111 protein-coding genes, 9 tRNA genes, 3 rRNA genes, 1 other RNA gene and 1 riboswitch (1 of these 125 running past the window's edge) are annotated in these 113,057 nt (G+C 56.5%); of the genes, 37 read left to right on the top strand and 87 right to left on the bottom strand.

Going from position 1 to position 113,057, the window contains the following annotated elements; genetic code table 11:
* Window positions 1-713, bottom strand: the beginning of a protein-coding gene (locus DWX58_RS11160; protein WP_118643860.1) for a Na+/H+ antiporter NhaC family protein. Its footprint begins 1,012 nt before the window's first position; only the first 713 of its 1,725 coding nucleotides appear in the window; it begins with the start codon at window positions 711-713; the stop codon falls past the left edge of the window.
* Between the two features lie 120 nt (window positions 714-833).
* Window positions 834-1,007: riboswitch (Lysine riboswitch) on the bottom strand.
* 73 nt (window positions 1,008-1,080) lie between these two features.
* Complete coding sequence (locus tag DWX58_RS11155; protein ID WP_118643858.1) at window positions 1,081-1,503, bottom strand: PaaI family thioesterase; 423 nt, start codon at window positions 1,501-1,503, stop codon at window positions 1,081-1,083.
* Between the two features lie 136 nt (window positions 1,504-1,639).
* Between DWX58_RS11155 and DWX58_RS11150 the strand changes: the two genes are divergently transcribed.
* Window positions 1,640-2,272, top strand: a complete 633-nt coding sequence (locus tag DWX58_RS11150; RefSeq protein ID WP_118643856.1) for a hypothetical protein — start codon at window positions 1,640-1,642, stop codon at window positions 2,270-2,272.
* Between the two features lie 32 nt (window positions 2,273-2,304).
* Window positions 2,305-3,243 (top strand): alpha/beta hydrolase, encoded by a 939-nt coding sequence (locus DWX58_RS11145; protein WP_118643854.1) that lies wholly within the window; start codon window positions 2,305-2,307, stop codon window positions 3,241-3,243.
* A gap of 54 nt (window positions 3,244-3,297) precedes the next feature.
* Here DWX58_RS11145 and DWX58_RS15995 read toward each other — a convergent pair whose 3' ends face one another.
* The 3 genes from DWX58_RS15995 to DWX58_RS11135 all read right to left on the bottom strand — a co-directional run bounded on the left by DWX58_RS15995 (window position 3,298) and on the right by DWX58_RS11135 (window position 5,317).
* Window positions 3,298-3,600: a hypothetical protein gene (locus DWX58_RS15995; protein ID WP_347559172.1), complete on the bottom strand. Its 303-nt coding sequence runs from the start codon at window positions 3,598-3,600 to the stop codon at window positions 3,298-3,300.
* Window positions 3,601-3,612: 12 nt separating this feature from the next.
* Complete coding sequence (locus DWX58_RS15990) at window positions 3,613-3,780, bottom strand: hypothetical protein (protein WP_347559171.1); 168 nt, start codon at window positions 3,778-3,780, stop codon at window positions 3,613-3,615.
* A gap of 259 nt (window positions 3,781-4,039) precedes the next feature.
* Window positions 4,040-5,317 (bottom strand): hypothetical protein, encoded by a 1,278-nt coding sequence (locus DWX58_RS11135; protein WP_118643853.1) that lies wholly within the window; start codon window positions 5,315-5,317, stop codon window positions 4,040-4,042.
* A gap of 269 nt (window positions 5,318-5,586) precedes the next feature.
* Between DWX58_RS11135 and DWX58_RS11130 the strand changes: the two genes are divergently transcribed.
* A complete protein-coding gene (locus DWX58_RS11130; protein ID WP_118643852.1) occupies window positions 5,587-7,254 on the top strand; it encodes a putative manganese-dependent inorganic diphosphatase in 1,668 nt (555 codons plus the stop codon).
* Between the two features lie 210 nt (window positions 7,255-7,464).
* Here DWX58_RS11130 and DWX58_RS11125 read toward each other — a convergent pair whose 3' ends face one another.
* The 9 genes from DWX58_RS11125 to DWX58_RS11090 all read right to left on the bottom strand — a co-directional run bounded on the left by DWX58_RS11125 (window position 7,465) and on the right by DWX58_RS11090 (window position 15,985).
* Entirely contained in the window at window positions 7,465-7,833 is a 369-nt protein-coding gene (locus DWX58_RS11125) for a hypothetical protein (RefSeq protein ID WP_118643850.1), read from the bottom strand.
* Window positions 7,834-7,861: 28 nt separating this feature from the next.
* A complete protein-coding gene (locus DWX58_RS15135) occupies window positions 7,862-8,470 on the bottom strand; it encodes a hypothetical protein (protein ID WP_147382265.1) in 609 nt (202 codons plus the stop codon).
* Window positions 8,471-9,044: 574 nt separating this feature from the next.
* Window positions 9,045-10,103 (bottom strand): hypothetical protein, encoded by a 1,059-nt coding sequence (locus DWX58_RS11120; protein ID WP_147382264.1) that lies wholly within the window; start codon window positions 10,101-10,103, stop codon window positions 9,045-9,047.
* Between the two features lie 210 nt (window positions 10,104-10,313).
* Complete coding sequence (locus DWX58_RS11115; RefSeq protein ID WP_118643846.1) at window positions 10,314-11,201, bottom strand: mechanosensitive ion channel domain-containing protein; 888 nt, start codon at window positions 11,199-11,201, stop codon at window positions 10,314-10,316.
* Window positions 11,194-11,544: a hypothetical protein gene (locus tag DWX58_RS11110; RefSeq protein WP_087389011.1), complete on the bottom strand. Its 351-nt coding sequence runs from the start codon at window positions 11,542-11,544 to the stop codon at window positions 11,194-11,196. Before DWX58_RS11110 ends, DWX58_RS11115 begins: the two co-directional genes overlap by 8 nt.
* A 60-nt stretch (window positions 11,545-11,604) precedes the next feature.
* Complete coding sequence (locus DWX58_RS11105) at window positions 11,605-12,756, bottom strand: hypothetical protein (protein ID WP_132587296.1); 1,152 nt, start codon at window positions 12,754-12,756, stop codon at window positions 11,605-11,607.
* Between the two features lie 234 nt (window positions 12,757-12,990).
* Entirely contained in the window at window positions 12,991-14,457 is a 1,467-nt protein-coding gene (locus DWX58_RS11100; RefSeq protein ID WP_087389012.1) for a hypothetical protein, read from the bottom strand.
* Window positions 14,458-14,763: 306 nt separating this feature from the next.
* The gene (locus DWX58_RS11095; RefSeq protein ID WP_022190736.1) at window positions 14,764-15,453 is read right to left on the bottom strand and encodes a radical SAM mobile pair protein A; all 690 of its coding nucleotides are present in this window, start codon (window positions 15,451-15,453) and stop codon (window positions 14,764-14,766) included.
* A 28-nt stretch (window positions 15,454-15,481) separates the two neighbouring features.
* Entirely contained in the window at window positions 15,482-15,985 is a 504-nt protein-coding gene (locus DWX58_RS11090; protein ID WP_118643844.1) for a flavin reductase family protein, read from the bottom strand.
* 150 nt (window positions 15,986-16,135) lie between these two features.
* On the opposite strand from DWX58_RS11090, the gene DWX58_RS11085 reads away from it, so the two are divergent.
* Window positions 16,136-16,489 carry a helix-turn-helix domain-containing protein gene (locus tag DWX58_RS11085; protein WP_022190734.1) on the top strand — a complete coding sequence of 118 codons (354 nt, stop codon included), beginning with the start codon at window positions 16,136-16,138 and terminating at the stop codon, window positions 16,487-16,489.
* Between the two features lie 50 nt (window positions 16,490-16,539).
* Here DWX58_RS11085 and DWX58_RS11080 read toward each other — a convergent pair whose 3' ends face one another.
* The 21 genes from DWX58_RS11080 to DWX58_RS10990 form a co-directional block, all read right to left on the bottom strand.
* Window positions 16,540-18,117: a recombinase family protein gene (locus DWX58_RS11080; protein ID WP_118643842.1), complete on the bottom strand. Its 1,578-nt coding sequence runs from the start codon at window positions 18,115-18,117 to the stop codon at window positions 16,540-16,542.
* Complete coding sequence (locus DWX58_RS11075) at window positions 18,102-19,418, bottom strand: recombinase family protein (RefSeq protein WP_118643840.1); 1,317 nt, start codon at window positions 19,416-19,418, stop codon at window positions 18,102-18,104. Before DWX58_RS11075 ends, DWX58_RS11080 begins: the two co-directional genes overlap by 16 nt.
* 32 nt (window positions 19,419-19,450) lie before the next feature.
* Window positions 19,451-19,645 (bottom strand): SHOCT domain-containing protein, encoded by a 195-nt coding sequence (locus DWX58_RS11070; RefSeq protein ID WP_118643838.1) that lies wholly within the window; start codon window positions 19,643-19,645, stop codon window positions 19,451-19,453.
* Complete coding sequence (locus tag DWX58_RS11065) at window positions 19,638-20,036, bottom strand: RNA polymerase subunit sigma-70 (RefSeq protein WP_118643836.1); 399 nt, start codon at window positions 20,034-20,036, stop codon at window positions 19,638-19,640. Before DWX58_RS11065 ends, DWX58_RS11070 begins: the two co-directional genes overlap by 8 nt.
* Before the next feature lie 123 nt (window positions 20,037-20,159).
* Window positions 20,160-20,903, bottom strand: a complete 744-nt coding sequence (locus tag DWX58_RS11060) for an N-acetylmuramoyl-L-alanine amidase (RefSeq protein ID WP_118643834.1) — start codon at window positions 20,901-20,903, stop codon at window positions 20,160-20,162.
* Complete coding sequence (locus DWX58_RS11055) at window positions 20,900-21,316, bottom strand: phage holin family protein (RefSeq protein WP_118643832.1); 417 nt, start codon at window positions 21,314-21,316, stop codon at window positions 20,900-20,902. Before DWX58_RS11055 ends, DWX58_RS11060 begins: the two co-directional genes overlap by 4 nt.
* 17 nt (window positions 21,317-21,333) lie before the next feature.
* Window positions 21,334-21,504 carry a hypothetical protein gene (locus DWX58_RS15230; protein ID WP_158579267.1) on the bottom strand — a complete coding sequence of 57 codons (171 nt, stop codon included), beginning with the start codon at window positions 21,502-21,504 and terminating at the stop codon, window positions 21,334-21,336.
* An 11-nt stretch (window positions 21,505-21,515) separates the two neighbouring features.
* A complete protein-coding gene (locus DWX58_RS11050; protein ID WP_118643830.1) occupies window positions 21,516-23,741 on the bottom strand; it encodes a hypothetical protein in 2,226 nt (741 codons plus the stop codon).
* Between the two features lie 9 nt (window positions 23,742-23,750).
* A complete protein-coding gene (locus DWX58_RS11045; RefSeq protein WP_118643828.1) occupies window positions 23,751-24,140 on the bottom strand; it encodes a hypothetical protein in 390 nt (129 codons plus the stop codon).
* Window positions 24,141-24,142: 2 nt separating this feature from the next.
* Window positions 24,143-25,900: a hypothetical protein gene (locus DWX58_RS11040; protein ID WP_118643826.1), complete on the bottom strand. Its 1,758-nt coding sequence runs from the start codon at window positions 25,898-25,900 to the stop codon at window positions 24,143-24,145.
* A gap of 12 nt (window positions 25,901-25,912) precedes the next feature.
* Window positions 25,913-26,077 (bottom strand): hypothetical protein, encoded by a 165-nt coding sequence (locus tag DWX58_RS15410; RefSeq protein WP_199648782.1) that lies wholly within the window; start codon window positions 26,075-26,077, stop codon window positions 25,913-25,915.
* Window positions 26,074-26,433, bottom strand: coding sequence for a hypothetical protein (locus DWX58_RS11035; protein WP_118643825.1), 360 nt, complete (start codon window positions 26,431-26,433; stop codon window positions 26,074-26,076). Before DWX58_RS11035 ends, DWX58_RS15410 begins: the two co-directional genes overlap by 4 nt.
* Window positions 26,434-26,436: 3 nt before the next feature.
* A complete protein-coding gene (locus DWX58_RS11030; RefSeq protein WP_118643823.1) occupies window positions 26,437-27,009 on the bottom strand; it encodes a major tail protein in 573 nt (190 codons plus the stop codon).
* Window positions 27,010-27,012: 3 nt separating this feature from the next.
* Window positions 27,013-27,318 carry a hypothetical protein gene (locus DWX58_RS11025; protein WP_118643821.1) on the bottom strand — a complete coding sequence of 102 codons (306 nt, stop codon included), beginning with the start codon at window positions 27,316-27,318 and terminating at the stop codon, window positions 27,013-27,015.
* Window positions 27,311-27,688 (bottom strand): HK97 gp10 family phage protein, encoded by a 378-nt coding sequence (locus DWX58_RS11020; protein WP_243093430.1) that lies wholly within the window; start codon window positions 27,686-27,688, stop codon window positions 27,311-27,313. The genes DWX58_RS11025 and DWX58_RS11020 overlap by 8 nt, the downstream gene beginning before the upstream one ends.
* A gap of 2 nt (window positions 27,689-27,690) precedes the next feature.
* Window positions 27,691-28,023 (bottom strand): phage head closure protein, encoded by a 333-nt coding sequence (locus DWX58_RS11015; protein ID WP_118643819.1) that lies wholly within the window; start codon window positions 28,021-28,023, stop codon window positions 27,691-27,693.
* On the bottom strand, window positions 28,023-28,301 hold the full coding sequence (locus tag DWX58_RS11010) for a head-tail connector protein (RefSeq protein ID WP_118643817.1): 279 nt from the start codon (window positions 28,299-28,301) through the stop codon (window positions 28,023-28,025). Before DWX58_RS11010 ends, DWX58_RS11015 begins: the two co-directional genes overlap by 1 nt.
* A 58-nt stretch (window positions 28,302-28,359) precedes the next feature.
* Complete coding sequence (locus tag DWX58_RS11005; RefSeq protein WP_118643815.1) at window positions 28,360-29,559, bottom strand: phage major capsid protein; 1,200 nt, start codon at window positions 29,557-29,559, stop codon at window positions 28,360-28,362.
* Between the two features lie 15 nt (window positions 29,560-29,574).
* Window positions 29,575-30,312 carry a head maturation protease, ClpP-related gene (locus DWX58_RS11000; RefSeq protein WP_118643813.1) on the bottom strand — a complete coding sequence of 246 codons (738 nt, stop codon included), beginning with the start codon at window positions 30,310-30,312 and terminating at the stop codon, window positions 29,575-29,577.
* A complete protein-coding gene (locus DWX58_RS10995; protein WP_118643811.1) occupies window positions 30,209-31,576 on the bottom strand; it encodes a phage portal protein in 1,368 nt (455 codons plus the stop codon). Before DWX58_RS10995 ends, DWX58_RS11000 begins: the two co-directional genes overlap by 104 nt.
* Window positions 31,577-31,660: 84 nt before the next feature.
* Window positions 31,661-31,993 carry a helix-turn-helix domain-containing protein gene (locus DWX58_RS10990; RefSeq protein WP_022190709.1) on the bottom strand — a complete coding sequence of 111 codons (333 nt, stop codon included), beginning with the start codon at window positions 31,991-31,993 and terminating at the stop codon, window positions 31,661-31,663.
* 125 nt (window positions 31,994-32,118) lie between these two features.
* Here DWX58_RS10990 and DWX58_RS10985 point away from each other — a divergent pair, with 125 nt between their 5' ends.
* Window positions 32,119-32,685, top strand: a complete 567-nt coding sequence (locus tag DWX58_RS10985; RefSeq protein ID WP_022190708.1) for a flavin reductase family protein — start codon at window positions 32,119-32,121, stop codon at window positions 32,683-32,685.
* 7 nt (window positions 32,686-32,692) lie between these two features.
* Here DWX58_RS10985 and DWX58_RS10980 read toward each other — a convergent pair whose 3' ends face one another.
* The 9 genes from DWX58_RS10980 to DWX58_RS10940 form a co-directional block, all read right to left on the bottom strand.
* Window positions 32,693-34,294 carry a terminase TerL endonuclease subunit gene (locus DWX58_RS10980; RefSeq protein ID WP_199648797.1) on the bottom strand — a complete coding sequence of 534 codons (1,602 nt, stop codon included), beginning with the start codon at window positions 34,292-34,294 and terminating at the stop codon, window positions 32,693-32,695.
* A gap of 106 nt (window positions 34,295-34,400) precedes the next feature.
* Complete coding sequence (locus tag DWX58_RS10975; protein ID WP_118643807.1) at window positions 34,401-34,697, bottom strand: hypothetical protein; 297 nt, start codon at window positions 34,695-34,697, stop codon at window positions 34,401-34,403.
* Window positions 34,698-34,831: 134 nt separating this feature from the next.
* Window positions 34,832-35,038, bottom strand: a complete 207-nt coding sequence (locus DWX58_RS10970) for a hypothetical protein (RefSeq protein ID WP_118643805.1) — start codon at window positions 35,036-35,038, stop codon at window positions 34,832-34,834.
* Window positions 35,025-35,501: a gamma-glutamylcyclotransferase family protein gene (locus DWX58_RS10965; RefSeq protein WP_118643803.1), complete on the bottom strand. Its 477-nt coding sequence runs from the start codon at window positions 35,499-35,501 to the stop codon at window positions 35,025-35,027. Before DWX58_RS10965 ends, DWX58_RS10970 begins: the two co-directional genes overlap by 14 nt.
* Before the next feature lie 87 nt (window positions 35,502-35,588).
* A complete protein-coding gene (locus DWX58_RS10960; protein WP_118643801.1) occupies window positions 35,589-36,539 on the bottom strand; it encodes an amidoligase family protein in 951 nt (316 codons plus the stop codon).
* A gap of 135 nt (window positions 36,540-36,674) precedes the next feature.
* A complete protein-coding gene (locus DWX58_RS10955; protein ID WP_069195798.1) occupies window positions 36,675-36,899 on the bottom strand; it encodes a DUF4314 domain-containing protein in 225 nt (74 codons plus the stop codon).
* On the bottom strand, window positions 36,883-37,593 hold the full coding sequence (locus DWX58_RS10950; protein ID WP_118643799.1) for a virulence protein: 711 nt from the start codon (window positions 37,591-37,593) through the stop codon (window positions 36,883-36,885). The genes DWX58_RS10955 and DWX58_RS10950 overlap by 17 nt, the downstream gene beginning before the upstream one ends.
* Entirely contained in the window at window positions 37,584-37,868 is a 285-nt protein-coding gene (locus tag DWX58_RS10945; protein ID WP_118643797.1) for a hypothetical protein, read from the bottom strand. The genes DWX58_RS10950 and DWX58_RS10945 overlap by 10 nt, the downstream gene beginning before the upstream one ends.
* A 122-nt stretch (window positions 37,869-37,990) precedes the next feature.
* Entirely contained in the window at window positions 37,991-38,296 is a 306-nt protein-coding gene (locus DWX58_RS10940; RefSeq protein ID WP_243093428.1) for an SLOG family protein, read from the bottom strand.
* Window positions 38,297-38,450: 154 nt separating this feature from the next.
* Here DWX58_RS10940 and DWX58_RS10935 point away from each other — a divergent pair, with 154 nt between their 5' ends.
* On the top strand, window positions 38,451-38,564 hold the full coding sequence (locus DWX58_RS10935) for an Arc family DNA-binding protein (RefSeq protein ID WP_118643793.1): 114 nt from the start codon (window positions 38,451-38,453) through the stop codon (window positions 38,562-38,564).
* Window positions 38,565-38,670: 106 nt separating this feature from the next.
* On the opposite strand, the gene DWX58_RS10930 is transcribed toward DWX58_RS10935, so the two are convergent.
* From DWX58_RS10930 to DWX58_RS10855, 16 genes are all read right to left on the bottom strand, one after another.
* Complete coding sequence (locus DWX58_RS10930; RefSeq protein ID WP_118643791.1) at window positions 38,671-39,921, bottom strand: site-specific DNA-methyltransferase; 1,251 nt, start codon at window positions 39,919-39,921, stop codon at window positions 38,671-38,673.
* Window positions 39,911-41,077: a methionine adenosyltransferase gene (gene metK, locus DWX58_RS10925; RefSeq protein WP_118643789.1), complete on the bottom strand. Its 1,167-nt coding sequence runs from the start codon at window positions 41,075-41,077 to the stop codon at window positions 39,911-39,913. The genes DWX58_RS10930 and metK overlap by 11 nt, the downstream gene beginning before the upstream one ends.
* 1 nt (window position 41,078) lies before the next feature.
* Window positions 41,079-41,630: a P27 family phage terminase small subunit gene (locus DWX58_RS10920; RefSeq protein ID WP_118643787.1), complete on the bottom strand. Its 552-nt coding sequence runs from the start codon at window positions 41,628-41,630 to the stop codon at window positions 41,079-41,081.
* Between the two features lie 120 nt (window positions 41,631-41,750).
* On the bottom strand, window positions 41,751-42,110 hold the full coding sequence (locus DWX58_RS10915) for an HNH endonuclease (RefSeq protein WP_118643785.1): 360 nt from the start codon (window positions 42,108-42,110) through the stop codon (window positions 41,751-41,753).
* A 122-nt stretch (window positions 42,111-42,232) separates the two neighbouring features.
* Window positions 42,233-42,646, bottom strand: coding sequence for a DUF1492 domain-containing protein (locus tag DWX58_RS10910; protein WP_118643783.1), 414 nt, complete (start codon window positions 42,644-42,646; stop codon window positions 42,233-42,235).
* Window positions 42,643-43,998, bottom strand: coding sequence for a DEAD/DEAH box helicase (locus tag DWX58_RS10905; protein ID WP_118643781.1), 1,356 nt, complete (start codon window positions 43,996-43,998; stop codon window positions 42,643-42,645). Before DWX58_RS10905 ends, DWX58_RS10910 begins: the two co-directional genes overlap by 4 nt.
* Entirely contained in the window at window positions 43,979-44,260 is a 282-nt protein-coding gene (locus DWX58_RS10900; RefSeq protein WP_118643779.1) for a VRR-NUC domain-containing protein, read from the bottom strand. The genes DWX58_RS10905 and DWX58_RS10900 overlap by 20 nt, the downstream gene beginning before the upstream one ends.
* Before the next feature lie 249 nt (window positions 44,261-44,509).
* Window positions 44,510-46,861, bottom strand: coding sequence for a virulence-associated E family protein (locus tag DWX58_RS10895; protein ID WP_118643777.1), 2,352 nt, complete (start codon window positions 46,859-46,861; stop codon window positions 44,510-44,512).
* Window positions 46,858-47,283, bottom strand: a complete 426-nt coding sequence (locus tag DWX58_RS10890) for a DUF4406 domain-containing protein (RefSeq protein WP_118644074.1) — start codon at window positions 47,281-47,283, stop codon at window positions 46,858-46,860. Before DWX58_RS10890 ends, DWX58_RS10895 begins: the two co-directional genes overlap by 4 nt.
* Before the next feature lie 10 nt (window positions 47,284-47,293).
* Window positions 47,294-49,234 (bottom strand): DNA polymerase, encoded by a 1,941-nt coding sequence (locus DWX58_RS10885; protein WP_118643775.1) that lies wholly within the window; start codon window positions 49,232-49,234, stop codon window positions 47,294-47,296.
* Window positions 49,235-49,300: 66 nt separating this feature from the next.
* Window positions 49,301-49,852 (bottom strand): DUF2815 family protein, encoded by a 552-nt coding sequence (locus tag DWX58_RS10880; protein ID WP_118643773.1) that lies wholly within the window; start codon window positions 49,850-49,852, stop codon window positions 49,301-49,303.
* A gap of 4 nt (window positions 49,853-49,856) precedes the next feature.
* A complete protein-coding gene (locus DWX58_RS10875) occupies window positions 49,857-50,999 on the bottom strand; it encodes a DUF2800 domain-containing protein (protein WP_118643771.1) in 1,143 nt (380 codons plus the stop codon).
* Window positions 50,999-51,310 (bottom strand): rRNA biogenesis protein rrp5, encoded by a 312-nt coding sequence (locus DWX58_RS10870; protein WP_118643770.1) that lies wholly within the window; start codon window positions 51,308-51,310, stop codon window positions 50,999-51,001. Before DWX58_RS10870 ends, DWX58_RS10875 begins: the two co-directional genes overlap by 1 nt.
* Window positions 51,303-51,503 carry a hypothetical protein gene (locus DWX58_RS10865; protein ID WP_118643768.1) on the bottom strand — a complete coding sequence of 67 codons (201 nt, stop codon included), beginning with the start codon at window positions 51,501-51,503 and terminating at the stop codon, window positions 51,303-51,305. Before DWX58_RS10865 ends, DWX58_RS10870 begins: the two co-directional genes overlap by 8 nt.
* Window positions 51,504-51,578: 75 nt before the next feature.
* Window positions 51,579-51,974 (bottom strand): sigma-70 family RNA polymerase sigma factor, encoded by a 396-nt coding sequence (locus DWX58_RS10860; protein ID WP_147382263.1) that lies wholly within the window; start codon window positions 51,972-51,974, stop codon window positions 51,579-51,581.
* A 298-nt stretch (window positions 51,975-52,272) separates the two neighbouring features.
* On the bottom strand, window positions 52,273-52,467 hold the full coding sequence (locus DWX58_RS10855) for a hypothetical protein (protein WP_118643764.1): 195 nt from the start codon (window positions 52,465-52,467) through the stop codon (window positions 52,273-52,275).
* A 641-nt stretch (window positions 52,468-53,108) separates the two neighbouring features.
* Between DWX58_RS10855 and DWX58_RS10850 the strand changes: the two genes are divergently transcribed.
* The 8 genes from DWX58_RS10850 to DWX58_RS10815 all read left to right on the top strand — a co-directional run bounded on the left by DWX58_RS10850 (window position 53,109) and on the right by DWX58_RS10815 (window position 64,664).
* The gene (locus tag DWX58_RS10850) at window positions 53,109-53,672 is read left to right on the top strand and encodes an NBR1-Ig-like domain-containing protein (RefSeq protein WP_118643762.1); all 564 of its coding nucleotides are present in this window, start codon (window positions 53,109-53,111) and stop codon (window positions 53,670-53,672) included.
* 1 nt (window position 53,673) lies between these two features.
* On the top strand, window positions 53,674-53,880 hold the full coding sequence (locus DWX58_RS10845) for a helix-turn-helix domain-containing protein (protein WP_118643760.1): 207 nt from the start codon (window positions 53,674-53,676) through the stop codon (window positions 53,878-53,880).
* 58 nt (window positions 53,881-53,938) lie between these two features.
* The gene (locus DWX58_RS10840) at window positions 53,939-55,954 is read left to right on the top strand and encodes a class I SAM-dependent DNA methyltransferase (RefSeq protein WP_118643758.1); all 2,016 of its coding nucleotides are present in this window, start codon (window positions 53,939-53,941) and stop codon (window positions 55,952-55,954) included.
* Window positions 55,944-57,338 (top strand): restriction endonuclease subunit S, encoded by a 1,395-nt coding sequence (locus tag DWX58_RS10835; protein ID WP_118643756.1) that lies wholly within the window; start codon window positions 55,944-55,946, stop codon window positions 57,336-57,338. The genes DWX58_RS10840 and DWX58_RS10835 overlap by 11 nt, the downstream gene beginning before the upstream one ends.
* 2 nt (window positions 57,339-57,340) lie before the next feature.
* Window positions 57,341-60,346: a type I restriction endonuclease subunit R gene (locus DWX58_RS10830; protein ID WP_118643754.1), complete on the top strand. Its 3,006-nt coding sequence runs from the start codon at window positions 57,341-57,343 to the stop codon at window positions 60,344-60,346.
* Window positions 60,347-60,419: 73 nt separating this feature from the next.
* Window positions 60,420-61,355, top strand: a complete 936-nt coding sequence (locus DWX58_RS10825; RefSeq protein ID WP_118643752.1) for a DUF1837 domain-containing protein — start codon at window positions 60,420-60,422, stop codon at window positions 61,353-61,355.
* On the top strand, window positions 61,352-63,988 hold the full coding sequence (locus DWX58_RS10820; RefSeq protein ID WP_118643750.1) for a DEAD/DEAH box helicase: 2,637 nt from the start codon (window positions 61,352-61,354) through the stop codon (window positions 63,986-63,988). Before DWX58_RS10825 ends, DWX58_RS10820 begins: the two co-directional genes overlap by 4 nt.
* Window positions 63,989-64,004: 16 nt before the next feature.
* Window positions 64,005-64,664, top strand: coding sequence for a GIY-YIG nuclease family protein (locus DWX58_RS10815; RefSeq protein ID WP_118643748.1), 660 nt, complete (start codon window positions 64,005-64,007; stop codon window positions 64,662-64,664).
* Window positions 64,665-64,882: 218 nt separating this feature from the next.
* On the opposite strand, the gene ssrA is transcribed toward DWX58_RS10815, so the two are convergent.
* The 3 genes from ssrA to smpB form a co-directional block, all read right to left on the bottom strand.
* Window positions 64,883-65,250: a transfer-messenger RNA gene (gene ssrA, locus DWX58_RS10810) on the bottom strand.
* 195 nt (window positions 65,251-65,445) lie between these two features.
* On the bottom strand, window positions 65,446-65,967 hold the full coding sequence (locus DWX58_RS10805) for a peptidylprolyl isomerase (protein ID WP_118643746.1): 522 nt from the start codon (window positions 65,965-65,967) through the stop codon (window positions 65,446-65,448).
* A 27-nt stretch (window positions 65,968-65,994) separates the two neighbouring features.
* Complete coding sequence (smpB, locus tag DWX58_RS10800; protein ID WP_118643744.1) at window positions 65,995-66,456, bottom strand: SsrA-binding protein SmpB; 462 nt, start codon at window positions 66,454-66,456, stop codon at window positions 65,995-65,997.
* 176 nt (window positions 66,457-66,632) lie between these two features.
* On the opposite strand from smpB, the gene DWX58_RS10795 reads away from it, so the two are divergent.
* Complete coding sequence (locus DWX58_RS10795; RefSeq protein WP_118643742.1) at window positions 66,633-67,103, top strand: MarR family transcriptional regulator; 471 nt, start codon at window positions 66,633-66,635, stop codon at window positions 67,101-67,103.
* Between the two features lie 17 nt (window positions 67,104-67,120).
* Window positions 67,121-68,452 carry an MATE family efflux transporter gene (locus DWX58_RS10790; RefSeq protein WP_118643740.1) on the top strand — a complete coding sequence of 444 codons (1,332 nt, stop codon included), beginning with the start codon at window positions 67,121-67,123 and terminating at the stop codon, window positions 68,450-68,452.
* A gap of 45 nt (window positions 68,453-68,497) precedes the next feature.
* Here DWX58_RS10790 and DWX58_RS10785 read toward each other — a convergent pair whose 3' ends face one another.
* Genes DWX58_RS10785 through DWX58_RS10770 form a run of 4 tightly spaced genes read right to left on the bottom strand, consistent with a single transcriptional unit; the run spans window position 68,498 to window position 72,291 of the window.
* Window positions 68,498-69,289, bottom strand: coding sequence for an NYN domain-containing protein (locus DWX58_RS10785; RefSeq protein WP_118643738.1), 792 nt, complete (start codon window positions 69,287-69,289; stop codon window positions 68,498-68,500).
* The gene (locus DWX58_RS10780; protein ID WP_118643736.1) at window positions 69,282-70,031 is read right to left on the bottom strand and encodes an NTP transferase domain-containing protein; all 750 of its coding nucleotides are present in this window, start codon (window positions 70,029-70,031) and stop codon (window positions 69,282-69,284) included. Before DWX58_RS10780 ends, DWX58_RS10785 begins: the two co-directional genes overlap by 8 nt.
* Before the next feature lie 30 nt (window positions 70,032-70,061).
* Complete coding sequence (locus DWX58_RS10775; protein ID WP_243093426.1) at window positions 70,062-70,727, bottom strand: thiamine diphosphokinase; 666 nt, start codon at window positions 70,725-70,727, stop codon at window positions 70,062-70,064.
* A gap of 22 nt (window positions 70,728-70,749) precedes the next feature.
* Window positions 70,750-72,291: a hypothetical protein gene (locus tag DWX58_RS10770; RefSeq protein WP_118643732.1), complete on the bottom strand. Its 1,542-nt coding sequence runs from the start codon at window positions 72,289-72,291 to the stop codon at window positions 70,750-70,752.
* A gap of 184 nt (window positions 72,292-72,475) precedes the next feature.
* Here DWX58_RS10770 and DWX58_RS10765 point away from each other — a divergent pair, with 184 nt between their 5' ends.
* The 9 genes from DWX58_RS10765 (at window position 72,476) to DWX58_RS10720 (ending at window position 82,804) form a co-directional block, all read left to right on the top strand.
* Complete coding sequence (locus tag DWX58_RS10765) at window positions 72,476-73,615, top strand: cysteine desulfurase family protein (protein ID WP_118643730.1); 1,140 nt, start codon at window positions 72,476-72,478, stop codon at window positions 73,613-73,615.
* Between the two features lie 112 nt (window positions 73,616-73,727).
* On the top strand, window positions 73,728-75,095 hold the full coding sequence (locus DWX58_RS10760) for an MATE family efflux transporter (RefSeq protein ID WP_243093423.1): 1,368 nt from the start codon (window positions 73,728-73,730) through the stop codon (window positions 75,093-75,095).
* Between the two features lie 301 nt (window positions 75,096-75,396).
* A complete protein-coding gene (locus tag DWX58_RS10750) occupies window positions 75,397-75,609 on the top strand; it encodes a hypothetical protein (protein WP_118643724.1) in 213 nt (70 codons plus the stop codon).
* Window positions 75,610-75,815: 206 nt separating this feature from the next.
* The gene (hrcA, locus tag DWX58_RS10745) at window positions 75,816-76,877 is read left to right on the top strand and encodes a heat-inducible transcriptional repressor HrcA (protein WP_118643722.1); all 1,062 of its coding nucleotides are present in this window, start codon (window positions 75,816-75,818) and stop codon (window positions 76,875-76,877) included.
* Between the two features lie 21 nt (window positions 76,878-76,898).
* A complete protein-coding gene (gene grpE, locus DWX58_RS10740; RefSeq protein WP_118643720.1) occupies window positions 76,899-77,447 on the top strand; it encodes a nucleotide exchange factor GrpE in 549 nt (182 codons plus the stop codon).
* A 238-nt stretch (window positions 77,448-77,685) separates the two neighbouring features.
* Window positions 77,686-79,539 carry a molecular chaperone DnaK gene (gene dnaK, locus DWX58_RS10735; protein ID WP_118643718.1) on the top strand — a complete coding sequence of 618 codons (1,854 nt, stop codon included), beginning with the start codon at window positions 77,686-77,688 and terminating at the stop codon, window positions 79,537-79,539.
* Between the two features lie 151 nt (window positions 79,540-79,690).
* Window positions 79,691-80,842 carry a molecular chaperone DnaJ gene (gene dnaJ / locus DWX58_RS10730; RefSeq protein ID WP_118643716.1) on the top strand — a complete coding sequence of 384 codons (1,152 nt, stop codon included), beginning with the start codon at window positions 79,691-79,693 and terminating at the stop codon, window positions 80,840-80,842.
* A gap of 170 nt (window positions 80,843-81,012) precedes the next feature.
* Window positions 81,013-81,858, top strand: a complete 846-nt coding sequence (locus DWX58_RS10725) for a transketolase (protein ID WP_118643714.1) — start codon at window positions 81,013-81,015, stop codon at window positions 81,856-81,858.
* Between the two features lies 1 nt (window position 81,859).
* On the top strand, window positions 81,860-82,804 hold the full coding sequence (locus DWX58_RS10720) for a transketolase family protein (protein WP_118643712.1): 945 nt from the start codon (window positions 81,860-81,862) through the stop codon (window positions 82,802-82,804).
* Between the two features lie 44 nt (window positions 82,805-82,848).
* On the opposite strand, the gene DWX58_RS10715 is transcribed toward DWX58_RS10720, so the two are convergent.
* The 14 genes from DWX58_RS10715 to metA all read right to left on the bottom strand — a co-directional run bounded on the left by DWX58_RS10715 (window position 82,849) and on the right by metA (window position 99,736).
* Window positions 82,849-83,427 (bottom strand): dipicolinate synthase subunit B, encoded by a 579-nt coding sequence (locus DWX58_RS10715; RefSeq protein ID WP_118643710.1) that lies wholly within the window; start codon window positions 83,425-83,427, stop codon window positions 82,849-82,851.
* Between the two features lie 22 nt (window positions 83,428-83,449).
* Window positions 83,450-84,316, bottom strand: coding sequence for a dipicolinate synthase subunit DpsA (gene dpsA, locus DWX58_RS10710; protein ID WP_279229865.1), 867 nt, complete (start codon window positions 84,314-84,316; stop codon window positions 83,450-83,452).
* 167 nt (window positions 84,317-84,483) lie between these two features.
* Entirely contained in the window at window positions 84,484-85,596 is a 1,113-nt protein-coding gene (gene acrA / locus DWX58_RS10705; protein ID WP_199648780.1) for an acryloyl-CoA reductase electron transfer subunit beta, read from the bottom strand.
* A 21-nt stretch (window positions 85,597-85,617) separates the two neighbouring features.
* Entirely contained in the window at window positions 85,618-86,418 is an 801-nt protein-coding gene (gene acrB / locus DWX58_RS10700) for an acryloyl-CoA reductase electron transfer subunit gamma (protein WP_118643708.1), read from the bottom strand.
* 18 nt (window positions 86,419-86,436) lie between these two features.
* Window positions 86,437-87,579: an acyl-CoA dehydrogenase gene (locus tag DWX58_RS10695; protein WP_118643706.1), complete on the bottom strand. Its 1,143-nt coding sequence runs from the start codon at window positions 87,577-87,579 to the stop codon at window positions 86,437-86,439.
* 439 nt (window positions 87,580-88,018) lie between these two features.
* On the bottom strand, window positions 88,019-88,858 hold the full coding sequence (locus tag DWX58_RS10690; protein WP_118643704.1) for a 3-hydroxyacyl-CoA dehydrogenase NAD-binding domain-containing protein: 840 nt from the start codon (window positions 88,856-88,858) through the stop codon (window positions 88,019-88,021).
* A 178-nt stretch (window positions 88,859-89,036) separates the two neighbouring features.
* On the bottom strand, window positions 89,037-91,226 hold the full coding sequence (locus DWX58_RS10685; RefSeq protein ID WP_118643702.1) for a hypothetical protein: 2,190 nt from the start codon (window positions 91,224-91,226) through the stop codon (window positions 89,037-89,039).
* 34 nt (window positions 91,227-91,260) lie between these two features.
* The gene (locus DWX58_RS10680; protein WP_118643700.1) at window positions 91,261-93,909 is read right to left on the bottom strand and encodes a hypothetical protein; all 2,649 of its coding nucleotides are present in this window, start codon (window positions 93,907-93,909) and stop codon (window positions 91,261-91,263) included.
* Window positions 93,910-93,961: 52 nt separating this feature from the next.
* On the bottom strand, window positions 93,962-94,837 hold the full coding sequence (locus tag DWX58_RS10675; protein ID WP_118643698.1) for a hypothetical protein: 876 nt from the start codon (window positions 94,835-94,837) through the stop codon (window positions 93,962-93,964).
* 35 nt (window positions 94,838-94,872) lie between these two features.
* Window positions 94,873-96,621 (bottom strand): hypothetical protein, encoded by a 1,749-nt coding sequence (locus tag DWX58_RS10670; protein ID WP_118643696.1) that lies wholly within the window; start codon window positions 96,619-96,621, stop codon window positions 94,873-94,875.
* Window positions 96,622-96,662: 41 nt separating this feature from the next.
* Window positions 96,663-97,619, bottom strand: a complete 957-nt coding sequence (locus tag DWX58_RS10665) for a M56 family metallopeptidase (RefSeq protein WP_118643694.1) — start codon at window positions 97,617-97,619, stop codon at window positions 96,663-96,665.
* Window positions 97,612-97,989 carry a BlaI/MecI/CopY family transcriptional regulator gene (locus tag DWX58_RS10660; RefSeq protein ID WP_118643692.1) on the bottom strand — a complete coding sequence of 126 codons (378 nt, stop codon included), beginning with the start codon at window positions 97,987-97,989 and terminating at the stop codon, window positions 97,612-97,614. Before DWX58_RS10660 ends, DWX58_RS10665 begins: the two co-directional genes overlap by 8 nt.
* 148 nt (window positions 97,990-98,137) lie before the next feature.
* Window positions 98,138-98,800 carry an HD domain-containing protein gene (locus tag DWX58_RS10655; RefSeq protein WP_118643690.1) on the bottom strand — a complete coding sequence of 221 codons (663 nt, stop codon included), beginning with the start codon at window positions 98,798-98,800 and terminating at the stop codon, window positions 98,138-98,140.
* A gap of 21 nt (window positions 98,801-98,821) precedes the next feature.
* Entirely contained in the window at window positions 98,822-99,736 is a 915-nt protein-coding gene (gene metA, locus DWX58_RS10650) for a homoserine O-succinyltransferase (protein ID WP_118643688.1), read from the bottom strand.
* 705 nt (window positions 99,737-100,441) lie between these two features.
* On the opposite strand from metA, the gene DWX58_RS10645 reads away from it, so the two are divergent.
* The 12 genes from DWX58_RS10645 (at window position 100,442) to DWX58_RS10590 (ending at window position 106,715) form a co-directional block, all read left to right on the top strand.
* Window positions 100,442-101,973, top strand: a 16S ribosomal RNA gene (locus tag DWX58_RS10645).
* 230 nt (window positions 101,974-102,203) lie between these two features.
* Window positions 102,204-102,280 (top strand) — tRNA-Ile (locus DWX58_RS10640).
* 12 nt (window positions 102,281-102,292) lie between these two features.
* Window positions 102,293-102,368: transfer RNA gene (locus DWX58_RS10635), tRNA-Ala, on the top strand.
* Between the two features lie 330 nt (window positions 102,369-102,698).
* Window positions 102,699-105,534: ribosomal RNA gene (locus DWX58_RS10630) — 23S ribosomal RNA — on the top strand.
* Window positions 105,535-105,685: 151 nt separating this feature from the next.
* Window positions 105,686-105,761: transfer RNA gene (locus DWX58_RS10625), tRNA-Lys, on the top strand.
* A 3-nt stretch (window positions 105,762-105,764) separates the two neighbouring features.
* Window positions 105,765-105,839 (top strand) — tRNA-Glu (locus DWX58_RS10620).
* Window positions 105,840-105,961: 122 nt separating this feature from the next.
* Window positions 105,962-106,077: ribosomal RNA gene (gene rrf, locus DWX58_RS10615) — 5S ribosomal RNA — on the top strand.
* The 16S, 23S and 5S rRNA genes sit together here with 9 tRNA genes alongside, the layout of an rRNA operon.
* 37 nt (window positions 106,078-106,114) lie before the next feature.
* Window positions 106,115-106,190, top strand: a tRNA-Asn gene (locus DWX58_RS10610).
* Window positions 106,191-106,255: 65 nt separating this feature from the next.
* Window positions 106,256-106,332: transfer RNA gene (locus DWX58_RS10605), tRNA-Ile, on the top strand.
* Window positions 106,333-106,335: 3 nt separating this feature from the next.
* Window positions 106,336-106,411: transfer RNA gene (locus DWX58_RS10600), tRNA-Trp, on the top strand.
* A gap of 39 nt (window positions 106,412-106,450) precedes the next feature.
* Window positions 106,451-106,527: transfer RNA gene (locus DWX58_RS10595), tRNA-Asp, on the top strand.
* 112 nt (window positions 106,528-106,639) lie between these two features.
* Window positions 106,640-106,715: transfer RNA gene (locus tag DWX58_RS10590), tRNA-Thr, on the top strand.
* 264 nt (window positions 106,716-106,979) lie between these two features.
* Here DWX58_RS10590 and DWX58_RS10585 read toward each other — a convergent pair.
* The 6 genes from DWX58_RS10585 to DWX58_RS10560 form a co-directional block, all read right to left on the bottom strand.
* Window positions 106,980-108,131, bottom strand: a complete 1,152-nt coding sequence (locus tag DWX58_RS10585; protein ID WP_118643686.1) for a site-specific integrase — start codon at window positions 108,129-108,131, stop codon at window positions 106,980-106,982.
* Window positions 108,112-108,441: a hypothetical protein gene (locus DWX58_RS10580; protein ID WP_118643684.1), complete on the bottom strand. Its 330-nt coding sequence runs from the start codon at window positions 108,439-108,441 to the stop codon at window positions 108,112-108,114. The genes DWX58_RS10585 and DWX58_RS10580 overlap by 20 nt, the downstream gene beginning before the upstream one ends.
* A 219-nt stretch (window positions 108,442-108,660) precedes the next feature.
* Window positions 108,661-110,049: a relaxase/mobilization nuclease domain-containing protein gene (locus tag DWX58_RS10575; RefSeq protein ID WP_118643682.1), complete on the bottom strand. Its 1,389-nt coding sequence runs from the start codon at window positions 110,047-110,049 to the stop codon at window positions 108,661-108,663.
* A 34-nt stretch (window positions 110,050-110,083) separates the two neighbouring features.
* Window positions 110,084-110,422 carry a plasmid mobilization relaxosome protein MobC gene (gene mobC / locus DWX58_RS10570; protein ID WP_118643680.1) on the bottom strand — a complete coding sequence of 113 codons (339 nt, stop codon included), beginning with the start codon at window positions 110,420-110,422 and terminating at the stop codon, window positions 110,084-110,086.
* Window positions 110,423-111,147: 725 nt separating this feature from the next.
* On the bottom strand, window positions 111,148-111,672 hold the full coding sequence (locus tag DWX58_RS10565) for a site-specific integrase (protein ID WP_243093422.1): 525 nt from the start codon (window positions 111,670-111,672) through the stop codon (window positions 111,148-111,150).
* A 534-nt stretch (window positions 111,673-112,206) separates the two neighbouring features.
* The coding region (locus tag DWX58_RS10560; protein WP_199648778.1) for a [Fe-Fe] hydrogenase large subunit C-terminal domain-containing protein at window positions 112,207-113,057 on the bottom strand (851 nt) is incomplete at its 5' end.

Raw genomic sequence — 113,057 nt, 5'->3', positions numbered from 1 at the left:
GAGGAGACGGGGGCGATGATGCACACCGGGGCGGCGGTGGCGTCGATGATGTAGGCCAGCTTGGCCCGGGAGACCTGGTGCTTGTCGGTGATGGGCCGCATCACGCTGCCCACGGTGAGGCAGTTGAAGTAGTCGTCGATGAAGATAAGGCAGCCCAGCACGATGGAGGCCAGCTGAGCCCCCGCCCGGGACTTGATGTTGGTCTTGGCCCAGCGGCCGAAGGCGGCGGAGGCGCCGGCCTTGTTCATGAGGCACACCATGGTGCCCAGGATGACCAGGAAGATCAGAATGCCCACATTGTAGGAGTCGGACAGGGAGGCCACAATGCCGTCACTGAACACGTGGGTCAGCGTTCCCTCAAAGGAGAAGTTGGAATAGAGCAGGCCGCCCGCCAGAATTCCGATGAACAGGGAGGAGTAAACCTCCTTGGTAATCAGGGCCAGGGCGATGGCGATGACCGGGGGCAGCAGAGCCAGAGCGGTGTTGTAGAACTGGCTGGGAGATTCCACATAGCCGGTTCCGGCGCAGGTTTCACAGGTGACGGCCTCGCCCTCATCGCTGAGGACAATGCCCAGAGTGCCGCAGTCGGAGCACTCAATCATCTTGGTGCCGGTGGCCTCGGTGGGGTCCTCGGCAAAGGCGGTGGTAGCCAGAGCCAACAGCAGCATCAGGACCAGGATGAAGCGTGCCGGCCAGGATCTTCTCGCGTTCATTTGTTTTCCCTCCACTTAAATCTTTGGGGCCCACACAAGCCCCTTTTTGCGCAAACAAAAAAGCCATGGTGCGTCAAGCGCCCATGGCAAAGCCGGAGGGCCCCACGTGTCCCGGGGGCCTCTCTGGATAGCGCTCCACTGCATTGTGACAGTCCGGGGGATATTCTCCCCACGGCCCAGGCCCCCGTTCACTGGCAAAACGGAAACCTTCGGCGGCAGACCCTCTCCCACGGGACGGCCTGCCAGGGCCGGGTGTCCCGCGGTACGCATGTATGCCGCGCCTCTATCCGAACAATTTAATTTTGGAAGTGCAGGTATCGTATCACGCTCCTGCATACTTGTCAAGCCCAATTCGGGGAAATCCCCCTTATTTCCCGGCATTTTCCTCCGGGAGCATAAAAAAGGTGAAGGTTCCGGTGGCTACTACCTTATTTTTGTCGTTGGTCATGATGACCTGGACCACGGAGAGGGAGCGCCCCAGCTTCTTGGGCGTGGCTTCGCAGAAAATTTTGGAGCCGTTGGCCGGGCGCAGGTACTCCAGGGTACAGCCGGCGGTGACGCAGCTTCCCCCTTCGGAGCAGGCGCAGCAGCCGGCCACCGTGTCGGCCAGGGTGGTCAGAGCGCCGCCATGGACATTCCCGTGGGGGTTGATGCTGTTGGGGCCTACGGTCAGCTCCCCCACGGCCCGGCCCGGCGTGACGTCGGTAACCAGAACGCCGTTTTCATAGGAGAACTGATGGGGGGTATTGACGGTGCGCACAATAAAATCGCTGTGGGATTCCGGCGACATAATGGTCTCTCCTTTGGACAAAGTGGGGCCATTCTAGCACAAAATTTTCACAAAAACAAGCTGTTGGGCCATTTTTCAGCGATTGGCATAGAATGGCGGGAGAAGAACCCAATTCGTTGTTTAAGGAGGACAGGATATGCAGCAGACACAGCCTGCCCCGCTGAGCGGGGATGTGGACCCGGAGGTGTTCCGCCGGGTGTGGAGCCGAGTTATGGCGGATGAGGAGCATAGTCCCATTGCGGTGGAGCCGGGGTCGGAAGCGCCCGCGCCTGCGGCTATGCCGGAGCCTGCGGTTCAGAACATGCAGGAGATTCCGGAACCTGTTAAAAGGTCGGGAGCCGACGACGGCACACTGTTGAAGGAGGGACTGGAGGGGCTAATCCGGGGACTGAGTCTCTCCCAGGCCCTGGCCCGGCGCTGGGGAGGGCGGGGGGCGGCCCTGACGGCGCTGACGGCGGATTACCGCCGGGCTGCCCGGCAGCTGGGAACCGCCTACTTTCTGACCACCGGGGAGCGCTGTGCCTGGGCGGGCAAGGCACCGGGGACAGCCATGGGGCTGGCCCGGGGCCTGCGGGAGCTCTACTGGTGGGAGCGGGATTGGAGCGGGCAGTGCCTCCGGGCGGCGGCGCAGGCGGAGGACGACTATGTGCAGCAGCTCTTTGGCCGCCTGTCCCAGACCGGACAGATCCATCTGGGCATCATCCGTGGCGCCCTGGAGCAGATGGAAACTCCCGGCCTTGACGGGGGCCGGACCCGTGGGGTAAACTGAACCCAAAGAACCACAAAGGAGTGACCGGAACCATGGCGCAGGACGAGAGCTTTACCTATCCATCCGCCGATGGAATCCATACCATACATGCCCGGCGCTGGGTACCCCAGGGGCAGCCCCGGGCGGTGGTGCAGATTGTCCACGGGGTGGCCGAGCACATCGGGCGGTACGACCATGTGGCCCGGTTCCTTCAGGAACAGGGCTTTGCGGTGTGCGGCGAGGACCATCTGGGCCACGGGCAGACTGTGGAGGACGGCAAGTACGGCTATTTTGCCCCTAAAGGGGGCTGGGAGCTGCTGGTGAGGGACATCCGCCGCCTGCGGGAGCTGGAGGGGGAGCGGTATCCGGGGGTGCCCTATGTGATGCTGGGCCACTCCATGGGGTCCTTCCTCACCCGGACCTATCTCATTCGGTACCCCGGTACCCTGGACGGGGTGATCCTCTCGGGGACAGGGCAGGAGAAGGGACTGCTGGTGGCGGGCGGAAAGACCCTGGCCAGCCTGCTTTCCGCGCTGCGTGGACCGGAGTATGTCAGCGAGCTGGTCTATGGCCTGTCCCTGGGCGGTTATGGCCGGCCCTTCCAAAAAGAGACGGACACCACCAGTTGGCTGAGCCGGGACCGGGACATGGTGGAGGCCAACCTCCGGGATCCCCTTTGTACCTTCCATCCCACTGTGTCCATGTTCCGGGATATGCTGGGGGGCGTTCAGTTCATTGGAAACCCGGCCAATCTGGCCCGGATGGACCCCAATATCCCGGTTTATTTCTTCTCTGGGGACCGGGATCCGGTGGGCTCTATGGGCAAAGGCGTGCGGAAGGTGGAGAAGTTGTTCCGGGAGGCCGGATGCCGGGACGTCACCGTAAAGCTCTACCCCGGAGGGCGGCACGAGATGCTCAACGAGACAAATCGCAAGGAAGTCATGGAGGACCTGTTGGCCTGGCTGGAGGCCAAGGTGTGCCCGACAAAGTGAAACAAGAACAGAGGACCGGCTTGCTAGCAAGTCGGTCCTCTGTTTGTGAAGGCGTTATGCAAGCACCTTCCCCACGGGGAAGGCAGCGCGGAACAGGCGGCGCACCAGCGGTCCGGCAATGAAAAACTGGACCGGCAGGGCCATGATAAAATTGCGGGGGATATTCAGCAGCCAGTTTACAGGAACGGCACTCCAGTTTCCGGTGTGGAAGGCCCCCTCGCAGGCGCCATAGAGAGACATGATGATCACCATGCCCACCACCATGCCGCCGGAAATGCAGAGAATTTTCTTCAGAGTGCCGTCTTCCGGTTTGACCAGATAGCGAAATGCAATGCCCTTTGCCAGCTTGGACACCACAAACCAATCACATCACATGGCAAAGACATAAGCAATGGGAAAACCAATCCAGCCTGCAATAACTGCCTCCAGACTGAACCCGCCATACTGGAGGGATACATTGTAAATGCTCATCCAAAGCACCATAAACGCACACATGATGACCGTATAAATTAAACTTTCCCGTTTGTTGTGAGGCATAACATCCATTTCCTTTCCAGATTATAACATTTAAGCGCAGAATGATAAAATCATAGCATGCCGCCCGGCTTGTTCGTAATTGTAGATTTTTCTGAATTTATAGGGGATTGACCCAGACCTTTTGGCGGGCGAGAGGCAGACTGCGGGGAAACGGGCCGCACCTGCTGGGGCGGCCCGTTTTAGATAATTATAAATGGAAAGAGAAATTGTGCTGTCCCAGTGGGAGCGTTCTTGCCCAAATGCAAGATGAAGGTAAATCCTAGCGGCGCAGAATGGCCAGCGCCGTGACCAGAGCCAGCATCACGGTGGTGAGAATGGTGGAGATCCAGATCACGGTATTGCCGTCGGAGAGGATCTGCACAATGGAGAGGACGGACGCCAGAATGGAGACAATGCCGAAGAGGGTAATGAGATTGATGACCGTTTCACTTTTGGCGTGCTCCAGCGCCTCCTGGTGGGAGGCGAGAATGTTCAACTTGGCGCTGATGTCCTGTACGGCGGTGGGAATGTCATTGACCTCCAGCAAACTGGCGTAGATCTGTTTCACATTGTGCCACCGGGAGAGGTTTGCCGGCGTGACGGTGCCGAAGGCCTGGAAGTTCAGCATCAGCTCCTTCAGCGCCTTTAGCTCCTTGAGGGCGTTCTTTTTCATCCCGGTAATCAGCTGAGTGAACCGCAGGCAGGTGTATTTTTCATAAAGCGCCAGCAGCACCACCGGCAGGCCGTCCGCCGCCTGGGCCTCGCGCTGTGCCTCCAAGTCCAGCGTTTCGTCCGCCACCACATAGGAGATGGTCTGAGACGTCACGCAGCAGCCCCAGCGATAGGCGTTGTGGTCCTGGTTTTTGGCCGCGTAGACGTAGCGGATATCCTCTTCCGCCTGGTCCTCCATGGGCGCATCGGGCGGCATCATTTTGTGGAGGTTGAAGGTGATGCGCCGGATGGGCTCCAGATCGTCAAACCAGTTGGGGACCACGGTAAAATTATAGGCATAGCTGTCCAGAAGGTAAGAGGAATCGCCGTCAAAGAATTTGTGGAGTCCCAGGGGGTTCAGAAGGTCCGAGAGCCACTGCTCCAGAGAAAAGACGTGGGGCGTCCCGGCGGAGTCCACCCAGGAAAATACGGCGGGATTGTGGGCCCAGCCCGGGTTGCAGATGGCCTTGAGGGTGTCCATGCGGGAGAAGGAGAGGCTCAGACACAGAAAGGCCACCCTGGTGTGGAAGACATACAGCCAGGAATCCCAGAGGGAAAAGGAATAGGACTTGTCGTGGAGGGAAACGAGGAAAGAGGAACCGGAGGCCTCTCCCGTTGGAGCAGTCAGCGGTGCGGTCAGGGCCGCGGCGGGGATGACGTAACCGGAACCCACGGCCGCCGGACCGGAGGGCTCCAGCATGGCCTTCACATTTTCGTTCAGATCCATGGTGCTCATAGGAACGGAATGGCCGATCTGTTCCAGTGCCGTATGGTTCAGAGTGTCAGCGTCGTACTTGAGCGGTACGATCAGAAAACAGCCGTAACTTGAATACTGGTGTTCTGCCATGATTTTTCCCCCTTTCTTTGGCAAGAGTATAGCAAAAAACAGGAGAATCCACAAGGCAGGAAACAGGAGACCGCCTGCGGCAGAAGGGAAAAATGAAAGAAGACGCCGGGCGGCCCATCCCGGCAGTTCAGGAGCCCGGACGGGAGGTTTTTTATAAAAGGCAAGATAACACAAAAAAACGAGTATTTTTTTCCAGACGGAACGGCCCGGACATGGTATAATACAGAAAACAGCACCTCCGAACTATTGGGGGAGAGATGAGGCAGCCTATGAATAGTCAAGAAAATCCCCGCGCCATTAAGGTGATCGGACACCGCAATCCGGACACGGATTCTATCTGTTCCGCCATTGCTTACAGCCGCCTGAAAAACATCCTGAACCCGGAACGCCCCTGCAAGCCCTGTCGGGCGGGGCTTTTGAACCGGGAGACCGAATTTGTTCTGGATTACTTCCAGGTTCCCGCCCCCCAGCTCTATACGGATGTGAGCCCCCAGATCCGGGACGTGGACATCCGAATCATGGAGGGCGTGGATGGCGAGACCAGCCTGCGCCGCGCCTGGATGATCATGCGTGACCAGCAGATCGACACCCTGTGTATCGTGGATCAGGAGCAGCGGCTCAAAGGCGTCATTACCGTTAAGGATGTGGCCACCGCCAACATGGACGGTCTGGACACGTACATTCTGGAAAAGGCCGAAACCAGCTATCAGAATATTCTGGACATCCTGGAAGGGGAGGTCCTGGTGGGCAACATCGAGGGCAAACGGGTCAAGGGCCGGATTATCATCGGCTCGGGCAGTGCTGAGCAGATCGAGAAGTCCATCTCCCCGGGCGATATCGTCATTGTCGCCAACCGCAGCGAGAGCCAGCTGGCCGCCATTGAGATGGGGGCAGGCTGCGTGGTGGTGTGCGCCGACAGCAAGGTCTCCCGGACCATCCGTATGCTGGCTGAGGAGCAGGGCTGCATCATGATCGGCACCCCCAAGAGCACCTATGTGGCCGGACAGATGATCAGCCAGGCGGCGCCCATCCGCCACTACATGACCGAGGACGGGCTGCTGACCTTCAATTTGAACAGCTCTGTGGAAGCGGCCACCAAGGTCATGACCTCGGTGCGCTACCGCTACTTCCCGGTGCTGGACGATGATGGCCGGTATGTGGGCGTGGTGTCCCGCCGGAATATGATGGGCTTACATAAAAAGCAGCTGATCCTGGTGGACCACAACGAGAAGAACCAGGCGGTGGAGGGCATTGAGCAGGCGGAGATCCTGGAGATCATCGACCACCACCGCATCGGCTCCATGGAGACCGACGGACCGGTCTACTTCCGCAACGTGCCCGTGGGCTGTACGTCCACCATCATCTACCAGATGTATGAGGAAAACGGCGTGGAGATTGACCGGACCACCGCGGGCCTGATGCTCTCGGCCATTTTGTCCGATACCCTGATGTTCCGCAGTCCCACCTGCACTCCGGTGGACGAGCGCACAGCCCGAAAGCTGGCGGAACTGGCAGGTGTGGAGCTGGAGACCTACGCCGACGCCATGTTTGAACACGGCGGGGATGTGAGCGGCAAGACCGCGGAAGAACTGTTCAATACCGACTATAAAATCTTTGACAGCGGAGCGGTCCGGTTCGGCGTGGGCCAGGGCAGCTTTATGGTGGAGCGCAACCGGAAGGCCAGCGAAGCACTGATTGCCCCCTATCTGCCGGTAGCTCTGGAGAAGCAGGGGCTGGATTTCATCTTCTATATGTTCACCGATGTGCGCGGGTCCAGCACGGAACTGCTGATGGCCGGAAAGGGAGCTGAGGCACTGGTATCCCGAGCCTTCCAGGTAGAGGTCCGCGATGGCCTGGCCGTCCTGCCGGGGGTGGTCAGCCGGAAGATCCAGCTGCTGCCCAGAATCATCAGCGCCCTCCGCGAAGAAGCGGAGTAAAACTGATGGGGGTATCAAAGGTAAAACAAAAAGGAAGATACGCCCGGGGCGTGCCTTCCTCAGTCTGTCGAAAAAGTCCAGCGAAAGCTGGGCTTTTTCGTTATGCTCCTCTTTTGGCCCCTATGTGGTACAAACCCGGCTCATGGTTGATGTATAAGCAGGGCTTTTCAACAGACTGAGCAGCCCGCCCCATCGGGGCGGGCTGCTATTTTAACCATCAGGTGACGCCTGCTTTATGAGCTCGGAGGGTTCCTCTGTATCAGGGGGGACATCAAATTCCCGAATATCGATTTCTCCATCGCCGTCGGTGATATACTCGTGGGGGACATAGAAGCCCTTGCCGGTTCCGGAATTTGGGTCGAGAATGATAATAGAGGTCCCGGAGGGGCCGGTGGAGAGAGTGTAGCGGCTTCCGTCGTCCAACAGCTGTCTGACAAAATAATAGGTCTCGTTACCCTCGACATATTTCGAGGTACCGGGCTCCCACTCATTTGACTGGCTGTCTGAGGTCGGGGAGCACCCAGTAAGTCCGATGCAGAGCAGGAGAGCGAGCAGGAGGAAAAAAAGACGATTTTTCATAAGCTTTCCTTCTTAAAGTGGTTAGTAATTAAACGGACCTGTTGATACTACCAGTTGCGCTTTGGAAACGGTTAAAATAGTAGTTAGCTAAATTGGCATATTCGCGTGCGGTCTGCCAATATTGTGCAGAGGCATAGTCAGATGTGACGGCATCTAAGGCGTTAGTGATAACTTCGTATGCAGCATCTGCCCCAGCTAAGGCACTAACAACCATGGCGATTTCCTTAGCGCTGTATTCAGCCATCGCTATTTTAGCGTCTCGGATGCAAGCATTCATGGAAATAATATTCTGCCAGAAAGTTTCGGCATATCCGCGGTATGTAGAGTTGTTGGAATCATAAGCAACGTGCCCACCATCTTCGGAATAAAGTAGCCAATAGATACCGAAGGTAGATTCATCGCTATCATCGTATTTACACGAGAATCCCCATTCGAGACCTTCAATGGAACTCGAAGCATAGGGTTCGATTCCGTTGTTATTGGTGACGGTATCGGGTTGAGCAGAGGTGTCAACAGACCATGTTTGGGATTCACCAGAATATGGAGTCCAAGTAAAATAGATCATATTTTCGCGGTGAATGCGTTCAGACACACCATTTGGACCGGTAACAGTAACTTTACGATCGGAATTAGGCAAGAGAGTTTCTTGGATGGTGTAAACATTTTGCCATATAGAGTGTAGCATATAGCACAAAAAATGTAAAGAGAAAAAGATAAAAATAGCGATTTGCACATGAAGTGTCGCTGACCTTGGATCCCAGACTGCGGGGATCCACCATAAACTCAGTGATCTTCATTATTTTTATAACAGTGAACAGGGACAGGCGTTTTTTGTCAAATGGCAAAGAGAACAAAGCGAGAATAATACACTATAGCAAAAGAGCGGCCAAGGCATAAGACCTTGACCGCTCTTTCTTGCCGACATCACAGCCACACCAATACGGCAAAACCGCCTTTGAAATAATAGGTGTTCGTGTAATGTCCATTTGGCAAATGACCCTAATTGTGATACAAATGAACCCCCTTTGGGCGTCAGGGGGTTCACTTTGCGCCAAGGGGGTTCACCGATTCCTGAGGCCGGTGTTCTCCGAGCCGCGCACTTTCTCTCTTTTCGGGGCTTTCGTCAAGACAAAGTTCCCATATACCTTAGCAGCTTCCTGCCCCATTTTTTTACCATTTTCTCCACTCCTTCCTTTCTGTCAATTTCAGTGTCAGACCAGCGGATCTATAATCGGATTTTTGTAGGTAAACCGGTGCCCGTTCAACTCCATATCCAGCGCGACAGTCGCCTTGGCATCGGCGGAAATGGGCTGCGGCAGTGTGGCGGTGATCACTCGGATATAATCTGTGACAGTCTCTATCTCATCCGGAGTATCCATATGGGACACCTGGCTCTCCTCTGTTTCATCCGCAACCGTGTAGTTTTCCTGTGGGATGGGCTGGCCGTCCACGAACACCGTCACGCTGACCGTTTCGCCCACCGCGTCTTCCGGCGCGCCGCACACCACCGGGATGAAATCCTCGCCCCGCAAGTTATACAGCCGGACCTTCACCGCGCCGGCATCCTTTTCGTACCGCACGGATATGGAGTTCGGGCCGTCTCCCATATGCTCGGATGCGTATTCCTCGGTTTCTCCGTCTGTCCGCTCGATAGTCAGGGTGAACGCAAAGTCGGGGAAAGCGCCCTCGCCGTTGGCCGCCCAATAGGCTTCAAAATCCGGTACATAATTATAATATGTGGTGCTGTAATGCCCGGCCTTGATATCCTCCTGGGGAATACCGGCGCCAAATTGATCTTCATAGTATGTTTCTCCTGAAATCTGATCGAACATGGTGATCTTGGCCGATGAAATGGTCTCAGGATCCGCCAGGGTCACATCGATCAGGCCGTAAGAGCTGCCTATGGTAGCGGTGTAAATGGAGCTTTCCTCTTTAGGCTCTGGGGGCAGTTCCTCTGCTGATGGCGGAACCTGCATAGAATTATCATTAGGCTGTACTTGCGTTGCATCGTCGGGTGGGTCTGGGGGCAGTTCCTCTGCTGATGGCGGAACCTGCATAGAATTATCATTAGGCTGTACTTGCGTTGCATCGTCGGGTGGGTCTGGGGGCAGTTCCTCTGCTGATGGCGGAACCTGCATAGAATTATCATTAGGCTGTACTTGCGTTGCATCGTCGGGTGGGATAGAAGAGGTCATATCTCCAGCTTCTGGCAATCCGGCCTCATACACCGCAACGGCCAACAATATCAGCGAGAACAACATAGTTGCCATACGCCATATGTTCTTGCGCTTCATCCTAAACGAATTGTTTTTTCCGCTGCTGTGAAACTCAGGAGGTAACGGTGCGCGTTCTGGTCCAGGAGAAGGTTCCGGCGGGATCATATACTCCTCTGGCAGAGGAAATTGTTCAGGTAAAGTATCCTCTGACGGAAGCTTATGCTCTAAAGGCGGCTCATGCCGCACATCTTTCCTTTTCATAGCCTATCTGCTGTGAACATCCAACTGCGGGAAGGGGCACTCCACTCCCAGCCGACGGAAGCCTAGCAACAGCTCTCGATTGAGGATTCGGATTGCTGAGTAGATATCTTTCTCTCTCACATCCACACAAAAACGCAGTATAACAGCGCTGTCGGCCAGACTTTGCACACCCAAGTAGACAGGCCCCGCTTTCATTGCATCACTATGTGCTTTGTAGATCTCATCAAGCAGCCCTGGAAGAGCTGCCTCCAAGTCTTCCAAGTCGGTCTCGTAGGGAATAGGTATATCGCAAATAGACTTTGAGACGCGATCAGATCGATTTAAAATGTTGCGCATATCCGCGTTATTGATGACTTTGATGTTCTCGCTGGCATCGGTAATTGATGTCGTGCGAATGCCAATATCGGTCACTGTCCCACGAAATCCCCCTATCTCCACAATGTCTCCCACGTTGTATTGATTTTCAAAGAGCATAAATAGGCCAGTTACAAGATCAGCAATAAGACTCTCTGCACTGAACCCAACGATCAACGTCAGTACCCCTACGCTGGCCAATACCACCGTAATATTTACTCCAATGATCGTCAGGCCCCAACAGAGTATAACGATGGCAGCTGCGTATTTCAACAGGCTGCGGATAATTGTAATCACCGACCGGGCACGATGTGCCTCTGGCTTGCAATATCCCAAGATAAGCTCTACCAGGTATTCCACGAACAGTACCCCTGCCATCATGATAACAAGGCGCAGCAACACATCGGCACTAAACGCCCAACTGGAAGCAAGCGCATCTGGTTGTATTGCCCCAGTTAAAAAACCGGTAATTATCGCAGCGACTAGTACCACTGCCAAGATCAAAAGCTTTATTACTCCTGCACGTTTCTTATCCATATTTATCCTCCTGCGGCATTATTATAGCAGCGCGATTATTCATCAAAAGCTCGTTTTCCAGATATTGTACGATTCGATCCATCACAGCGGTCATGGCCCGCTCTTTTCCCTGCTCAGACAATCCCACGCAGGACTGCAGCATGGTGACCTTCAGCTCGGTCCCCATCTCTTGCTCCTCGGCAGAGATAGAAAAGGTGCTGAGATTGCCGTATACCTCCGCTTTGGCCACGACCGTGTCCTCTTTCTTTTGATAAGGCACTCTTTCGCCGTCCAGCACGTCATAAATTCCAAGGAGCACATACCGACGGACATATGGGATGATCTTCGAGATGCTATAATTCATTCACGCTCCTCCTGTTCGTTAAAAAAATGCAGCTACCTGTCGTTGTAAGCAGGGCAGTTTTCACTCAATATAGCCGCTGATGGGCTGTACGTACATCTCGTCTTCCGTCACCGGCTGATAGCGCTCCCCAGAATAGCTGTCGCTCCAGCCGTTCTCCGCCCGGTAGATATCACCTGTTTCCGTGTCGTAAACGCGCTCATATCCCAATGTGGCGTCGCTCTGCTTCTGGCTCTGGATGTCCACGCTGGTGTCTCGCGCCTTCCAGGAAGACATGATCCCGTTCAGCACCTCGTTTGCATTTCGGCTGAAGTCCATGGCCTGCTGTACCACTTCCTGCCCCGCCTGGATGGTGGCGTTTACAAAGTTTTCCGAGTACTCCAGTGTGCCGAGGCTCTCGGTCAAAATGCCCTCCCACTCAACGAAGGTGTCCTTGGCCGCTGTGACCGCCATGATGTTATACGCCATATAATACCCGCCGTCCGCCTGGGGGAGCTGGTAGCCTACCGGCGGGCCGGCCGCGATGGGAACACTGCCAAAATCCACGACCGACGCGGCAAACATCCCCTCTCCCTCTCTGCCGTCTTCGGTGAAGGTGGCCCGCAGCAGCTCATCGCCCAGCGCGTAGGCGCTCAGGCTGCCGGTGGACGGGAAACGCTCGGTCACAGTGAAGGCCTCAAACTGGGGGAAGGTATAGCCGGCATAGCCGGGGCCATATTGGGCGGCAAAGTCGGCGTACTGCGGGAAGATCTGATAAAAATTCTCTGTAGATGGGCTGGACAGCACGGGAGCCTGGGCAAATATCTGCATATCAGGCATACCGGTCACGCCGGAATAATAGGTCCAGGCGTCCTTTCCCTCCTGACTGTGGAGCAGGATATCCGCCTTCAAGAGAACGAACATCTGATTGAGGGGCTCAGCGGGGTCCTGAATCCGGATGGAGTGATACATCCCTGTACCGCCGCTGGTGACCGTCCAGCCCTTGGGAATCTGGATGCTGAAATCTGGGGTTTCATACAGTTCCAAATCCACAGTCCTGGCCGCCGTTTCCGTGATCGACACCGCGGGTTCCCGGGAAGATGGGGCAGGCTCCGATGTTATCTGACCATCTCCCTTCGGCACGCTTTCGCTCTCCGGTTCGTTTCCCGGACCGCCGCAGGCAGTCAGGCCAAACAGGAGCAGCAGGGCCACTAAAATAGATCCTGTTTTTCTCAAATTTCATTTCCTCCTTATACAGCGACTGCCTGGCCTGAGCGTCCCACACCGCTGCGGACGGGGTGGACGCAAAAAACCGCGCCAGGAGATCCTGACGCGGTTTGTCGTAGGCCGGGATGCTGCGCCAGTATCTGTGGAAAGCGTAGCATAGATGGCCTTAAAATATAAGGTTACATTTGTCTCTTTTTTTATTTTACATCGTTTTTTTCGAATGACAGGGGGGGTACATTTGTCTCACGCCTTGAAATCCGGGCTTTTTTCAGGGGTAACGCCCTTGTTCTCCGGCATCCACTCATAATAGAACTGCAGCAGGCCGATCCGGCTCTGGGTTCCGGTCTTTTCATTCAGGCTTCTGATATGGCGATACAGCACAGGACGGGAAAGGGCCATCTGCTGCGCGATATCCTGCACGCTGCCGTCCGAGACCAGTAAATACTGCAGCACATCCCGCTCCCGGTCAGTCAATGAATAGAGGCTGGCAAAGGAAGAGAACTTTTCCTTCGGCGTGTAGCCCGCCGCCGGAGCCGGGGGCGGCGCCAATACGGCATGAGCCTTGACCGTGTAGGCAAACATCAGGATGCTGGCCGCGACAAACAGCACCAGCATGAGGACGATCAGCGTAATACTCCTGCCGGCAAGGAGCAGCGTCACCGAGCCGTTGGTAACCAGCGCCGCCACGAGATTATTCACCGCCCGTCCCATGCCGGCCCAGAGGTCCGGCAGGCGCATACAGGCAGCGAGCTCCAAAAAACTGGTGGTAAAAAACACGACAAAAAATCCGGAGGCCACATAGGCGACCGCTACTCCGGTCAGGAATGGCCCGCCCCACCGGAGAACAATCACACACAGCACCGAGAGCACCATCACGCAGTACATCATCAGCGTCATATATTTTCTTTTCCGGATATCAAAGAGGAAACCGGCAGCCAGGCCGCTCAGGGCCAGCAGCATACGGGGCCATTGCCCGATGTCCATCGTGCCCGCCGCATGGCCCAGGGTGATCGCGTTATCCAATGTGCTGAATACGCAGGCCATCAGGGCCACCAGAAGTACCAGGAGCAGTCCCGCCGGTATTTTCTTTCTGGACATTTCATCGGGGCGGAGCGCGGTTCGGAGCGGCGCCGTTTCATCCGATGCGAGTGCTTCTTTGTGGATGCGGCGTGTGCGCATGATCAAAACACTCAGTACCGCAAGGGAAACAGAGAGTACCGCGGCCTCCGCGATCTCTATATTTACCAAATTGTTGTTTGCGTACTGTAGCAGGATGCCGGCCGCGTAGGAGATTCCCACCAGGCCGGCTATGCGTTCGGTCCGGATCGTGCAGGCAGCCAGATAATGAACGGAGCCGCCAAAAACGCCCAGCAACAGAAACAGAACCACGCCTGCCGCAAGCGTGACGGAAAACGAGATGTGCTGTTGGATCAAAAATATGCAGATAATGGAGAGGAACGATAGGGAAAATATAAGGATCGTCTTGTTCCTCTCGCGGACAGAGCGGTTTATCAGCGGGTATATAAGAAATCCAAGGGCATTGACGCCCAGCGCATAATTTTGTGCAATGACCGTCTGGCTTTCCTCGACAATGCGGGAGACCATATTGACATATAGATATTCCGAACCAAGAAACACAAATGTAAAAATACTCAGCAATAAAAATATGGCGCTATGCGACGCCATAGCCTGCGTTTTCCTTCTCTCCATTGCTCCTCCATATGGCATGAGTATACTGCACTCATATCATTGCTCTGGCACCTGTAACCATCTTAGGGGCCGTTCTCGTTTTACTTCTTGTTTGTTGTCCAAGTGGCTATACTTTATTGTAATTTCTGACGGCCCATTATACCACAACAAGAAACGTCAGGGAACTACAACTACTCAGTACAACGGCAACTGTTCCGTTGTATTATACCACAACAAGAAACGTCAGGGAACTACAACTGATTCCAAACACATAATAGGTCATGATGTTTTTCGTTTCCACATCCCGGATCAGGACACCGCTTTCCACTATTTCCGCCATGCTTTCTGTTCCTCCAATACCCGGCAGAAGGCCGGAGGCAGCTCTTGTGTCATGCTTTCCTCGCCAATGATAGGAAGCAGATCTTCCTTCATGAACACAGGAGTACCAAGTGCGTGAGCCTGATGAGTCAAATTCCACACCCACTCCGGTTTGGAGACGGCCTTGCCCTTCCTGCGTCCAGTCTCAGTACCAATGACGATCCATTCGATGCCAGTGAGGTCTACTGTACCGATGTTGTCAAACATGGGTTCAAAGGTCACATGGTAATGCCCGCCGCGGATGTGCTCCCGTAAAGTCTGGATGCGGCCTTTCTCCCTGCTGGAAGTCACAGTCACGCCGAACCAGGCATTGTCTAATGGGGTGGAAAAGACGATGTCCTCCGGCCGCTTGGTCAAGAACAGATACTGGTGCTGTGGATTTTCAGCCATTTTGGAAAATACCTGATCTCGCCACTCTGTCTGCCAGTGGGCAAAATCGCTCATGCCGGTGAGCAGGAAATTTTGAGGACGCTTCTTCTCCATCAGCCGCAGCTTACCTGGGAAGAACTCCGGCTTTTCAAAGTCGTCGATCATGTGGAACCGGCGGACATTGTTTCTGGCGTAGCAGTAGCTGCAGCCAATGGGACAGCCGATCACCAGATTCATATTCTGAATACAGTCCTTGATGCAGATGGCCACCGCTGACGCCTCCTTCCTGCTTTAAGATTCAACCTTCTGCCGCAGATGCGACCTTTCCAAAGCCGTTCCAAGCATACAGACCTTTCTTGTCCTCATCGCCCAGGAACTTGTCCACCTGGCAGATGTGCAGGATGTGGTCGCCCACCTCCACGGACTGCTGCAGGGTCGCCGCCATAGCCAGCCGGGTGTCCGCTGGAATCTGAATGTCGCTGCCGTCTACCGACTTCATTTCGATGTGATTTTCGGCCACCTTGTTTAACTTGGCGCCGGTGGAGGTGCCGCAGGCCATCACTGCGCCAGCCAGACTTTCACCGGGGACCGTGACGATGACTTTTCCAGTCTCCCGCACACGCTTGCCGGTGTGGGACTGCTTTCCGGCGGCGAATCCCACCATCGGCGGGTTGAAAGAGAGATAGGAGACAAAGCAGATGGGGGCCAGGTTGGTGGTGCCATCTTCATTCAAAGAACAGATCAAAGTCAGCGGATTGGGGGAAGAATAGACAGTGGCCTCCATAATGTTCAGTTCTCTCATCGTGTTTCATCCTTTCAGAGTGATTTGGAGATTGACATATCCAGCTTCTACTGGTACAATTATTATACTTGATTGTCATAATAAATCAAGTACGCAAATTGTTTGTACCTGGTATCAAAAACAATACCTGTCTAAAGTGGGGAATCAACAATGACTTACGAGGAATTCAAAGAAAAGGTAAGCGACGTCATTCTTACGGAGAGTGGCAATTGCCCTGTTATGCCGGTGGTGCAGATGCTGCAGGGTAAGTGGAAGCTCCAGATCCTCTATGAGCTGTGCATCAAGTCTCCCATGCGGTTTGGCGAACTCAAAAAGCTGCTCAAGCCCATCACCAATACGGCGCTAACCAATGCGCTCAAAGAATTGGAAAAGGATGAACTGGTGCAGCGCATTCAATATAATGAGATGCCGCTGCGGGTGGAGTATTCCCTCACAGAGAAAGGGCAGGACTTATTGCCAGTGTTTTATGCTATTTCACAGTGGGGGATGAAATACATTCCATAATAGTAAAGGGGACGGAAACCTTCCGCCCCCTTTTTTAATAAAATTGATTCTTATTCAAGCATCTCATGCCCCGTCTGGAATTTGAATGTAAGCCGCCCATCCCGGTGGACGGTGACAATGTCGATGACCGTGAGCCAAAGCCGGTCATCAAACTCCGTGAGGGACTCTCCGTACTCCGCCAGTTCGAACATAAAGCCGCCGATGTCCTCGGCCTTGGCTTCCCGCTGGGCCTTTGCCGCCTGGAGCTTCTCCAGCTTGGCCTTGGCGGTTTCGTACCGTTCTGCCAGGCCGTTGTACCGTTCCAGGTAAGTGGTCTGGTCCTGTGCCGTGGTGGAATTCTCTTCGATGCACCGCTTGGTTAGCTCGGCCACCACCTCCATTTCGGAAAGAAGCGCCGAAATCTCACTGTCCAGGGAGCCGGTGTCGGTAAGCGCCGCTTGCATGGTGCGGCACTCGTCCAGCAGCCGCTCTTTGTCCGAAACCAGCGTATTGAAGGCATCCAGGAACCGGGCCTTGATCTCCTCCTCGGTCAGGTGCGGGGTCTGACACTTTTCCTCGCCGGTGAACTTGCTGTTGCACCGCCAGATGGTGCGCCGGTATTTGTCGGTAGAATGCCAGACCTTGGAGCCAAAGTAACCGCCGCAGTCTCCGCAGACCAGCCGGGAGGAAAAGATGCTGTTGCCGCTGTAGCTGCGCCCGATGGCTTTCCTGCGCTCCAGCTCCCGCTGCACCAGCTTCCACTCGGCGGGGTCAATGATGGCCGGGTGGCTGTTCTCCACATAGTACTGCGGCACCTCGCCTTCGTTTTTCTTCTGTTTTTTGGTGAGGAAATCCACCGTGAACGCCTTTTGTAGGAGGGCTTCGCCCTTGTACTTCTCGTTTTTGAGAATGCTCTCCACAGTGCTTGCCGCCCACTTTTTCTTGCCGGCGGGGGTTGGTATCCCCTCCCTGGTGAGAAGTCCTGCGATTGAACCGGTGGTCTTTCCGCTGAGGAACAGACTGTAAATCCAGCGGACGGTTTCTGCTTCCTCCGGCACGATCTCCGGCAAACCGTTGTCGCCCTTCCGATAGCCCAGGAAGTGGCTATACGGCAGGCTGACCTTTCCATCGGCGAAACGCTTTCTCTGGCCCCAGGTGACGTTCTCTGAAATGGAGCGGCTCTCCTCCTGCGCCAGAGAGGACATGATGGTGATCAGCAGTTCGCCCTTGCTGTCCAGGGTGTAGATATTTTCCTTTTCAAAATAGACCTCCACGCCCTTCTCCTTCAGCTTGCGGACGGTCACCAGGCTGTCTACAGTGTTCCGGGCAAACCGGCTGACGGATTTCGTCACGATGAGGTCGATTTTCCCATCGAGCGCATCCCGCACCATCTGGTTGAAACCCTCGCGCTTTTTGGTGTTCACCGCTGAAATGCCTTCATCGGTGTAGACCCTTACGAACTCCCATTCCGGCTTGGACTGTATGAAGCGGGTGTAGTAGTCCACCTGGGCTTCGTAGCTGGTGAGCTGTTCCTCGCTGGAGGTGGAGACGCGGGCATAGGCCGCTACCCGCCGGCGCACCACAGCGTTACGCGCCAGGTGTGTGATGGGCTGAATGGTGGGCGGGATGACCGTTACGGCTCTTGCCATTTTTCACCTCTCCTTTGCGCCAGCGCCCGCTGCCGGGCGATTTCCTTCATCTCCGGCGTCCAGCTCTTGGCCCTGGATATGTGTTCCCAATGCCGCTCTGCCGTGGAGCCGTCTTTGAAATGGAACACCAGGGTCTTGTCCGGGAGGGCATCGATGCCTTTGACCCTTTCCAGGAAAACTCCCTCATCGAACTGAGCAAGACCGAGCACCTGGGCGGCAAGGTCGTAGAGCAGCTTCTCCGGGATCTGGGATGTGCCGCAGGAAGGCAGATCTGTCTGCACCGCAGTTGGGCAGTTCCAGAAATGTCGCTTCCCGCCAGTGCATCGCTTGTAGTTGCGACCGCACACCGTGCAGGTAATCATACTGGTAAAGGCTGACCGCCGGCGAGGCCGCTTGATCGGGCTGTTTTCCGTAATTCCGGCAAGAAGCTCCTGGGCGGCATCAAAGGCGGCCTGGTCAATGATGGCTTCATGGGTTCCCTCCGCATAGTATTGGGGCAGCTCACCCCGGTTTGGAATCTCCTTTTTCTCCAGATGGTTGTTCCGGTACTGCTTTTGCAGGAGTGCATTGCCCAAGTACTTTTCATTGGACAGCATCTCCCGGATTCGCATGGAGTTCCATTTCCCGCCCAGAACACCGGTGAACCCTCGCCGGTTTAGGTCAATGGCCAGACTGGTAAGGGATTCGCCCTCCAAAGCTCTGCGGAACACCTCCCGCACCACCGCCGCCTTTTCTGGGTCAACGGTCACGCGGCCTTTCTCGATTTTGTAGCCGAACAGGAAACGCAGGTTGACCAACTCGCCGCGCTCGAACCCTCGGCGAATCCGCCACTTCTGATTCTCGCTGGCGGAGCGGCTCTCTTCCTGTGCGTAGGAAGCCAGGATGGTCATCATCAGTTCTCCGTCTGCGCTCATAGTGTGGATGTTCTGTTCCTCAAAATAAACGTCAACCCCCAGGGCTTTCAGCTCGCGGACGGTTTCCAGCAGGGTCACCGTGTTCCTCGCAAAGCGAGAGATGGACTTGGTGATGACCATGTCGATGTTTCCGGCACGGCACTCAGCCAGCAGACTTTGAAACCCGTCCCGGCTGTCCTTGGTGCCGGTGAACGCTTCATCGGCGTAGACCCCGCAGTAAAGCCAGCCAGTGTGCTTCTGGATCAGCGCACTGTAGTAGCTCACCTGTGCGGACAAAGAATGCAGCATGGCATCCTTCCCGGAGGAAACTCTGGCATAGGCCGCGACCCGCTTTAAGCTGGGCCGCATGGGTGCGGGGAATGAAATTTGTTGAATGGTTCTTGCCATTCCGGCACCTCCTTGTCTAGTGCATATTACCTCTAACGGGGCCTGTTATCCAGTAATTTCAGCCCTTCATAGCGGAATATGCTACACGAAGATACCCCATACTTTTTGGCGATAATTGTATCAATTTCGCGGTAGTCATCCTCGCTGATGATGTCCTGCCGGAGCATATTCCTGGCAAGGCTCATGGCGGTCTGGTAAGCGGTCAAACGCTGGTACAGCTCATCCATCGGCGCTCACCACCTTTTTCCGAGCTGCGGTGTAGCAGATGCGGGAGCAGTAACGCCGGCCTTTCGCACCGCTTTGAAACGAGCGTCCGCAGTAAGTGCAGGTAAAGGTGTGGAGTGTCCGCTTCCCGCCCTTGTCTGGGTGTGCGTTCCACCAAGAGATGCGGCACGAGTCCGAGCAGAACCGTTTTCGTTTTCGGTGGGGTACCTGGACGATGGGCTTCCCGCACCTCTCGCAGACATCTGGAACGGCAGCGGCATTCTCTCCAGCGGGATGGCGGCGGAGGTAGGTTTTCACGCTGTTGACCGGCAGGGCCAGGGCGGCGGCGATTTTCTTATACCCCAGCCCCTCCTGCCTCAGTTTATGGATTTTGAGCTTTTCGGCTTCTGTCATAACAAGCCCCTTCCTTTGGTCATAAAACATTTCTCACTTTACAGCCAAAGGAAGGGACGATTATGAGGGAAATACGCAAAAAAATATTGCCCACCAGAGAGTTTCTCTCCGGTGGGCAGTTAGTCATGCCGTATGAAATTGATCGTGATACCGTTTGAGCATCACGCAGAACTGCTCTCGGGTCAGTGGGCTGCGGAGCATCAGATTTCCGTTGGCATCTCCAGCCATGAGACCGCTGGACACCGCCCAGTTTACTGCATCGGCAGACCAGCTGGCCGCGGTGTTGTCCGCAAGGGACTTCTCCAAACGGTCCAGTTCCGCCTTCACCTCCGCGCGGAAAGCATCCATGCTCTTGCTGTGCTTGGGGAACCAGTGCATCACATCACCGTGGTTGGAGGCAATGCCCTTCTTGTAGCCCTCACTATGGCAGATGATGTCCTGCTCGGTCAGATCATACTGCTTGCAGAGGTAGGCGCACAGTTCCACAGCCTCCCGATAGACCTTCTGAAAATACACCTTGTCGGTCAGATCATCTTCACAGATCTCAAAGCCAATGTGGGTATTGTTGGCGCTGCCACCGGCATGCCACCCTCGATAATCCCAGGGCAACGTCTGGTAGGTGGCAATGGTGCCGTCCTCCAGTTTGCCGATAAACGCGTGAACGCAGGCCTTTCTCCCACCCGGTGTGGCGGTATTCCAGTGGTTGCCGTAGACATTTTCGCCAAGAAAGCCATCATCTGGGCCTACATACCGCTTGAGGGAGGGGTTGTTGGCACCGGTGGAGTGGACCATGATGCCCTTTGGTTTCATTTTTTCTCCCGCCTGATAGCAGAGATTATCGGTCAGAAAACATTGGTGCAGGTTCATTTCACCGCTCCTTCCTCCGCTCTGTCATGGAGCTGCTGCAGGACATTCCTGATGGGAGCAGGGATGGGCAATCCTAAATGGCTGGCGTTTTCCAGAAGGGAGATGCCCTCATTAGAGATGTAGAAGAAAATAACTGCAGTTCGCAAAACGCTGCCGTTGCCAATAACCTGCACATCCAGGATATTGGCGATACCCACCAGCACGAAGATCAGCACCTTCTTGAAGATACCCTTGAACCCCACTGCACTGGACAGCTTCTTGTCCACGATAGCACACATGATGCCGGTGAGATAATCCACCACCGCAAAGGCAATCAGGGCATAGAGCAGACCGTCACAGCCGCCCAGGAACCAGCCCAGCCATCCGCCAATTGCGGCAATCACTAGCTGAATGGTATTCCAGAATTCTTTCATTTTAACTCCTCCTCGTATCATGCACCGGGAAGTGCAGAAATTTTATCCAGCAAGGCATCCATCTCTTCGCCGGAATACTTGCTGGTATAATAGCCACCTTCCAATCCCTCCGCCAACAGTTCCTGAAGCAAGGTTTTCAATGTGGGTTTTGCTGCTATCAGCATGGCATTAAACTCTTCCTGTGTCATTGAGATCCTCCTCAGACAATGCGTAATCTGCCAAGGCGGTCCAGAACAAACTGTCCTTCGCGATCCATGACCGCCCCAGCCTGTACCGGCTTTGGCTTTCGATAGTAGATAATCACACAGCCATCGGCACCCTCACCGCCGCTGCTGCCTTTTCCACCGCTGGCAGGTGTAGCCGCAGTGGCATAGATACTGGCAGTTTTAACTGTGACCACATAGCTGCCGCTGGAAGAATCCCACTTCTTCTGCACACGGCAGGAGGACACACCGCTGCCGGAACTGCCGCCGCCACCGCCGCCGTTGCCGCCCATGCCCCCCTTTCCATACACGGTTTCCTTGGGCGGCGGCAAGGCGTCTGCTCCCGCACCACCGGAGCCGCCTTTGCTGGATACACTGGTGGAGTAGACTCTGGCGTATCCGGACTGACCATGATTGCCGTTGGCTCCGTAGGCGGGGCCGCCTCCATAACCACCCTGAGAGGTGGATTCCCGGTAACCGTAGTCTGCACTGTAACTGCCTCCGCTGTCCTCCAGGCTTTCACCCTGATTGCCGCAAACATAGGTCACTCCGTTGACGGTGATGGTTGCGCCGGGAATGTCGGCCCAATATCCTTCCTCATTTCTGGCCCGCCCGGCACCACGACCACCGGAGATGCCCTGGCCTCCCTGGCAGGCATAGAGCTGGCCTTCAAACTCCTCCAGAAATCCCCCAGGGAGGACGCCGCCCTCGGCAGAAGATAGTTCTCCAAATACAGTATCCGTTCCATTGGTGCCTTCTAGCGTCTCCATCCCTGCTGCGCCGCCGGAGCCGCCTTTGCCGATGGTGATGGAGAATACCTGCCCTGGCTGCACATCCAGTGTCGTTTGCCACACATTGCCGCCATGGCCCGCAGCACCTGGGGCACCACCTTCCCCAGGCTCTGTGGGATTGGTCCCAATATAGTTCGTTCGGGCATTGGTCACTTCCGAGGTGTCCGTTATCACGGTTTGTTTAGGTGCGGTTTCACCGGGATTTCCAGAGTATCCACCCTGACCGCCGCCGATGAGGACCACACGAATTACTGTGATCCCCTCCGGTACAGTCCATGTGCTATCCCGGTCGATAATCTCCCGATAGTCGAAATACTCCACCTCGCCAGACTGAGAGGGGACAAAGCCCACCAGGCTTTTCTCCCGGGCCTTCAAGGTATTGGAGATGTTAATGTCAACGCTTTTGACACAGGCATCCACCGTTTTACAGTCATAGGGGTGGAAGATATATCTGCGATCCCCGGGCCGTTCACCAGTGTAAATGGTCGGTGCTTCAACAGTCTGGATACACTGATAGTAGTCAGCCATGCGATCTGCCACAGCGGTTGAATTGGCCAGGGAGACTAATGTGGCCTCCTCCACCGCCTTGACATTGGGGCGGTCAGAAGAGGTCACAGAACGGATTACCGTGCGGGTATTGTGGGTGTAAGGCTTTCCTGCCAGAGTGCCGCTGCCCGCCGATACTCTGGCGTAGTTTGCATTGCTCTCCAAAATGGTGAACCCCGATGCCACAAGGTCAAACATGGGCTCGTCAAAGGTGATCATATCGCCATACTCTGTGGTACCTTCAAATAGGTTCTTGGCTTCTCCAATGGCGATATACTGATGCTCTGTAATGCTCACCTGGGTCACCTTGGTCCCATACGCCACCTTGGAGCCGATGCAAAGCCGATTGGCGCCTGTGACGCCGCTGAATCCATCCCAGATTCCCTCGATGTGCAGCACTCCATCCAGATCTGTCGTCACGGTGGCACCCATGGCAAAAAGCACCTGGGCCAAGTTTTCCCGGGAAGTGGCAATGGGGAGCCAGCCATATAGCTTGACCCCTTGCAGCCCTTTTTTGACTGTGTGGGGAACACTGCCGCAGAGATCTGCAATCACCTCCTGGGCCGTCTGACCAGTGTAGATGCCGCCGTAGTGCTTGCCCTCACTGAGAATACCAATGGCGGAGGTGGCGTGAAACTCATACTGATTGGTTGCAATGCGCTGAATGTCCTGGACATAGAAGGTCCCCACCTGGCGATTGCGATAGTGATATACCAGAGGATCTCCTCGGTTGAACTCTGTCAGTGTACGATCATCGCTTTCCACCGTCACACTCAGCGTATTGGCCTCTAGCTCGGAATAGGGCAGTGAGGTCACCAGATAGCAGTTGCCGGAGCGCAGCTTCGTGAAGGTTTTGCCGCGGTATATGATTTTGTTTCTTCCCATAGTCTCTCCTCACTCAGGCGCGCGTTGCGGCGCCTTTGCCTTGAAGGTCACCGTCAGGCCGGTAAAGCGGCTAGTGGTACCAATGCGGTCTTTTATGCTGTGCCGCCCGGAGTTAACCATGGCGGCATAGGTGATGGTGCCATTCTCATGTGGCAGTGTGATGGTGTGACTGTCTACCGGAGCGGAAATAGCCCGGTAGAAGTCCAGATAATCCTGGTAGTACCGGGGATCCGGTTCTATGCTCAGCTTGTGTTCGTAGTAGGTGCCGATAATATCCCGGCTTTCCTCACCGGTAAGCAGTGTGTCCGCATTGGGACCGTCCTCAATGCGGAAGGACTCCTCCAGGGAACCCATTTTCACCCGCAGGCGGTAGGTAATATTGTCCATTACAATTTGCATATTCAACCCTCCACAAGGGAAACGCCCCGGCGAAGATTCTCCCGATCCATATACGGAGCCACCAGTCGGGCAAAGGTAACACCGTCCACCTGCATGGTGGCGTACAGTGTTCCGCCGGAAGATGCGCCGTGTTCGCCCAGGGTTTCAGAAAATGCCTGTTTCATGGTAGAGAGGGGCGTTTCGATGTTGGTGCCACCGGTCTGGTCACCCAGCATGGCAAGAAACGGTTTGTTGGGGGCAATGACCGCGCCGTCTGCCAGCTTGGGGATACTGTTCATCTGCTGCTGCAGCTGATTGGCACGACTTTGTGCGCTGTTCACCGCAACCATAACCGCAGCCACACCGGCGGCAATGGCAATGGCGGCAATACCCAGTGTGGCGGCGCTTTGGAAGGCGCCTACCGCTACAGCGGCAGTAAATGCTGCAGCCGCCAGGATGCCCAGAACCGCCACCACCTTTTCCAACCCATTCATATTCTGCCAGGCTCCTGCCAACTGACTGACCACAAATACCAGGGCGGCAATTGCAGCGACGATGATCAGGATCTTCGCATTGGCTACCGTGAAGATGGTACCGGCATGGGCGATGATATTGGAGAGGCTGGAGATGGCGGTCAGCGCCGGACTGATGGACGCAACAATCGCCGCCAATACAACAACAGCGGTCTTGCCTCCGGTGGACAGGGAGTTGAACCAGTTGAGAAACTGTGTTGCCAACTCCGTCACTCGGGTTGCCAACGGGATAATGGACTCTGCCAGCTGCGCCATCTGCTCCTGCAGTTCAATCTGAGCATTGCGGCTTTCCACCATCACCTGATTTTCCTGCCGCCACGCCTCATAGCTCTGGGCAAGGCCTGTGGAGGCCAGAAAGGACAGCGCCACATTCTGGCGGGCCGCCTCGCCGCTGACCCCCTCCATGGCGGCGGTAAGGTTATCCGCACCGATGCCCAGACGGTCCAACAGTTCTGCAAACTGACCGGTGGCTGTGCCGGTGGAAATGGTTTCCTGCAGGCTGTCTGCGAGACTCTCGATCTTCAGCGTGTCGGGAAACCGAACCACGGCGCCGGACAGTGCATCCACCGCCAGTGCCATCTGATTTTCATTGAATCCGGTCTGCAGCAGGTTGGACAGCGCCTCCACGCTGCTGTCGATCTCCCCGGACACCGCATGAAAGCGTTTGAATGCCTCCTGGGCAAAATCCATGCTTGCCCCTGCCGCAACCACATTGCTCTCCAGCATGGACATGGAGTCGCGAAATTCCTCAGTGGCGGGAATGGTCGCCAGGGCGGCAGCGCCAACGGCAGCGATCCCCACCGACAGTCCTCGTGTCTTATCCGCCAGAGAACCGGTTTTTTCGGAGATCTCTGCCGCGCTCATCCCCATGCTCTCCATTTTCCGTTTGGTATCCGCCGCCTGTTCCTCCAGGCTTTTCAGGCTGTGCTCCACCCGGATGATCTCCCGTTCCAAGGCATCATACTGCTCTCCGGTCATGGCGCCCTTTCTCAGAGCCTCCTCAGCCTGATCAGCGGCAGCCCGAAGGGTATCCAGCTTCTTTTGGGTGGCGGTCACCGCATCCGTCAGGCTTTTCTGCTTCTGTGCCAGAAGCGTGACATTTTTGGGGTCCAGCTTGAGCAGGCGGTCGATCTCGCTTAAATCCGACTGGGTGCTGCGCAGGTCCTTGTTTATCGTCTGCAGCGCCTTGTCCAATTTGGTAGTGTCGCCGCCAATTTCTACGACAATGCCTTTGATTTTGCTGGCCAAAAGCGCACCTCCTTAAAACGCATCGAAGTCCTCCTGGGTGGCGATTTCATGATAGGAACACTGGTCATTGCAGGCCTCGGTAAACATATCCGAAACCATGCCAATGGACAGCAACTCCAAATCCCGGATGGGGATGCCAAGCTGCGCCACCCGCAGCAAGAACAATGCGGTTGTCATTTCCCGTTCGCTGCTGCGAATTTTTTTTTAGAATCCGCCACCGTCTCCATATTGACCGCCCACAACTCGGCAATGATTGGAAAAATCTCATAGATGGAGAAGGTTTCAAAGCCGTCCAGCCATGCCTCCACTGTGTCTGGAACCCCCTTGGGATCTGCGTGTTTCGCCATGAGAAAGGCCATATTCTCAAAAGCCTCCAAAAGCCGGGGCGGGATGGAGCGACCTCTGGTGGCCTGATCGATTTCCCGCATATCCTGCATGATGTCCCGGCGGAACTTCATCCGATACATCCGGGGAATGGCGGCGCTGGCACGGAAGGTGACCTCCTTGCCATCAACGGTAATAGTTCTGACCATTGCTTATCCCTCCAATTCTGCAGGCTGCCAGACGGTTTTGAACCAGTTGTCATAGGCAGCAGGTGTGGTTTCCGCTGTGGTTTTTGCCTTCACATTTCCGTTTGCTAAAGGCGAGGCCGTAAGACTCAGTGTGTCGGTGGTAGGCTCCTTCGTGTTGGTGGTTGTAGCACTGGACATGGAAGGACGGGTAGCGGTGCAGTTGTACAGCACATGACGGGTAGCCTTTTGGTCACCGGAAAACTCAAAAAGGAAAGCAAAGTTTTTTCCCTCGGCAGCGGAGTTTTCCACCAAAACCTTATCGGTGGCATCCTCCACTTCACCCAGAACATCCTTGCGGAAACTGTCGGGGATGAGGGCCATCTCCAGAGTGCCGCTGTACCCATCGTTGGCGGCGGTGACAAAATATGCCATGTTATCGGCATAAAAGCTGCTGGTATCTCCCGCTGCATCCAGGGAGAGATTGACCGCACCGGGGATGGGGACCGGCGTCCCAAAGACTGCTGTTCCACCCTCCGTAGAGGTAATGGGCGCGTAGTGGACATTTTTCAGTCCGAATTTGACTTTGTTATCTGCCATGGATCACACCTCGATTTCATACAGAATTTCATAGAGTCTTTCAGACTCAAGATAGGTTTCGCTCTTTTCCCACCCGTAGGCAGCAAGAGCATTCTCCACCATCGCCTCTGTATGGGGGTCTTTCTGCTCTGTGTAAAGTTCCACCAGATAGGCGATGATAGGATGGTGAACTGCATCATCTGCAAAGAAGTTGTGGGAGCTTCGTGCGTAATAACAGAGAAAAGGCGGATTAACCGCCTCTCCCTCTGCAAAATGGTGGTAGGCCACAGGAAATCCGGTAGCCTCTAAGGTAGATTTCAGATCATCCATTCGAGAGCCTCCGCTGCAGTTCCTGATTCAGCACTTCTTCTCCCACAGTCTGGGCAGCGGCGATATGGGGCTGTGCCGCCACACGACCGCCACCTCGTTTGGCGTGACCGTACTCCAACAGGTGGGTCAGCTGATAGCGGTTCCGGGAATGAACCAGCACCTTACTGCCGTGGGGCATTTCGGTCACCTTTACCGTCCAGCTCTTGGCGTAGTCACCGCTGTCTCTGGGGGAGTTGCTGCGCAGATGATCCCGGACTGCAGTACCGGCCTCCTTAACGGATTCCTTCAATGCCTCGGCAGTGTACTGGGCATACTCCTCCAGTTCCGCCATAACAGCCGAGGCCAGTTCATCCAGTTCCACATTTGCCACGGTCAATGGCCTCCTTTCCGGCAGCGGAGCTTGAGGCTCCTGCGCTTATAATTCTGGTGGTCCACAGCCACAATGTCGTAGTGTTCACCGCCCATCAGGACTCGGTAGCCTGTGGAGGTGATTTCCTTTGCTTTGCCGCAGTAACGGATGGTGAAATCCGCTGTCTCCTCGGCAAGCGTCTGTCCGGCAGACAGAGCTTCCTTCCCGCCCTCACCGCTGACGGTGGCGTGGCAGGTGTAGTAGTCCGTCCATCGGTTCATATGGTTGCCGATCCCGTCTGTGACCACTGCATTCTTCTGAATGGTGATTCGAACATTCAGCAGTGCGATCTCCATCAAAAGCCCTCCCTTCGTACACCAAAGAGCAGACTGCGAAGGGTCAGGGTTAGGGTCCGATGGTCTGCCTCCTCCCGATGCTCGTAGAGGTAAGCAACGGTGTAAAGCACTGCTGTGTGAAGGTTGGGGTTGACCTGCTCCATCAGCTCCGCCGCCGGAATGCGGACCACATCGGCACACAACTCCGTGGCAGCTTGAATAAGGGTCTGGAGCAGGACATCCTCATCCTCATAGTCAATGCGAAGGTAGGTTTTCACCTCCTCCAGGGTTACGGTCATAATGGCACCTCCCTTGGTGGAGCGGCATCGGAGGGAGAATCTCCGATGCCGCTGTGTGTTACGCCTCCTTCTGGCTCAGAATCTTGATGGCCTCCGGCAGAATCAGCTTACCGTCCACCCGCTGGGTGCCAAGGAAGCCGACCTGACCGTTGGCGGCATACAGCTCATTGAGTCGACGGAAGGAGCGACCCTGCCGGTCTGCGATCCAGTAGTACTGGAAATCACCAAAGGCGATGGTCTTCTGGCTGGCACCGATGGCGGGCATGAAGGCAGAGGTCTTGACCGGTCTGCCCAGAATGGTGTCGGGAGTGCCTGCCACCAGAGAGGGCTGCCACAGGTACTGACCGCTGTTGTCCTTCAGCTTGCGGATGGCCTTGATGGTGGAGTCGTTCAGCACCCACACCGCATTCTTGCGATAGGGGGCCTTCAGACTGTAGAACAGATCCATCAGTTCGTCAGCGGTGATGGCGGTAGCGGAGGCAGCTGTGACACCAGTCTCTGCACCGCCGGAGGCAGCCAGAATGCCCAGAGGCTTACCGCTGCCGTCACCGGTGAAGAAGGCTTCCTCCTCCTTGGCCCCGATGCGGCGGGCAAACTCGGCGGAGATGTAGCTCTCCAGGTCAAAGATGCTGTCATTCATCAGTTCCTCGGAGACCTTGATGAGGGTTCCCAGCTTGTAGGCACCGATGGACACCTGGCTGAAGGCATCATCGCTCTCTACGAAGGCACCTTCCTCATCGATCCAGCTGGCAGTGCCCTTGGTGGCCACCACAGGGATCTTCCGATCGCCGCTGGAGGTCTGGATTACCTTGGCAAGCTGGCGGAAGATGTTCTCCTCCTCCAGTGCCTGCACCAGGGTGCGCTCAAACTCGTCCGGCACCAGATATCCGCCCTCGGAGTCGGTACCGACCTGCAGGGCATTCAGCACACCGGGCATAGGTACCTTGGCCCGCATTGCATTCCAGAAGTTCTGGCGGTATTCATCGGTGGCGCGGCCCGCCTTGGCAGTATCATTGCCGGACATCGGCTTGCCAGTCAGGGGCTTGTTTACAGGGCGGTTCAGTTCAGCGTCCAATGCCTCACGGCGTTCCATCCTGGCGATTTCCTTGCCCAGGTCGGTGATCTCCTGCTCCATACGGGAGTAGGTGGCATCATCCTCGGCAGACAGGACGCCACTGTCGGTGCGGTGGGAGTCCAGGAAAGCCTTGGCAGCGTCCCAGGCCTTGGCGCGCTTCTCACGCAGTTCCAAAATAGTCATGGTAGTTTTCCTCCTTTAATGTTTCAAAAGATTGAGCCGCTCGTAGAGATCGTCTACGGAGCGGCCCTTGGGTTCCGCCTTGGGGGCGAGTCGGTTGGTTTTGCATTTCTCGGCGATCTTGTCCATGAGGGAATTGACCACCGCCGCCTTGGAATACAGCATGGTAACCGCCGGGGGTTCCATATCCTCGGTTTCGGCGGGGCGCTTCATCACCTCATCGGCGAAGCCCAGCTCCACCGCCTTTCCGGCGTCCATCCAGGTCTCGGCGTCCATGAGGTGGGACAGCTTGGCGCGGGACAGGCCGGTCTTGATCTCGTAGGCGTTGATGATGGAGTCCTTGACGCTGGAGAGCATCTCGATGGCCTTCTGCATCTCGCCGGTGTCGCCCATGGCAACAGTCATGGGGTTGTGGATCATGAGCATAGACACCGGGGACATGAGGACCCTGGTGCCCGCCATGGCGATGACGGATGCGGCGGACGCCGCGATGCCATCGATCTTCACGGTCACATCGTGGGGGTAGTCCATCAGCATATTGTAGATTTGAGCCGCCGCCACACAGTCGCCGCCGGGAGAATTGATCCAGACGGTGATGTTCCCGTCCCCGGCCATCAGCTCCTCTTTGAAAAGCTGGGGCGTGACGTCATCGTCAAACCAGCTTTCCTCGGCGATGGTGCCGTTCAGATACAGCGTCCGTTCCGCCGGAGCCGTCTCCGTCTGGGCTTGATTCTTCCACTTCCAAAACTTCTTCATCGGCATTTTCCTCCTTTCCGTCATCGTTGGATTCGGTATCTGCAAAAGCCCCCGCGTCCTTGAGCGGGAGCATATTGCCGTTGATCAGGTACAGGTCGCCGCCCTCTTCAGCGGGAATGCGGTCGAGGTTCTCCAGTTCCCGGATGTCGTTGGCGGACATCCAGCCGTTCTGCCGACCAATGGCGTACCCGTTCATGCGGCTCTGATAGTCGCCGCGAAGCAGGCCCTCTAGATTGAACTTTACAAAATACTGCGATTTCTCGTCCGGCAGGAGGAGCGACCGGTGAATGGTCTGCTCCCAGCGGATCACCCAGGGGTCCAGCGTGTATTTCACGAACTCCAGAGACTGCTGCTCGATATTAGAAAAGCTCGACTTTTCCAGGTCGCCCACCATGTGGGGCGGCACTCGGAAAATTCGAGCGATCTCATTGACTTGGAATTTTCGCGTCTCCAAAAACTGCGCCTGCTCCGGCGAGATGCCAATGGGCGTGTACTTCATGCCCTCCTCCAGCACGGCGATCTTGTTGCTGTTGCCGCTGCCGCCGAAGGTGGACTGCCAGCTCTCCCGCACCCGCTGGGGGTCTTTGATGGTGCCGGGATGTTCCAGCACACCGCCGGGAGCCGCGCCGTTGGCGAAGAACTTGGCCCCGTACTCCTCACAGGCAATCGCCATGCCGATGGCGTTCTTGGCCATGGCAATGGGGCTGTAGCCCACCAGCCCGTCAAAACCCAGACCGGGGATGTGCAGCACATCCGAAGGCGGCAGGTTGACGGTGACGCCCTTCATGGTGGGAGCGTCCTCGGTGCTGGTGGTGTATTGGTAGTAGAGCCGGCCCTTGGTGTCCCTGTCCACCACCATGCGGTTTGGCATCAGCGGATAGAGGGCGATGACCTCGCCCTTGCCGTTGCGGATAATCTGGGCGTAGGCGTTGCCCCACAGGAGCAGATGGGTCATGAGCGTCTCCCGGAATACGAAGGAACTCATCTCCGGGTTCGGCTCATCGTGGAGAAGATTATAGAGCGGATGGTCCAGCGCCTTTTCCTTGCCGCCATCCTCCTTGTAGCGGTAGAGGTGCAGCGGCAGACCCGCCACCGCTTCCGCCAGGATGCGGACGCAGGAGTACACAGCGGTCATCTGCATGGCGGAACGCTCGTTGACGTTCTTGCCGGCGGTGGAGCCGCCGAAGAAGAAGCTGTACCCACTGCCGGATGTCCGGTTCTGGGGCTTGTCGCGGGATTTGAACAAGCCGGAAAAGATGCCCATACACATCACCATCCTTAAAAATGGGCATAAGAAAAGCACCTACCTTTCGATAGATGCTTAGAATACTTTTAAATTGAGAAAAGATTACACCCTGTTTTCCTCTCCCCATGTGCAGAGCTGGTCTAAAATTTTCATAAGTGACTTGCCCCGCTCACTGAGAGAGTACTCTACTTTTGGCGGAATTTGCGGATATTCTTTTCGCTCTACGAGATGAGCTGATTCTAACTCTTTCAGGTTTGTGCTTAAAGTCTTATCGGATACATTTCCCAGATAGCGTTTCAGTTCATTGAACCGCACGATTTCAAACTCCATCAAACAATAGAGAATCACCATTTTGTGCTTGCCGGAAATCAGCGACATGGTGTAGCTGAAGCCAGTATCCTCAAAATTCGCATTCTCGATGTAGTTACGAATCATTGTCACACTTCCTTTTAGGATAGTACCTTTCTCAAATGCCAGTACTTGAATTTTGTTTGCTACTGGCTATAATTATAAGGGAAAGCACCGTAGGTGTCAATCTTTAAAAAAGCGAGGCAAGCAGCATGAGAAAAGAATTGAAAATTACTGAAGGCATTTTCCCCATGCCTGTTCTGATGGTAGCCACCTATAACGAGGATGGAACTGTAAATGTGATGAATGCCGCCTGGGGAACAATGCAGGAGCGCGATACTGTCGCGCTAAACCTGACTGAGAGTCACAAAACCGTAAAGAATATCAAAACGCGTGGCGGATTTACCGTCAGCATTGCCGATGCCGCCCACGTTGTGGAGGCTGACTACTTTGGCGTTGTTTCCGGTAACCGTGTTTCGGATAAATTGGGTCAGGCGGGTCTCACCGCAACAAAAGCGGAGACGGTAGATGCCCCTGTAATCAATGAGTTCCCTCTTTGTCTGGAATGCAAATTCATCGAGTATCAGAGCAACGAGTATGGATGCGGCGTGATTGGCAAGGTAGTAAAAGTCACAGCCGATGAAAGCGTCCTTCGGGATGGTAAGCTGGATATTTCACTGGTGAACGCTATCGCATTTGACCCCTATACACATGGCTATTATAAAGTAACTGACCGTGTAGGAGAAGCATTTAAAGATGGCTTGAAGTTAAAAAAATAAAACCATATCAAATGAACAGCAGCCCTCTGCTGTCATAGACCGACTCGCTGGTGTCGTTGCCGCATCGGATGGCCCGATCAAGGGCCATAACGGTGGCAACGGCGCCATCGATTTTTTCTGTGGATTTTTCCTTGTCCGGCTTGATGTTCCCCGCCGGGTCGGTGCGGATGTAGATGTTGTCCATCATCCAGCGGAGGACGGGATGGCCCCCATGGGCGATGCGTTCCTCCAGCACCAGTTTCATCAGCTCCTTGGTGGGCGGGGACATATCCTTGAAGCCCTGTCCGAAGGGAACCACCGTGAAACCCATGCCCTCCAGATTCTGCACCATCTGCACGGCGCCCCAGCGGTCAAAGGCAATCTCCCGGATGTTGAACCGCTCTCCCAACCGCTCGATGAACTTTTCGATGTAGCCGTAGTGGACTACATTTCCCTCCGTGGTCTGGAGGTACCCCTGCCGCTCCCAGACATCGTAAGGCACATGGTCGCGGCGGACGCGCAGGTCGATGTTGTCCTCCGGTATCCAGAAGTAAGGCAGCACAGTGTATTTGTCCTCCTCGTCCAGCGGCGGGAAGACCAGCACAAAGGCGGTGATATCCGTAGTGCTGGACAGATCCAGACCGCCATAGCAGACCCGGCCTTCCAGAGCGTCCTCCGAGGCAGCAAAGGCGCAGCGGTCCCATTTCTCCATGGGCATCCAGCGCACCGCCTGTTTGACCCACTGGTTCAGCCGGAGCTGGCGGAAGCTGTTTTCCTCGGCGGGGTTCTGCTTGGCGGACTCGCAGGCCGTTTTGACCTTATCGATGCCCACCGTGATGCCGAGAGAGGGATTGGCCTTCTTCCACACCTTGGGGTCTGTCCAGTCATCCCCCTCATCGGCTCCGTAGATAACCGGGTAGAAGGTGGGGTCGATTTTCCGGCCTTCCAGGATGTCCTTGGCCTTTTGGTGTGTCTCGTAGCAGATTGAGCGGGTATCCGTCCCTGCCGTGGTGATCAGGAAGTAGAGGGGCTGCATCCGGGCATCCCCGGAACCCTTTGTCATGACGTCAAAGAGCTTTCGGTTTGGCTGGGTGTGCAGCTCATCAAAAACCACGCCGTGGATGTTGAAGCCATGCTTGGAGTAGGCCTCAGCCGAGAGCACCTGGTAGAAGCTGTTGGTGGGATGGTAAACGATGCGCTTCTGGGACGCGAGGATCTTGACCCGCTTGGAGAGCGCCGGACACATCTTCACCATATCCGCCGCTACCTCAAAAACAATGGATGCCTGCTGGCGGTCGGCAGCGCAGCCATATACCTCGGCGCGTTCCTCACCGTCCCCGCAGGTGAGAAGAAGCGCCACTGCAGCGGCCAGCTCCGACTTGCCCATTTTCTTGGGGATCTCGATGTAGGCGGTGTTGAACTGGCGGTAGCCGTTCTCTTTGACCACGCCAAACAGGTCGCGGATGATGCGCTCTTGCCAGTCGATCAGCTCGAAGGGCTTTCCCGCCCAGGTGCCTTTGGTGTGGCAGAGACATTGGATGAAGCTGACGGCATAGTCCGCCAGGGCTTTGTCGTAGTGTGACCCCTTGGCCATGAAGGGCGTTGGGGTGTATTTCTTGAGCTTTCTGATGTCCGTCACCTCCGTAAAATGAGCATAAAAAAACAGCCCTGCGCGGCTGTAACGAGGAACAGAGCCTTCCGGCTCTATCCCTGTAGGGTGTTATGTTGTGGTTGCTTTAGTTCGCTTTGCTCATCGCCCAGGCCATGGCGTGCCCGTTGTCGATGAAGGTCTCATCCGAAACGCTGACCAGCTTGATGTCGCCTTCGCAGGTGTGATCCTCGGTGGTGAACCGGTACACAGCGCCGTAGTAGCTGCGCCCGTTGGGATCGTAGAAGTACCCGGCGGCGAGGATGCGGTCTCCAAAGGTAAGGATGGTACCCAGGTTGTTCATCAGCTTCATTTCCAGGTTTTCCGGGGTGGTGGCTTCGGGCAGGCGGTAGGTCGCGGCCTTCTGGGCGGTGGTTTTCTTCATGTTCGTGTCCTCCAATTCAGCGGTGTTTTCCCTTTCGGTGTGTACATATTCGCTCTAAAAGCGAATAATAGCAAGTCAATTCTGAGGAATATACTACACAAACATGGCGGTCAGATATTGTGTGTTTTACATCTTCATTCCGACCTCAGACAGCGGTGGATGGTCTGGATAATGGAGTCCTGCTCCTCAGGCGAAACGCCAATGCTGTCCAGCGCCTCCCGTGTGCCGCAGTCCGGGCAGATGAGGGTCTCGTTGTCCAGCCGGGAAAGCGCCGGAGGTTCGTAGTAGGGCTGGCCGCAGCGTGGGCAGATTGCCAGGCGGGTAACGTTATCTTCCTTCATGGTGCTTCATCCTTTCTCTGCTGTACCGACAGGCTTCCAGGAGCTTGTCAACGGGGAATCCGAAGAATCGGTAGCCCTGGCCGCAGATGCTCAAGTAGCTGTTGGCGGGAACGCCGTAGGGCCGTTCCTCCCGCATGATGTACACGAAAGCCCTCCTGCGCCGGAGCTTGCCGGTGCGGATACCTTTGACATCCAGCGTCATCTCGGTTTTGTAGTAGAAGCTGGGGTACCCTTCGTAGCGGTCCAGCGCCAGTTCATCCTGCTCGGTGACCTCCCAGACCGCAACGGGGACCGTGCATCCCTTCTCCGGCTCGACCGTGAGATAGGAGCCGGTCTTGCTGCCCTTGAACAGGAGCCGGTAGTCCTGCAGTTCCGCGGTGCCAATGATCCGCGCCCCAGGGCAGCGCCAGCGCATCTGCTGGACATTGAGGTTGCTCCCGTAGGCAATGTAGTATCTTTTCATTCCGTGATCCTTCCTTTCCGGGGTGCGTACCCCTTCTACCACCGAAAGCCCGCGTCAGCGGGTTCGGGGGCCTCTGGGCGGCGTCCTTCAAGCGGCGGCTCTGCCGTTGCGGAAGGCTGCGTCACCGGAAAGGCGGCGGGTCAGGATGTCTCGTGCGGTTTCAAACTCATCGCCGATGAAACCCAGGCGGAGGAGCCAGGTGCGCATGGCGTATTTGGGGTTCTCGTTCTGCTGGGGCTTGGGGCTGGCGGTGCGCACCGTCTTGGCCATCTGGCTGAGCGCCAGGCAAAGCTGGATGTAGCTCTTCAACTGGCCAGCGTGAAGGCCGTTGCGTTTTCCGTTGCCGGGGGCATCGAATTGGAAAAGCCGGAACTCGACCGTGCCCTTGGTGAAGGTGGCGTGGAGGTTGAGCATATGGTAGCGGCTGTCATTGTAATGCTGGCTTCTGCCGTAGTTGGCACCCTGGCTCCCATACCAAATGTCGGCAAGGTCGGCCATGGTGGTGGGCTTCCTGCGGTTGAGCTGTTCCAGGAAGCGGGGGTCAACCGTGCGGCAGTACCGGCTCATGCGGTAATGGTCGAGATTGAGGGCTCCGGCCAGAAGGCTCTCGTGGCTTGCCATGATGTTGGCCAGGTTGCGCAGGGTCTGCGGGGTGTGGCCCTTGGCGCCGATGTGGATGTGAACTCCGCAACCCCGGGTGGAGTCGCTCTTGGCGCCCGCCCTGCGAAGCTGCCGAATCAGCTCCTGCAGGGTTTCCATGTCGGCGTAGGTCAGAATTGGGGTAACCAGCTCGCATTTTTCGCTGTCCGGACCGGAAATGGAAACGTCCTTCTGGAACTTCCACTCGCGCCCGTCTGCGTCCCAGGCCGACCAGGTGCTGTACCCGTTGCGGTGGGCGGTGTTCTCGTAGCGTCCGGTGCCGAAGAACTCGGCGGCGACCTTTGCCGCCCGGCTACGCTCAATGTTGTTCATCTCGACCTCGACCCCAATGGTCTGCTTCTTCATTTCCTCGATCTGGGTTCTCGTTTTCTCGTTCATGGTTCTGCCTCCTGGTTGGTGTTGTTTTCCCTTTCGGTAGTGTCATATTACCTCTGAAGGCACACTATATCCAGGATTATCTGAGCCATAAACTACACGATCTTGTGGTCTGAAAACTGTGCATCTTACAGTGCCTTATCCCTTAACCTTGCGGCAGACGTCTTCGCCAAAGGCTACGTTCAGACCGCTGCCGTTATCCCAGGCTACCAGAATGCTTCCCACATCGTCCACGCCCAGCACCGTGCCCTTCGTCCCAACCGGAGGGGCCTGGGGATCGTCCATGCGGATAAGCTCCACACGCGTTCCCGCAGGGTAGCGCATACGGAGAAGCGTCAGCGTTTCCTTACTCGGAAGCCGCATCGTCCGCCACCTCCTTTTGGGGAACCAACTTGAATGCGGAACTGCCGGTCAGGTTCCGCAGGAGGATTTTGCGCTCCTGTTTGAACTCCGGCCCGATGAAGCCCAACCGGAGGAGGAAGCAGCGGAAGGCGTACTTGTCGTTCCCGGTGTCCCGTTCCTTGGCAGTGATACGCTTTTGGTTCCGGGCCATCTCGCACAGGGCGCAGATGAAGTGGTCGTAGGCCTTGACCTCCTCCGGCGTGGGCGTTCCGGCAAACCAGGGGAAGGAGACCTTCGTCTCGCCGACTTCGATGGGCAGTTCCTCCACCCCCAGGGCTTTGCGGATCAGGCTGCCCTTCGCAGCCGTGATGTCCTTGAGGTTTTGCAGCGCCGTTTCGGAGAACAGGTTGGCGGGCATGGAGATACAAAGCCCGTCCACCTCGGTGGGAGACGATTCCTCATTTTCGGATGCCTCGACCTCTTGCGGTTCGGCGGTGAAGCCCTGGCTGTCCAGCGTTTCGATGAGGTTCTCGATCTCCTCACTGTCGGCACGGTTGTCAAAGGTGACGCCGCCGTTGCGGTCGATGGTGAAGTAGTCCACCTGGTAGGCGAAGCTGGGCGCGCCCAGGTATTTAGCAGGGACGCCGGTAATCTCGCTGATGGCGGTCACCAGCCGCTTGCGGCTTTCACCGGTGCAGTTGTAATTCAGTTCCATGTTCCATCCCTCCAGCCCATCAAAAACAATACCGCGTCGGCAAAACCGGCACGGTAGTAACACTGCATGGTTTCTCCGTCCACCAGCGCATAGGCGTTCTCACATTCTCTATAGAGAATTTCCTGCTGGTCGGATAAAGACCGCTTCAAGTTTTCGGTGCTAAGTTTCCATTGCTCAATGGCCGTTTGCAGGCCCTGGGATTCATCTGAGCCCCAATCGTTGATTCGCTGCAGAATGAATTCCTCCACCGCCGCCCGCATTTCCTTGTTTGGCATATGTCATACCACCTTCCTTTTTTGGGTGAGTACATATTCCCTCGAAAGGAAGGTAATAGCAAGTGGAAAAGAGCTAAATCGCCACATTCTACCTTGTACACAAATCGAGAGAACTTGTGTTGTCAGTTGTGGTTGGTCGGGACAAAGATCTTCACAGGAATACCACGGCTCTTGCAGTTGTCAATCACAAACTTCGTTCCCCGTGATGTCCCGTCCCAAAACGCCAATACAAGATCGGCATTTTCAATAATTGTGATGTTGCGCTTCAATGGGGCAGATCTCCCATACTTCTCATACTCCGGCAGAAACTCTGTCAGCTTGATGCCGTTGGAGACGGCATACTCTCTGGCACAGGTATCGATCCCTTTTGCACCCCCGGACACGATCTCCGTCACGCCATTCGGGAGATATTTCTCCAAATTGGTCACGCTTAGCCCTCTGGATCCTACGATTGCCACTCTCACATTTCAACACCTCGGACACATTGCAAAATTATTGTAGATATACGGTATATCTAATCAAAACATTTTACCACATGGTAGCCATAAAATAAACACAAAATATATTCAACGAGGTGATTTTATGGCAATCAAAAGCGTGTCCATTCGCATAGAGGAAGAAATGCTGGAGAAACTGGGCTTTGTGGCAGACTATGAGGGACGCTCGGTCAACAGCCATATTCTGGTGCTCATCTGAGAAAACATCAAGGCTTTTGAGCAAGAGCATGGAAAGATTGACGGCACCATCAATCCGGCGGTTAATGTAAAGCCAACCAGAAAGAATTGAGAGGACGAGGAAGCGGTTATGCCGTTTCCTCGTTTTTGTCGTTTCCAATAATCTCATCATACCGGTAGGTCAGACCATCTCGCATCACGGACACACCGACCGCTTCGCCCACCTGCTCGATGTACCGCTTCACGATGACATCGCAGAACTTTTCGTCCAGTTCGATGGTGCGGCAGACTCGGTCGGTCTGTTCACAGGCAATGAGGGTGCTGCCGGAACCGCCGAAGGGGTCCAGCACGATGGCGTTGCTCATGGAGGAGTTCAGAATAGGATAGGCCAGAAGCGGGATAGGCTTCATGGTGGGGTGATCCTTATTCTTCTTGGGCTTGTCGAACTCCCAGATGGTGGACTCTTTCCGCCCGGTATACCACTGGTGTCTGCCTTTCTTCTTCCAGCCGAAAAGGATCGGCTCGTGCTGCCACTGATAGGGTGAGCGGCCCAGTACCAGGGACTGCTTCTTCCAGATACACGTCCCGGAAAGGTAGAAGCCGGCGTCCGAGAATGCCTTTCGGAAGTTCAGCCCCTCGGTGTCTGCGTGGAATACATAGATGGAGGCATCATCCGCCATGGCTTCCTCTGTATTCTGAAACGCCGCCAGCAGGAAATCGTAAAAGGCGGCGTTCTCCATATTGTCGTTTTTGATCTTCCCGGCGCTGCCCTCGTAGTTGACGTTATAGGGTGGATCGGTGATGACCAGATTGGCCTTCAGACCGTCCATCAGTAGAGAGAAGGTTTCCGCTTTCGTGCTGTCTCCGCAGACCAGCCGGTGCCGCCCCAGCGTCCAGACATCCCCGGCCTTGGTGATGACGGGGTTCTCCAGCTCGGCGTCCACATCGAACTCATCATCCTTGCCCCCATCTTTCAGGCTGTCTTTGAAGAGGTCATCGATCTCGGCGGGGTCAAAGCCGGTGAGGGACACATCAAAGTCGGCGCCCTGCAGGTCAGAGATGAGAAGCATCAGCTTGTCCTTGTCCCAATCGCCGGAGATTTTGTTGAGGGCGATGTTGAGGGCTTTTTCCCGCTCGTCATTCAGCTCCACCACCACGCACTCCACCTCGGTGACGCCCATGTCCATGAGCACCTTCAGCCGCTGGTGACCGCCCACCACCCGTCCGGTGGTCTTGTTCCAGATTACCGGCTCCACATAGCCGAACTGCTCCATGGAGCGTTTCAGCTTGTCGTACTCCGGGTCACCAGGCTTCAGATCTTTGCGGGGATTGTAGTCGGCGGGAATCAGGTCGGCGGTGCGCTTGCGCTCAATCAGCATACTTTTCCACCGCCTTCCGCAGCTCCTCGGTCTTGTCGAGATTTTCCCAGCTGTACTTGTACCCATTGAAGTGGCCGTAGGCGGCGGTGTCGGCGTAGATGGGAGCGCGGAGATGCAGCAGTGATATGATGGCGGCGGGCCGCAGGTCGAACACGTCCAGTACCGCCAGCCGGATGACATCCTCGTCCACCTTGGCGGTGCCAAAGGTGTCAATCTCCACAGCGGTAGGTTCCGCTTTGCCGATCGCGTAGGAAATGGAAACCTGGCATTCCTCCGCAAGCCACGCGCCCACCACATTCCGGGCAATGGCTCTGGCCATGTATGCGGCGGAGCGGTCCACTTTGGTGGGGTCTTTCCCGGAGAAGGCGCCGCCACCATGAGCGGCAAGGCCACCATAGGTGTCCACCATCAGCTTCCTGCCGGTCAGCCCGGTATCGGCGGCGGGACCGCCCTCCACAAACCTGCCGGAGGGGTTGATGAGAATCTCCACATCCTTGGGGAAGTCGAAGCGGTCCAGAATGGGATACAGCACCTCGGAGATGATCTCTCGGCGAAGCTCCTCCAGATTTTTGCCTTCATCGTGTTGGACGGACACCACGATGTTCTTGACGCCTACGGGTTTTCCGTCCTCATAGGCCACGGTCACCTGGGCCTTGCCATCGGGGCCGATGCCACGGATGGTTCCATCGTGCATGGCATCATCCAGCCCTTTGCAGATTTCATTCGCAAAGACCACCGGGACGGGCAGACGGGTCCAGGTCTCCCTGGTGGCGTAACCGTACACGGTGCCCTGGTCGCCGGCGCCGGTGGAAGCGAACACATCCTCGCTGCCGCTATTCCGCACCTCCAGAGCGGAATCCACGCCGCCGGCGATATCGGCACTCTGCCGGTGGACATAGACGAACACGATGAATTTCATGGGATTGTAGCCCACCTTGCGGAGGACTTCCCGGACCACCGAGCGGATGTTGATCTTTGCTGCGCAGGTGATCTCCCCACAGACAAAGATTTTCCCCTTGGTGGCCATGACCTCACAGGCGCAGCGGGAATAGCGGTCGTGCCGCAGGCACTCGTCCAGAATGCTGTCGGCGATCAGGTCGCACAGCTTATCCGGGTGACCGCACCGCACGCTCTCAGCTGTTTTGTATTTTGTCATATCAGTTTCCTTTCCGAGCGGACAGCAGCCGCTCCATCACATCGTCCTGGGGCGTAGCCCCGCCGTACTCGCTGGAACAGTTCTCTTTGACGATTTGGTAGATCTCCATCCACAGGCGGTTGGTCTGGGACATGAAGTTCTGGCTCATCGCAACATAGGGACTTTGAATCGCGTTCCCCGTGGTGGGGTGCTTGGCGAGGAAACCGTATTCGGTGATGGCCTCCTCACACTGTATCCAGCGGGCCACGCTCATGGCGTATCGTTCTAAAAGCTGCGGGGAAACGAGAGCGGCGCAGCCCCGCTCCGCCAGCCAGATCCAGGTCTTTTCATAGACCTCGGCGGCGACCAGTGTCTTGCCATCCTTCTGGGTGGCGGACAGCATGGCTGACGGTTTCGGCATGGGCTGACCTTCTAAATCGGCTGTATCCTGAAAGTCGATGACAGTCAGCTTCCTTCTGCCTGGATTGCCCTCGGCAATTTTGTCGGCGAGGGGCTTTCTCTTTGCGCCGGCACCAGCACGGGCGCCGCCGCGGTTGGTACCGTCTTTGGCCACAGATTTCCTCCTTTCTCGATCCGGAGGTATATACCCCCTTTGAAAACGCGATTTTGTGCGCGAGACCCCCGGCCCGTTGCACGGCTCACAGGCTGTAGAGATTTTCATCCCCCTACCGGGTCAGTGCCTGTGCCAGCGGTCCCCACGCTGGGCATGGACTCTGGCGTGGCAGGACTTGCACAGGGCGATGAGGTTGTCTCTGGCGTGTGTGCCGCCTTCGGAGAGAGGTATCTTGTGGTGAACCTCTTCAGCAGGAGTCAGCCTGCCTTCCTGCTGGCACCGCTCACACAGCGGGTGCTCCTGGATGTACCTGTCGCGGATGCGCTTCCAGGCGCGGCCATACCTGCGGCGTACAGCCGGGTTGCGGTCGTACTTCTCGTAGCGTTTGGCTTCCTCTTTGGCGTGCTCCTCACAGAAACGGCCATCCGTCAGCCTGGGGCATCCGGGGTAAGAGCAGGGGCGCTTGGGTTTTTTCGGCACCGTTCCACCTCCCCTCGGGCATAAGAAAAGCCCCACGGGATGGATCCCATGAGGCTGTCCTTGTTATCTTGGCAATTTTAATGATACACTACGGAGCTACTCTCATTCAATACACCGAACTCTCATGTTTCCTGGGGGATGGGAAATTCCCGCAGCGCCCAGTCGTGCAGGCGGTAGATGTGCTGGATGGAGTAGCCCATATCCACGGCAATTTTCTCCCAGGGCATGAAGCACAGGTACCGTTTCTCCAAGAGGAGCTGGTATTCCGTGTTGGGGATGGATTTCACCCGGCGGGTAATCTCCCGCTTCAGATCCACCAACTCATCGATGTCGTGGTTGATTTCATCCTGCAGGTCAACGATTTTCACCACCGCCTCCGCCATACGGGACTCGGAGTGGTTGGGGTTCCGGGGCATCCCCGTCAGAGTGGCGGTGGCGTGGGTGGCCAAGTCGTTGAGCGCCGCGACCTGCTGGATTTTGGCGTTGATCCTGGCGTCCAGCAGCCGGGCTTGGGATAAGTATTCTTTTGCTGTCATTTTCGCACCTCCAGATCTGCTTTGACTGCGTCAATCAGAGCCGACTGCGCCCGTTCCTTCTTTTGAAGGGCGGACATGATCCGCTCATCAATGGTGTTTTTCGTGATAATGTGGTGGATGACCACAGTTGTGTCTTTCTGCCCCTGCCGCCAGAGCCGGGCATTGGTCTGCTGGTACAATTCCAGCGACCAGGTCAGCCCGAACCAGACGAGAGTGGAGCCGCCGGACTGCAGGTTCAGCCCATGGCCGGCGGACGCCGGGTGGATGACCGCCACCGGGATCTTGCCCTGGTTCCAATCCGCGATGTCCCGGCTGGTCTTGATCTCCCGAACGGTAAACCGTTCCCGGATGCGCTCCAGGTCGTGCTTGAACCAGTAGGCCACCAGGACGGGCTTGCCGTTAGCGGCTTCGATAAGGTCCTCCAGGGCGTCCAGCTTGCGGTCGTGCAGCCGGAGTACCCGCTTGTCATCCCCGTAGACCGCACCGTTTGCCATCTGGGAGAGCTTGTTTGCCAGAGCCGCCGCATTCCCGGCGTCCACCTCTTCGCCGTTCAGGGAGAGTACCAGCTCCGCCCTCATGGTGTCGTAGGCTTGCCGTTCCTTTTCAGATAGGTCGACCTTGACCTCATTGAACACGCATTCCGGCATATCCAGATAGTCGCCGGCCCGCATGGAGATGGTGATGTCGGAGATCTTCTCATAGATGGTGTCCTCGGCGCCGGACAGGGGCTTATAGGAGAACACCACCTGGGCGTTGCGCTTGTCCGGCTGGAAATAGGCGTTTCGGTACCGGGTAATAAATCGGCCCAAACGTTTGCCCATGTCCAGAACACGGAATTCTGCCCACAGATCCATCAGACCATTGGAGGAAGGTGTGCCGGTCAGCCCCACAATGCGCTTGACGCCGGGCCGCACCTTCAACAGTGCTCGGAACCGTTTGGCCTGATAGCTTTTGAAGGAGGACAGCTCATCGATGACCACCATGTCATAGTCGAAGGGCAGGCCGCTGTTCTCCACCAGCCACTGGACGTTCTCCCGGTTGATGATATACACGCTGGCCCTCTGCAGGAGCGCCGCCTTGCGCTGGGCTTCACTGCCGACCGCTACCGAGTAGCTCAGGCCATGCAGGTGGTCCCATTTTTCGATTTCACCGGGCCAGGTGTCCGCTGCCACGCGAAGCGGGGCGATGACCAGCACCTTGCGAGCCAGGAAGCTGTCCAGGCAGAGGTCGAAGATGGCGGTCAGGGTAATGACGCTTTTGCCAAGGCCCATGTCCAAGAAGATCGCCGAAACGGGATGCTCCAGGATGAAGTCCGTGGCGTAGGTCTGGTATTTATGAGGACTGTATTTCATCCAAGATCCCTCCAATCTGTTCTTCGCTGTCGATGCGGTACACCGGAAAGCCCAGAGTCTCCAGCTGCTTTTTCCGTCTCATTTGCAGTGGCCGGAGCGCCTTGCCCGGCGCTTTCAGTTCAACGAAAGCGATTTTCCCCTTGGGGAGGAGCACCAGGCGGTCTGGCACTCCATCAAACCCAGGGCTTACAAACTTGGGCGCGAGACCGCCCATGATTCGGACGGCCTTCACCAGTTTGGCTTCAATGGTTTTCTCCCGCATACCGGCCTCCTGTGTTCTTGGAACGCAAAAATCCCTTTACGCGCGTATATGCGTGTTTTGCGTGCTGATAACCTCTATTTCTTACATCTTTCGATATATAAGAAATGTTAGGAACACAGGAACAAGGAAGCCGGTTTTCCTTACTGCTTATGGGGCTTCCGCCGTTCCCATGGGGTGTTCCGGTGTGGGTTCCAAAGCGCAGAGGTGCCCCTGGGAACCTGTTCCCAATTTGTGTGCCTGTCTGCTTTTTCACTTGGAACACTCCTTCGGAACAAAGACATACTGTGGACCGTAGAGTGGAATGCGCACTTTGCTCTCCGCCCGTTTCCAGCCCAGCCGCGCCAGAATGCCCGTCAGCTCGTTGCTGTCGGCGCGGCGCAGATTCGCCCGTTCCTTGCCGAAGCACTCGCACCAAATCTCCATGTTGGACACACTGGTACGCTTGACCGTACCCTTCTCCTGCAGACCGCCAAAGTCGGAGCCGGTGAGGAAATTGCGGCGTTCAAAGAGATCCATCTCCGCCCAGCGTTCCGGCAGCAGGGTGTCCAGATACTCCCGCACCAGGCCCTCGCGCTCATCAGACTCCATGGCTTCCCGCTGTTCGTCCTTCGCAAGGGCATCCATTTCAGGAGAGAGATAGAGCTTCTCGCCCTGGCGGACATACACCAGAGCTTCCGCCCAGATCTGGAGGATCTCCTCGTGGGTCAGGTTCCAGGAGTGCTTTTTCCCGCTGCCGGGGGTCTTGACCGGCCAGAAGCGGCGGTTGCCGGTGGTGTCCCGCAGATAGCCGGACTCGGCGTTGGTGGTGCCGAAGAACACGCACTGGCGCAGATGGGGCGTGGCCCGTTTGCCGAACGCCGCCCGGTAGATGTCGTTCTGCCGGGAGAGGAAGGAGCGCAGGGTCTCCACCTCGGCCTTCTTCAGACCGGCCAGCTCGCCGATCTCCAAGATCCAGTACCCCTGGAGCTTCTCGGCGGCGGTCTTGTCCTTGGTGTCGCCCAGGTTCAGGCTGTCCGAAAACCACTCTCCGGCCAGCTTGGCGATGAGGGTGCTCTTACCCACACCTTGGGGGCCGTTGAGCACCAGCATGGAGTCGAACTTGCAGCCCGGACGCAGTACCCGGCTGATGGCGGCGCAGAGGGTCTTCCGGGTCACCGCCCGAACGTATGCGGTGTCGGCGGCACCCAGGTAATCCACCAGCAGCGTATCCACGCGGGGGACCTTGTCCCACTCCGGCAGGCTCTCGATGAACTCTCGGATGGGGTGATAGGCCCGGTCATCCGCTACCTTGGTCACGGCGATATCGTAGTTCCGGGCGGAGAAGGTGCCGTAATGGGTGTCCACATAGCTGATGAGCTGGGCGTCATCGGCGTCTCGCCAGAACTTGGAGGGATGCTTCCAGGGCACCTCGCCCTTGATCTCCATCCCGTCCAGGAGCTGGTTAAACACCACGCCCTTGAGGTTGGGGTCGTTCTCCAAAATGATGGTCAGGTTGTGCAGGGTGTTCTTCACATGGCCGGACTTGTCCAGCTCCAGGCCGTTTTGCCAGTCCTCATCGGAAAACTCGGCGCTGGCCTGGGCGATGCGCTCTTCGGCGAAGACCGTCTTGACCTTATCGTCTCCCAGAGCCAGGTCGCTCATGGCTTTGAAGGAGGGCAGCTTGCCCGGCGGGGTATCCAAACCCACATTCTCGTCCAGCTCCCGGAATTTGTGGAGCCGCACCAGGTCGAAGGCGTTTAACAGCTTGCCGCAGACCGGGTCGGTGGCGTGGTGGCTGTATGCGAATTTCCCATCGTAAACCACCACGCCGGCGGCGGAGTCGGCGGGGATATAGTCGTACCGTCCGTTCATGGAGGACGGTTCGTAGACATCGGAAAGGAAGGTTTCGATTGCTTCCTCAATGGTATAGGCGCGGCAGAAAGCGCCCACGATGCCGGGCTTTTCCAGGGGATCGGCCTGCTGGGTGATGCTCCGGCGCACCGCTTCGGACTGCCGGGAGGAAACCGGCCAGGTGGAAGCGTCATGCCAATCGGCGTACTTGGCGAGATAAGCGTCCGGGTCCAGCAGAGGGCCATCCTTGGTCTTGTAGAAGAACTCGCCGTTGGCGGAGGTGGATGGCCAGTACATCAGGCGGCAGGCTTCATAAGTGGTATCGTCAAACAGGTCTATGCCGATCTCCTTGGCCACCATCCGGGCCACCGCCGGGTACTCTTCTTCGGTGATGTCACGGGCCAGGGGGATGATCATCCGCAGCCGGGGATGGTCCGGCGTGTGTTTATGGGTGGAGTAGACGCAGCACTGAAAGTCGTGGAGCAGGTCAATTTCGTCCCAGATCCCCGGCTCGCCATAGTCCATGTCCAGGGTGAGCATGGAGCGGCAGAGCACCATGCCGTTCTTGCGCCGGCCTTCCCGGAGCTGACCGCCCACAAAGCCGCCCACATCCTTGATGTTGTCCTGGGCGCCCTTCTTCAGCTTGCGGTATTCCTCCACGGTTTCCGTGGTACGGATGGTGGATCTGACCCTTTGGCACAGGTCCTCCCAGGAAATATCCCGGTTCTTCCACTTCTTATCCATGCGGCTGTTGCCTACAGCGATTTTCATACGGACACCTCCTGGCAGTTCTCGGTAAAGTAGCGGATGGTCTGGCCTTTGCGCTTGGCCTTCTCAATTTCTATGCTCATACCCTTGGAGATGGTGTCCCCGAACACCCAAAGCTCGGCGCATTTGGTGAGCAGAACGATGTCCATGAACAGAGCCAGATCCCGCTCTCTGGGGTTGGCATCGTTCATAAACCGGGGAAAGTACAGATGGGGCGCGATGGGGATATACCCGGTGTCCACCGCGAAGCGGCAGTAGCGCGCCGCCTTTTCCTGGTTGCCCTCCACATCCCCGGAGAGCGGAGAGCAGATGTAAACCACCGGACGGAACGAGTGGAGCTTGCGCGCCTCGTTCTCGATCCGGGTTAAGGCTTCGTAGGGTGTGGGGTCATAGTAGCCCTCACAGTTGTATTTGTTGATTCCCATAAGGGTCACCTCAGTCTTTCTGATAGAAATCGCAGACATAACCGTCCGCGCGGAGCAGCAGTCCTCCCGCCCAGGCTGGGGTCTGGCCCATGATGGCGCAGATGTCCTCCAGGGAGGAATCCGCCGGCGCTTCGATCACCGCTTCGTCATGGACGTGCATCACGATTTGGTACCTCGCCGCTTCCAACCGGCGCATGGCTTCCACCAGGATGTCGCGGGCGGTGGCTTGGACGATGTTCTCCACAAATTTGGGGCCGTAGCTCTCCAGCCGCAGCCACTTTTTCTGTTCTCCGACACCTTCGTAGGTGACGGACTCGCTACCATAGCGGTTGACGCCCATCTTGGGCTTCACATACACCAGCCTTCTGCCGGAAGGGAGCACGATGAACATCATGCCGCTTTGATAGAAGAAGCGGATGCCGTGTGTCTCGGCTGGTACTCTGTCCCGGACGCAGGTGGTAGCGGCGCGGTCCACGTCCCACCAGAACTTCACGATGCGGGGATTGGACTGCCGCCAGGCGTCTACCAGGGGTTTCAGCTCCTCCTCGGTCAGGCCGTAATTCAGCGCGCCCATGGCCTTCAGCGCCCCCACTGACCCGCCATAGCCCAAGGCCAGCTCCGCGATTTTGCCCTTCTGCCGGAGGTGACCGTTGACGCCGTGCTTGACCACGGGGACGTGGAACATCTGGCTGGCGGAAGCGCAGTAGATATCCCCGCCCTGGGCGAACACCTCCTGCCGCCATTGCTCCCCGGCAATCCAGGCGATGACCCGCACTTCGATGGCCGAAAAGTCCGCCACAAAGAAGCGGCATCCCGGTTTCGGAATAAAGGCGGTGCGGATCAGCTCGGAGAGCACCAGCGGGACGGAGTCGTAGAGCAGCTCCACGGCGTCAAAGCGCCCGTCCCGCACCAGCATCCGGGCCTGTTTCAGATCGGGCAGATGGTTCTGCGGGAGGTTCTGCACCTGAATGAGCCGCCCGGCAAATCTGCCGGTCCGATTGGCACCATAAAACTGGATCAGGCCGCGAGCGCGGTCATCCGGGCAGACCACTGACTCCATGGCGGTGTATTTCTTGACGCTGCTCTTGGCCAGCTCCTGCCGCAGGGACAGGGCCAGCTCCACCTCGCCCTCCGCATGGGACAGAAGTTCCAGTACGGATGCTTTGGAGAGGGACTCGGCTTCCACGCCCTTTTCCGCCAGCCACGCTTTGAGCTGGGCGGGGCTGTTGGGGTTCTCCAGCCCGGTGACCGAGCGGGCCTGTTCTAAATGGGTGCGTTTGAACCGCTCGTCACAACGGATGGCCTGGACCACCAGGGTGCGGTCCAGCAGGATACCCCGGTCGTTGATGCGCTGGTCGAGATGGTAGTTATCCCACTCTTCCGGGGAGACCGGGAATCGTGACAACTTCTGCTGAATGGACATCTCCGTCTCCACATCCCGGAGGTTATAGGCTTTGAACGCGGCCCACTTCTCCGGCGCGTCTGCGGGAAGGTGGCGGAATGTGGAACCGTCCCTGGCCTTCGCCGGCGTGCAGAAATAGCGCACCAGGTCTTTGCCCTCCTTGAGCTTCTGCTTCTCCAGTCCCAGCACGGCGCCGGCTCCCTCCAGGGAGAGGGGCAGGCCCAGGGTGGCTGACCACACCATGGTGCAGTACCAGGAGTCGGGGTCCAGGTATTGTCCGACAGGGTACCCCAGGTACCGGGAGAGACACACCCGCTCGAACTGTGCGTTGAAGGCCCACTTGAATACCGCTGGGTCGGTCAGCGCAGCCAGCACATCGGCGGGGATGCCTTCGCCGGCGGTGAGATCCACCACCCGGACGGGGCCGCTGTCCACGGAATAGCCGAACAGCAGCACTTCAAACTCCGGGGCCTGGCAGTAGCGGTACACGCCGCACTTGGCCAGCGGCTCCGGGGAAAAGGTTTCAATATCGATGGATAGCGTTTTCATAGGACCTCCTTTCCTGTGGCATAAGGGCGGCAGAGGTCGCCCTCCGCCACCCTCGCCGGATGCTCGTTAGGAAAGGAAATCGTCATCGAAATCGGTGGAGAAGTCATCAGCGGCAGAGGAACGACCGCCCAGAGGTTCACCGTCCCGCACCTTCTGGATGTTGCCCAGGCCGCAGGCGATGCCGCGGTTCCCGTTGGAGTTGAAGGCGTAGAAGTTGATGGACACACGGGCGTAGCAGCCGGAATAGACTTCGGCGCGGTCCAGGATGGGCTGCACAGCGCGGTCCACGATCTGAGGTGCGGTGGTGCTGTTGGCGTTGACAAAGTAGGCGCCCTTGTAGGCTTCATCGCCCCGCTCCAGATCACCGTCCCGCAGGGGGAGCTTCAGCGCGGCCTTGTTGGGGATCTTGCCGCCGAACTTGGCGGCTCCGTCCTTGATGGCGGCGTCCACGGCGGCGTTGATGGCATCGATGGTCTTGGTGTCGCTCTTAGGGATGATGAGGGAAACGCTGTACTTGGGGTTGCTTCCGTTGATGGAAGCCGGCTCCCAGACATTGGCGTAGGACAGGCGGACAACACCGGTGACCACCTTGGTCGGGTTCTTGTGATTGACAGACATATCGTTATACCTCCGTAATTTCAGTAAATTCTTGGGCGGCATCCATCGTGGTGATGGCCGGACGCCGGTCGGATACCGGGACCAGGGTCGGCCTGCCCTTGGGCTTCTCGACCAGACCACCGAGCACCTCGGCAAAAGTCTTTTTGCCCATGAGCTTCTCCATCTCGGTAATGGGGATGAGAGATTTTTTGAAGATGTCGTGGTATCCGACGGCGTTAGCGGCGCGGATCACGGCTTCCTTGTCTGTGTACTTGCGGTTGGTTCGGCTCTCCACCAGCTTGAAACCGTGCCACACCTTGCCGTGGTGAATGGCGGCGTCCTGAGCATAGGCTTCGATCTCGCCGGCCCACTTGGTCAGGCCGGGCAGTCGGGAGAGTATGTCCTCGATTTCCGCATCGGTGAGTAGCGGCGGCATGGCGAACTCGTACTTGGCGAGCTGGAGCTTGGCTTCCGCTCTGGCGCGGCACTTCACCGCCGCCTTGCAGAAGGTACACCAGGGGCCGGGAACATAGTCTCCTTCACCCTGGTAGGCCATTTCCGCCTTGGGCTTGAGGGTGTGTTCCGCCCAATCCATGAGCTGCTCCACGGTGATCGTCCAGGTGGACACATTCTCCCGGCGGGGCTGGTAAATGCTCATGGCAACCTGGGTAATGTCATAGAGATGGTCGAACTGCCGGAGCGCGCCCAGGGCGTACAGCATCATCTGGGGATTTTCCTCCGCGTCCACCAGAACCCCCTGCCCGTACTTGAAATCGATGATGTGCAGGAGCTTGTCCGCCACAATCAGGCAGTCACCGGTGCCAAAACCGTCTGGCACATAACAGGAGAAGTCCAGCCGCTGTTCGATGAGGACGAGAGGGTCGGCGCAGAGCGCCTTTGCTTCCTCCAGCTGCTCCAGCACGAATTCCACATACCCATCGGTATAGGCGTCCATTTCATCGCAGTCATACGGGCTGACGGGTTTCCGGGAACGCAGCTTCAGCGCCTTTTTGAGCTTGTGCTCGGCGAGAGCATGGGCGGCGGTGCCTTCAGCTGCGGCTTCTGTCTCACGGTCGGCGAACTCCAGCTCCAACCGCGCCGAGGGGTTGCAGTGGAGCCAGCGATGGGCGCCGCTGGCAGAGAGAACGGCGTGTTTGGAAGGCGGCATCAGAGCACCTCCGCATCCTTCAGCAGAGCCGGGTAGTGTTTGGGATCTACTGCTGACAGCTTCGGCGCGCCGTACTTCTGCAGCAGCTCTCGGACCGCATCGGTTTTCCCATCATGGCTCTTTTCAGCCAGCACCGCCCGAACCTGCTCCAGCGTGACCGCCGGTTCTGTGGGAGGGGACGGAGCGGTCTTCTGTACCGGCTCGGCTTCCGGCGCGTCTCCCTGGGTCATGGCATCCGCCAATGCCTGGAGACTGTCGGCAAGGGAGCGCATATCCTCCACCACATCCAGGAGGAGCTTGATCTTACTCAACCGTTGCACCTCCCTCCGGCAGTTCGGTGATGTCCAGGGATTCCACGGTATTGCCGGGGATGAGGATCATCACGCGCTCTTTGCGGCCCAGGAGGCGGGTGAGCATCTTCTCCCGCAGTGTCACGCTGCGGCATCTGACTACCCCACCGGTCTGCGGCTCCTTGGACACGCTGATTTTAAGTCTGTGTCTCATGGCGTTCAGTCCTTTCTGGAAGGAGGATTTCTTGCCCTTCCGAGATACGGCCAGGAGAACGGGCGGATATGAGGGTCAGCCTAGAAGTTTTTTTAGTTTTTTCTTCACCGTCTGCAAACGGTGAGAGATGGCGGACTGCGTTACGCCCATCCAGGCGGCGTAGTCGTTGACGCTGACTCCTTCAAAGTAGATGGCGCGGATCATAGCCTGCTGGCCGAGGTCGAGTTTCTGGATGGCGGCGCGGAGTCGTTCTTCATCGGTGGGGCCGGCAAAGAGGGCTTCCAAACCAGGGTCTTCCACGGCATAGTCCATGCCTTCATAGACCTTGCCTTCCAGCGAGTAATGCCGGCGGGTCTCCTTGTGATCGTTGTTGTACTCTTGGCGATCCAGGTCGACAATCACGGCACAGATTTCCTCAGAAACCTCAACCTCCGCGACCTCTCCAGTGACAAATTTGTAGGTAATCTTCATTTTGTGTCCTTTCCGCTCGAAGACGAGCCGGGCGGAGAGACACAAAAAAGAGTCGGTGCGCTGATGCACACCGACTCCTATTGCCTAGAATGAGCGCAACTGGTAGCGGTGGGTGCATCAGAGTTTCAGCATGGGTTATAACCATGGTGAACTCTCTATGCATCCCGCCGCCCTAATGCGCATCTCAGGCTGTGAGATTATTTTTAATGTTCTTGTGCAGCACTTTGATTTCACAAAGTGTGCAAAGAAGAATTTTCATGTTTTGACCAGAAATTAAAGGATCATCACCTCCCGGAAACTAATTGAGATCCGCTTCAATGGCGTACAGTTCGCTGAAAATATCAGGCAGGTCACTAGAGCGGAGATCCCCAGTGCCGTGTGCGCCGTAGCGTCTGAAAACAGCTTCAACTACTGCTGCGCCTAACTGAGACTCGATTACAGCAGCGGTATTTTCAATGTTCACAATCCAGTTATCACGTTCACGCTTTGTCACTGCTTGTCCCTCCTTGTCAGGTTCAGCTTCCTAATCCGGATAGTAGGCTGTTAATGGTACCGACCTCCCAACTCCGGAATGTTCATGGCCAGTGAACACGCTGAGAGGCAGTAACTGTGAAACGACGAATTATCAAAAGTGAGTTTTAGTCGATTTATACCATTTATAGCCTAAATTCGTTGATTTTTAGGCTTGAACATGATAGAATTAAATATCAAGGTCCATGGTTCGACGCTCTGTCTTTCTCATCTCCGTCATCTACTAATAGGATACCGATATGAAAAAGGACTTCCTATAGGCGCAAGGACCGTGAAAAAAGGACTTTCAGGACTTTTAATAGGACTTTTCTGAAAGGGGTGATTTGCATAGATTTCGCTCATTTTTGCAAAGGAATATATAGCTCCACCGATGGAGTAGCAAATCAAGATTCCTTCGTCGCAGAGGTATTTAGGGCCGCAGGAAGCAGTTACACTTTTGCAAAGAAAAGCGCATACAGCGCATCTAATTATGGTGTTAAGCTGTTCAACGGTGGCAAACCCTTATCAAAGAAGCATAGGGACTCTTTCCCAAATCCGATAAATACGACCGGTCTTGCGAAGTATTTGTCGGAGCATATAAAAAAAGCGTCCGCCAGAACCGTGATGAACTACTTCACGATCCCAACGGACACAGATATAAATACTTCGGCTTTGGCAAAAGCCCTCGCAGACCAGTTCCAGATAATCATACACGAGCCGGACTCCAATGCCGATATCATTGCAACGAACTATCAGCGGTATTTGTCAGAGCCGGAAATGGACGAGCCGTCATTTCATAAACCGCTCTATGATGGGGATGCCTTCTGGGTTGAAACGCCACCTTCCGATCGACGACATGTGGTTGATTTTTATGAGCACTTCACCCACACTTGGGAACTGCTTAACGCCGGGAAGGTCACATGGACGGGCCGAAAACTTATTTGTATAAACGAGGATTCCATTACTCCCTACGCCATGCAGCAATCAATTGATATCCCTGATACAGCTCCAAATAGAAGGGTTATTTTGTCGATAGAATTTGATGCTCGTGGCGATGAGAACTCTTTCGAGAGCAAATGGGTTATGGTAGATAAAGACAATAAGGAGTGCTACCCGAACTATTCGAGCCCATTTAATGTAATGATTATAGTCGAGAACAAGACATTTAGGAGATCTGGAGGTAACTAAATTGGGTAACGAGAACATTGAAAAATGGTCAACATTGAAAGAAGTCCAAGCATACCTTGGCGTCGGCAGAGAAACCATTTTGCAGTGGATCGCTAAGAGAAATATGCCAGCCTATAAAGTGGGTAAGCTGTGGAAATTCAAGCTATCCGAGGTGGACGACTGGATTCGATCTGGCGGCGCAGCTGATGATAACTGCAAAGAAAATTGAGATACAAATTCAGATATAGGCTAGCTTAGGCGCTCTATACCGAGAAAGGAAATCAAGCATGGATAATCAAGTGCATAATCAAATAGTAAGCTTTATATGGGGAATTGCAGATGACTGTCTACGTGATGTATATGTGCGTGGCAAATATCGTGATGTCATTCTCCCGATGACGGTCATCCGCCGTTTGGATGCTATGCTGGAAGAAACAAAATCCCCAGTATTAGCTATGAAAAAGCAGCTCGACGCTGCAAAGATCGATAACCAGTGGCCTGCGCTGTGCAATGCAGCGGGACAGGCTTTCTGCAATGCATCTCCCTTCCTGCTGAAGGATTTGACCAGTCGCGCCAAAGCGCAGACACTCAAAGCTGACTTCATTGCGTACCTTGATGGTTTTTCTCCTAATGTGCAGGTCATTCTAGATAAGTTCAAATTTCGAAATCAGATTGATACGATGGTGGATGCAGATATTCTCGGTGCAGTCATTGAAAAGTTTACATCCTCTGACATTAACTTGAGTCCGAATCCTATTTACAAGGACGATGCGAAGACGATCCTTAAACACCCTGGTCTTGATAACCACGGCATGGGTACCATTTTTGAGGAGCTGATTCGGAAGTTTAATGAAGAAAATAACGAGGAAGCCGGAGAGCACTGGACTCCTCGTGATGTTGTCGAGCTCATGGCTGACCTTGTGTTCGTACCGATTGCCGATAAAATCAAAGACGCTTCCTATTCCTGTTATGACGGAGCCTGCGGTACCGGTGGAATGCTCACCGTCGCTCAGGATAGACTTTTGACGCTTGCCAAGAGACGCGGCAAGGAAGTCGCTATCCATCTGTTTGGGCAGGAAATCAATCCGGAAACCTACGCGATCTGCAAAGCGGATATGCTGCTGAAGGGCGATGGTGAAGAGGCCGAGCATATCATGTACGGCTCCACACTTTCCGACGACCAGCACGCATCCCGCCAGTTTGACTTTATGCTTTCAAATCCGCCCTACGGCAAGAGTTGGAAGACCGATGCTGAGAAGATGGGCGGCAAGAAGGAAATTCTCGACACACGCTTCAACACCTATCTGGAAGGTGGCGAAATCATGCCGATGATCCCGCGTACCAGTGATGGCCAGCTCCTGTTCCTACTGAACAATGTATCAAAGATGAAAAAAGACACCGAACTTGGCAGCCGTATAGCTGAAGTACATAACGGCTCCTCCATTTTCACCGGAGACGCCGGAAGTGGAGAAAGTAATGCTCGCAGATATCTGATTGAGAATGATCTTGTAGAAGCAATTATTGCCTTACCAGAAAACATGTTTTATAACACGGGCATAGGGACATTTATCTGGATTCTTTCAAACAAAAAGGAAGAACGACGCAAAGGAAAAATCCAGCTGATTGATGCTACGGCTATGAAGTCTCCGCTGCGCAAAAATATGGGCAAAAAAAATTGCGAGTTCACACCGGAACTCCGTAAAGAAATTGTGCGCATCTTTATGGAAATGGAAGAAAGTGAAGTTAGCATGATATTCAATAATGAGGAATTTGCCTACTGGTCTATTACAGTGGAGCGTCCCCTTCGGTTGCGTGTATACCTCGACAGAGAAATTCCTGCAGATATTTTCAAAAAAGCAGATGAATTAGCTGCTATTAGAAAAGCTCTTGCTTCTGTTTCAGTAGGAACGCCTACTGATGACTGGACTGCCTTTGCTAAGGAAACGAAGCTGAAAGCGACCCAGCTTAAGAAAATCCGACCATTTATTACAGAGAAAGACCCGACTGCAAAACCAATACATGGTGAGGCAGATACAGAATTACGAGATACGGAGATTGTTCCCTTTTTATATGAGGGCGGAATAGATGCCTTCATGGAACATGAGGTTTTGACATATGCTCCAGATGCGTGGATAGACACTAAGAAAACAACTGTCGGTTATGAGATTAGCTTTTCCAAATATTTCTACAAACCCACACCTGTACGCGATATGAAATCCATTTTGGCAGGGCTGGAAGCGTTGGAGAAATCGTCTGATGGGATTTTATCAGAAATTATGGGAGGGCTATTGAATGAGTACTAATCTCTTTAATCCCTCCGACAAGCGTAGCTATCCTTCCCGATGGCCGCTTTATAGAGGCAAACAATTATTTCGGGTGATTGATGAGCGATCAGAGGAAGGCACAGAAGAACTGCTATCTGTTTCTCATATCACAGGAATAACGCCGCGAAGCCAAAAGAATGTTACCATGTTTCAGGCAGAGTCTCTGGTCGGATATAAGCTGTGCCAGATAGGAGATATTGCTGCAAATACGATGTGGACTTGGCAAGGAGCAATCGGTGTTTCAAATTATGCCGGAGTGGTCAGTCCAGCTTATAATGTGTATCGCCAGAACGGAGAGGTTTATAATCCCCGTTTCCTTGATATGCTTCTGCGGGAACGAAGGCTGATTGATGTATATCATTCTCTTTCAACGGGAATCAGACCATCGAGGTTAAGACTCTACCCTGATGTATTTCTGACTATTCGGTTTCCTGTACCACCGAGAGAAGAACAGGATCATATCGTTCGATACTTAGATTGGAAAGTGTCTGAAATAAACAGACTGATTACTACCCACCGAAAAGAAATCGCTCTGCTTAACGAACTGAAAAGTAACATCATTGACAAAGCAACCACAAGAGGCATTGCCTCTTCTGATGTCGTTCACAATAATGATATCCGTTGGGATATTGATTACCCGAAGCATTGGAAAATACAGCGTATTAGGAAATCATTTAGCTTCAGAAAAGGTCTGCCCATAACAAAAGCAAACCTTGAAAAAAGTGGAATTGCCGTCATCAGCTATGGGCAGGTACATTCAAAAAAGAACTCCGGCGTTGGGTTAAACTCGGATTTGATAAGATTTGTAAACAAATCTTATCTGTTGTCAAATCCTTCTTCGCTTGTCGAAAAGGGAGATTTTATATTTGCTGACACTTCTGAAGATGTTGCTGGTTGTGGAAACTGTGTCTATGTTGATTGGGATGACACTATATTTGCGGGATACCACTCTATCATCGCTCATCCTAACGGGACAAGTAATAACAAGTACCTTGCATACTTGTTTAAATCTCCAACTTGGCGATATCAAATCCGTAAGAAAGTTAACGGAGTTAAGGTTTACAGTATCACTCAAAGAATGCTGAAAGATGCCTTTATTTTAGTACCACCCCTTAATGAGCAGGAGTCTATAGTTGCCTATCTTGATAGCATATGTATGAAAATTGACATTTTGATCGAGAAAACAAACCGAAAAATCAAAGATTTGCAAGAACTGCGGACTCGTCTCATAGGGGATGCCGTTACAGGTAAAATCGATGTGCGTGGCATCGAGATACCCAATTACGAATATGTCGCAGATGAGGCTGACACTGAATCGGACGAGGATGTCGATGTGGAAGAAATTGACGAACGGGAGGATTGACAATGGCTTTTACCAACACAAAGGAAAACGGCCTTGAATCCTTAATTGTGAAATGGCTGGTTGAACAGAACGGGTATGAGGAAGGAACAAACGCCGACTATAATAAAGAATACGCAGTCGACGAAACACGTCTGTTCCGGTTCCTACAGGACACGCAGCCGAAGGAAATGGATAAGCTGGGCGTGTTTACCTCGGACACTAAGAAGCGCCAGTTTCTGAACCGGTTGTCTGGAGAAATCGCCAAGCGTGGCATCATTGATGTGCTTCGCAATGGTGTGAAGGTCTACCCGGCAGACCTCATCATGTTCTATCTGACGCCGACCGAGAATAACCAGCAAGCCAGAATCATGTATGAGAAGAATATCTTCAGCGTGACGAGGCAGCTACGCTATTCGCAGGATGCCGGGAAGTTGGCTCTGGATGTTTGTCTATTTATCAACGGACTTCCGGTCATCACGATGGAGCTGAAGAACCAGCTCACAAAGCAGAACACAGAAAATGCTGTGCGCCAGTATAAGGAAGACCGGGACTTCCATGATCTCCTGTTCTCTTTCAAGCGTTGCATGGTTCATTTTGCTGTGGACGACGCTACAATTCAGTTCTGCACGAAACTGGCCGGAAAAGACAGCTGGTTCCTGCCTTTCAATAAGGGCTATAACGACGGCGCAGGCAATCCGCCGAATCCGGACGGCCTTATGACGGACTATCTCTGGAAGGACGTCCTTACCAAGAGAAAGCTGTCCCGGATTATAGAAAACTACGCACAGGTTGTCGAAGAGGTAGATGAGGATACCAAAAAGAAATCCGTCAAGCAGATCTGGCCGCGTTATCATCAACTCGACTGCGTAGAAAAATTGCTGGCTGATGTGCAGGAAAATGGTGTCGGCAAGCGTTATTTGATCCAGCACAGCGCCGGAAGCGGAAAGTCAAATTCGATAGCATGGCTTGCACATCAGCTGATCGGTCTTGAGAAAGATGGTCATCCGATGATTGACTCTGTTCTTGTGGTTACCGACCGCCGTATTCTAGATAAGCAGATCCGTAATACGATCAAGCAATTCATGCAGGTTAAGAACACCGTGGTATGGGCAGAGCATTCTGGCGATCTGCGCAAGGCTATACAGGATGGCAAGCGCATCATTATATCTACGATTGAAAAGTTCCCGTACATCATTTCTGAGATTGGGCAGGAACATAAGAATAACAAGTTCGCTATCATTATCGACGAGGCGCACTCCGGCCAGAGCGGACGTAACTCCGCAAATATGAATCTGGCACTTTCCGGCCTTGCTACAGACGACGAAGCGGATAATGAAGACAAAATCAATGCCATGATGGAGGGACGTAAGCTCGTCTCTTCTGCCAGCTACTTTGCCTTCACAGCCACACCGAAGAATAAGACCGAGGAGATGTTCGGTGTTCCCTATGAGGAGGACGGAGAAATCAAGCATCGCCCGTTCCATGTCTACACGATGAAACAGGCCATTCAGGAAGGTTTTATTCTGGATGTTCTGCGGAATTATACGACCATTGACAGCTGGTACAAAATCATGAAAACGGTTGAGGATGATCCGATGTTCGACAAGAAGCGCGCACAGAAGAAGCTGCGCGCCTTTGTCGAGGGCAATCCGGATGTCATCGCAAAGAAAGCCGCCATGATGGTGGAGCATTTCCATGAGCAGGTAATTGCCAAGAAAAAGATCGGTGGTAAAGCTCGCGCTATGGTGGTCACGGCTAGCATTCCGAGATGTATTGAATACTACTATGCTATCAATAAGTGTCTCGCAGACAGACATAGCCCATATAAGACCATCGTCGCTTTTTCTGGTGAGCACAAGTATAATGGGCAGGAACCGGCGCTGACATCAGCTGCTATGAATGGATTCCCAGATGCAAAAATTCCAAAGGAGTTCAAGAAAGATCCATATCGGATTTTGATTGTTGCGGATATGTTCCAGACCGGCTTCGATGAGCCTCTTCTGCAAACTATGTACGTAGACAAGCCGCTCTATGATATCGCAGCGGTGCAGACTCTTTCCCGCCTGAATAGAGCTTATCCGGGCAAGGATGAGGTATATGTGCTGGATTTCGCCAACAAAACATCTGTGATTGAGAAGGCGTTTTCGAAGTTCTACAGAACGACCATTCTTTCTGGAGAAACGGACCCGAATAAGCTCTATGATCTGATCACGCTGATGGAAAGCTATCAGGTTTACGATAACAGCGATATTGAAAAGCTGGTTGATCTATTCCTGAGCGGTGCGGAGCGTGATCGGCTCGATCCGATTCTGGATGCCTGTGCAGCTGTTTACAAGCAACTGGAGCTGGATGACCAGATTAAGTTTAAGAGCGCCGCTAAGTCCTTTGTACGTACATATGGATTCCTCGGATCAATCCTACCTTACGGAAATGTTGACTGGGAGAAGCTATCAATCTTCTTAAACTTGCTGATTCCAAAACTGCCCTCGCCGCGTGATGATGACTTTTCAGAAGGTATCCTTCAGACTATTGATCTGAACAGCTATCGTAATGAGGCACAGGAGGCTATCGCCATTAAACTGGAGGATGCAGATGCAGAAATTGCGCCAGTACCTGCAGGAAAAGTCGGTCATATTGTTGAGCCGGAGATGGATTTGCTTTCTAAGATCATCATGGATTTCAACGACATGTTTGGAAACATCAACTGGAATGATACGGATAATGTGCAGCGTCAGATTCTGGCTATTCCGGAGATGGTCTCCAAGGACAAGAAGTATCAGAACGCCATGAAGAATTCTGATGAACAAGAAGCACGTACAGAAAGTGAACGCGCCCTGCAGCAGGTCATTTTCTCTATCATGGCTGACAATATGGAGCTGTTTAAGCAGTTCCAAGATAATCCATCCTTTAAGAAATGGCTTTCCGATTTGGTGTTTAACCTTACATATAACCCGGAAGGCAAAGAGTATGTGATGCCGGAGCCGAGTGATAAGTCAGGCACTTACGATGTCCAGACGCAGGAAACCTAATGGTTGTGGAAGGTCCTGCTTTATACGGCGAGAAAAAGGATGGTAAATAGACTGTAACAAGGTGGAGAATGCAATGATTGATTCTTTTGATAAAACTATAAGTGGGGGAAAGTTTGATGAGGTTTTTACCGAAGTGCTTCATGCAGAGACACTCGGTCTTAAAAACCCGGAACAACTGCGCCTTTTTCACCTCAACGTCAATAACAATGCATTCTCCTCTGATAAGCTGGAAGTTTTTCTCCGGAAGAATATCGGCCAGTATGTGTTTTCTCGTGCTCAAATTGAGGACTATCATGTTAAGGAGGATGTGTATAGCGTTGGCATGGATGCCATCGATATCATGAAACGTAACGGAGCTCCGGGACAGAAAGGTACCGGCAACGATCTCGGTGAAATCCTACTGTATGTATTTTTAGAGCAAGTTCTTGGAGCTCCCAAAATCATGAGCAAGGTTGAACTTCAAACTGGAGCTAAACAATATGACAGTAAATGTGATGGAATCCATCTTCTCTCGCTGGAGCAGATCTTTGGCATTCCCTATTACCACATGGTGTTCGGCACCTCCAGTATTGTGGGCGACATGAAAAAAGCGGTTGACTCAGCTTTCAATGCCATTGTGGAAATCGATAAGCAAAGTACGCAGGAGCGTATCCTCGCAGAAAACACGGTTTTTAGCAAATCCTTTGATAAAGATACTATTCAGAAAATCAAAGATCTGCTTATACCGAGTAAGGGCCAGGTTGTTCCGTATGATACAGCTTATGGTGTTTTCCTTGCATATAATCTGGGCCTCAATCCAGCCAATTACAGTGTGGTAGACTTTCGGCGTGCGCTGACTCAGAAAATGAACACAGATATTCATAATCATGCGGCATACATTGCTGGTAAAATTAATTTTTTGGGTCTCGGCAATCACTCGTTTTATTTCTACATTCTGCCGCTCAACGATGCGGATACGGAAAAAACACAAATTATGGATCGTGTGATGAATGGGGGTGGCAGACCATGAACAGTCAAACACTGCAGAACCTTGGCGATGCCATTTTCTCGGATATTGACAATAATCCCTTCCTGAATGAACTTTATGATAACATTCTCTATAACTATGCCATCACCAAATTCAATCTCTCTGACAAGCGGCAGATGAGGGAAATTGATGTAATGTCCGCCTTGCGATTTGCCGATTTGCTGTCTAAGTCGACACATGCAGTAAATCGCGACAAGCACAAAATGTGGGCACAGGAGATAATTATCCTGCTACACGCTCTCTACCCGGACAATCCCGATGTTAAATTCTATGCTGGATCAGTGTTTGCGAACACTGGAAATTATCAGGCAAGAAAGATTATCGAGAGTGACTTTAACGGAACGACCGTATTAGAACGTTTTTTCGCTGAATACCAGAATGATTATTTGACAATCCCTGCTGCACCAGAGCTTCGGTTCTTTGGCGCACAGAAAAATGCCTACGATCATCTTTCGAATAATTACTTCAGCTATTCGGGCCCAACATCTATGGGTAAGTCATTCCTCATGCGAATGTACATCAAAGATCAGATACAGCATGGGGTGCAAATGAATTTTGCTCTGATTGTTCCAACAAAGGCACTGATCAATGAAATCTACAAGCAAATCATTGATGAAGATCTTAAAAGCCTCCTGTCAGAGCACAATTATAAGGTTGTCACCGCCGCCGGGGATATTGCATTGGAAGGTCTCCACAACTTCATTCTTGTGCTGACTCCGGAACGTTTGCTGTATCTACTTATCAGCAAGCCAGATTTGCAGATAGACTATCTATTCATCGACGAAGCTCACAAGCTATCCGGGAAAAATAGCCGTGGGCCATTCTACTATAAAACTGTAGATATGCTTCTTAAAAGGAAAAAGAGGCCGCATTTTATTTTTGCATCACCCAACATTCCAAATCCAGAAGTGTATTTGAAGTTGCTGACAGACGTTGAAAATGACACTAACGATAGCCATCTTCGTTCCACTTTTTCACCAGTGGCGCAAATAAAGTTTAGCATTGACTTAAACAACTTCACCGTCAGCGTATATAACGACCATACCGGCGAGTTGGATTATCTTGCAGAAATTAAAGATAGAAACGCTTCTCTGGTTTCATTCCTTCTGATGTTTGAAAGAATAAACCGTGATCTTCCTATTGAGCGAAAGCAGCAGACCATCGTTTACTGCAACGGTCGAAGTAAGGCGATTGAGCACGCACTTGCCTTCGCTGATCAGCTTTCTGACATTCAGGACAATGATCTAAATGCGCTGGCGAGAGACATAACGAATGAAGTACACGGTGATTACTATTTAGCCCAGATTATAAAAAAGGGCATTGCTTATCACATTGGATACCTGCCGGCCGCCATTAGAATGCGTATTGAGGACATGTTCCGTCGTGGTAAAATTACAACTATGTTCTGTACCAGCACTTTGCTTGAGGGGGTAAATCTCCCGGCGGATAATCTGTTCATTACTGATAACAAAATTTTCCGAAAAGTGATGACTCCGGTTGATTTCCGAAATCTGATAGGACGTGTAGGCCGCATCCGTTTCAACCTTTACGGAAATGTTTTCTTTGTTTCACAGGGCGAAAAGTTGAAGCAAGAAGACTATGTGGATCTCCTGAAAAAAGAGGTCCCAAAGCAGACGCTTTCTATCGAGGCGGGCCCGAAAAACCTTACGAACGCTGAAAAGAAATACGTCATCGAGGCGCTGCTGCAAGGCAACATTGAGCTTGTAAAACGTAATGATGCACAGTCAGAGGAAGCCTATGTAATGATGCGTAAATTCGCTCTTATCCTTTTGCGGGATATTATGCAGGATAACGATAGCCTTGTAAGGCGCGAGTTTTCTAATCTGCTGACACCCAAGGACGAAGCGAAAATACGAGAAGCCTTTATTGATCCGTTCACAGAACCAGATGATGATATCAACACCTCGGTAGACCAGACAAAAAATCTACGCGCTGCCATCGCAATGGGACTGAAATATCCTGACCGTGTTGATGGTAGGTTCGACTATGATGATGTTTTGGCTTTCCTTGAGAAGCTGAGTAGGATCTTCAAGTGGGGAAAGTATGAGGCATCTACGCTTGGAAAGCCCACTCTCCTGCGCTGGTATGCGGTTGTCCTGATTCAATGGATGGAAGGAACCGGTCTCAGTAATATCATGAAAAAGGCTCTGGAATACCGGCGGCAGCATCGTGATAACTTCTGGGTAAACCGAGGGCAAAAAGAATACTACAACGACGGCCTCCGGCACCGCAATATCGTGTTTGCCGACACCCTGGAAGTTATAGATAACATCGTTCTGTTCAGTATTTCGAACTACTTTCTCCGCTTTTCAAATGAGTATAAGACTGTACATCAGCTGAATGAGTTTGATAACAACTGGTATGAATTTGTAGAATATGGAACGACGAATCCGATAACTATCCTTCTACAGAGAAATGGTTTCTCCCGTGAAGTATCTACTTATATTCGCAATAACAAAGATACGTTTATCATTGAAGGTTTAGATGGAAAATGGCATTTGAGCACTGCTTTGCTTAAGTGCTCAAACACTAATGCTCGAACAGAGGCATTAAGTGTACGCTATAATATGCCGGAGTTATTTGTTGCTGGGTAATTGGGAGGCAACCAACATGGATAATAAAAACGGAGTAATCTATATCCTGACAAATCCGTCATTCCCGGATTATGTAAAAATCGGTTATGCAGATGACATTGATAAGCGACTGAAGCAGCTGAATCGAAGTGAGTGCATTCCGTATGCCTTTCGGGTCTATGCTACATACGAGGTTTCCTCCAGGCTATCAGATCTGAAAATCCACTCGATTATAGATAAGCTGAATCCTAATTTACGCGCCGTTGAGAGTTTTAACGGCAAACAGAGGGTACGCGAATTCTACGCCATGTCGCCAGAGGACGCCTATTCAATCCTGGAAGCCATCGCTGAGATTCACGGGTGTGTGGATAAATTAAAACGAATGGTGCCCTCCGAGGAGGAGCAGGTTGCTGAACGTGAGGCGCAGGAGATCGATTCCGAAAGCACAGAACGCGCCACAAACTTTTCTTTTAGCGCCTGTCAAATCCCCCTGGGAGCAAAAATTGAATTCGGAGAGAATCCCAACATCACCGCCACTGTTGTTGGGGATAGGAGCGTGGAATACAACGGAGAAACCATGTCTTTAACCGCTCTGGCAAAGCTCCTGACCGGCAAGCAGTATTCCATAGCCGGACCCAGGTTCTTCAAATACAAGGGAGAGTGGCTCAACGACATCCGCCATAGGATTGGGGTCTAAAAGTAAACGATAGCCCACAAATTAAACGATACCCATAAAATAAACGATAGCCTGCTGCTACCCAGCGTCTTTGCGGACCGGGTTGGCAACATGGTATCGCTTTGTCTGGCGGCGGCAAGGACTGATAATGACCTGAAACCCTTTGAAATTAGGGCTTTCAGGCAAAAAGAAAGAACCGCAACTCTGATACGCCTTGTATCAAAATTGCGGTTCTTATTTGGTGGAGGCGGGGGGAGTTGAACCCCCGTCCGAAAACGCATCCATGGGAACTTCTCCGGGCGCAGACGGTTATTGCGGGAGTCTTGCTCTCCCTGTTCCCCGCGCCCCAGGCAAGCCGTCACGCCCAGGGGTTGGGTAAGCTTCATGGTTCATGGTACGCGCAAAGCTTAGCGTACGCACGTGCACCACTAATCGACGCCCGATCCCGGCTCGTGGTCCTTCCGGGTCGGACGGCCGCCTTTAATTAGGCAGCGTAAGCGTATTCGTTGTTGTTCTTTAATTTATAAAGAATGCCCGTTTTAAGGTGGCCAGGCGCCACCGCCCGCTATTCCCACTTCAACGTCCCCGTCGAAACCGGTACGCCCCCGCGTCGTCGGAGCAAGCTTCGTATCGTTCGCTTCCGGCCAAGGCCGAAAGCTCATTCACTCCGCTGCTCCTCCTCTCCAAACCGGACCCGCTGGCGCTGGGCTCCGGTTTGGCTGGCGGCTGCGCCGCCGTTACGGGAGAATAAGGTGGGAACTTCTCCTCCCCCGCAGAGGGAGGAGAAGATTCCAATTAAAATTTAGGCCTTCTCAGGCTCGGGATACTCCACGCCGAAGGTGTCCACGGTGACCTTCTTCATGCGCTGATCCTGGCGGGGCCGGTCGTTCCAGTCGGTCTTGGTGGACACGATGGCGTCGGCCACCTCCATACCCTCGATGACCTTGCCGAAAGCGGCGTACTGGCCGTCCAGGTGGGGAGCCTTCTCCACCATGATGAAGAACTGGCTGCCGGCGGAGTTGGGGTGCATGGCACGGGCCATGGACAGCACGCCCCGGTCGTGGGCCAGGTTGTTGGCAAAGCCGTTCTGGGTGAACTCACCCTTGATGGAGTAGCCGGGGCCGCCCATGCCGGTGCCGTCGGGGCAGCCGCCCTGAATCATGAAGCCGGGGATGACCCGGTGGAAGATGAGGCCGTCATAGAAGCCCTTCTGAATGAGGCTGATGAAGTTATTTACGCTGTTGGGAGCCACATCGGGGTAGAGCTCGGCCTTGATGATGCCGCCGTCCTCCATCTCGATGGTGACAATGGGGTTCTGAGCCATGTCAATCGTCCTTTCTGATGTGAGATTTTATCGGTTCCGGGTTTTCATCGTCCGGTCAATTTCGCGCTTGGCGTCCCGCCGGGCGGCGGATTCCCGCTTGTCGTAGAGCTTTTTGCCCCGGGCCAACCCCAGCTCCAGTTTGACCCGCGGCCCCTTGAAGTAGATGGACAGGGGGATGAGAGCCAGACCGTCCTGCTTCAGGCGCCCGAACAGGCGCATGATCTCCCGCTTGTGCATCAGCAGCCGGCGGGGACGGCGGGGGTCCTTGTTGAAAATGTTGCCCTTCTCATAGGGGCTGATGTGCATGCCGTGAACGGCAAGCTGTCCGTCCTTGATGATACAGAAGGAATCCTTCAGATTCACATTGCCCATCCGGATGGATTTGACCTCGGTGCCCGCAAGCTCGATGCCGGCCTCGTATTTTTCTTCGATAAAGTAGTCGTGATAGGCCTTGCTGTTTTTGGCCACCACCTTGACCGATTCTGCCATAAGGCACCTCCCTTCTTCCGAATAGGTCGGATGAATGGTAAATAAATATACCATGTTTCAGGGGAAAAAGCAAGGGGGAATTGCGCAGATTGCCGGGGACTTGACAAAGGTCCGAAACCGGACTATACTATTGGAGCGACATAAAGTCCGAAATCGGACTATTTGGAGGCGAAACCATGGCGGACATGAGCTTTGAGGAGTTTATCCGGATTTATAACGGTCAGTACAAGGAGAGCAATGAGGTTTATCACCGGTTGGCCCGGCACTGCGGTTTGTCGGACAGTGCCTTTTGGATTTTATATACCTTGCGGGAGGCGGAAGAGCCGGTGAGCCAGAAGCAGCTGTGCAACGAGCTGTATCTCAGCAAGCAGACGGTGAATTCCGCCCTGAAGAACCTGGAGGAGGGGGGCTATCTCCGGCTGGAGAGCGCTCCCAATAACCGGAAGAGCAAGGAAATCCGTCTGACGCCTTCGGGCGAGGAGCTGATGCGGCGGACGGTTGACCCGGTGTTTGCCATGGAGGAGCGGGCTTTTCAGCGTCTGACCGTGGAAGAGCGGGAGGCCATTCTGCGCCTGGGGCGGCGGAATCTGGACCTGCTGCGGGAGGAGGCGGAGCGCCTTCTCAGCGGTGAGGAAACAAGTATGTGATGTTCTGAGAGGTTTTTATGCGAATCAAGTTATCGGACCACTTCACTTGGAGACGGCTGCTGCGGTTTACCCTGCCGTCCATTGTCATGATGGTGGTGGCCTCCATTTACAGTGTGGTGGACGGCCTGTTTGTCTCCAACCTGGTGGGAGACATGGCCCTGTCCGCCGTGAACATTATGTTCCCAGTGACCATGATCATCGGCGCCTTCGGGTTTATGCTGGGCACCGGGGGCAGCGCCATTGTGGCCCGGACCATGGGAGAGGGGAACCGGGAGCTGGCCCAGCGGTACTTCTCCCTGATTGTGTACAGCGTCATCGCCCTGGGCGGTGTGCTGTCCGTGGCCTGTGCCCTGCTGGCGGGCCCCATTGCCAGGCTGGCGGGAGCCAGCGACCTGCTGATGGCGGACTGCGTGGCCTACGGGCGGGTGATGCTGGCGGGCAGCGTTATTTTTATGCTCCAGACCACCTTCCAGAGCTTTTTCGTGGTGGCGGAGCGGCCAGGAATGGGCCTGGGCTTTTCGGTGGCTGCGGGGCTGACCAACATGGGGCTGGACTATGTGTTTATTGCGGTGCTGGACATGGGCATCGCCGGAGCGGCCTGGGCCACGGTGGCGGGCTACTGCGTGGGCGGGCTCATTCCGCTTCTCTACTTCCTCACGGGAGAGCGCTCCGGATTGCGGCTCACTGCCACCCGGTTTTACGGGCGGCAGCTGCTTCAGGCCTGCGGGAACGGCTCCTCGGAGCTCATGAGCAATATCTCCGCCTCGGTGGTGGGCATTCTCTATAACATTCAGCTCATGCGCCTCATTGGTGAGACCGGTGTGGCCGCCTACTCTGTGATGATGTACGTGGACTTCGTCTTTGTGGCTGCCTTTCTGGGCTTCTCCATCGGCAGCGCCCCCATTGTCAGCTACCACTACGGGGCGGACAACCGCACGGAGCTCCAGAATGTGTTCCGTACCAGCGCCCGGGTGATTGCCGTCACCTCGGTCCTTATGGTGCTGGCCTCCGAGACTCTGAGCCGCCCCCTGGCCTCCGCCTTTGTGGGCTACAACCCGGAGCTTCTGGAGATGACGGTCCACGGCTTCCGCCTGTTTGCCCTGAGTTATTTCTTCTGCGGGATCAACATTTACGCCTCCGCCTTCTTTACCGCCCTCTGCAACGGCGTGGTGTCCGCTCTCATCTCCTTTGCCCGCTCTCTGGTGTTCCGGGGCGGCATGGTGGTGCTGCTGCCCCTTGTCTGGGATCTGGACGGCATCTGGTGGGCGGTGGTCTTTGCCGAAGGGCTGGGGGTCCTGGTGTCCCTGGGCTTTTTGGTCACCCGCCGGAAGCAGTACCACTACTGGTAAGAAAAATACCGGCGGCCTCCCTGGTGGGAGGTCGCCGGTATTTGGTTACTTGTCCTCGGGGCAGGTGTCCCGGACGTAAAACTCGATGTTTTCATCCCCCAGGGGGACCAGTTCAAAGCGGTCCAGGGCCCGGATGAGCTTGGACAGCTTGGAGAAGCCGTAGTTCCGGGGGTCGAAGTCGGGCTGCTTTTTCAGCAGCAGGTTGCCCAGCTTGCCCATGTGGGCCAGCCCGTCCTCCTCGCACAGGTCCTCCACCGATTCCGCAATGAGCTCCACAATTTCCGCCGGAGCGGGAGCGCTGCTCTGCGCCTTCCGGTTTTCTTTCCGGGCGGGCCGGACGGCGGGAGCCTCCTGCTTTTTGGCCGCCTCGGCGGCCTGCTTGGCGGCGGCCCGGATGACTTCGATATACACAAACTTGTCGCAGGCCACAATGAAGGGCTTGGGAGTCTTTTTCTCCCCCATCCCGTACACCTTCATCCCCGCCTCCCGCAGGCGAACCGCCAGGCGGGTGAAGTCGGAGTCGCTGCTCACCAGCACAAAGCCGTCGCAGTTGCCCGAGTAGAGGATATCCATGGCGTCGATGATCATGGCCGAGTCGGTGGAATTTTTTCCCGTGGTGTAGCCGTACTGTTGGATGGGGGTGATGGCGCACTCCAGCAGGATGGACTTCCAGGAGGCCATGTTGGGGGAGGTCCAGTCCCCGTAGATCCGCTTGATGGTGGGGGTGCCGTAGACGGCCACCTCCGCCATCACGTCCTTCATGGCGGTGCGGGAGGCGTTGTCCGCGTCAATGAGTACGGCCAGGCGGAGGTCCTTGTCGTTGACCGCCTCAGCCATGGCTGGCCTCCCGGCGCAGCAGGTCCTCTACCTGCTGCAGCTGCTCCACGGTGTTGACGCCCAGCATCTCGTCGGGGGAGCAGGTGTCGCACAGGCCTACCCGCAGGCCCCGGGCCTTCAGCAGAGCAGGCACGTCGGTGAGGTACAGCTCGCCCTGGGCGTTGTCCTGGTTGAGCTCATTGAGCACGGACAGCAGGGCGGGGACGTGGAAGATATAGGTGCCGGTGTTGACCTCGGTGACTGCGGCCTGCTCGGGGGTGCAGTCCCGGGCCTCCACAATGCGCTGGAAGGAGCCGTCGGCCTCCCGCAGCACCCGGCCGTAGCTGCCGCCCTCGGGGAGGCGGGCAGAGAGCATGGTGCAGGAATTGCCCTCCTCCAGGTGGGTCTTGGCCAGGGCCTGGAAGGTGGCCCGGCTCATGAGGGGAGTGTCCCCGCAGCAGACGATGAGGTGGCCCTCATAGCCCTCCAGCAGGGGGGCGGCGTACTGCACGGCGCCGCCGGTGCCGTTTAATTGCTCCTGGACGGCGTGGGGGTACTGGGGGAAGGCGGAGAGCACCGCCTCCTTCTTCCAGCCCACCACCAGGATGATATCCTCGGGGGGCAGGAAGGACAGACTCTCCACTACATAGTGCAGCAGGGGCTTGCCGTCGGCCAGGCGCATCACCTTGGGCAGGTCGATGCCCTCCGTCTGCAGGCGGGTGCCCTTGCCCGCGGCCAGCACCAGGGCTTTCATGTTATTCATATCTCCAATCTCCTTTGTGACACAGATCAGTTATACCCACAGACGGGGCAGCAGGGAATAGAAGTCGCCCTTTTCCTCCCACAGCAGCAGGAGAGAGCCGTCCTCCACCGACACGGTGGCCTCCTGGCCCAGAAATTGGTTGCTCACCCCGATGGGGACGCTGCCCAGCAGGGTGTAATCCTCCAGGGGGAACTTCAGCCCCTTGAGGGAGACGCCTTTGGCGGTGCCGCTGTTGCAGAAGACGGACAGGTAGCCGCTCATGGCAGCGGGGAAGGTGAGAGTGCCGTTTCGCAGGGCGGTGGCCACCGTCTTTTCCCCCGCCAGGAAGCCCTGAGCCCCCTGAGTGGTCAGCCAGTCCAGAATCTGGAGGTTGCCCAGGGTGTGCTCCAGCCGTCCGCCCACGCCGCCCAGCAGAATGAAGCGGCGGTAGCCCAAATCCAGCCCCTTGCGCAGGGCGAAGGCTACGTCGGTGTCGTCCTTCTCCACCGGCAGCTGGATGAGGTTGGGGTGGGAGGGGGTGTAGCCCAGGGAGTCAAAGTCCCCCACCACCAGGTCGGGGGTGACGCCATAGGCCATCAGGGAGTCATAGCCCCGGTCCGCGGCGATGACATAGTCGCCGGGGGCGGGGTAGGGACGCAGGGCGGGGGTCAGGGACATGGCCCCCACCACATAACAGATGCCGGACGAATTTGCCACAGCGCATACTTCCTTTCCAAACTTAAAAACGAAGGGCCTGCTCCCACACGTCCTCTGGAATGTCCGGCCAGAGGTGGTCGGAGCCCATGGGGAGAAAGACCAGTTCCACATCCTCCGGCAGATCATAAAACTGCCGGAAGCTCGCAACACGTTCCGGGGCGCCGGGGTTTCGCCCCCAGAAGTAATAATAAGACAGAGGCTCGGTGGGAAACACCGCCTGAGTGATTTCCCCGCGGCGGGCCAGGCGCATCTGCTCCTGGCGCACCGCCTCGTTCTGCCCGATGAGGGCGTAGGCCCACACATGGAATCCCACCGCTGCCCCCAAAGCCAGCACAGTCAGCAGACGGGACCAGCGGGGCCAGGGGAAGTCCTCCAGCAGGGACAGACCGCACAGCAGCAGGCACAGGACAGAGGGAAAGGCGCACCGGGGGCCGCCCTCCAGCAAAATCCCAAAGGGGAGCTGCATTCCCGCGGCGGCCAGAATCAGAAGCTGCCGGGGAGCGCGGGAGCCCGGCCGCTCCCCAGCAATGACCACCACGGCCAGCAGCAGGTGGAACACCGGAGCGGCGGAGCGCAGAAGAGGCCAGGGATGGACCCACAGCGGGTCCCAGATCAGGTGGTACATCATCCAGGTGCAGAACAGGCTGTAAGCGCCTGTCCACAGCCCTGCGGCAACCGCTGCGGCCTTCCATGCGGCGCCCCTCCGGTTGGCCAGCCGCCACACACATCCGGCTCCCAGCAGTGCCGTGACAGCGGGGAACCCCTCCAGCACCCCGGGGAGAACCTGGGAGGAGGTGAAGTAACGGGAGAGAACGGTCTGGACAATGACCAAAGGGGAATCGTCCGGGGAGAAGGACAAACGGCGGATGCCGTTGAGCGCCTCGCCGCTGGACACCAGATCGGTGTACAGGGCGTTGTGAAACATGAGCCAGGCCCCCAGACAGCAGGCGGCCAAGGAGACCAGGGCCGGCAATCGGGCGCGCCGGGTAACCAGGGCGTAGCCCGCCACCACAAAGGAGGCTGCCAACAGAACGGCAGTGATGTTCTCCGCAAAGAGCTGTGCGGCCAGGCAGACGGGGAAGAGAGCCAGGGACAGCAGCAGAGATCGACCGGGGCGCGGGGAGAACGCCCGCTTCCACAGCAGCAGCACCAGCAGCAGGAACAATCCGCCCAGCACAAAATTAGAGAAGGCGGACACCCAGCCGAAGACCTGCCGCCAGGAAATCATGGGGGTGGCAAACAGGGCGGCTCCGGCCAGCAGCACCAGAAAAAAGCGGTGGTCCCGCTGTTCTCCCGCGGCCAGCCGGCCGCTGAGAACGGGGAGCAGAAACAAAGTGCTGCCCATTACCAGAGCCTTGAACAGGGAGGAGCGGGTCATGGTCAGAACAAAAAGCGTGCCCATGTAGCGGCTGTTCATGGCACCGGAGCGCCACAGCTCCCAGCTCTTTTCCAGTCCCCAGTCCCAGTCGTCATGGGTGTAGGGGACGTTCCAGGCGATAAAGAGGCAGCAGAGGAAAAAAAGCAGAAGAGCAGCCCCGGGGAGCCAACGCTTCAGAGAGGACATCTCCCTCGCTCCTTCCACACAAACGCACAAAATAACACCTTTTTATTATATACACCGGTGGTTTTTTTGGCAAGGCCTGCGGAGGAAAGTTGGACTGGGAAATGTCCTTGACTTTGGACCATTGGGAGCATAGAATACCGATGGTATGAGTAAAAAACCCCGCTTTTGGGGAAGGAGAGAAACTATGGCGCACTATTTGGACAACGCAGCCACTACCCCCGTGCGGCAGGAGGCGGCTCAGGCAGCCCTGGAGGCCATGACGGAGGGCTGGGGCAACCCCTCGGCCCGGTACGACTTGGGCACCCGGGCGGCAGAGCGGCTGAAGGAGTGGCGGGCGGAGGTGGCTCTGGGCTTTGGCTGCCTGCCCGAGGAGGTCTTCTTCACCTCCTGCGGCACGGAGAGCGACAACTGGGCCATCCAGGCGGCGGTGGAGCTGAACAAACGGAAGGGCAAGCACATTGTCACCACCGCCATTGAGCACTCCGCTGTGCTGGAGCCCTGCCGGGCGCTGGAGCGGCAGGGGTACGAGGTGACCTACCTCCAGCCCGGCCGGGACGGAACCATTTCTCCGGAGGCGGTGGCTGCCGCCCTGCGGGAGGACACAGTGCTGGTGTCCATGATGCTGGTGAACAACGAGCTGGGCACCATTCTGCCCGTGGCAGAGGCGGCCCGGGCCATCCGGGCGGCGGGCTGTCCGGCCCTGCTCCACTGTGACGCAGTCCAGGGCTTTTTGAAGGTACCCTTTACCCCCAAGGAGCTGGGCGTGGACTTCCTCAGCATCAGCGGCCACAAGATTCATGCCCCCAAGGGCATTGGAGCCATGTACGTGCGCAAGGGGCTGAACATCCAGCCCATGATTCGGGGCGGAGGGCAGGAGAGCGGCCTGCGCTCGGGCACCGAACCCACCAGTCAGATTGCCGCCCTGGCCGCCGCGGTAAAGGCGGGCCGGGAGACGCTGGAGGCAGATCTCCGGCACATGGCCGATCTGAAAGCCTACGCCGTGGAGCGGCTCACCGTCAGCGTGCCTGGACTGCGGGTGCTGACGGAGGGGAGCGCGCCCCACATTCTGCCCATCACCCTGCCTGGCTACAAGAGCGAGGTGGTGGTGCGCTTTTTGAGTGACCTGGGCATCTATGTCTCCTCCGGCTCGGCCTGCCACAAGGGCAAGCCCAGCCATGTCTTTGCCGCCCTGAACCTGCCCAAGAAGGAGCGGGACGGGGTGCTGCGGGTGAGCTTCTCCTATGACACCACCCGGGAGGATGTGGACGCCCTGGCCCAGGGCCTGGAGCAGGCGGGCCGGCAGCTGTTTACCGCCCTGTCCTAACGGGGCGTTTGTTGGAAGGAGTGGAGGGCCGACGAGGGAAGGACGGCGGCCCAAGGCCCCGGGAGGGGCGCAGAACGGAACGAGAAAAAGGAGTGGACGTGTGTTTTCTTACATGAGGCGGGAGCCTGGCTTTTACCGCCAGGTGGTGGCGCTGGCCGCCCCGATTGTATTGCAGAATCTGATTACCAGCACCCTGAGCATGGCGGATACTTTTATGGTGGGTATGCTGGGCGAGGCGCCCATGGCGGCGGTGACCCTGGCCAATATCCCGCTTTTTGTGGTGCAGCTGTTTATTTTCGGTGTCCAGAGCGGAGCCTCTGTGCTGATCAGCCAGTACTGGGGCAAGCAGAATATGGAGGCCATCAACCGGGTACTGGGTGTGGCGCTGTGGGTGGTGCTGCTGGTGTCCTCTGCCTTTGCAGCGGTGCTTTTGATTTGCCCCGTGCAGTTTCTCAGCCTGTTCGGCAACCAGCCGGACGTGGTGGCCATGGCTGCCCAGTACGGCAGCATCGCCGGTATATCCTATGTGTGCAACGCCTTCACTATGATGTATGTGGCGGCCTACCGCAGCATGGAGCAACCCGCTCTGGGCATGTACATTCTGGCGGCCTCCATGACGGTAAATACCTGCCTGAACTGGGTGTTTATCTTCGGTAACCTGGGTGCTCCGGCTCTGGGCGTGCGGGGTGCAGCCCTGGCTACACTGATCGCTCGGTGTCTGGAAGTGATCATTGTGGTTACACATATGGCGCGAACCAAGTTTTTCCGGGTGCGGCCCGGTCTGCTGCTCCGCCCCGGCAGCTCCATGGTACGCCGATTCCTTCGCTACGGCGGGCTGGTGGTGCTGAACGAGACCATGTGGGGGTTGGGGACGTCGGTGTTTCCAACCATCATGGGCCATATGGAGGGCAGCACGGAGATCCTGGCTGCCTATACCGTGGCGGGCAACGTGGAAAAAATGTGTACCGTGTTTTCCTTTGGTCTGGCGGCCACGGCGGCCGTCATCATCGGCCGGGAGATCGGTGCGGGGCGCACCAAGGAACTGAAGCACGTGGGCATGACCATGGACACCCTGGCGGTGCTGTGCGGCGCTACTCTGTGCGGTCTTCTTCTGTGCTTTGTGCGGTTTGTGGCGCCCCAGTGGGTCTTCCCCCTGTTCAAGCTCTCGCCCGGTGCCAGCTCGGTTGCCACCATGATGATCACGGTGATGGCCTGCGTCATGCCCCTGCGCAACTTCAACACGGTCAACATTGTGGGCGTGCTGCGGGGCGGCGGAGATGTGCGGGCGGCCACCTTTATTGATGTGGGAAATCTGTGGCTGGTAGCTATCCCCTATGCCGTGGTATGCGGTGTGCTGCTCCATACCTCTGTGTTCTGGGTGTATTTGGCCTTCGGCGTGGAGCAGATCGGAAAATTTGCCATAGGTGTCTGGCGGCTGCGCTCCGGTCGCTGGGTCCGGGACCTCACCGTGGTGGGATAATGGAATACGAAAAAATAACAGCTCGTTTGAAAAACGAGCTGTTATTTTTTGTCCTCATCGACACGGTTCGACACGTATTGCAGCAGGATTGCCTCTATCATATTAGAAAAGCTGCGGTTTTCCATCTGAGCATAGCTGCGGATTTGTTCGGCTAACTCTTCGTTGAGGCGAAAGCCATATGCTTTCTTTTCGATTCCTATGGCACACCACCCTGCCTATATTGTATGGGGACCGGATGAGAGATTCAAGTGTTGTATTGTATTACATTGTATCAACCTATCATACAGAGGAGGTGATTTCCATGGCGGAATTTTGCCTGGACTGCTGGAACGAGATGAACGGGACCCACTATACCCCGGAACAGGTGGTGCTGGAAGAGGACCTGTGCGAGGGCTGCGGGGAGTGGAAGCCGGTGGTGGTGGGCTTCCGGTGCAATCCGCTGACCACATGGTTCCGGGAGCTGCACAGTCGGCTGGAGTACTGGGCGGCCTGCCGCCGGGGGCGGAAAAGATAAGGAGAGTGGACCTTTTTCGCGACTGGATTTCACCATGCAATTTTTAGCAATGGCTGGGCTTTTCTGCAAAGAAAGGCCCGGCCATTTTGTTTAAAATAAATTCATAAAGTGCCTATTGACAATTTTTGCCCCGGGTGGTACATTATCTTTAGCACTCAGGGAAAGTGAGTGCTAAAACCGAGAAACGAAAGGACGGCGGTGGAAGCATGGAGCTCAGTGACCGGAAAAAGCGAATTTTACGCGCCATTGTGGAGACCTATATCGCCACCGCCGAGCCAGTGGGCTCCAAGGCCGTGGCCGAGCGGGCAGGACTGGATGTGTCCTCCGCCACCATCCGAAATGAGATGGCGGACCTCACTGACCTGGGCCTTCTGGAACAGCCCCACACCTCCGCGGGACGGATTCCCTCCCCGGCGGGTTACCGGCTGTATGTCAACGAGCTCATGGACCAGCACCAGCTCACCCTTCAGGAGACCGAGCGCATCAATCAGGCGCTGAACCTGAAGATGGAGGAGCTGGACCGGGTCATTGACCGGGCCGGCAAGGTGCTCTCCCAGATCAGCGACTACCCGGTGTTCACCATGGCCGAGGCCAAGACCCGGATTACCGTCAAGCGGTTTGACCTCCTCATGGTGGAGGAAAACGCCTTCATCGCCGTGGTGATGACGGACAACTCCGTGGTAAAAAACAAGCTCATCCGTATGCCCGACACCCTGTCTGACACCCAGCTGCAGCTGCTGTCTGCAGTGCTCAACAGCTCCTTCGTGGGTCTTACCCAGGAGGAGATGGAGCAGACCCTGGACAAGATGGAGGCCCGTACCGCCCCCGCTGCCTTTGAACTGATTTCCCTGGTGGTGGACTTCGCGGTGGAGGTCCTGGCCGACCAGAGCCAGAAAAAGATTCACACCTCGGGCATCACCCATCTGCTGGAGCACCCGGAGTACCACAGCCTGGATAAGGCCAAACCCCTGATGACCTACCTGGCTGAGGATCAGGAGGCCTCCCGGCTGCCGGTGGCCATGAGCGGAAAGAACATGAACATTCTGATTGGACCGGAAAATGTCAGCGATGCCTTGAAAGACACCAGCGTGGTCATGGCAAGCTATGACATTGGAGATAATATGCGGGGCGTCATCGGTGTGGTCGGACCCACCCGGATGGACTACGCCAAGGTGACCGCCCGTCTGTCCTACTTCGCCGACAGCCTGACCCGGATGTTCGGGAAGGGCGAGCTTCCCTCCGGCGAGGACAGTGAGGACAAGGAATAAAGAAAAAAGGAGCGCGCAGACGTGAGCAAGAAGGAAAGCAAAAAGCAGGAGCCCCAGGAGGAGATCCTGACCGAGGAGACCGCGCCCCAGGCTGAGGAGCAGACACAGCCCCAGGCCGAGCCGGCCCCCCAGGAGGAGTCGGATACCCTCAAGGACCAGCTGGCCCAGCAGGAGGACAAATACCTCCGTCTGGCGGCCGAGTACGACAACTACCGCAAGCGCACCGCCAAGGAAAAGGAATCCATCTGGACCGACGCCAAGGCGGAGACCGCCGCGGCCTTCCTGCCGGTGTACGACAATCTGGAGCGGGCCCTGAAGCAGGAGACCGCCGACGAGGCCTACAAGAAGGGCGTGGAGATGACCATGAACCAGCTCAAGGAGGTTCTCTCCAAGCTGGGCATCACCGAGATCCCCGCCCTGGGCGAGTCCTTTGACCCCCAGAAGCACAACGCCGTGATGCATGTGGAGGATGAGGCCCTGGGTGAAAACACCGTAGCCGAGGTCTTCCAGGCCGGCTTCCAGTGCGGCGAAAAGGTCATCCGGTTCGCCATGGTCAAGGTGGCTAATTAAAGCGAAGCGCGGAGGCGTGCGGAGCAGCGCGGATGGACCGGAGCGAGGGCGAGCGGAGGACCGCATAGCGGTCTGAAGACCAGCCCGAGACGAAGGGAAGCCGCGCGTCGCGCAGCCGCCGCAGCGTGACCACCCGAAGCGCGAAGGCACCGCAGCGTGACCACCCGAGGCGCAACAATCTGATTTCCCAATTCATTTTGTAAATAACAATCTTTCATATATTTAGGAGGAAAACATTATGTCCAAGATTATCGGTATCGACTTAGGTACAACCAATAGCTGTGTGGCCGTCATGGAAGGCGGCGACGCCGTTGTCATTCCCAACGCGGAAGGCAACCGTACTACCCCCTCTGTGGTGGCGTTCTCCAAGGACGGCGAGCGTATGGTGGGCCAGGTGGCTAAGCGCCAGGCCATCACCAACCCCGACCGCACCGTGATTTCCATTAAGCGTGAGATGGGCTCTGACTACAAGGTGTCCATCGACGGCAAGAAGTACACCCCCCAGGAGATCAGCGCCATGATCCTTCAGAAGCTGAAGGCGGACGCCGAGGCCTACCTGGGCCAGCCTGTCACCGAGGCCGTGATCACCGTTCCCGCTTACTTCACTGACGCTCAGCGTCAGGCCACCAAGGACGCCGGCAAGATCGCCGGCCTGGAGGTCAAGCGTATCATCAACGAGCCCACCGCCGCCGCTCTGGCCTACGGTGTGGATAAGGAGACCGCTCAGAAGGTCATGGTGTATGACCTGGGCGGCGGCACCTTCGACGTGTCCATCCTGGATATCGACGACGGCGTCATCGAAGTTCTGGCTACCGCCGGCAACAACCGCTTGGGCGGCGACGACTTCGACAAGTGCGTCATGGACTGGATGGCTGCCGAGTTCAAGAAGACCGAGGGCGTGGACCTCACCGGCGACAAGGTGGCTATGCAGCGCCTGAAGGAGGCTGCCGAGAAGGCCAAGATCGAGCTGTCCGGCGTCACCTCCACCAACATCAACCTGCCCTATATCACCGCTGATGCCACCGGCCCCAAGCACCTGGATCTGACCCTGACCCGTGCCAAGTTCGACCAGCTCACCGCTCACCTGGTGGAGGCCACTGCCGGCCCCGTCCGTCAGGCCATGGGCGACGCCGGCCTCACCGGCAGCGACATCTCCAAGGTCCTGATGGTGGGCGGCTCCAGCCGGATCCCCGCTGTTCAGGAGATGGTCAAGAAGCTCACCGGTAAGGAAGGCTTCAAGGGCATCAACCCCGACGAGTGCGTGGCTCTGGGCGCGGCCCTGCAGGGCGGCGTGTTCACCGGCGACGTGAAGGACCTGCTGCTGCTGGACGTCACCCCCTTGTCCCTGGGCATTGAGACCATGGGCGGCGTGATGACCAAGCTCATCGACCGCAACACCACCATCCCCGTGAAGAAGAGCCAGACCTTCACCACCGCCGCCGACAACCAGACCTCCGTTGAGGTCCACGTGCTCCAGGGCGAGCGTGAGATGGCTCAGTACAACAAGACTCTGGGTAAGTTCCACCTGGACGGCATCGCTCCCGCCCGCCGCGGTGTGCCTCAGATCGAGGTTACCTTCGACATCGACGCCAACGGCATCGTGAACGTCTCCGCCAAGGACCTGGGCACCGGCAAGGAGCAGCACATCACCATCACCTCCTCCACCAACATGTCCAAGGAGGACATCGACAAGGCCGTCAAGGAGGCCGAGCAGTTCGCCGCCGAGGACGCCAAGCGCAAGGAAGAGGTTGACGTCCGCAACCAGGGCGACCAGATGGTCTATCAGACCGAGAAGACCCTGGAGGAGATGGGCGACAAGATTCCCGCCGCTGACAAGGCCAATGTGGAGTCCGCTCTGGGCAAGCTGAAGGAGACCCTGAAGGGCAACGACACCCAGGCCATCAAGAACGCCACCGAGGAGCTGACCAAGGCCTTCTACGCCGTCAGCGAGAAGCTCTATCAGCAGCAGGGCGGCCAGGCCGGCCCCGGCCCCGACATGGGCGGCAACTTCGGCGGCGGCCAGCAGGGCGGCAACGACGGCCCCGATGTGGTGGATGCCGACTACGAAGTCGTGGACGACGACAAGAAGTAATGCAGAATTAAGAATGCAGAATGCAGAATTGACATTCTGAGATGTGCCGGGGGCGGGCGGAGCCAAAACCACGTCCCCTCCGGCGCGGTCTCCCCGTTTCACACTCTGCATTCTGCGTTTCTGCGTTTCCAACATCGAGGTGAGCAAGGATATGCCAGAACAGAAACGAGATTATTACGAGGTGCTGGGCGTCAGCAAGGGCGCCTCAGACGACGAATTGAAAAAGGCCTACCGAAAGCTGGCCAAAAAGTACCATCCGGATATGAACCCCGACGACAAGACCGCCGAGGCCAAGTTCAAGGAGGTCAACGAGGCCTATGAGGTCCTCTCCGACAAGGAGAAGCGGGCCAAGTACGACCAGTTCGGCCACGCGGGCGTGGATCCCAACTTCGGAGCCGGCGGCGGCTACGGCGGCTTTGATATGGGCGACATTGACCTGGGCGACATTTTCGGTTCCTTCTTCGGAGGGGGCTTCGGCGGCTTTGGCGGCGGAAGCAGCCAGCGGGCCAACGCCCCCCAGAAGGGCGAGAGCCTGCGGGCCAACCTGACCCTTACCTTTGAAGAGGCGGCCTTTGGCTGCGAGAAGGAAATTGACCTTAGCCGCACCGAGCCCTGCGATGCCTGCCAGGGCTCCGGCTGCCAGCCGGGCACCACGGCGGAGACCTGTCCCGACTGCCGGGGCACCGGCGTCATCCGCATTCAGCGGGGCGCGGGCGGATTTGCCTTTACCTCCAGCGCACCCTGCTCCCGCTGCCACGGCACCGGCAAGATTATCCACAGCCCCTGCAAGACCTGCGGCGGCTCGGGCAATGTGCGTAAGAAAAAGCGCATCTCGGTCACCATCCCCGCCGGTATTGACGACGGCCAGGCCGTCTCCCTCCGGGGCCAGGGCAACGCCGGCAAGAACGGCGGCCCCGCCGGCGACCTCATTGTGGGCGTGCGCATCAAGCCCCATCCCCACTTCCAGCGGGAGGGCACCACGGTGCTCTACGAGCATCCGGTCTCCTTCTACCAGGCCACCATGGGCGCTGAGCTGGAGATCCCCACCATCGACGGCAAGGTGAAGTGGACCCTGCCCGCGGGCACTCAGCCGGGCACTACCTTCCGCCTGCGGGGGAAGGGAATTCCCGAACTGCGGGGCCGCGGGCGCGGCGACCAGTACGTCACCGTCCGGGTGCAGGTGCCCACCAACCTGACCACCGAGCAGCGGGACGCTCTGCGGGCCTTTGGCGAGGCCATGGGCGAGACCACGGGGGAGCGTCCCATCAAGACCTTCTTTGATAAGCATAAGAAGAAAAAATAAGGTTACCCTTACGGCTTCGGGGCGAAAGCACCGAAGCCGTTTTCTTGTCCAAGAGGCAAATTTGTGCCCTTGCGTTCCGGGGACCTGTCCGCTATAATAGAACCGATCAAACTCGACGGCCGGACGGGACGGAAGGAAGGTCCGGACTTTTTAAGGAAGAAGGAAATGCCATGACAGAGCAAGAGAAAAAGCAGTTGATGGCCATGGCCTGTAAGGTGCGTATGGGTGCCATTCGGGGCGTCCACAGCGCCAAGGCCGGACATCCCGGCGGAAGCCTGTCCGCTGCCGATCTGTTTACCTACCTCTATTTCAAAGAGATGAATGTGGATCCCAAGAACCCCAAGTGGGAGGAACGGGACCGCTTTGTCCTCTCCAAGGGTCACACCGCCCCCGGCCTGTATGCCGCCCTGGCGCTGCGGGGCTTCTTCCCTGAGGAGGACCTGCTCACCCTGCGTCACATCGGCAGCCACCTGCAGGGCCACCCCAACATGAACGAGACCCCCGGCGTGGACATGTCCACCGGCTCCCTGGGTCAGGGCGTTTCCGCCGCCGCCGGCATGGCGCTGGCGGCCAAGTATCAGGGCAAGAATTGCCGGGTCTACACCCTGCTGGGCGATGGCGAGATTCAGGAGGGCCAGGTGTGGGAGGCCTTTATGCTGGCTCACCACTACAAGCTGGACAACCTGTGCGTCATCATCGACAACAACGGCCTGCAGATCGACGGCAACGTGGCCGACGTCATGAGCCCCTATCCCATCCCCGAAAAGCTGCGCGCCTTTGGCTTTGAGGTGACCGAGATTGACGGCCACGACTTTGACCAGATTGAGGCCGCCTTTGCCCAGGCCAGAGCCACCAAGGGTGCTCCCTTTGCCATCGTGATGAAGACCACCAAGGGCAAGGGCGTCTCCTACATGGAGAACAACGCCGGCTGGCACGGCAAGGCCCCCAACGACGAGGAATTTGAAATTGCCATGAAGGAGCTCTCGGCTCAGCTGGCAGAAGTGGAGGGGAAGTAAGATGGCCGACGTGAAGAAAATTGCCACCCGGGACAGCTACGGAAATGCCCTGGTGGAGCTGGGACAGCAGCATGACAACCTGATCGTCTTTGACGCCGACCTGGCTGGCGCCACCAAGACCTCAACCTTTAAGAAGGCCTTCCCCGGCCGTCACTTCGACTGCGGCATTGCTGAGGGCAACATGATGGCGGTGGCCGCCGGTGCCTCCACCATGGGTCTGGTGCCCTTTGCCTCCACCTTTGCCATGTTCGCCGCCGGGCGGGCCTTTGAGCAGATCCGCAACTCCATCGGCTACCCCCACCTGAACGTGAAGATCGGCGCCACTCACGGCGGCATCTCCGTGGGTGAGGACGGCGCCTCCCACCAGTGCTGTGAGGACTTCGCTCTGATGCGCTCCATCCCCGGCATGGTGGTCATGTCCCCCGCCGATGATGTGGAGGCCCGGGCCATGGTAAAGGCCGCCTACGAGCATGTGGGCCCTGTGTATATGCGCTTTGGCCGCTCCGCCGTTCCCGTCTTCCATGAGGAGGAGGGCTACTCCTTCCAGATTGGCAAGGGCGAGGTGCTGCGGGATGGTACCGATGTGGCCATCATTGCCAACGGTCTGCTGGTGGCCGAGGCCATTGAGGCCGGCAAGGCCCTGGCTGAGCTGGGCATCCAGGCCCGGATTATTAACATGGCCACCATCAAGCCCCTGGACGAGGAGCTGGTGCTGAAGGCCGCTCAGGAGTGCGGCAAGATCATCACCTGCGAGGAGCACAACATTCTGGGCGGCCTGGGCGAGGCCGTGTGCGGTGTGCTCTCCGAGAAGTGCCCCACCCCCGTGCGCCGCATCGGCGTCAACGACGAGTTCGGTCACTCCGGCCCTGCCGCCGCGCTGCTCAAGCAGTTTGGTCTGTGCGCCGACCACATTGTGGAAGTGGCCAAGGACTTCTGCGGCAAGTAAACCATTCCATAAAAAATGCCTGTGCCGTCGGCACAGGCATTTTTTTACGTTCTCAGAAGCAGAGGCTGGAGCTGTTGGCCCTCCAGAGCGGCCTGGGCGGCGTCGGCCACCTGGGAGAAGTCCGCCACCAGGGAGGTGGGCTTTTTGGCGGGATCGTCCTGCCCGAAGGGGACGAAATAGATGTACTTCCGGTTCAGAAGAGCGCCAATGCTGGCTGCGGAGCCGGAGAGCCCGTCGTTGGTGGAGGGGGCAATAAGCAGAGGGCGGCCGTTGCGCAGGTGGGCCTTGGCGGCCATGGTGACGCTGGAGTCGGTCACGCCCGAGGCCAGCTTGCCCAGGGTGTTTCCGGTGCAGGGGCAGATGATGAGCAGGTCCAGCAGATGCTGAGGGCCAATGGGCTCGGCTGCCTTCACCGAGGCAATGACCCGGTGGTCGCAGATGCGCTCCATTTCCCGCATCAGGTCGTGGGCCTTTCCAAAGCGGGTGTCCGTTTCCGCGGTGCACTCGGAGACGATGGGAATGACATTCTGCCAGCGGGCCCGTACCTGCTCCAGGGCAGTCATAGCCTTGGCGTGGGTGCAGAAGGAGCCGCACACGGCGAATCCCACAGTGATGTTGTCCAAGAGAACCTTCCTTTCCGGGCCGTCAGCGGCCCAATTCATGGAGCATATTATAGATTGTGGTCTTAATGGCCGCTCCGGCGGTCACCGGGGCCACCTTGCCGGGCAGGGAGAGGGCCCAGATGACGGTCAAGCCCAGTTCTCCTGCCGCCGCCAGATCCACGCCGCCCGGTTTGGAGGCCAGATCCAGCACCAGGCAGTCCCGGCGCAGATCCTCCAGCTCCTTTTGGCCCAGTACCTGGGCGGGAACCGTGTTGATGACCAGGTTGTAGCTGCACAGCCAGCCGGCCAGCTGCTCAAGGTGCTCAGTGCCAAAGCCCATGGCCTGGGCCCAGGCCAGCTGCTCGTACTTCCGGGCGGCTACGCTGACTCTAGCGCCCAGGGCAGAGAAGCGCTGGGCGGTAAGCCGCCCCACCCGGCCAAAGCCGATGACCAGCACCCGCGCGCCATGGATGGTGATGGGCAGATGCTCCATGGCCAGCTGAAGGGCACCCTCCGCCGTGGGGACGGCGTTGGCTACCGCCAACTCCTCCCGGGCGAAGTAGTCCCGGACCGTCAGCCCCCGGGCCTGGGCTATAGCCGTTAGCTCCGGGTCCAGCCGTCCGCCGCAGAGAAATTGAGAGGGGGAGAGTCGGTCCAGAATGGGCTCCAGGGGCTGGGATTCAGGGGAGAAGGGTGCATTGAGCATGCCAGGCTCCCGGCTCACCGGCAGAGGCAGAATGACGCAGTCGGCTTTTTCGATGTGGTCCAGACGGTCTGTATGGATAAGGCCTGGGTGGTCGTCAGGCGGGGCTGCATGGAGGGCATAGAGGTGGACGGTGTGGCCATCCTCAGCCAGCAGCTGGGCCAGTTTTGCCTGGCGCATGTCGCCGCCCACCACCCAAAAGCTCAGTTCCTGTTTGATGATATCACCTCCGCTCGCCGCCGAAGGGGGACCGCCGGTCGCCCTTGGGGCGATGTGTTTCTATTTCACTGTATGCCGCCGGAGGAGGGGAGGTGAGGAAACAAAAAAGCGCTCTTCTTTTTGGGCAGAGCGCTTTTTGATATGCAAAGGAAATCTTACTTGGCAGCCTTGGCAGCCTTGATGGCCTCGATGAGCATGGGAGCAACCTTGAACAGGTCGCCGCAGATGCCGTAGTCGGCGATCTCGAAGATGGGGGCGTTCTCGTTCTTGTTCACGGCGATGATGCACTCGGAATCCTGCATGCCGGCCTTGTGCTGGATAGCACCGGAGATGCCCAGAGCCACGTAGATCTTGGGGTGAACGGTCTTGCCGGTCTGGCCAACCTGGTGGTCAGCAGACATCCAGCCGGAGTCCACCACGGCACGGGAGGCGCCCACAACGCCGCCCAGAACCTCAGCCAGCTCCTCAGCCAGCTTGATGCCGCCTTCCACGTCCTTGGAGATACCACGGCCCACGGAGACGACCACGTCGGCGCCGATGAGGTCCACCAGCTTCTTGGCGGCCTTGACCACCTCGGTCACCTGGGTCTCCATGTCGGCCTCGGTGAGGGAGAAGTTGGGCTTGATGATCTCGCAGGCGTCAGCCTTGGCCTGGTCGAAGGCGTTCTTCTTCATCACGCCGGGACGGACGGTGGCCATGGCGGGACGGAAGCGGGGGCAGATGATGGTGGCCATCAGGTGGCCGCCGAAGGCGGGACGGGTCATCTTCAGGTTCCGGTCATCCTCGGGGATGCTGTCGATCATGGCAGGAGCCAGAGTGGAAGCGGAACGCAGGAACTCCTTGTACTTGGGCACGTCGATGTCCAAGTGGGTGCAGTCGGCGCACAGACCGGTGTGCAGACGGGCGGCGCAGCGGGGGCCCAGGTCACGGCCGATGTTGGTGGCGCCGATGAGCATCACCTCGGGCTTGTACTCATGGATCACGTCGCAGATGACCTTGGTGTAGCCGTCGGTGGTGTAGTTCTCCAGCAGGGGGTGGTCGCAGACGTACACGCCGTCAGCACCGTAGCCGCCCAGTTCCTTGGCAATGCCCTCGATGTTGTGGCCCAGCAGAATGCCGTACAGCTTGGAGCCCAGCTCGTCGGCCAGCTTGCGGCCCTCGGAGATCAGCTCGAAGGAGGTGGGCATCATCTTGCCCTGGCGCTGCTCACAAAATACCCAAACGCCGCCGTTGAATTCCTCGATAGCAGCACTGTTGTAAGTAGACATATTCTTCAATTCTCCCTTCTATCAGATCAGGTGCTTGGCGGCAAGGATGCCGGCCAGCTTCTCGCAGGTGGCCTTGTCAGCGCCCTCCAGCATCATGCCCACGCCCTTCTGGGGGGGAGTAAAGGACTTAAAGATGTTGGTGGGGGAGCCCTTCAGACCGATGGTGGAGGGATCGATGAGGGGATCGTCCTTCAGAGTGTTGTAATCGAAGACCTCGTAGGGCTTGGAGTAGCATTCAAAGATGCCATTCACGCTCATGTAACGGGGCTCGTTCAGCTCCTTGATGCAGGTGACCAGGCAGGGGGTCTTGACCTTGATGGTCATGTAGCCGTCCTCCAGCATCCGCTTGATGGTCAGGGTGTCGCCGTCCTTCTTGATGTCGGCGGCGTAGGAGACCTGGGGCAGACCCAGCTTCTCGGCGATCTGGGGACCAACCTGAGCGGTGTCGCCGTCGATGGCCTGACGGCCGCACATCACGATGTCTTCCTTCTCCACGCCGATCTTGTTGATGGCAGCGGCCAGGATCTGAGAGGTGGCGTAGGTATCGGAGCCGCCGAACTCACGGCCGGACACCAGAACGGCGCGATCCACGCCGCGGGCCATAACCTCACGCAGCATTCCCTCGGCGGGCGGGGGGCCCATGGAGACCACAACGACCTCGGCGCCGGTCTGCTCCTTCAGAGTCAGGGCGGCCTCAACAGCGTTCAGGTCATCGGGGTTGGTGATGGTAGCCATGGAGGCACGGTTCAGGGTGCCGTCGGGGTTCACGGCCACCTTACCAGAGGTATCGGGGACCTGCTTCACACAAACAATGATTTTCATTTCCATCTGCCTCCTAACTTATTTCACACCCAGCGCGCGGGAGATAACCATGCGCTGAACCTCGGAAGTACCCTCGTAGATCTCGGTGATCTTGGCGTCGCGCATCATGCGCTCCACGGGGTACTCACGGGTGTAGCCGTAGCCGCCGAACAGCTGCACGGCCTTGCGGGTCACGTCGTTAGCGGCCTCAGCGGCGAACAGCTTGGCCATGGCAGAGTCCATGCCGTAGGGCTCGTGGTTCTGCTTCTTCACAGCGGCGGCGTACACCAGGTACTGAGCGGCCTGCATACGGGTGTGCATGTCGGCCAGCTGGAACTGGGTGTTCTGGAACTGGCTCAGACGCTTCTTGAACTGGATACGCTCCTGAGTGTACTTGACAGCCTCATTCACAGCGCCCTCGCCCAGACCCAGAGCCTGAGCAGCGATGCCGATACGGCCGCCGTCCAGAGTCTGCATGGCGATCTTGAAGCCCTGGCCTTCCTTGCCCAGCAGGTTCTCCTTGGGGACGATGCAGTCCTCGAAGATCAGATCGCAGGTGGAGGAACCGCGGATACCCATCTTCTTCTCGTGCTTGCCCACGGAGAAGCCGGGGAAGCTCTTCTCCACGATGAAGGCGGAGATGCCGTGGTTGCCGGCCTTGGGATCGGTCATAGCGAAGACCACGAAGGTCTCGGCCACAGTGCCGTTGGTGATGAAGCACTTGGAGCCGTTGAGGACGTAGTGGTCACCCTCCAGAACGGCAGTGGTCTGCTGGCCGGAGGCGTCGGTACCGGCGTTGGGCTCGGTCAGGCCGAAAGCGCCGACCTTCTTACCGGACAGAAGGTCAGGCAGGTACTTCATCTTCTGCTCCTCGGTGCCGTGCTCGAAAATGGGGGCGCAGCACAGAGAGGTGTGAGCGGAGACGATAACGGCGGTGGTGCCGCAAACCTTGGCCAGCTCCTCCACGCACATGGCGTAGGACAGAACATCGCCGCCGGCGCCGCCGTACTGCTTGGGGAAGTAGATGCCCATCATGCCCAGCTTGCCCATCTTCTCCACGGTCTCCATGGGGAAGCGCTCTTCCTCGTCGATCTCCTCGGCCAGAGGCTTGACCTCGTTCTCGGCGAACTCGCGGTACATCTTGCGGACCATCTCTTGTTCCTTAGACAGGTGAAAATCCATTTTTCAGTCCTCCTAGTTTTTAATACTTAACTGACATCATCGTAGACGCTCTTGGTCGGAGCGGGTCCGTCTGACCGGGACGGACGGCGCCGGACGAGGGAGCAGACGATATGGGGGAAAGGGACCGCGCGGCCGGGAAATCGTTATTATTTTAACAAAGAAAGCCCGAAAAAACCGCAACACGGGCTTTTCCCGCTGTTGCGATAAAGTATGTACGCGCGGCAAGGGAATTTTACTGTTAAAATTATAACGGTTTTCCCCTGGGAGTGCAAGGGGGATATGTCTGGTAAAATGCACAGTTTTTGCAGAAATGTTTTAGCAAAAACAGAAAGAGCCATCAAATACCATAAAAAGTAATGAACTTTTCGTAAAATGAGGGTTAAGCGCAGAACGAAAACGGCTCCCCGATCCAGCGGATCGGGGAGCCGAAGGAAGCCAATTACTTGGAGTAGTCGTAGAAGCCCTTGCCGGACTTGCGGCCCAGCAGACCGCCGCGGACCATCTTCTTCAGCAGAAGGGCGGGACGGTACTTGGGATCGCCGGTCTCAGTGTACAGGGTGTCCATAATGGCCAGGCACACGTCCAGGCCCACGAAGTCGCCCAGAGCCAGGGGGCCCATGGGGTGATTGGCACCCAGCATCATGGCCTTGTCGATGTCCTCCACGCTGGCCACGCCGGTCTCCACCAGGCCGATGGCCTCGTTGATCATGGGGATAAGGATCTTGTTGACCACAAAGCCGGGGGCCTCGGCCACCTCAACGGGATCCTTGCCGATCTCCTTGGAGAGGTTATAGATGAAGTCGAAGGTCTCCTGGGTGGTGTTGGCACCGCGGATGATCTCGATGAGCTTCATGGAGGGGACGGGATTGAAGAAGTGCATGCCGATGACGGGGTGCTTCAGGCCGTTGCCCATCTCGGTGATGGAGAGGGAGGAGGTGTTGGAGGCGAAGATGGTGCCCTCCTTGCAGAAGCCGTCCAGCTCATGGAGCAGCTCCTTCTTGGTGGCCATTTCCTCCTTGACGCACTCGATGACCAGATCGACGTCGGCGGCCTCCTCGTGGGTCTGGGGAATGAGGACGTTGGCCATCAGGGCGTCCACGGCCTCCTGAGCCATCTTGCCCTTCTCCACCCGCTTCTGCAGGGACTTGCCCAGGGTATCCTTATGGCGCTGGGCGGATGCGGGGCTGCTGGCGTACATCAGGACGGTGTGACCCTTGGCGGCAAAAACCTGAGCAATACCGCGGCCCATGGTGCCGGCGCCGAATAATGCGACTTTCATACTGTGTTCCTCCTAAATAATGTAAAATGGTTGCCAGCATCCTTCTGGCAGGATCTGACCGGATGAACCGGTCCCGCTCTCTTGAAACACAGTATAACTGTTTTTCGGCCGGGGTGCAAGAGAAAAGTGTGCTAATGTTTTAGCGAAGCGGCAGACAAAAGGACGGGGCGGGCCGAATTTACCGGCCGGACAGCCGGGCAATGTTCTGCTCGGTAAGAGCAAACCACTGTACCGGCAGGGGACTGGTGCCCCCTGTGTGTCCCTCCAGCCACTGGAGATAGACCGACTCGTCCACCGGAGTGTCATCCCCGTCCAGATAGTAGAGAAAGCCGCTGTTGCTCACGTCCAGCTCTTCCGGAAAAGCAGGAAAGTCGGGATTTTGGTCGGAAATCTTCCGGTCCCAGGCGTCTGCCGAGCCTGCGTAGGAGTAGCTGTCACTCCCGGGCTCATACTGGTACACCGTATAGGGCCAGAACCGTCCGCCCCAGCCCTGGTTGTGACTCCAGGGGGAGAGCACCGTGCCGTTTTCGTAAAAGATGGGCTCCAGTCCGAAGCGGTCCGGGCTCTGGAGCAGGAGGGTGTCCGTGTCCGCCTGGTAGTCCAGCACATAGGTGCCCTGCCCGGCGACGATGGTGGTGTAGAGGGACAGCAACAGCTCCTCCCGGCCATCCCCGTCCACATCATAGACCCCAAACCGGTTCTCAATATACCGGGAGGGGGAGACGGGACGGTCGGCGGAAAAGTCGTACAGAGCGTCCGGGAGAGGCTGGCCGATCAGCACATTCTCCAGAAGGGAGGCGTAGTAGCTCCGCGCTTGGGGATCGCCTCCGGACAAGACCGCGGCTTTTTGGTCGGAGAGGGGGACAAAACCCCGGTACAGCCACTGGGATGTGGGTGTGGAGGTGGGGTGATAAGGATTGTAGGAAGGATTCTTCTCGTAGAGGTCAAAGCCGCCCTCTCCGGGAATGGCCAGACGGCCGGACCAGAAGGTATAAGAGAGAGAACCCGTCTCCGAGTCTCCCTGGGGGTGCAGAAGGTACCGGGCCTCCTCCGTGTCGGGGAGAATGCTGCTGTCCAGGGCGGCCTGGGGCAGCTCCAGCACCCGCTCCAGCGTGCTGTCCGCGAAGCGGAACAGGCCGAGACCGCTGCAGGTCTCATCCCCCTGGTAGGTGGTGGAGTTGGAGCACAGCAGCCACAGGACCTCGCCCTCCTCCCAAGTGGACCAGAGGCCGTTGTCGCCGCCGATGAGATAGCTTTCTCCCGTGAAATCCTGGGCATCCTCATCCCACACGCCCAGGACCAGATTGTCCAGACCGGCAGCGTGGGGGGCGCCTGTGCTTTCCACCAGCATCAGGGTGCGGGAGCCCTGGGCATGGGAGAACAGCCGATACTCACTTGTGCCGTAGAGATATTCATAGGACTCGATGGTCCGTCGGGCCAGCTGATGGTTTTGTACCGACTCGCTCATGGGGACCGGGTCCCAGCCGCCCTCCGGCTCTCCGCCGTCGGCGTTCCATCGGCACCACAGGGCGGGGGAGAGTTCCATGGTCTCCTCCGCCGGGACCAGATATTCTTCAACCTGGGGGGTGATACTGGGAGACGGGCAGCGCTCCAGGGTCCCGCCCTGCCACTGGTAGAGCCGGTCAAACTCCACGTCCTCCCCGGAGGTGTGGACGGAGGAGAGGTAAACGGTGACCTGGTTCTCTTCGCCAATCCGGAAACCGGCCAGACTGACCTCCTCCAGGACCTGATTATCGGTGGGAGCGGCCGTGGTTTCCTCCGCCAGCTGGGCGCGCAGCGCCTCCAGACTGGTACCCGCCAGGCTCCAGGCCTCGTCCTCCGTGACCAGCCGTCCTTCCTTTCGGTCATACACCCAGGTGGACAGAGTGGGGGAGAAACCGGCGAGTCCTGCGGCTGTCCCCTGGTCGTACCGGTAGAGCACCAGGCTGAGGTACCGGTCTGTCTGGGTGGGGTAGCACAGACAGCGGAACCAATCCCCCTGCTGGCCATAGGAGATCTGGTCGATGGCAGTGCGGTATTCCGTCGCCAGGGCGGACAGCTCCTCGTTGAGGGCGCGGGCGTCCTCCGTTTCAGGTACTGCCAGGGCGGGCACCTCCACATAGTTGCCCAGCTGGTCGTAGTACTGAAGCTGAAGCTCTACCGGGGAGGCCTGTTTGGCCTGGCTCTGGCAGGAGACCAGGGAGCCGCACAGCAGGATCACCGCCCCCACCAGGGCCATGAGCCACAGGGGCGGGCGCTTCTTTTTCCATTGGAAGATATTTCGGATGCGCAGCTCCGTCTCCCTGGCCGAGCCGGACAGGTGGGTGGCAAAGGGGGAGCGGGGCGGCGTGGGGGAGGTGCGGTTCATAGGGCTCTCCTTTCCTATCAGGGGCAGAAAGGTTTTAATTAAACATGTTGGTCAGGGTGATTTGGGACAGAGTGTCCCCCTTGAAGAAGAACAGAATAGCGGGGCCCAGTTCATCATAGAAGCCATCGGATTGTTCCGGGTCCAGGCCGGGAATGTAGTAGAGCATGTCTGCATCCGGGTACCGGCCCCAGTAGTTCCCGGCCACAGCGGTGGGGTAGGCCTCCAGCACCTCTGCCCGGCTGTCCCCAACCTGGACGCCCTGGGGCGTGGTGAGGTCCGTCATAGTGGTGTCCAGGGTGTTGATGGTGTTCTGACCGGTGGTGCTGTCGTGGTAGCTCAGGGCGGTAAAGGTCTCGTCCCCTACCTGGCCGCTGCTGCGGAACCAGTAATCGCCGGAATTGTAGATGGGCTCGTAGTCCGCCAGCGTTTCCTCCTCGATGTGCATGGTGTCCAGACAGGAGAAGTCGAGAGAGATACCCGGTCCTACCGGGAGATCAAAGCCCTCCCGGTAGAGGCAGACCTGTTCGTTCAGCAGGGAACTGGCCGGCTGGGCGTCCGGCTGGTCGGCGATGTCATTCCCAAAGCCCAGCACCCGGGTGTAGCTTCCGTTCTCATCCTGTGCCAGGCTGATGTATGCGTGGTTGATGCCGCCGTGCCAGCTCAGGCGGAGGGGGGCGCCGTCAAAATAGTAGATGCCGAAATCCAGCTCAAAGACCGTCCAGCGCTGTCCGTCTGTTTCCCCGGAGTTGATGGGGGTCACCGTGTCCACACTCATGGCCCCCTCCACGCTGTTGTCAGGCAGATCCTCCAGATAGTACCACTTGGGTACGTCTATGCATGTCTCCAGATAGGTGCGGATCAGAATGTCCCGGGAGGCGTTATCGGCCGTCAGACCGGAGAAGTCCGCCGTTCCCAGCTCCGCGCCGGTGCCCATGACACAGCGGCTGACGTCTACGACCCTGCCGTTGCCGTGGTCATAGAGGATAGAGGCGTTGAGGTACAAATCCTGACCGTTGTCTGCCTGGGCCACCAGGTTGTAGTAGACCTGGCCTTCGAAGTTTCGCTCCCGGTACACGCCGTCCTCCGGGGTGAGGGAGACAATCTGCCACACGGCGGATGCGTTCTGACTGTTCCAGGGGTTATATTGATTTCGAGTAAACTCCTCCAGCCACGTCCGGACCTGGTAGTAGATGCCTGTGGTCAACTGGTCCTCCGGGACAGCGTAGAACTGCTCGTTGTGGTCGAGAACCCACTGGGGGCCGTCCCCGTTGACCGCATCGTTGTTGGTCTGGACGAACACATCCACCCCGCCGGGGGACAGGAGGGCCAGGTGGTCGGCCCAGTAGGGGAAATAGTCGGTTTGAGCCTGGGTGCCCAGCTGCATGATATTGCCCTCCACAGGCCAAATCCAGAAGAGCTTTCCGTCACGGAGCTGGACCACGCCCGAGTCTCCGTAAAGAAGGCCCTGGGACATGCCGTTCAGAGTATAGAGAAGGCTGGGCGTCCCGTCTTGGAGGAAGAGACGGGTGTGAGGGGCTCCGCCCCGGGTGGAAGCCACAAGGGTGGGGTCGGTGAGCTTGCCGGAGGCCTCTTCATAGGAGCCAATGACCAGATAGACGGAATAGTCATCCCGGAAGGAGGCGGCGGCCAAGGTGTAGCCGTCCAGACTGGCAGACTGGAGCAGGGTAGGAGTGGCTTCGTCCATGGTGTCGGCGGCGATATTGCCATTTAAAGCATCATACAGCGCCTGAAGAAGCGTGCGCTCCGCCTCACTGAGACCGGAGACGGAAGAGAACCCACCCTCCGGCTGATCGCCTGCAAAGTACCACTGACGCCACAGGGGAGGATCCAGATCGAGACACTCCTCCGCCGGTACCAGGGGCTGCGGCTCGGTGACGTTGTACTGGTCGTAGCGGGTGAAGCTCCCGCCCTGCCAGATGTAGAGGTCCTCGCATCCGCTGACCGTGTCCTGGACCCTGTCGTCCCGGTCGTCGGTCCGGGCGGTGAGGTAGAAGACGGGCTGGCCGTCCGACCCCATGCGGAAGCCCTCCAGCGCCTGGTTCTGGATGCACACGTCGGCGTCAGGATTGTCCTTTTGCACAATGGGGTCAAACTGCTGGGCCAGAGCCTGACAGAGTCCGTCCTCCGTCTGACCGGCCAGCTCCAGCGCCTGGGCCAGGGTCACCTGCTGCCCGGTTTTCTTGTCGTAAACCAGAGAGGTGACGTGTCCGGAGACCAGGTCGGTGCGGTATTCCTCCCGGAAGAGCACTAGGCTGAGATAGCGTTCTGTTTCCGAGGGGTAGAGGAGACAGTGGGTCTCCTGGGCGGTCTGGAGGGAACCGCTCAGAATAGGCTGGTAATCCGCCTTCAGCTGGGCCAAGGCCTCGTTGATGGCGGTTACCCCTTCGCCGGACCCGGTGAGGACGGGGATTTCAATGTAATTTTCCTTGGCGTCGTAGTACTGCGTGTCCATGGACAGGGACACGGTTTGCATCTGGCTCTGGCAGGAGACCAGAGAGCCGCACAGCAGGATGACGGCTCCCACCAGGACCATGAGCCACAGGGGCGGGCGCTTCTTTTTCCACTGGAAAATGTTTCGGATGCGCAGCTCTGTCTCCTTGGCCGAGCCAGACAGGTGGGTGGCAAAGGGGGAGCGGGGCAGTGTTTGAGAAAGGCGTTTCATAAGAGCCTCCTTTGGCAAATAAAGAGAAAAGGGAGGGGAGAGACGAAGAAGGTCAGTCCGTGGGCTGGAGCACCTGGCCGAAGAAAATTTCCTTGCCCCCGGTCACCTGGTAAAGCTCGGCCCAGACAAAGGGGCGGGAATCGTCGGGAATGAGAGGGCGGTAGGGTTGCCTCTCCTGTGCCGTTTCCCAGGTCCCGTCGGCGTTGTAGGTGTAGAAATTGCAGTAGAATTCCAGGTCGGGGGAGAGGCTGTATGTGCCGCGCCGGGCGGTGATGAGAAAGTCGGTGAGCCAGGCGGAGAGAACCAGCTGCTCCTGGTCCTCGTCCCAGAGGAACCAGGCAAAGCTGGGGGACTTGGGGGGCAGAAGCTCCGCCATGACGCCCAGGTCTTCTGAGCCGTCGGCGTTCAGGTCCAGCACCTGGGGCTCCATATAGTCGTGCTCCCGCATGACGTACAGGCCGTCGTCCGGGGAGGCGGGCTGGGGCCACTCCAGGGAGGCGGGATCGATGGCCTGAATGAGAGACTCTCCGTCATAGACCTGGATGCTGGTTACCTGATACCAGTTTTCCAGGTATTCTCCCTCCATTTTTTGCTCCTCCAGCGCTACGGTGAGTTCCCGGCCCGAGGCAGTTCGAAGGGTGCGGACGTCGGTGCGGACGCTGCGCTCCGTCTCCTGGTGGGTGGCGAGCGCGGGGTCGGACGCAGGAGCAGAGACGGAAGTGTCGGACGGGACCTCCCGGCGGACCTGGCAGGACACCAGAGAGCCGCAGGAGAGAATCAGCAGTCCCGCCAGAACCATGCTCCACACCGGCGGGCGTTTCTTTTTCCACTGAAAGATGCTGCGGATGCGAAGCTCCGTCTCGCTGGTGTGCCCGGACAGGCGGGTGGCAAAGGGGGAGCGGGGCGGGGAAGGGGGATTCCGGGTCATAACAGTCTCCTTTTTAAAATTCGAGGCTTTGATTGTCATTCCTGTTCCGGGGCGCCCGACCACACCAGCTGCCCGCGGGCATTGTAGGAGTAGGCGGCGGGGGAGCCCTCGGGGGTTTCAGGGTCCAAGGGGCGCTCAATCAGCTGCTGGTTTTCTTCGTCCACGGTGATCGCTCCCGCCAGAGCGAAGGAATACTCAAACTGCTCGGTGATGGGATTCCACAGGTACCAGGCGTGCATATCCCGATTGGTGATGTCGCAGGGCAGGCCAAGATCCTCCGCACCGTCAAAGTTGATGTCCTGGACATAGACCTCCTTGTAGGACTCTGCGGAAAATCCGGAGGGTGGATAACATTCCGATGGAATGGTGGTCCGGGCCAGGGTGTCCGCATCAAAGACATTGGAGGTTGGGAGGGGAAACTCCGGGAGAATGGTCTGGAGGAGCCGCCCCCTGTCCCACACCTCGATCTGGTCATAGTGGAGATAGCTGGACTCGTAGAGGCTGTTGTGATCCACAAATCGCCGCCCACGGAGCGCCAGGGTAAGGGTGCGGGTTTCTTCCACGGTAATCTCCAGTGTGTCGGTGAAGTAGCCGTCAGAGCTCAGCTGGAACTGCTGCTTCTCCTGAGACCAGGACAGGGTGTTCCACACCGGAGCGTGCCACTTGTCCTCCAAATGGGGCAGACGCAGCTCCTGCAGGCCATCCGAGCCGGACCGCACATAGGCGCCATATATAGAGGTAATGTCCTCCTGGTTTTCCCAATCCAGCGAGAACCGCTCCTTCAGCTGGCCGTCTACCACCTCCAGGACGAAGTAAATGGCTCCTCTGTAGTTGGAGGTGCGGTCATCCAGCTCCAGCACCAGGCACTGGTGATCCGTGGAGGTGAGGAAAGCGGTGGAGAGGATGGGCCAGTAGGCGCCCAGGTCCAGGCTCCAGCTCAGAGTTTCCCCGCTGCCCAGGGTGACCTCCAGGTCAGTCCGGCCGCCATAGGAATTGTCCACGCGGCGGGAGGTGACCACCACGCTGTCATCCTCGCCGCCCTGGCCGTCCAGATTGACCCGGTCGCAGAACACGATGCTTGCGCTCTCTTCCGGGGGCTGCTGGTCGGCCGGGAGAACGATGTCGCCGGTGTGGGCCGCTTCCAGAAGCTGAAACAGAGGGAAAGCGGCCGCCTCCTGGCCGGAGGTGGGCTGAACGGTCACGGTTTGGTCCTCCGGGTGGAAAGTGAGGGTGACCAACTGTAAGCCCTTCCCCTCCAGTCCCAGCAGATTCGCCGCCGCCTGGGAGAGCTCCTGAGAGCGGATGGAGCCGTCGGACCAGCGCCGGAAGACGGTGAGAGAGCCGTAGGGATTGCTGCAGACAAGCTCCAGCTCGCCGTCGCCGTCCAGATCCAGGTGGAATACGTCGCCGCTGTGCTCCGCCAGCGTGAACGCGGTTCCATCGGGCAGAGTCATTTCATAGACATACTGATCCGGGCCCTCGTCAAAGACGGTGTGGGAGACCGTGCCGCTGTACCCCAGCAGATGGTCAAAGGGGACGGTTTCCGTGCCCCGCTGGGTGAGGGTAAATTCCGGCCCGGCGGGCGGGGCGGCGGCCTTCACCTGGCAGGACACCAGGGACCCGCACAGAAGAATGAGCGCCCCCATCAGGGCCATGAGCAGAAGCGGCGGGCGCTTCTTTTTCCACTGGAAGATGCTGCGGATGCGCAGTTCGGTCTCCCTGGCTGAGCCGGACAGGCGGGTGCTCAGGGGAGAGCGGGGCGGAGTGGGAGAAGGGGAGTTCATAGCGGCCTCCTTTTTCTATAACGGCTGCGGAATGTGAAAAATCAGGATGGAGTGGAGCAGGTGCCCTTCAGCTGGGCCACCGCGTCCAGAATGGTCTGACCGTAGGCCCGATGCTCCTGGGCGGGGAGGGTCCGCAGGGCGGCCTCGTCGCAGGCCAGCTCCGTGTCCCGTTCCACCAGCCGGGTCATGTACCACATGAGGGGATTAAACCAGTGCAAGGCATTGGCCAGCAGGGCCAGGGTTTTCAGTCCGATGTCCTTACGGCGGAAGTGGGTCAGCTCATGGAGCATGGAGTACCGCAGGGCGGAGTCCGAGGGGACATACTCGGGCAGCAGCAGCACGGGGCGGATGAGGCCGGCCAGCATGGGTACCCGCAGCCCCTGACAAGTCATGAGCCGGGGACGGCGGTCCAGGTGCAGCTGGTTGCCCAGCTCGTTGAACAGCTGGACGGTGGCGGGGTTGGTCACCGGGCTGGCCCACCGCCGCAGATAAAGCAAAAAGCGCAGATGGGAGACGAAGGCCCAAATGAGCGTTGCCGCGGCCCCTGCCAGCCACACCGCCGTCACCACCTGGGACAGAGAGAGGGAAAACCCGGAGGCGGCGGGGGGCTGAGCGGAGGTATCGGAGGACGTTGTCTGGTCCTGACCCGGAGATGAGACGGAGGTGGAGGGACTCTGCTCCGTCTGATTGGAGCCTGCTGGGACGGAGAGGTCGCCGGAGGAGGATGAGCTGACGCCTGGATTGGGACGGGCGGGGCGGCCCTGGAAAATAATGGGGTCGGAGGGGACGGTCAGCTGAATGGGAGCTTTGGCCTCCTGCGCCCCCTGGGGCAGCAGGGGCAGGGGGATGGCCAGACGCAGGCACAGCAGAAGCCAGGCCCAGCAGCGCCACCGGGCCCCATACCTGGAACGGGTGGAGCGGGACACCAGGGAGAGAACCAAAACCACAACGCTGCCTCCCAGCGTCAGCGCGCCCAGCGCAGGCAGAAAATCAGGCATCGTTCTCCCCTCCGCTCAGCTCGTCTACCAGCTGCTTCAACTCCTCCAGATCCCGGCGGGCCAGCCCTTCCCGGGCCAGAGCGGCCACGAAATTCTTGGGGGAGCTGCCGTACAGCCGGGAGAGCACGCTGCGGCTCTCAAAGGACTGATAGTCCTCCAGCTTCACCAGGGGAGAATAGAGATTGCCCCGTCCCTCCCGGCGCACGGACACAAAGCCCTTCTCCGCCAGACGGGTCAGGTAGGTGTTGATGGTGTTGGGTGCCCAGTGAAAGGGCTCCAGGCTCTGTTCCAGCTGAGCCCGGGGGGTGTCCGGCCCTGAGGCCCACAGGGCCTTCATGACCTCAAGTTCGGTATCCGGAAGTCGCTTCATAGTGGGATGCTCCTTATCCTCTACAATTGTAGTTGTTAATTATATACTACACTTGAAGTAGATATGAATCAAGTTACAGTGTGGTTACAGATTGCGACAAAAAAGCCGGGCAGCCTTTTGGACTGCCCGGCGGGAAAACGTATGGAATTTAAAGCAAGATCTGGCCGTTAATCTCCAGGTGGAAGCTCAGGTGGAAAAACTCCGCCGCCTTCCGGCAGAGCACCATGCGCTGGAGAAAGATTTCAAAGTAGTCCATCACAGCGCACACCTGGGTGTTGATGGACAGAGCGAGGGTGACCGTCTTGGCGGTCAGGTCCAGCAGCACCTCGGAGCGCTCCACGGCGTAGTTGACCCGGTCGTGGATGTCAAAGTTGGTGATGTCGGCGTTGCGTACCCGGCTGCGGCGCACGTCTGTCTTATCCGCCAGAATCAGGGCGGCGGCAATGGCGTTGACGGGGAAGGCGGTGGAGTCGTCGTGGTGGCCGATGGCGGTAATGACGGCGGCCACGTCGGAGGGCTCCATGCCCATGTTGTCCAGAATCCGGAACGCCATGGTGGCCCCGCTGATGGCATGGTCATGGCGGTTGACTACGTTGCCGATGTCGTGCATGTAGGCGGCAATGCGGGCCAGCTCCACCTCTCTGGGTGCGTAGCCCAGTGCGGTGAGGATTCGGGCGGCCACGTCCGCGCACTTGCCCACGTGGGCAAAGGAGTGCTCGGTAAACCCCAGGGCCAGCAGAGAGGCGTCCGCCTGGGTAATATAGGTACGGATCTCCGGGGAGTTTTTCACATCCTGAAAGGTAACGTTCATAGTAACCTCCGTGGTGTCGACTCAGATCTGGGTGATGTCGTAGGGCGTGGTCTGATAGACGTAGTAATTGAGCCAGTTGGTGTAGAAGAGCTGGGCGGCGGAGCGCCAGCGGACGATGGGGGCCTGATAGGGGTCGTCGTTGGGGAAGTAGTGGGCAGGCACGTCAATGCGCAGCCCCTTCTTCACATCCCGGAAGTACTCGTTGGCCAGCGTGTCCGGGTCGTACTCGGGATGGCCGGTAATAAAGAAGCGGCGGTTGTCCTCGCTCTTTACCGCAAAGACGCCGGCTTCCTTGGAGACCGCCAGCAACTCCAGCTCCGGCCGGGCCAGAACGTCCTCCAGCCGGTTCTCGGTGTAGCGGGAATGGGGCACATAGAACTCGTCATCGAAGCCCCGGAACAGGGGGGACTGCTTCTTGATAATGGTGTGGGGGAAGACGCCGAACAGCTTTTTGGGCAGGGAGTACTTGGGAATGCCGTAGTGGTAATAGAGACCTGCCTGGGCACCCCAGCAGATATGCAGAGTGGAATGGACGTGGGTTTTGGTCCATTCCATGATTTCGCACAGCTCACCCCAGTAGTCCACGTCGGTGAAATCCAGATTCTCCACCGGAGCGCCGGTGATGATCATGCCGTCATACTTCCGGTCCCGGATCTGGTCAAAGGTGGTATAGAAGGAAGAGAGATGATCGGCGTCGGTGTTCTGGGAGACGTGGCTGGAGGTGTGCAGCAGCTCCACCTGAATCTGGAGAGGCGTGTTGGACAGCTTGCGCAGCAACTGGGTCTCCGTCACGATCTTGGTGGGCATCAGATTCAGAATCAGCAGATTCAGCGGACGCATATCCTGGTGGATCGCCCGGTATTCCGTCATAACAAAGATGTTCTCGCCCTCCAAGGTAGCACGGGCGGGCAGAGAATCGGGGATTTTAATCGGCATGGCAGCCACTCCTACTTATTATATAATATGTAATAGAGAGTAGCACAAAAGGTGTCTTTCCGCAAGCTGGTTTTTGGCGAATGAATGTCCGCCAAGAGTGGACGAAGAAAAAATGAAAAATTTGAAAAAAGGTGTTGACAAAGGAGGAATGTTCTGGTAGTATAGGCAAGCGCTCCAACGAGGGGCACTCACCGAGACCGGTCAGCACAAACGAGCTTGAAAAAGCTCGAAAAAAGTGCTTGACAAACGGAATCGAGTGTGGTAACCTAGTTGAGCTGCTCGCGAGAGCGGCGCGCAACCCGGCAAAGTTTCGAATGAAGAGCTTCAAAAAAGTTTGAAAAAACTTGAAAAAAGTTCTTGACAAGCGAAATGAGCTGTGATAAAATAAACGAGCTGCTTGTGAGAGCGGCAAGCGATAGCCCCGGACGACCGGCGAATGAAAGAGCTCAAAAAAGTTTGAAAAAACTTGAAAAAAGCTCTTGACAAAGGAAAAACCGAGTGCTATAATGAAAACCCGCCGCGATGAGCGGTGTGCACCTTGTAAATTAAACAACGTGACAAACACGAAAAGCACCAGAAGGTGATGGTTGTTTTAAAAGCTTTGAACGAAGCTTGTAGGAACAACGTCAATTGATTTCTTTCTTTGAAGCTTGAATTAAGCTTCAATAAAATTGATTTAAGGAACTTCGGTTCTTTAGATACCATTTTATTGAGAGTTTGATCCTGGCTCAGGATGAACGCTGGCGGCGTGCTTAACACATGCAAGTCGAACGGAGTGCCAATGACAGAGGATTCGTCCAATGGATTTGGTTACTTAGTGGCGGACGGGTGAGTAACGCGTGAGGAACCTGCCTTGGAGTGGGGAATAACACAGTGAAAATTGTGCTAATACCGCATAATGCAGTTGGGTCGCATGGCTCTGACTGCCAAAGATTTATCGCTCTGAGATGGCCTCGCGTCTGATTAGCTAGTTGGCGGGGTAACGGCCCACCAAGGCGACGATCAGTAGCCGGACTGAGAGGTTGGCCGGCCACATTGGGACTGAGACACGGCCCAGACTCCTACGGGAGGCAGCAGTGGGGAATATTGGGCAATGGGCGCAAGCCTGACCCAGCAACGCCGCGTGAAGGAAGAAGGCCCTCGGGTTGTAAACTTCTTTTCTTAGGGACGAAGCAAGTGACGGTACCTAAGGAATAAGCCACGGCTAACTACGTGCCAGCAGCCGCGGTAATACGTAGGTGGCAAGCGTTATCCGGATTTACTGGGTGTAAAGGGCGTGTAGGCGGGATTGCAAGTCAGATGTGAAAACCACGGGCTCAACCTGTGGCCTGCATTTGAAACTGTAGTTCTTGAGTGCTGGAGAGGCAATCGGAATTCCGTGTGTAGCGGTGAAATGCGTAGATATACGGAGGAACACCAGTGGCGAAGGCGGATTGCTGGACAGTAACTGACGCTGAGGCGCGAAAGCGTGGGGAGCAAACAGGATTAGATACCCTGGTAGTCCACGCTGTAAACGATGGATACTAGGTGTGGGGGGACTGACCCCCTCCGTGCCGCAGTTAACACAATAAGTATCCCACCTGGGGAGTACGATCGCAAGGTTGAAACTCAAAGGAATTGACGGGGGCCCGCACAAGCGGTGGAGTATGTGGTTTAATTCGAAGCAACGCGAAGAACCTTACCAGGGCTTGACATCCTACTAACGAAGCAGAGATGCATTAGGTGCCCTTCGGGGAAAGTAGAGACAGGTGGTGCATGGTTGTCGTCAGCTCGTGTCGTGAGATGTTGGGTTAAGTCCCGCAACGAGCGCAACCCTTATTGTTAGTTGCTACGCAAGAGCACTCTAGCGAGACTGCCGTTGACAAAACGGAGGAAGGTGGGGACGACGTCAAATCATCATGCCCCTTATGTCCTGGGCCACACACGTACTACAATGGTGGTCAACAGAGGGAAGCAAGACCGCGAGGTGGAGCAAATCCCTAAAAGCCATCCCAGTTCGGATTGCAGGCTGCAACCCGCCTGCATGAAGTTGGAATCGCTAGTAATCGCGGATCAGCATGCCGCGGTGAATACGTTCCCGGGCCTTGTACACACCGCCCGTCACACCATGAGAGTCGGGAACACCCGAAGTCCGTAGCCTAACCGCAAGGGGGGCGCGGCCGAAGGTGGGTTCGATAATTGGGGTGAAGTCGTAACAAGGTAGCCGTTCGAGAACGAGCGGCTGGATCACCTCCTTTCTAAGGAGACCTCAGTAAACTTAAATGTTTGCTGTAATGTCCTAAGGTCAGACCTCTGGTGGTTGGCTGGATGTCACGTTGTTTAATTTAGAGGGTGTACGCTGCTGAGGAAGCGGGAACCCATTCGAAGCCCAGCGAAGCGGGTTTGAATGGGAGAGGAGAAGCAGCGAAGTGAGCGAGCTTTTGCCGGAAGGCGGAAGCGAGGGATGCGAAGCTTGCTTTGACGACACGGGCCCATAGCTCAGCTGGCTAGAGCGCACGACTGATAATCGTGAGGTCGGTGGTTCGAGTCCACTTGGGCCCACCACCCAAAACAGCCGGGGGTTTAGTTCAGCTGGTAGAACACTTGCTTTGCAAGCAAGGGGTCACCGGTTCGAGTCCGGTAACCTCCACCAACAAGATTAGATTGAAGTGTTTAGGCAAACGCCTGAGCATTTCAATCTGACCTTGAAAAAGGTTGGAAGTCTGCACCTTGAAAACTGAACAGTGAAGCAAGCAAGAAATTGCGAGCAAGCAACAGAGAGGTAACAAAGTTTTTTGTGGACTTTTAAATAAGGGTAACACAAACTACAATGAACCAAATCTGAGGCCTGCATAATTCTTGAGAACCAGCCAAACCAAATTGAAACCCAGCGAAGCGGTTTCGATTTGGAGAGGAGGCGTGATGAAGTGAGTGAGCTTTCCCGCTTGCGGGGAAGCGAATGATACGAAATCCACGCCGACGAGGTCAAGCTGATAAGAGCGCAAGGGGAATGCCTTGGCATCAAGAGCCGATGAAGGACGTGACAAGCTGCGATAAGCTGCGGTGAGCTGCACATAAGCTTTGACCCGCAGATTTCCGAATGGGGAAACCCGGCAGAGCAATACTCTGTCAGCGTGCGTTGAATCAAATAGGCGTACGCGGGGAACCGCCTGAACTGAAACATCTAAGTAGGGCGAGGAAGAGAAATCAACAGAGATTCCGCAAGTAGTGGCGAGCGAACGCGGAAGAGGGCAAACCGAAGGATTTATCCTTCGGGGTTGTGGACCGGCGCAACGGCAGGATAGGCTAGACGAATGGCATGGGAAGGCCAACCAGAGCGGGTGAGAGTCCCGTAGTCGAAAGCTGATTTCTGTTAGTCGAGTTCCAGAGTACCGCAGGACACGTGAAACCCTGTGGGAAACTGGGGGGACCACCCTCCAACCCTAAATACTACTTGATGACCGATAGAGGAGCAGTACCGTGAGGGAAAGGTGAAAAGGACCCCGGGAGGGGAGTGAAATAGAACCTGAAACCTTGTGCTTACAAGCACTCAAAGCTCGTTAATGAGTGATGAGGTACTTTTTGTAGAACGGTCCGGCGAGTTATTGTACGTAGCAAGCTTAAGGTATTCAGTACCGGAGGCGAAGCGAGAGCGAGTCTGAATAGGGCGACTGAGTTGCGTGCAATAGACCCGAAACCAGGTGACCTATCCATGGGCAGGTTGAAGTGGAGGTAAAACTCCATGGAGGACCGAACCGACCCCCGTTGCAATGGTGGCGGATGACCTGTGGATAGCGGAGAAATTCTAATCGAACTTGGAGATAGCTGGTTCTCCCCGAAATAGCTTTAGGGCTAGCGTTAGTTTAGATTACCGGAGGTAAAGCACTGAATGGGCTAGGGGCTGATAAAGTTACTGAACCCTATCAAACTCAGAATGCCGGCTAATTGATGACTAGCAGTCAGACTACGTGAGATAAGTCTCGTGGTCAAAAGGGAAACAGCCCAGACCTACAGCTAAGGTCCCTAATATACGCTAAGTGGAAAACGATGTGGAATTGCGAAAACAACCAGGATGTTGGCTTAGAAGCAGCCACTCATTAAAAGAGTGCGTAATAGCTCACTGGTCGAGTGATTCTGCGCGGAAAATGTAACGGGGCTAAGCGTATAACCGAAGCTTAGGATGCAGCAATGCGTGGTAGGGGAGCGTCGAATGCGGGGTGAAGTCAGAGCGGAAGCACTGGTGGACTGTATTCGAGTGAGAATGCCGGAATGAGTAGCGAGAATTATGTGGGAATCATAATGGCCGAAAATCTAAGGTTTCTTGGGGAAGGTTCGTCCGCCCAAGGTAAGCCGGGAGCTAAGGCGAGGCCGAGAGGCGTAGTCGATGCACATACGGTTGAAATTCCGTAGCCACCGAAACTTAAGCTAGAAGGACACTTGGAGCTATCCGGACCCGGGCGTTGGTTGACCCGGGCGTAAGGGACCGAAATTAAGTAGGGAAGCCGGAGAATAACGAGGCGAGAAAAGTTCTAGTGTATGCTAAGGTGCCCGTACCGCAAACCGACACAGGTAGATGAGGAGAGAATCCTAAGGCCAACGGGAGAAGGGTTGTTAAGGAACTCGGCAAAATTACCCCGTAACTTCGGGATAAGGGGAGCTCCGAAAGGAGCCGCAGAGAATAGGCCCAAGCGACTGTTTACCAAAAACACAGGTCTATGCTAAATCGAAAGATGACGTATATGGGCTGACGCCTGCCCGGTGCTGGAAGGTTAAGAGGAGGGCTTAGCGCAAGCGAAGGTCTGAATTGAAGCCCCAGTAAACGGCGGCCGTAACTATAACGGTCCTAAGGTAGCGAAATTCCTTGTCAGGTAAGTTCTGACCCGCACGAATGGCGTAACGATTTGGGCGCTGTCTCAACAGCCCACCCGGCGAAATTGTAGTACTGGTGAAGATGCCAGTTACCCGCAACTAGACGGAAAGACCCCATGGAGCTTTACTGTAGCTTAATACTGAGGATTGGTAAATGATGTACAGGATAGGTGGGAGACTTGGAAGTCAGGGCGTCAGCCTTGATGGAGTCACCCTTGGGATACCACCCTTCATTTGCTGGTTTTCTAACCTGCGGCCGTGAATCCGGTCGGGGGACACTGTTAGGTGGGCAGTTTGACTGGGGCGGTCGCCTCCTAAAAGGTAACGGAGGCGCTCAAAGGTTCGTTCAGCACGGACGGAAATCGTGCAGTGAGTGTAAACGCATAAACGAGCCTAACTGCGACACCGACGGGTGGAGCAGTAACGAAAGTTGGAGTTAGTGATCCGGCGGTATGCAAGTGGAAGTGCCGTCGCTCAACGGATAAAAGCTACCCTGGGGATAACAGGCTGATCTCCCCCAAGCGTCCACAGCGACGGGGAGGTTTGGCACCTCGATGTCGGCTCGTCACATCCTGGGGCTGAATTCGGTCCCAAGGGTTCGGCTGTTCGCCGATTAAAGTGGCACGCGAGCTGGGTTCAGAACGTCGTGAGACAGTTCGGTCCCTATCTGTTGCGGGCGTAAGAGATTTGAAGGGAGCTGTCCTTAGTACGAGAGGACCGGGATGGACAGACCTCTGGTGCACCAGTTGTCGTGCCAACGGCACAGCTGGGTAGCTACGTCTGGACGAGATAAACGCTGAAAGCATCTAAGCGTGAAACTCCCCCTAAGATTAGATCTCTCATCCTTTAAGGAGTAAGGCTCGACGTAGACTATGTCGTTGATAGGTCGGAGGTGGAAGTGCTGCGAGGCATGTAGCTGACCGATACTAATAAGCCGAGGGCTTGACCTAAAAGGTCGAAAAGGAATGCAGGCGCTTGTAAGCGATGGAAAGTTGTTTCACTGTTCGGTTTTCAGGGCGCAGGCAGCGCGCTTTCCATATTCTTGCGAAAAAGAAAGACATGAAGTTTTCTTTGCGTACTTTCTTTTTCAAAAGAAAGTACGCGCCTTTAGCTCAGTTGGTAGAGCAACTGACTCTTAATCAGTGGGTCCCGGGTTCGAATCCCTGAAGGCGCACCATCTGGCCCGTTGGTCAAGCGGTTAAGACGGCGGCCTCTCACGCCGCAAACATGGGTTCGATTCCCGTACGGGTCACCAATTTTTAAAAATTGGACTTGACAATTGAGTAAAAACGGATATAATACTTACTGTTGAAAAGACGGTAACGAGCGAAAAGCTCTGGTTTTCGTTGGTTACTTTCTTTTCAAAGAGAAAGTTCAGTTGGTGTTGATTAGAGCGAGGGTCCACCCGTTCCCATTCCGAACACGGAAGTTAAGCTCGCTTCTGCCGAAGATACTTGTCTGGAGACGGACCGGGAAAATAGGTAACGCCAACACAAGGGTCCGGTCCAACCGGACCGGACCCTTTCACATTCCTCAATAGCTCAGTCGGTAGAGCATGCGGCTGTTAACCGCAGGGTCGTTGGTTCGAGTCCAACTTGGGGAGCCAGAAAGCGGCTTGCCGCCAACAATGACGGCAAGCCGCTCTTTCCGAAATATCGTGTGAACGGCTATGGGCCTTTAGCTCAGTTGGTTAGAGCAGCCGGCTCATAACCGGTCGGTCCACGGTTCGAGCCCGTGAAGGCCCACCACATAGGGGTATAGCTCAGCAGGTAGAGCAGCGGTCTCCAAAACCGCGTGCCGAGGGTTCGATTCCTTCTGCCCCTGCCATATAAATAACAGAACAATCTGTTTTGATAAATCTTAAATGGCTCGGTAGTTCAGTTGGTTAGAACGCCGGCCTGTCACGCCGGAGGTCGAGGGTTCAAGTCCCTTCCGAGTCGCCATTTAATAACTCCAGCCGGATGGCTGTTTGAATAGCCCCCGGGAATTCCCGGGACGCCTTGGAAATTCCAGGTTTGGCCTGTTCAACATAGTTCCCCTTTTGGGGACAAGCATGCTGCTATAGCTCAGTCGGTAGAGCGCATCCTTGGTAAGGATGAGGTCGGCAGTTCGAATCTGCCTAGCAGCTCCAAAAAGCCTTGAAAACTTCGGTTTTCGAGGCTTTTTTGTTGCAATTTTTGATTTTTCAGTGTGGGTCAGACTATGGGTCAGTTGGTTGACCCACACCGTGACCCACGTCGGCGCAAGCTCCATATCCCTCGCTTTGCCCTTGCGGGCAAAGCTCGCTCATTCCACTGTGCCTCCTTTTCCCATGCGACCCGCTTGCGCTGGGCTCGCATGGGAGTATGTAAGCGCACCGGATAGGTTTTCCTGTCCGGTGCGCTTTTTCTCTGCCTTACATGATCTGTGCCATGAAGCTGCCCATTGTGGCTGCTGCTTCGTCCTGTTTCTGCCGGGTGGCGTGGGTGTAAGTGCGGAGGGTGAACCCGGCATCATAGTGGCCCAGCATGGAGGACACCGTCTTTACATCCACGCCGTTCTGGAGGGCTGTGGTGGCGAAGGTGTGCCGCAGATCGTGAAAGCGGATGTGGGGCAGTCCTGCGTCCTTTAGGATCTTCTTATGGAGGTTGACCACCGAATCCGGGTGGTATAGTTCTCCAGTGATCGGGGAGGGGAACAGGTAAGGGTTGTCCGGATGTTTGTTATGTTCCTGGATCAGCAAGTCCACCGCTGTCTGCGGGATGGACACCAGGCGGACGGAGTTCTCCGTCTTGGGCCGGGTGAGCTCCAGGGAGCCGTCCGGGTTGCGGACATACTGTTTGCTGACCGAGATGGTTTTGTTCTGGATGTCCACATCGTCCCAACGCAGGGCCACCAGTTCGCCTTTTCGCAGGCCGCTGACCAATTCCAGGTAAAACATGGGGAGCAGGTCTCGGGCCTTGGCTGCCTCCAGATAGGCATGCATGTCTTCAGAGGGAAGAATCTGCATCTCGATCTTTCGGGGCTTGGGGGCGATACAGTCCTCGGTGGGATTCCTGGGGATGAGCCGTTCCTTCACCGCCCGTTCCAGGGCGGTGTGGAGCATGAGATGGACGCTGCGGACGGTGGTGGTACTCAGTCCCCTTGCTTCTCCCTTTCCGACATGTATTCTGCCGTGCTCCAATAACTCCTTGTAGAGCTTCTGCAGGTGCCGGGTGGTCAGCTTCTTGAGTTTGATGGCTCCGATCCGGGGAATGGTGTAGCGCTCGATGATGAGTTCATACCGGTTTGCCGTGGCGGTGCGAACATTTGGTTTGGCATAGAGCTCATACCAGGTGCGCAGCCATGTGGCCACAGTGTATTCTTCGGTGCGGCTCACATCCAGCCCCTGGCACTCCTCCAGAGCCTTTTTTAGCTTTTCCTTGACCTCTGCCTGGGTCTTGCCCAGCACATTCTTGATGATCCGCTTGCCGGTCTTGGCATCATACCCGGCGGTGTACCGACCCTCCCAGCGTCCGTCCTTCCGTTTTCTGATGCTGCCCTCTCCGTTAGCCCGTTTCTTTGACATGAGGTGTCACCTCCTGTTCTGCTGCCTTACAGGCTCGCTGTTCTTGTTCGTACTGGAAAGAGTACAGACCGTCTGCCTCCAGCTCTTTCGCAATGCCCCAGGCCAGCTTAAAGCCTGCCATAAAACTGGCCAGAGAGGTTTTCTCCCGCAGAAGGTTTTGGGCATCCACAAGCTGCATCAATTTACGCCGCTGCAGCTTGTCCAGACAGTCCCGTACCTCCTGGCGGGTCTGTTCAATTTCTTCCTCCAGCTCTGTGAAGTCCGGCTCCTGGAAGAACCGCTGGTGGAGAGCAGTCATGTAGTCATTCATTGTGCCTCGCCTCCTTTGCAGCAACACACAATACCAGCTTTTCCGATGGATAGTCATAGGGAATGGGCAGAGTTATCAGAACAGTAACAATTACCTAGCAGAAGGTTCTACGGATATCTTTGTTAACGGTGTACTATTTTCTCTGCCCCTATTCTTTGATTTGCGATGTAGTTTTTAATACGCTTAGGGCTCCGCACTTGAGTGTGCAGAGCCCCAGCGTCACATCATCTGCTGTCCCTGATCGTGGTCATCTTTCTTATGCCCCAGGGCAATCTTTTTCCTTTGTTCTTTCGCCAGTGCTTTTCGATCTCCTCGGCTATGTCTGGTGGTAGCATCCAGAACATAGTCATCGTTACTTCCTTCCAGCCTGGAGAGCAGCCGAAGTACCTCATCCGTTATGTCAGCGTCTGCCACATCAGGATGCACACCGGTACTGCCGCCGCCGCTGAACTCATAACAATGAAGGGGATCCATCTGCGGAGCGAGGCAATCGCCTCCTGGGTATCCTTCTGAAAGGTTGTCCGGATCTCGGAGAGCTCCCTGGTAAACTCGTCTCTCTGCCTCCCATCCCGTTTGCGTTCCTCCCTCATTTCCGAGAGAATCTCTCCCATCGCCTGATGGGTTTTCTGATTGAGAGCCTGTGTCTGCTCCAGCCACTGATGAAGCTGTTCCGCCGTAGCCAGCGGCTCCAGGCTCTCTTTTGTGGCCAGAGCTGCCATAGATGCCTGAATCGTTTTCTGTAGTGCCAAGGTCTGCTGCAGGACCTCCTCCAGCCGCTCCACGGTCTGTACTGGCATGGTGTACAACACATTGGGCTTCTGGTCCGTGAGAGTAGGTGGCGCCGCCCGCTGTTTGAGTGTGGCTAAGGCGCTGTTTTGCTGCCTGGTTTCGTATTCCAAACTCATGCTCCATATTCTCCTTTCTGAACTTTAGCTCGTGCAGCTTATCGTCTCTGCACTTCATTCCGGTAGGTGTGATGTAGGTGATGTGCTTTCGACGTTCCTCCCAGCGCACCTGGTAGCCCCGTCGCTTCATCTCCTGTATGAATTCTTCCCGGCTGCCAGCTTGCCGCATGGCGGCCTCCACCGTGGTGATGAGCTGAAACTTCCAGCTCTCTCCACGCATAGCGGCCCGGTACTCCCCTGCGCTCAGACCAGAGGTCCGGTGCTCCTGCCGGTATGGCTTCAAGGTTGACAGGCTGTGTTCCATGCAGATCTGGTCGCTGACCTTTCGCATCTGCTCCAGCGTTCTGGGAGTGAAATGGAGCTTCTTCCCGGTATCCGGATGGACGGAATTGACTACCAGATGGGAGTGAAGGTGCTCCCGGTCCACATGAGTTGCCACCAGGACCTCACAGCCGGGGAAGAATCGCTCCGCCAATTCCAGACCGATCTCATGGGCCTGGGCGGGAGTAAGATATTCTTCTGGGGAGAAGGACTGGGTGTACTGGTAGAAGAAGGTGCCTGTGTCTTTTCCGTAGAGGTGTTTGGTGGCCATGAAACTCTGCATAGCCACATCTGCCACGCAGTTGACCCCCGTCAGGTAGCGGTGGCCCTTTTCGTCCATGGTTTTCTTTGTCTGGGATACATACTGGATCACCCGTCCCATGCTCCCAGCCGTCTGCTTACGTTCCTTGATGAAGCTACAGGTCGCCGTGGTGAATCACCGGACCTTTCTCCGTCAGTGTGCTGACCGCCTCATAGGTCTTTCCCAGGGCCGCGGTAAGCTCCTGCAGATAGACAGTCTGAACTCGCCCCTGATGGGCCAGGGCAGTCAGCTGGTTTAGGTTTTTGCCCCAGGCACGCAGCTCCGAGAGGAGCGGCTTGAGCTCCTCCATCACATAGATGGGATGATGCAGGGCTGCATCCAGCAGATACTCCTGTTGGCTCAGCCCGGAGCGCTTGATCTTTGCGCTGACCTGCTTCCTCTCGGCTGGGGTTACCCGGAAGGCGATTACCTGGTTTCTGGTTCGTGTTGCCATGCGTTCTCACCTCCACATAAAAATTTGGTATGCTGCCGCTCCCTGTCCGGGAACGATAACATACCAAACATTTTTGTGGATAGCCAGGGCAAACGGGCAGAGTTAAGAGAAAGTTATCAATTACGGTGCTTGGGCAAAACCCTTATTTTGTTTCCTGCGGCGCAGGTCTTGCGGTGCGGAGGAGAGGCGCAGCTGCGGTCAGCGGAAAGTGGGTGCGGGCTTCTGCCCGCAAAAAGGCGTTTGGCAGCCGCTCGCGGCAAGCCAAACGCTCTGCTTGCCCCACCCAAGGGTGGGTAAAATCGTCTCCCCACAACTGTCGGTTTCTATCCGCACTGCGGGGAGGTGAGGTGTGGTTTCTCCCGCTTTTTTTCACATCGGCCCTGCGCCTTTTCTTCGCAAGCGGTATCCCCCTCGTTTCCGCCCAAAGAGGCAAAAAACGCTCATTCACCGCTCTGACTCTACCCACTAAATCCGCTTGCGCTGGGCTTCGATGAGGACCCATTTATCTCCCGTTACCGGCCCAAATCTGCCTTGACATGCTTTTGTTGGGCCGTTACCCTAGCCAACCCTCAAAACCGCCACACAGCGGCTCACAAGGGCGAACAGTGGGGGCTAAAGGAGCCTCCCGTATTGCGCGTTTGACCCACACGCTGACCCACACGGGGAAAGGGCTAAAGAGTGCCGGACGGGAAGTTTGCGCTTCCAGTCCGGCTTTTTTCTCTGCCTTATATCACCTGTGCCATGAAGCTGCCCGTCGTTTGGGTTGCTTCGTCCTGCTTTTGCCGGGTGGCGTGGATATAGGTGCGGAGGGTAAACCCGGCAACATAGTGGCCCAGCATAGAAGACACAGTTTTCATATCGACGCCATTTTGCAGGGCCGTGGTAGCAAAGGTGTGGCGTAAATCATGAAACCTGATATGAGGCAGGCCTGCGTCCTTCAGGATCTTCTTATGGAGGTTTACCACTGAATCCGGGTGGTATAGTTCCCCGGTGATCGGGTAGGGGAACGGGTAGGGACTGTCTGGGTGCTTGCTGTGCTCCTGGATCAGCAGCTCCGCCGCTGTTTGAGGGATGGACACCAGGCGTACGGAGTTTTCCGTCTTGGTCCGGGTGAGTTCCAGGGAACCATCCGGGTTCCGGACGTACTCTTTGCTGACCGAGATTGTTCTGCTCTGGATGTCCACATTGTCCCACTGCAAGGCCACCAGTTCGCCTTTCCACAGGCTGCTGACCAATTCCAGATAAAACATGGGGAGTAGATTTCTGCCCCTAGGAAACTCCACATGGCCAGCAGGATTATACGGTAGTAGCCGTTGGTCTACGGCAGATTTCAGCGTATGGTAGAGCACGATGTGGATGCCGTGGACGGTGATAGTGGATAGCCCACGGCTTTGACCGGACGGGGATGGACTCTACCGCTCTGCTTTAAAGTGTCATAGAGTTTTTGCAGATTGGCTGTTCTGATTTGCGTGACTCCCTTTTATCCAAGGCAGGGGTACATAGTGCTTCAGAGCCTTGCGGTATGAGGCAAAACAAAGTTGCCGACTGCGTCGACGCCCTTGTCTCAAGTTGTCTGATAACGAAGGGCACACGAAAATGACCTGGTAACCAACAGGGTATGGTATAGTTTCATGCCCTTCTCATGCGCCCGACAATTTGGTGACTCAATGACAGCAGCTAAGGCACAGTGGATAGTACAGCATGGTTACTGTTGTGGAATATAACATCAAGCAAATTAAAGCAAAACCATATTGGTTTAGCTTGCTGAATTTTTGAAAAGGGAATTATCCGGTTTTCCGCTGGTTGGGCATGGCCCAAGCGGTGTGGTCGGTGTGGAGCAGGTGCTCGGAGACCTCGCTGAGGGGCTTGCCCAAAAACTCCCGGTACAGGGCCTGGACCTGGGGGTTCTCGTGGGAGAAGCGCAGGGGGGCCTGGCGGTCCAGCTGGTGGAGCCGGTCGCTCCGGACGCCGCCCAGCTCCCGGTCCTCCTTGTCAATGGGCTGGCCGCCGCCGCCCACGCAGCCGCCGGGGCAGGCCATGACCTCCACAAAGTCATAGTGGGCCTTGCCCGCCAGAATGCGCTCCAGCAGCTTTCGCGTGTTGCCCAGGCCGCTGACTACGGCGCAGCGCACCGGCGTGCCCGCCAGGTCGTAGGTGGCCTCCCGCAGGCCAGGCCCCTCCCCCAGCTGGGAGAAGGACTCCGGGTCGGGGTTCTGCCCGGTGAGCAGGAAGGAGGCCGAACGCAGGGCGGCCTCCATCACGCCTCCGGTGGTGCCGAAGATGACGCCGGCGCCGGTGGACACGCCCATGGGGTCGTCCAGGGGTTCCTCCGGGAGGAGAGCGGGGATAATCTTGTCGGCGCGCAGCATGCGCACAAACTCCCGGGTGGTGAGTACCAGGTCCACGTCGGGACCGTGCTCGGTGGACATGGTGGGCAGCTCGCTCTCCGCCTTCTTGGCCACGCAGGGCATGATGGACACGCAGAAGATCTTCTCCGGCTCCACCCCCAGCTTCCGGGCCAGCCAGCTCTTGGCCACACTGCCGAACATCTGCTGGGGACTCTTGGCGGTGGACAGCCGGCCGGTGAGCTGGGGATACTGGCCCTTGAGGAACCGCACCCAACCGGGGCAGCAGC

It is taken from the genome of Pseudoflavonifractor sp. AF19-9AC (assembly GCF_003478995.1).
Lineage (GTDB): Bacteria > Bacillota > Clostridia > Oscillospirales > Oscillospiraceae > Lawsonibacter.
The sequence above is the reverse complement of the archived record's forward strand: the minus strand, read 5'-3'. Positions and strand labels throughout refer to the sequence as shown.

Bases quoted from the DNA above. Each gene is read 5' to 3' on its own strand.
- DWX58_RS11000 (WP_118643813.1), bottom strand. From the start codon at position 30,312: ATGAAGAAGTTTTGGAAGTGGAAGAATCAAGCCCAGACGGAGACGGCT.
- DWX58_RS11005 (WP_118643815.1), bottom strand. From the start codon at position 29,559: ATGACTATTTTGGAACTGCGTGAGAAGCGCGCCAAGGCCTGGGACGCT.
- DWX58_RS10970 (WP_118643805.1), bottom strand. From the start codon at position 35,038: ATGAAGGAAGATAACGTTACCCGCCTGGCAATCTGCCCACGCTGCGGC.
- DWX58_RS10955 (WP_069195798.1), bottom strand. From the start codon at position 36,899: ATGCGGCTTCCGAGTAAGGAAACGCTGACGCTTCTCCGTATGCGCTAC.
- DWX58_RS10995 (WP_118643811.1), bottom strand. From the start codon at position 31,576: ATGGGCATCTTTTCCGGCTTGTTCAAATCCCGCGACAAGCCCCAGAAC.
- DWX58_RS11035 (WP_118643825.1), bottom strand. From the start codon at position 26,433: ATGGTCAGAACTATTACCGTTGATGGCAAGGAGGTCACCTTCCGTGCC.
- DWX58_RS11150 (WP_118643856.1), top strand. From the start codon at position 1,640: ATGCAGCAGACACAGCCTGCCCCGCTGAGCGGGGATGTGGACCCGGAG.
- DWX58_RS10875 (WP_118643771.1), bottom strand. From the start codon at position 50,999: ATGCCGCCTTCCAAACACGCCGTTCTCTCTGCCAGCGGCGCCCATCGC.
- DWX58_RS10865 (WP_118643768.1), bottom strand. From the start codon at position 51,503: ATGAGACACAGACTTAAAATCAGCGTGTCCAAGGAGCCGCAGACCGGT.
- DWX58_RS11125 (WP_118643850.1), bottom strand. From the start codon at position 7,833: ATGAAAAATCGTCTTTTTTTCCTCCTGCTCGCTCTCCTGCTCTGCATC.
- DWX58_RS10785 (WP_118643738.1), bottom strand. From the start codon at position 69,289: ATGGCTGAGGCGGTCAACGACAAGGACCTCCGCCTGGCCGTACTCATT.
- DWX58_RS10880 (WP_118643773.1), bottom strand. From the start codon at position 49,852: ATGTCTGTCAATCACAAGAACCCGACCAAGGTGGTCACCGGTGTTGTC.
- DWX58_RS11065 (WP_118643836.1), bottom strand. From the start codon at position 20,036: ATGACAGAAGCCGAAAAGCTCAAAATCCATAAACTGAGGCAGGAGGGG.
- DWX58_RS10790 (WP_118643740.1), top strand. From the start codon at position 67,121: ATGCGAATCAAGTTATCGGACCACTTCACTTGGAGACGGCTGCTGCGG.
- DWX58_RS11045 (WP_118643828.1), bottom strand. From the start codon at position 24,140: ATGCAAATTGTAATGGACAATATTACCTACCGCCTGCGGGTGAAAATG.
- DWX58_RS10990 (WP_022190709.1), bottom strand. From the start codon at position 31,993: ATGATTCGTAACTACATCGAGAATGCGAATTTTGAGGATACTGGCTTC.
- DWX58_RS10690 (WP_118643704.1), bottom strand. From the start codon at position 88,858: ATGAAAGTCGCATTATTCGGCGCCGGCACCATGGGCCGCGGTATTGCT.
- DWX58_RS10670 (WP_118643696.1), bottom strand. From the start codon at position 96,621: ATGAACTCCCCTTCTCCCACTCCGCCCCGCTCTCCCCTGAGCACCCGC.
- DWX58_RS10585 (WP_118643686.1), bottom strand. From the start codon at position 108,131: ATGTCAAAGAAACGGGCTAACGGAGAGGGCAGCATCAGAAAACGGAAG.
- dnaK (WP_118643718.1), top strand. From the start codon at position 77,686: ATGTCCAAGATTATCGGTATCGACTTAGGTACAACCAATAGCTGTGTG.
- DWX58_RS10765 (WP_118643730.1), top strand. From the start codon at position 72,476: ATGGCGCACTATTTGGACAACGCAGCCACTACCCCCGTGCGGCAGGAG.
- DWX58_RS10860 (WP_147382263.1), bottom strand. From the start codon at position 51,974: ATGAAGATTACCTACAAATTTGTCACTGGAGAGGTCGCGGAGGTTGAG.
- DWX58_RS11025 (WP_118643821.1), bottom strand. From the start codon at position 27,318: ATGGATGATCTGAAATCTACCTTAGAGGCTACCGGATTTCCTGTGGCC.
- DWX58_RS10780 (WP_118643736.1), bottom strand. From the start codon at position 70,031: ATGAATAACATGAAAGCCCTGGTGCTGGCCGCGGGCAAGGGCACCCGC.
- DWX58_RS11115 (WP_118643846.1), bottom strand. From the start codon at position 11,201: ATGGATAAGAAACGTGCAGGAGTAATAAAGCTTTTGATCTTGGCAGTG.
- DWX58_RS10930 (WP_118643791.1), bottom strand. From the start codon at position 39,921: ATGCTGATTGAGCGCAAGCGCACCGCCGACCTGATTCCCGCCGACTAC.
- DWX58_RS10820 (WP_118643750.1), top strand. From the start codon at position 61,352: ATGAACAGTCAAACACTGCAGAACCTTGGCGATGCCATTTTCTCGGAT.
- DWX58_RS10905 (WP_118643781.1), bottom strand. From the start codon at position 43,998: ATGAAATACAGTCCTCATAAATACCAGACCTACGCCACGGACTTCATC.
- DWX58_RS10830 (WP_118643754.1), top strand. From the start codon at position 57,341: ATGGCTTTTACCAACACAAAGGAAAACGGCCTTGAATCCTTAATTGTG.
- mobC (WP_118643680.1), bottom strand. From the start codon at position 110,422: ATGGCAACACGAACCAGAAACCAGGTAATCGCCTTCCGGGTAACCCCA.
- DWX58_RS10840 (WP_118643758.1), top strand. From the start codon at position 53,939: ATGGATAATCAAGTGCATAATCAAATAGTAAGCTTTATATGGGGAATT.
- DWX58_RS10985 (WP_022190708.1), top strand. From the start codon at position 32,119: ATGAGAAAAGAATTGAAAATTACTGAAGGCATTTTCCCCATGCCTGTT.
- hrcA (WP_118643722.1), top strand. From the start codon at position 75,816: ATGGAGCTCAGTGACCGGAAAAAGCGAATTTTACGCGCCATTGTGGAG.
- DWX58_RS11110 (WP_087389011.1), bottom strand. From the start codon at position 11,544: ATGAATTATAGCATCTCGAAGATCATCCCATATGTCCGTCGGTATGTG.
- DWX58_RS10850 (WP_118643762.1), top strand. From the start codon at position 53,109: ATGAACTACTTCACGATCCCAACGGACACAGATATAAATACTTCGGCT.
- DWX58_RS10945 (WP_118643797.1), bottom strand. From the start codon at position 37,868: ATGCCAAACAAGGAAATGCGGGCGGCGGTGGAGGAATTCATTCTGCAG.
- DWX58_RS11155 (WP_118643858.1), bottom strand. From the start codon at position 1,503: ATGTCGCCGGAATCCCACAGCGATTTTATTGTGCGCACCGTCAATACC.
- DWX58_RS10825 (WP_118643752.1), top strand. From the start codon at position 60,420: ATGATTGATTCTTTTGATAAAACTATAAGTGGGGGAAAGTTTGATGAG.
- DWX58_RS10660 (WP_118643692.1), bottom strand. From the start codon at position 97,989: ATGAAGCGACTTCCGGATACCGAACTTGAGGTCATGAAGGCCCTGTGG.
- DWX58_RS10885 (WP_118643775.1), bottom strand. From the start codon at position 49,234: ATGAAAACGCTATCCATCGATATTGAAACCTTTTCCCCGGAGCCGCTG.
- DWX58_RS11100 (WP_087389012.1), bottom strand. From the start codon at position 14,457: ATGGAGAGAAGGAAAACGCAGGCTATGGCGTCGCATAGCGCCATATTT.
- DWX58_RS10695 (WP_118643706.1), bottom strand. From the start codon at position 87,579: ATGGATTTTCACCTGTCTAAGGAACAAGAGATGGTCCGCAAGATGTAC.
- DWX58_RS10950 (WP_118643799.1), bottom strand. From the start codon at position 37,593: ATGGAACTGAATTACAACTGCACCGGTGAAAGCCGCAAGCGGCTGGTG.
- DWX58_RS15410 (WP_199648782.1), bottom strand. From the start codon at position 26,077: ATGACAACCGCATTGTTCTTGCTGCGGGTGGCGCAGCTTGGCATCCCC.
- metA (WP_118643688.1), bottom strand. From the start codon at position 99,736: ATGCCGATTAAAATCCCCGATTCTCTGCCCGCCCGTGCTACCTTGGAG.
- DWX58_RS11075 (WP_118643840.1), bottom strand. From the start codon at position 19,418: ATGGCAAGAACCATTCAACAAATTTCATTCCCCGCACCCATGCGGCCC.
- DWX58_RS10675 (WP_118643698.1), bottom strand. From the start codon at position 94,837: ATGACCCGGAATCCCCCTTCCCCGCCCCGCTCCCCCTTTGCCACCCGC.
- DWX58_RS15230 (WP_158579267.1), bottom strand. From the start codon at position 21,504: ATGACACAGGAAGAGTTTAATGCCATGCTGATAGCAGCAAAACCCACA.
- DWX58_RS10795 (WP_118643742.1), top strand. From the start codon at position 66,633: ATGGCGGACATGAGCTTTGAGGAGTTTATCCGGATTTATAACGGTCAG.
- DWX58_RS10900 (WP_118643779.1), bottom strand. From the start codon at position 44,260: ATGCGGGAGAAAACCATTGAAGCCAAACTGGTGAAGGCCGTCCGAATC.
- DWX58_RS10895 (WP_118643777.1), bottom strand. From the start codon at position 46,861: ATGAAAATCGCTGTAGGCAACAGCCGCATGGATAAGAAGTGGAAGAAC.
- DWX58_RS11055 (WP_118643832.1), bottom strand. From the start codon at position 21,316: ATGAAAGAATTCTGGAATACCATTCAGCTAGTGATTGCCGCAATTGGC.
- DWX58_RS11080 (WP_118643842.1), bottom strand. From the start codon at position 18,117: ATGGCAAGAGCCGTAACGGTCATCCCGCCCACCATTCAGCCCATCACA.
- DWX58_RS11085 (WP_022190734.1), top strand. From the start codon at position 16,136: ATGACTTACGAGGAATTCAAAGAAAAGGTAAGCGACGTCATTCTTACG.
- DWX58_RS10575 (WP_118643682.1), bottom strand. From the start codon at position 110,049: ATGGGACGGGTGATCCAGTATGTATCCCAGACAAAGAAAACCATGGAC.
- DWX58_RS10935 (WP_118643793.1), top strand. From the start codon at position 38,451: ATGGCAATCAAAAGCGTGTCCATTCGCATAGAGGAAGAAATGCTGGAG.
- DWX58_RS10750 (WP_118643724.1), top strand. From the start codon at position 75,397: ATGGCGGAATTTTGCCTGGACTGCTGGAACGAGATGAACGGGACCCAC.
- DWX58_RS11130 (WP_118643852.1), top strand. From the start codon at position 5,587: ATGAATAGTCAAGAAAATCCCCGCGCCATTAAGGTGATCGGACACCGC.
- DWX58_RS10910 (WP_118643783.1), bottom strand. From the start codon at position 42,646: ATGACAGCAAAAGAATACTTATCCCAAGCCCGGCTGCTGGACGCCAGG.
- DWX58_RS10965 (WP_118643803.1), bottom strand. From the start codon at position 35,501: ATGAAAAGATACTACATTGCCTACGGGAGCAACCTCAATGTCCAGCAG.
- dnaJ (WP_118643716.1), top strand. From the start codon at position 79,691: ATGCCAGAACAGAAACGAGATTATTACGAGGTGCTGGGCGTCAGCAAG.
- DWX58_RS10835 (WP_118643756.1), top strand. From the start codon at position 55,944: ATGAGTACTAATCTCTTTAATCCCTCCGACAAGCGTAGCTATCCTTCC.
- DWX58_RS10680 (WP_118643700.1), bottom strand. From the start codon at position 93,909: ATGAAACGCCTTTCTCAAACACTGCCCCGCTCCCCCTTTGCCACCCAC.
- DWX58_RS10815 (WP_118643748.1), top strand. From the start codon at position 64,005: ATGGATAATAAAAACGGAGTAATCTATATCCTGACAAATCCGTCATTC.
- DWX58_RS10960 (WP_118643801.1), bottom strand. From the start codon at position 36,539: ATGAACGAGAAAACGAGAACCCAGATCGAGGAAATGAAGAAGCAGACC.
- DWX58_RS10565 (WP_243093422.1), bottom strand. From the start codon at position 111,672: ATGTTTTATCTGGAATTGGTCAGCAGCCTGTGGAAAGGCGAACTGGTG.
- DWX58_RS10725 (WP_118643714.1), top strand. From the start codon at position 81,013: ATGACAGAGCAAGAGAAAAAGCAGTTGATGGCCATGGCCTGTAAGGTG.
- DWX58_RS10655 (WP_118643690.1), bottom strand. From the start codon at position 98,800: ATGAACGTTACCTTTCAGGATGTGAAAAACTCCCCGGAGATCCGTACC.
- DWX58_RS10975 (WP_118643807.1), bottom strand. From the start codon at position 34,697: ATGAAGAAAACCACCGCCCAGAAGGCCGCGACCTACCGCCTGCCCGAA.
- DWX58_RS10685 (WP_118643702.1), bottom strand. From the start codon at position 91,226: ATGAACCGCACCTCCCCCACGCCGCCCCGCTCCCCCTTTGCCACCCAC.
- DWX58_RS11010 (WP_118643817.1), bottom strand. From the start codon at position 28,301: ATGACCGTAACCCTGGAGGAGGTGAAAACCTACCTTCGCATTGACTAT.
- DWX58_RS10805 (WP_118643746.1), bottom strand. From the start codon at position 65,967: ATGGCTCAGAACCCCATTGTCACCATCGAGATGGAGGACGGCGGCATC.
- DWX58_RS10890 (WP_118644074.1), bottom strand. From the start codon at position 47,283: ATGGGAATCAACAAATACAACTGTGAGGGCTACTATGACCCCACACCC.
- DWX58_RS10720 (WP_118643712.1), top strand. From the start codon at position 81,860: ATGGCCGACGTGAAGAAAATTGCCACCCGGGACAGCTACGGAAATGCC.
- acrA (WP_199648780.1), bottom strand. From the start codon at position 85,596: ATGTCTACTTACAACAGTGCTGCTATCGAGGAATTCAACGGCGGCGTT.
- smpB (WP_118643744.1), bottom strand. From the start codon at position 66,456: ATGGCAGAATCGGTCAAGGTGGTGGCCAAAAACAGCAAGGCCTATCAC.
- metK (WP_118643789.1), bottom strand. From the start codon at position 41,077: ATGACAAAATACAAAACAGCTGAGAGCGTGCGGTGCGGTCACCCGGAT.
- DWX58_RS11070 (WP_118643838.1), bottom strand. From the start codon at position 19,645: ATGGATGAGCTGTACCAGCGTTTGACCGCTTACCAGACCGCCATGAGC.
- DWX58_RS11120 (WP_147382264.1), bottom strand. From the start codon at position 10,103: ATGGCAACTATGTTGTTCTCGCTGATATTGTTGGCCGTTGCGGTGTAT.
- DWX58_RS11135 (WP_118643853.1), bottom strand. From the start codon at position 5,317: ATGGCAGAACACCAGTATTCAAGTTACGGCTGTTTTCTGATCGTACCG.
- DWX58_RS15990 (WP_347559171.1), bottom strand. From the start codon at position 3,780: ATGCCTCACAACAAACGGGAAAGTTTAATTTATACGGTCATCATGTGT.
- DWX58_RS11090 (WP_118643844.1), bottom strand. From the start codon at position 15,985: ATGAGAGAACTGAACATTATGGAGGCCACTGTCTATTCTTCCCCCAAT.
- DWX58_RS11145 (WP_118643854.1), top strand. From the start codon at position 2,305: ATGGCGCAGGACGAGAGCTTTACCTATCCATCCGCCGATGGAATCCAT.
- DWX58_RS10770 (WP_118643732.1), bottom strand. From the start codon at position 72,291: ATGTCCTCTCTGAAGCGTTGGCTCCCCGGGGCTGCTCTTCTGCTTTTT.
- acrB (WP_118643708.1), bottom strand. From the start codon at position 86,418: ATGAAAATCATTGTTTGTGTGAAGCAGGTCCCCGATACCTCTGGTAAG.
- DWX58_RS11050 (WP_118643830.1), bottom strand. From the start codon at position 23,741: ATGGGAAGAAACAAAATCATATACCGCGGCAAAACCTTCACGAAGCTG.
- DWX58_RS11015 (WP_118643819.1), bottom strand. From the start codon at position 28,023: ATGGAGATCGCACTGCTGAATGTTCGAATCACCATTCAGAAGAATGCA.
- DWX58_RS10580 (WP_118643684.1), bottom strand. From the start codon at position 108,441: ATGAATGACTACATGACTGCTCTCCACCAGCGGTTCTTCCAGGAGCCG.
- DWX58_RS11060 (WP_118643834.1), bottom strand. From the start codon at position 20,903: ATGAACCTGCACCAATGTTTTCTGACCGATAATCTCTGCTATCAGGCG.
- DWX58_RS11030 (WP_118643823.1), bottom strand. From the start codon at position 27,009: ATGGCAGATAACAAAGTCAAATTCGGACTGAAAAATGTCCACTACGCG.
- DWX58_RS10665 (WP_118643694.1), bottom strand. From the start codon at position 97,619: ATGCCTGATTTTCTGCCTGCGCTGGGCGCGCTGACGCTGGGAGGCAGC.
- DWX58_RS10760 (WP_243093423.1), top strand. From the start codon at position 73,728: ATGAGGCGGGAGCCTGGCTTTTACCGCCAGGTGGTGGCGCTGGCCGCC.